The sequence below is a fragment of the Bordetella pseudohinzii genome, from assembly GCF_000657795.2.
Classification (GTDB): domain Bacteria; phylum Pseudomonadota; class Gammaproteobacteria; order Burkholderiales; family Burkholderiaceae_B; genus Bordetella; species Bordetella pseudohinzii.
Genome location: NZ_JHEP02000005.1, coordinates 1 through 115,343 on the forward strand (window position 1 = coordinate 1; position 115,343 = coordinate 115,343).

Consider the following 115,343-nt stretch of genomic DNA (forward strand, 5'->3'; position numbering starts at 1 on the left):
GGCGGCCGCCACAACGCCTTCGCCGTCAGTCGCCGCGATACGCCAATGCGGGCGGTGTCAGACACCCTGATACGCCGGCCCGCACCCAACCACCCCGCCACTTGGTGTCTGACACCTCAGGCCACGGCCGCGGCAACGCCTATTGCGGCGGCCGCCACAACGCCTTCGCCGTCAGTCACCGCGATACGCCAATGCGGGCGGTGTCAGACACCCTGATGCGCCGGCCCGCACTGAACCATCCTGCCACTCGGTGTCTGACACCTCGGGCGACGGCGGGCTCGGTGTCTGACACCACGGGTGACGGCCGCGGCAAGGCCCGTCGTCACGGCGAGGACCGGCCGCTAGTCGGCACAAGGAAAACCCAGGCTTGACAAGGCAGGGCAAGGGCAATGTTTCACTGCGTACCCAAATAACAACGGCTGTCGGGAACGTCCGGCATAGTGCGGTAAGATTGGGCGAATGTATTCGATGGAGCAGTGATCGTGAGTGAATCTCCCAATCCCGTACCGGGTTCCCAATCCCCGGATCTGCGCACGCTGACGCATGTTTCCTACGGCCTGTTTGCGCTGGGCTTCCTGACTGGCGGTATCTTGGGTGTGGCGACGCTCGCGGCCGTGGTGCTGATGTATCTGAAGCGCTCGGATACCGCTGGCACGGTCTATGCCTCGCACTTCGATTGGCTGCTGCGCACGTTCTGGTGGTCGCTGCTCTGGCTGGCGATCAGCTTCGTGTTGATGCTGATCTACATCGGCTGGATCGGCATGGTGGCCGCCGTGATATGGGTGCTCTATCGCTTGATCAAGGGCTGGCTGGCGCTGCTTGAGGGCAATCCTCCGTCCAGCTACGCCTGAGCGGCTATCGACGCCCACAAGCCGGCCGCGAGCCGGCTTTTTTGCGCGTGCGCGCTACCGTGCGACGCGGCGGGCGGGATAGCAAGGGAAGCGAGAGAGGGGAGGCGAGAGAGAGGCGATGCAGGACAGCATGGCCGGGTAGGCAGGACAGCGGCTCCCGGCCTGCTTGGGCGGGCACTGGCGGTGCCGCGTGCAAGGAAGGGACGTACGAGGTACGCCCTCGACCCTGCTGCTTACTTCAGGTGAGCGTTGACCAGCTTGGTCAGTTCGAACATCGTGACCTGATCCTTGCCGAAGATGGGGCGCAGCTTGGCGTCGGCGTTGATGTTGCGCTTGTTGCTGGCGTCTTGCAGGTTGTGCTTTTTGATGTAGTCCCAGATCTTTTTGGTGACCTCGGTACGCGGCACGGCTTCCGAGCCGATGACAGCGGCCAGCTCGGCGCTGGGGGTCAGGGGCTTCATAAACGCGGCATTCGGTTTGCGCGTGGTCGCGGTTTTGGAGGGTGTGGCCATAATGCGGCGCTCCTTCTCTGGATGTTGGAAAAAATGTCCTGCGGGCCGCAGCATAACGTGTCTCCAGGGTAAAGACAAAGGCATTTATCCTCTGTAGCAACTAAAATCGGCCTATACACACCCCTTCGCCATGTTCCTGTAACGTCCTATGTACGCACGCTCTCCGCTCGAGTCGATCCGGCTTTTCCATGACGAGTTGACGGCCCTGCGCCGCGATTTGCACGCCCACCCTGAATTGGGGTTCGAAGAGGTGCGGACTTCCGGCATCGTCGCCGGCGCCCTGGAGGCCCTGGGGGTGGAGGTGCACCGCGGCATCGGCAAGACGGGCGTGGTGGGGGTGATCCGCGGCAAACGCTGCGATAGCGGTCGGATGATAGGTCTGCGGGCCGATATGGACGCCCTGCCCATGGGCGAGGACAATGATTTCGCGCACAAGTCCACCAAGCCGGGGCTGATGCATGGCTGCGGCCACGACGGGCATACGGCTGTCTTGCTGGGCGCGGCGCGCTATCTCGCCCAGACGCGCAATTTCGATGGCACGGCCGTGCTGATCTTCCAGCCGGCCGAGGAGGGCCGTGGCGGCGCCAAGGCCATGATGGACGACGGCCTGTTCGATACCTTCCCCTGTGATGCCATCTATGCCCTGCACAACTGGCCAGGCCTGCCTCCAGGCACCATAGGCGTTAATTCCGGTCCGATGATGGCGGCGGCCGACCGTTTCGAGATCGTCATCAACGGCCGGGGCGGGCATGGCGCCCACCCCTACCAGACCATAGACCCCGTGACGGTCGCCGGCCATCTCATCACGGCGCTGCAGACCATTGTGTCGCGCAATGTGAATCCGCTGGATTCTGCCGTGGTGTCCATCGGCTCGGTCCAGGCCGGCCATCCCGGCGCCATGAGTGTGATTCCGCGCGAGGCCAAGATGGTGGGCACCGTGCGCACCTTCCGCAAGTCGGTGCAGGAGATGGTCGAGACGCGCATGCGCGAGCTGGCCACCTCGATCGCCGGCGCGTTCGGAGCGACCACCGAGGTGAACTATGAGCGCATCTACCCGGCTACGCTCAACACGCCGCAGCACGCCACGCTGGTCGCCGATATCGCCACCGAGATGGTGGGCAAGGATAAGGTCGTGCGCGATCTGATTCCGTCCATGGGCTCGGAGGATTTTTCGTTTATGCTGCAAGCCAAGCCTGGCGCCTATTTCCGCCTTGGACAAGGCGGAGCGGAGTCGGGCTGCGTGCTGCACAACTCCCGTTTCGATTTCAATGACGCCGTGATTCCGCTGGGCAGCGCCATGTTCGCCGCCCTGGCCGAGCGCGGCATGCCTTTGGCCGAGTAAAGGCCCTCATTCATGCCCAACCCTGCTCAACTTTCGATCACCCGCCCCGACGACTGGCACCTGCATCTGCGCGATGGCGCGGCGCTGGAGGCGGTGGTGGGCGATACGGCGCGCCAGTTCGCGCGCGCCATCATCATGCCCAACCTCAAGCCGCCGGTGACGACCACCGAGCAGGCGCTGGCCTATCGCGAGCGCATTGTCGCGGCCTTGAAGAAGACCATGGGCGATACGGTGGATTTCAATCCGCTGATGACGCTCTATCTGACCGACAACACGCCGGCGGCCGAGATCGAGCGCGCCAAGGCCAGCGGCCAGGTCTATGCCGTGAAGCTATATCCCGCCGGCGCCACGACCAATTCCGATGCCGGCGTCACGGACTTGCTGGGCAAGTGCGGCGCGGCCCTGGGCGCCCTCGAGAAAGCCGGCATGCCTTTGCTGGTGCATGGCGAAGTCACGGATCCGGCCATCGATGTCTTCGACCGCGAAGCGGTCTTCATCGAGCGCGTCATGCAGCCGCTGCGCCGTGCCTACCCTGGCCTGAAGGTGGTGTTCGAGCACATCACCACCAAGGACGGCGCCGAGTATGTGCGTGACGCCGAGGGGCCGATCGCCGCCACGATCACGCCGCAGCACATGCTGTACAACCGCAATGCGATCTTCCAAGGCGGTGTGCGCCCGCATTGGTATTGCCTGCCCATTCTCAAGCGCGAAGCGCATCGCCAGGCCCTGGTCGCGGCGGCGACCAGCGGCAGCCCGCGTTTTTTCCTGGGCACCGATAGCGCGCCCCATGCCCGCGGTCTGAAAGAAAACGCCTGTGGCTGCGCCGGCTGTTATACGGCGTTGCATGCCATGGAGCTTTACGCCACGGCCTTCGAGAACGCGGGCGCCCTGGACAAGCTCGAAGGCTTTGCCAGCCACCACGGGCCGGATTTCTATGGCCTGCCGCGCAATACGGGCAGCCTGACGCTCTTGCGCGAGGATTTCACCATCCCCGAGGAAGTGCCTTTCGGCGATACCTCGCTGGTGCCCCTGGCGGCCGGCGAGGCCTTGCGCTGGCGCGTCAAGGGCTGAGGCGCGCGCGGCGGCCCGGGGCGGCTCAGCCGCCGCTGGCCGCGCGCCGTTCTTCGAGCGCTTCCCAGCGTTCGAACTTGGCTTCGAGATCTTTTTCGATGCGGGCCAGTTCGGCCTGGATCCGTTCGACTTCCTGGGGCGCGTCGCGATAGAGGCTGCCGTCGGCCAGCTTGGCGCTGAGCGCGCCTTGCTCGGCCTCCAGGCCGGCGATCACATCGGGCAATTCTTCGAGCTCGCGCAGTTCCCAGGAGCTGATCTTGGCGGCCCGCGCCGGTTTGGCGCGCGGCGCGGCGGCCGGGGCCGCGGGAGCCGGCGCGGGGGCCGGTGTGGCCGCGGCGGGTTGCGGGCGCTGCAGCAGCCATTCGTCATAGCCGCCGACATAGTCGCGCCAGCGGCCCTCGCCCTCGTAGGCGATGGTCTGCGTGACCACATTGTTCAGGAAGGCGCGGTCGTGGCTGACCAGCAGCACCGTGCCCGCGTAGTCCTGCAGCAGTTCTTCGAGGAGTTCCAGCGTTTCGATATCGAGGTCGTTGGTGGGCTCGTCCAGCACCAGGACATTGGCCGGCCGGGCGAACAGCCGGGCCAGCAGCAGGCGGGCGCGCTCGCCGCCTGACAGGCTGCGCACCGGCGAGCCGGCGCGGGCGGGCGAGAAGAGAAAATCGCCCAGGTAGCTCATGACATGTTTGCGCGTGCCGCCGATCTCGACCCATTCGCTGCCGGGGTTGATGATGTCGGCCAGCGCGGCGTCTTCGTCCAGCTGGGCGCGCATCTGGTCGAAATACGCGACCTCGACATTGGTGCCGGTGCGCACGCTGCCGCTGTCCGGCGGCAACTGGCCCAGGATGATCTTCAGCAGCGTGGTCTTGCCGGCGCCGTTGGGGCCGATGATGCCGATGCGGTCGCCGCGCAGAATGGTGGTCGAGTAGTCGCGGACCACGGTTTTGTCGCCGAAGACCTTGCTGACGTCGCGCAGCTCGGCCACGATCTTGCCGGAGCGTTGGCCCTGGGCGACCGCCAGGTTGACGTTGCCCACGCGCTCGCGCCGCTCGGCGCGCTCCACGCGCAGCCGCTCGAGCCGGCGGACCCGGCCTTCGTTGCGGGTGCGGCGGGCCTCGACGCCTTTGCGTATCCAGACCTCTTCCTGCGCCAGGAGCTTGTCGAAGCGGGCCTGCTCCAGGCGTTCGGCCTCCAGCCATTGCGCCTTGCGCTCCTGCCACTGGCTGAAATTGCCGGGAAAGCTCAACAGCCTGCCGCGGTCCAGTTCGACGATGCGCGTGGCGATGGCGTCGAGGAAGCGGCGGTCGTGGGTGATGATGACGGCGGCGCCTTTCCAGGTGCGCAGCAGCTCTTCGAGCCAGGCGATGCCCTCGAAGTCCAGGTGATTGGTGGGTTCGTCCAGCAAGAGCAGGTCGGGCTGGTCGACCAGCGCGCGGGCCAGGGCCACGCGCTTGCGGGTGCCTCCGGACAGGCCCGCGATCAGGGCGTCGGCGGGCAGGCCGAGTTTTTCCAGGGTGGCGCGCACGCGCGCCGGGCGTTGCCAGTCTTCGGGATGGGCTTGCTCGTCGCTCACGACCTCGTAGACGGTGCGCGTTTCGTCCAGCTCGGGCTCTTGCTCGACCGTGACCACCCGCAGGCCGGATGTGCGGCTGATATCGCCGTCGTCGGGCTGGCTGCGGCCGTCCAGCAGGCGCAGCAGCGAAGACTTGCCCGCGCCATTGCGCCCGATCAGGCCGATGCGCTCGCCCTCCTGGATGGCGAAGTCGGCATGGTCTAGCAGGGGATGGTGGCCGTAGGCCAGCTGGGCATTGGTCAGGGAGATAAGCGTGTTTTGAGCCATGGGGATTCTGCGCGAAACGTAGCCCGTATTGTCGCAGGAACCGGCCGACGGGGCTGGGTGTACTACAATGCCCGCCGCAAGGCAGATCGGGCAATCGCGGTGGTTCGTCCATCGAGGAAGGTCCGGACTCCACAGGGCGGGATAGCGGCTAACGGCCGTCCGGCGAGGCGCGCGAGCGTCAAGCCGAGGAATAGGGCCACAGAGACGAGTCTGCGGGGCGGGCATTCGCAAGAATGCACCGGCACGGCCATCTCCGTGCCGCGGCGGCCGGCAACGGCCTCCGGCATCGCAGGGTGAAACGCGGCAACCTCTATCCGGAGCAACACCAAATAGGCATGCGCCGGGCCTTCGGGCCTGAAAGGGCGGCTCGCTCGAGCATGCGGGTAGGTGGCTAGAGCGTTCCAGCAATGGTTCGCCCAGAGGAATGATTGCCCGCCAGGGCAACCTGGCGTACAGAATCCGGCCTATAGATCTGCTTTGCTTTTTTCTTCTTCGCGTCGCGATAGGCCCATGGCCGGCGACCCGCGCCACGACTCCCTTATCCGCCGACTGGTCCGAGCGAGAAACCGCTTGTTTGCGGCCATTTCTTGACTAAGGACTTTGAGTTCCCTGCGCAAGATCCTGATTTATCAGGATGTTTTCTCTGTCCCTTCATTCGCAAGTTGCTCTAAGTCCTTGTTGTGATTGAAAAATTTGCAACTGCCGGCTTGACCCGTCTTGTGCCTTCCCGTAGAGTGGGAAAAAGTAGGAATTTGTGCAATTAAGTGGGGCAAATCTGTGTTTCAGGGAAGCAGCGCGCTCACGTTGGATGCCAAGGGCCGGATCTCGATTCCGACCCGGCATCGTGACGCCCTGGTGTCGCAGGCCGAAGGCCGGCTGACCCTGACTCGCCACCCGGACGGCTGTCTGCTGGTCTATCCGCGACCCGAGTGGGAAAAGAAGCGCGAGCAAATCGCGGCTTTCCCGATGTCGGCGCGCGCGCTGCAGCGGTTGTTGTTGGGTAATGCCCAGGACGTTGAGATCGACGGCTCCGGCCGTGTGCTCATCGCTCCCGAACTGCGCAACGCTTCCGGAATGACGCGCGACGTGATGCTGCTCGGCATGGGCACGCACTTCGAGCTCTGGGATGCCGCTTCCCTGGCCCGCCGCGAGGCGGAAGATCTGGCCCAGGGGATGCCGGACGTGTTGAACCAGTTTTCGTTCTGAAACCGACTATGGAATTCGAACACCGGCCCGTCCTGCTGGAGCCGACGGTGGATGCCTTGTTGCAAGCCGATTTCGGCGGCAGGGGGGCTTCCCGCAAGCGTTCCCAGGATGAGGCGGCGGCCGAGAGCCGGCGCGCGGGCGGTGTCTTCGTCGACGGGACGTTTGGCCGGGGTGGGCACAGTCGCGAACTGTTGCGGCGGCTGGGGCCGCAGGCCCGGCTGGTGGTGTTCGATAAAGATCCCCAGGCCATCGCGGTGGCGCAGGAACTGGCCGCCGGGGATGGCAGGGTGCAGGTGGTTCATGGGGGCTTTGCCACCATGGCCGAGGAATTGACGGCGCGCGGCATCGATCGGATCGATGGCGTGATGCTGGATCTGGGCGTGTCGTCGCCCCAGATTGACGATGCCGGCCGGGGGTTCTCGTTCATGCGAGACGGCCCGCTGGACATGCGTATGGATACGAGCCGTGGTCCCACGGTTGCGGATTGGCTGGCGCAAGCCAGTGTGGAAGAAATGCGGGAGGTGATCGCAGATTATGGCGAAGAACGGTTTGCTTTTCAGGTTGCAAAGGCGATTGCTGCTCGCCGCGCAACACGGCCGCTGCGCACCACGCTCGAGCTTGCCGAGTGCGTCGCCAGCGCCGTCCGCACGCGCGAAAAGGGGCAGCATCCGGCCACACGCACCTTTCAGGCTCTACGGATTTACATCAATCGGGAACTCGAAGAGCTCGCGCGCGCCCTCGCGTCAGCTATAGAGCTGCTTGCCCCAGGGGGGAGGTTGGCAGTGATCAGTTTTCACTCGCTGGAAGACCGGATGGTCAAGCAGTGCATCGCGGCGGCCGCGAGGCCCGCGGCCGCGCATCCGCGTCTGCCCCTGCGTGAAAGCGAACTCCCCCAACCCATTCTGCAATCCCTGGGCAAGGTCGTTGCCGACGACGCCGAAGTCGCCGGCAATGCCCGCTCGCGCTCGGCCATTCTGCGCGCGGCCGAGCGGACCTCGCAGCCGCTGCCGCCGGATGGCGCGGCCGGTTTCGTGCCGGGCGTGCCCGGCGCGGCCGAAGCCAGCAAGGGGAGACGCCGCTAATGGGTCGTGCCAGCCTCATCGTTGCCGCCTTGCTGATGCTCTCGGCCATCTCCCTGGTGACGAGCCGCTATCAGTCGCGCCAGCTCTATATAGAGCTGGGGCGCGGCCAGGCTGAGGCCCGCGATCTGGACACCAACTGGCGCCGCCTGCAGCTCGAGCGCGCCGAGCTGGCCCGCAATGCCCGGGTCGATCGCGCCGCGCGCGACGATCTCAAGATGATTCCCATCGTGCCCGATCGCACGATCTATATGGCGCAGCCGGCCGCCGCGGCGGGAGGCGGGCAATGAGGCGCGTGCCCTTCTTCGACAATCCGGTGCTGCGCGGGCAACTGCCCATGTGGCGCGCGCGCCTGGTGCTGATATTGCTGTTTGCCGGTTTGCTGGTGCTGGCCGGCCGCGCCCTGTTCCTGCAAGGCCTGTCCAATGAGTTCCTGCAGCAGCAAGGCGAGCGGCGCTATGAGCGCACCCTGACCCTGGCGGCCACGCGCGGCAAGATCATGGACCGCAACAACGTCGTGCTGGCCTCCAGCGTGCCGGCCCGCGCCATCTGGGCCATTCCCGAGGACGCCAAGGTCGCCACGCCCGAGCAGATCAACACGCTGGCCAAGCTGCTGGATACGCCGGCCGCCGAACTGCGCCGCCGGCTCACGGACGAGGACCGCAATTTCGTCTATATCAAGCGCCAGGTGCCGATGGATGTGGCCGAGAAGATCAAGCAGATGGCGTTGCCCGGCATACACCAGCAGCCGGAATCGCGCCGCTACTACCCTGAGGGCGAAGTGACCGCCCATATCGTGGGCTTCAACAACGTCGAAGACCAGGGCCAGGAAGGCGTGGAGCTGACCTTTAACCAGCAGCTCTCCGGCCGCCCCGGCACCCGCCGCGTGATCAAGGACCGTCTGGGGCGCGTCATCGAGGATGTGCAGGCGGTGACCTTGCCGGTCGACGGGCGCGATCTGCGCCTGTCCATCGATACCCGGCTGCAATACCTGGTCTACAAGGAACTGCAGGCCGCGCTGGACAAGCACCAGGCGCGCGCCGCCACGGCCGTGGTGCTGGACGTGCATACCGGCGAAGTCCTGGCCTTGGCCAACCTGCCTTCCTACGATCCCAACCGCCGCGAAAATTGGAAGGTCTCCACGCTGCGCAATCAGGCGATCACGGACACCTTCGAGCCGGGCTCCATCATGAAGCCCTTCACGGCGGCCCTGGCCTTGGACCTGGGCCGGATCTCCACCTCGACCACCTTCGACACCGGCAATGGGCGTTTCCAATACCAGGGCTCCACGATCAGCGATGTCAGCCGCAACGGCGTGCTGGACGTGGCCGGGGTGCTGCGCCGCTCCAGCAATATCGGCATGACCATGATTTCCGAGAAGCTGCAGGCTCGCGAGATGTGGGATCGCTTCACCGAGCTGGGCCTGGGACAGGCTCCGCAGCTGGGTTTCCCGGGCGCGGCGCCCGGACGCCTGCGTCCCTGGGACCGCTGGCGCCTGATCGAGAAGGCGACGATGGCCTACGGTTATGGCCTGTCGGTGTCGCTGCTGCAAGTGGCGCGCGCCTATACCGTGTTCGCGCGCGACGGCGATATGGTTTCCTTGACCCTGGTCAAGCGTGACAGCGATCCGACCAGTGTGAAGATCTATACCCCCAAAACCGCCGGCTTGATCCGCGCCATGCTGGAGGCCGCGGCCGGCCCCGATGGCGCCAAGGCGGCCCAGGTGCAGGGCTACCGGGTGGCCGGCAAGAGCGGCACGGCGCGCAAGATCGTCGACGGCAAGTACAGTCTGCAGCGGTATCGCAGTTCTTTCGTGGGCTTTGCCCCGGTGTCCAATCCCAAGGTGGTCGTGGCCGTGTCCATCGACGAGCCGCAGGTGGGCGGATATTACGGCGGGGCCATCGCCGCGCCCGTGTTCTCCAGCATCGTGGGCGGCACGCTGCGCCTGATGGGCGTGCAGCCCGACGCGCCGTTCGAGTCCACCATCGTCGCGGGTGTCGAAGGCGGGGGGGGGCGATGAGCATGCACCGCGCCGCCGTGGGCAGTTCGCTGCCGGTCTTGCAGAAGCTGCGCGGCCAGGTGGGGGCCTCGGCCGACCTGCGGCTGGATTCGCGCGACCTGCGCCCGGGCGATGTGTTCGTCGCTTGCCGCGGCGTGCATGGCGACGGCCGTCTCTATATCGCGCAGGCGCTGGCCGCCGGGGCGGCCGCCGTGGTCTATGACAGCGACGCCCTGACCGCGGCCGTGCCGCAGGATGCCCGTCTGCTGGGCGTGGCCGGCCTGCGCGGCATGTTGGGCGAATTGGCCGATGGCTGGTATGGCCAGCCGTCCGCCAGCCTGACCGTGCTTGCCGTCACGGGCACCAATGGCAAGACTTCCTGCGCGCATTGGCTGGCTCAGGCGCTGACTCGCCTGGGCAAGCCCTGCGCCACCATCGGCACGCTGGGCGGTTTGCTGCCGGACGGCCGCTCGCTGGGCGGCAGCCTGACCACGCCCGATGTGATCACCGTGCACCGCTGGCTGGCCGCCATGCGCGACGCCGGGGCGCAGGCGGTGGCGATGGAGGCGTCCTCCATCGGCCTGGAGCAGGGCCGCATGGACAATGTGCGCCTGGTGGTCGCGGGCTTCACCAATCTGACGCGAGACCACCTCGATTACCACGGCACCATGGAGAACTACGAGGCGGCCAAGTCCTTGCTGTTCGATTGGCCGGGACTGCAGGGCGCCGTGATCAACGCCGACGACCCCGCCGGCCTGCGTCTGCTGGCCAGGCTGCCGGCGGGATTCGCGAGCGCCTATTCGACCGAGCGGGCCGAAGGCGATGTGCTCGCCCGCGACCTGCAGGCGACCGCGCATGGCCAGGTTTTCACCCTGAAGACCGCGCAGGGCGAGGCCCAGGTCGTCACCCGGCTGCTGGGCCGCCACAATGTCTCCAATCTGTTGCTGGTCGCGGGCATGTTGCTCAAGCTGGGCTGGTCGATGTCGGCGGTGGCCCGCGAAGTCGCGGCCGCCGTGCCGGTCGATGGCCGTCTGCAAACCGTGGCCGCGCCGGCGCTCGCGCAACTGACGATTCCCAGCCAGGGGCCCATGGTCGTGGTCGATTATGCGCATACGCCGGACGCCTTGTCGCGCGCGCTCATGGCCTTGCGGCCGGTGGCGCAGGCGCGCGGCGGTGCCCTGGTTTGCCTGTTTGGCTGCGGCGGCGACCGCGATCCGGGCAAGCGTCCGGAGATGGGGCGTATTGCCGGCGACCTGGCCGACCGCATCATCGTCTCCAGCGATAATCCGCGCAGTGAGTCGCCCCAGGCCATCATCGATCAGGTGCTGGCGGGCGTGGGCGCGAATGTCCGCGCCGAGTCCCAGGTCGATCGCGCCCTGGCCATCATGCAGGCGATCTGGACCAGCAAGTCCGAGGATGTTGTCCTGCTGGCCGGCAAGGGGCATGAGACCTACCAGGAAATCTCCGGCCGCAAGCTGGCCTTCGATGATCGCGAGTGGGCGCGCGCGGCCTTGCTGCTGCCGCATGTCAGCGGTGTGTCGACCGATACCCGCAGCATCGCGGCCAACCAGCTCTTTGTGGCGCTGACCGGCGAGTCCTTCGACGGCCATGACTATCTTGCCCAGGCGCAGGCCGCGGGCGCCTGCGCCGCGGTGGTGGCCCACCCGGTGGCCGATGCCAGCCTGCCGCAGCTCGTGCTCGGCGATACGCGCCAGGCGCTGGCGCGCCTGGGGACGGCTTGGCGCGCCCGGTTCGCCTTGCCGGCGATCGCCGTGACCGGCAGCAACGGCAAGACCACCACCAAGGAAATGATCTCCGCCATCCTGGCCGATTGGCAGGGCGAGGAGCACAGGCTGGCGACCGCCGGCAACTTCAACAATGACATCGGCCTGCCGCTGACGCTGCTGCGCCTGCGTGCCCAGCATCGCGCCGCCGTGTTCGAGCTGGGCATGAACCACCCAGGCGAGATTGCCCAGCTGGCGCAGATGGCGCAGGCATCGGTGGCGCTGGTCAACAATGCCCAGCGCGAGCACCAGGAGTTCATGCACACGGTCGAGGCCGTGGCGCGCGAGAACGGGGCGGTCATCGCCGCCTTGCCGCAAGAGGGTGTGGCCGTGTATCCCGGCGACGATCCCTACACCGCCATTTGGGACGAGCTGGCCGGCGCCCGGCGCGTGCTGCGCTTTGGCCTGCAGCCCGGGCTGGACGTTTATGCGGAAGAAATCCGTCCTGGCGTCTCCGGCACCTTGTGTCGTGTGGTAACGCCCGCGGGGGTGGCGGAACTGGCCCTGCCAGTGCCGGGTGGGCACAATTTGCGCAATGCCCTGGCCGCGATTGCCTGCGCGCTCGCCGCTGGCGCGCCCTTGACCAGCGCGATCCGCGCCCTGCAGGGGTTTGCCGCGGTCAAGGGACGCATGCAACGCAAGGAAATGAGTGACGGTACGTTGCTCATCGATGACACCTACAATGCGAACCCCGACTCGGTACGCGCGGCCATCGAGGTCCTCGCGCAGCTGCCCGGTCCGCGCGCGCTTGTGCTCGGAGATATGGGCGAGGTCGGGGACAACGGTCCCGCCATGCATCGTGAAGTTGGCGGGTACGCGCGCGATCATGGGATCGACGCATTGTTCACGCTAGGTGACGCCAGCCGAGCGGCCGCGGCCGAATTCGGAGGGAAGGCGCGCGCCTGCGCATCGGTAGACGAAGTCGTTGCCGCCTTGCGCGGCATGCGCCCGGCCAGCGTATTGGTAAAAGGTTCGCGCTTTATGCGCATGGAGCGGGTAGTGACGGCTTTTTCTGTAAACGACAACGAGACGGCCCCGGGCCAAGGGGACAAGCATGCTGCTTGAAATTGCCCGTTGGCTCTCCGACGATGTGCGCGCCATCGGCGTGCTGGAATACATCACCTTGCGCGCCGTCCTGGCCTGCGCCACGGCCCTGCTCATCGGGCTGGCGGCCGGTCCACGGGTGATCCGCAAGCTGACCGAAATGAAGATCGGCCAGGCCGTGCGCGCCTACGGTCCCGAGTCGCACCTGGTCAAGACGGGCACGCCCACCATGGGTGGCGCTCTTATCCTGATTTCCATCGCCATCAGCACGCTGCTGTGGGCCGACTGGACCAACCGCTTCGTGTGGGTGGTGCTGCTGGTGACCTTCGGCTTTGGCTGGATCGGCTGGATGGACGACTACCGCAAGGTGGTGTACCGCGACCCCGAAGGAATGCCCGCGCGCCAGAAATTCTTCTGGCAGGCCACGATAGGCCTGGTGGCCGCGGTCTACCTGGCTTTCGCCGTGTCGGCGCCGGCCAATACCGAGCTGTGGCCGCTCTTCAAGGCCTGGGTCGCCAGCGGTTTCAGCATGCCGCTGCCCACGCGGGCCGACCTGATCGTGCCCTTCTTCAAGTCGGTGAGCTATCCCCTGGGCGTGCTGGGCTTCGTGGCCCTGACCTGGTTCGTGATCGTCGGCACCAGCAATGCGGTCAACCTGACCGACGGTCTGGATGGCCTGGCCATCATGCCCACCGTCATGGTGGGCGCCGGGCTGGGCATCTTTGCCTATGTGGTGGGGCGCGTCGATTACTCCAAATACCTGCTGTTTCCGTATATCCCGGGCGCCTCCGAACTGATGGTGCTGTGCGCGGCCATCGGCGGGGCGGGGCTGGCCTTCCTGTGGTTCAACGCCTATCCGGCGCAGGTCTTCATGGGCGACGTCGGCGCGCTGGCGCTGGGCGGCGCGCTGGGGACCATCGCGGTGATCGTGCGCCAGGAGATCGTGCTTTTCATCATGGGCGGCGTCTTCGTGGTCGAGACCCTGTCCGTGATGCTGCAGGTGACCTGGTTCAAGTACACCAAGCGCAAGTATGGGCAGGGCAGGCGCATCTTCAGGATGGCGCCGCTGCACCACCATTTTGAAGTCGGCGGCTGGAAAGAAACCCAGGTCGTCGTCCGTTTCTGGATCATCAGCATGATGCTGGTGCTGATTGGCCTTTCGACGCTGAAGTTGCGATGAACACCGAAGACTCTTCCCGTGCCGACGCGCCGCTTGTCCTGATCCTCGGATTGGGCGAGACGGGCGTGGCCGCCGCGCGCTGGTGCGCACGCGAAGGCGCCCGCCTTCGCGTGGCGGATACCCGCGCGCAGCCGGGAGGGCTGGACGGCCTGCGCGCCGCCTTGCGCGAGGCGGAAGTCGAGTACCACCTGGGCTGCGCCGGGCATTTCGATCCGGCGCTGCTCGACGGCGTCTCGCAACTCGTGCTCAGCCCGGGCCTGGCGCCGGGCCAGGAGCCCACGGCCAGCCTGCTGGCGGCGGCCGCCTCGCGCGGCGTCGAGGTGGTGGGCGAGATTGAACTGTTCGCCCGCGCCCTGGCCCAGCTGGCCGAGGCGCGCGACTACCGGCCCCGGCTGCTGACCGTGACCGGCACCAATGGCAAGACCACGGTGACCGCCTTGACCCGCCAACTGATCGAGGCCAGCGGCCTGAGCGCGCGCGCGGCCGGCAATATCAGCCCGGCCGCCCTGACGTCGCTGATGGACGCCCTCGATCACGACCAATTGCCCGATGTCTGGGTGCTTGAGTTGTCCAGTTTCCAGCTGGAAACCACACGCAGCCTGAACGCCGATGCGGCCGTGGTCCTGAACGTCACCCAGGACCACCTGGATTGGCATGGCGGCATGCAGCCCTATGCGCAGGCCAAGGCGCGTTTGCTCAAGATGGCGCGCGTGGCCATCGTCAACCGCGATGATCCGCTGACCACCGCCATGGTCCCCGATATCGGGAGCCTGGATGTGCGCAGCTTCGGGCGCGACTTGCCGGAGCGCGTGGGCGACATGGGCCTGGAGCTCGGGCAGGGCGTGGCATGGCTGGTGGCTTGCGAGCCCAGCGACTTCGACGAGCCGGCGCCGCCCGTGCGCCGCAAGAAAGATGCTCCGCCGCCGCAGCGCGGCCAAGGCCGCATGAGCCGCCTGATGCCGGTCGATGCCCTGCGTATCCGCGGCGTGCACAATGCGCTCAACGCCTTGGCGGCCTTGCAGCTGGCGCGGGTCCTGGACCTGGGCTGGGGGCCGCTGCTGCGCGCCTTGCGCGAGTATGCCGGCGAGCCGCATCGCGCCGCCTTCGTGCGCAATATCGGCGGCGTGGACTACATCAATGACAGCAAGGGCACCAATGTCGGCGCCACGGTGGCCGCGCTCGAAGGCCTGGGCCAGACCGTGGTGCTGATCGCCGGCGGTCAGGGCAAGGGGCAGGATTTCTCGCCGCTGCGCCCCGTCGTGGCCAGGCATGCGCGCGCGGTGGTGCTGATCGGCGTGGATGGCCCGGCCATCGGCGAGGTGCTCGCGCCCACCGGCATCCAGATCGTGAGCGCCGAGGATATGCGCCAGGCTGTGCGCCTGGCGGCTGAGCTGGCCCAGCCGGGCGACGCCGTGCTGCTGTCGCCGGCCTGCGCCAGCCTGGACATGTTCCGCAACTATCCGCACCGCGGAGAAGTCTTCGCCGAAGAGGTCGAGGAACTGGCCCGGGATAGGGGAGAGGTGGCATGAGCCTGTTCGCCGAGCTGACCACCAGCGTCAACGCCGTCCGCCCCGGACGCACGCGCATGCGCAACAGCGATCTGCCGCTCATCGTGGCGGCCTCGACGCTGTTGCTGCTCGGTCTGCTCATGGTGTATTCGGCCTCCATCGGCCTGGCCGACGGTCCGCGCTATGCCTCTTACGGCCGCTACTATTTCGTGGTCCGCCACGGGCTATTCATGGCGGCCGGCCTGCTGGCCGGCGCCCTGGTGCTGACCGTGCCCATCCGCGTCTGGCAGCGCCTGGCCGTGCCGCTATTCATGGTGTCGCTGGTCCTCCTGGTGGCCGTGCTGATTCCGGGCATCGGCCGCGAGGTCAACGGGGCGCATCGCTGGATTCCCCTGGGGCCGCTGAATTTCCAGCCCTCCGAACTGATGAAGCTGGCCGCCTTGCTGTATGCCGCGGATTACACCGTGCGCAAGCAGGAGCATATGCAGGCCTTTGCGCGCGGCTTTCTGCCCATGGCCTGCGCGCTGGGCGGCGTCGGCATGTTGCTGCTGCTCGAGCCCGACCTTGGCGCCTTCATGGTGATTGTCGCCATCGCCATCGGCATCCTGTTCCTGGGCGGCATCAACGGCAAGTATTTCAGCAGCCTGCTGGCGGTGCTGGTCAGCACCTTCCTGATGCTGATCTGGCTGTCGCCGTGGCGCCGCGCGCGGCTGTTCGCCTATCTCGACCCCTGGAACGAAGAGAATGCCTATGGCAGCGCCTATCAGCTGTCGCATTCGCTGATCGCGCTGGGACGTGGCGAATGGTTCGGCGTCGGCCTGGGCGCCAGCGTGGAAAAACTGCATTACCTGCCCGAGGCGCATACCGACTTCCTCATGGCGGTCGTGGGCGAAGAACTGGGCTTTGCCGGCGTCATGCTGGTCATCGTGCTGTTCGGCATCATTCTGCAGCGCGGTTTCGACATCGGGCGCCAGGCCATCGCCATGGAGCGCACCTTTGCTGGCCTCGTGGCCCATGGCGTGGCCATGTGGTTCGGTGTGCAGGCCTTCATCAATATGGGCGTCTGCCTGGGCCTGCTGCCGACCAAGGGGCTGACGCTGCCGCTGATGAGCTATGGCGGTTCGGGCATCGTGATGAATCTCTGCGCCCTGGCCATGCTCCTGCGCGTGGACTACGAAAACCGCGTGATGATGCGGGGAGGCCGCGTATGAGCGCGCCCACCATCCTCATCATGGCCGGCGGCACCGGCGGCCACATCATGCCGGGCCTGGCCGTGGCGGACATCCTGCGCCAGCGCGGCTGGCAAGTGCGCTGGCTGGGCAATCCCGACAAGATGGAAGGCAAGCTGGTGCCGGCGCGGGGCATCGCCCTGGCTCCCCTGCGCTTCCAGGGCGTGCGCGGCCGTGGCGCCGCGGCCTTGTTCAAGCTGCCGTTCTTGCTGGCCCGGGCCGTGGCCCAGGCCTGGCGCCATCTGTCGGCCATCCGGCCGGATGTGGTGCTGGGCATGGGCGGTTACGTCGCCTTTCCGGGCGGCCTGGTCGCGGCCTTGCGGCGCACGCCCATGGTGATCCATGAGCAGAACGCCGTGGCCGGCACGGCCAACCGCTGGCTGGCGCGCATGGCCAGCCGGGTGCTCACGGGCTTCCCCAATGTCCTGCCCGGCGCCGAGGATGTCGGCAATCCAGTGCGGGCCGATCTCTGCCAGCTGGATGCGCCCGCGCAGCGCTACGCCGAGCGCCAGGGGCCTTTGCGCATCCTGGTGGTGGGCGGATCGCTGGGGGCGCAGGCGCTCAATACCGTGGTGCCCCAGGCGCTCGCCCGGATCGCGCCCTCGCGGCGTCCCATGGTGACGCACCAGGCCGGCGCGCAGCATCTGCAAGCGCTGCAGGACGCCTATGCCGCGGCGGGGGTGCAGGCCGAGTGCCTGGCCTTCATCGACGACATGGCCGGCGCGCTGGCCCGATCCGATCTGCTGATCTGCCGCGCGGGCGCCATGACGGTGGCCGAGGTCGCGGCGGCCGGCGTGGCCGCGCTGTTCGTGCCTTTCCCCCATGCCATCGACGACCACCAGACAGCCAATGCGCGCTACCTGAGCGACGTGCAGGCCGCCTGGCTGCAAGCGCAGAGCGCGCTGACGCCCGAGTGGCTGGCCGATTGGCTGGAGCAACGCAACCGTATAGAACTTCAAGCCGTCGCCGAGCGGGCGCGCGCGCAAGCGCGTCCGGACGCGGCGGAACATATCGCCGACGTCTGCATGGCGGCAGCGAGGCGTCAATCATGAAACATCGCATTCAACATATTCATTTCGTAGGCGTGGGCGGCTCGGGCATGAGCGGCATCGCCGAAGTCCTGCTCAACCTGGGCTACGTGGTCAGCGGCTCCGACCTGGCCGAGTCGGCCGTCACGCGGCGCCTGGCGGATCTGGGCCTGAAGGTCTCCATCGGCCACGCGGCCGAGAATGTGGCCGGCGCCGACGCCATCGTCACCTCGACCGCCGTGGCCGGCGACAATCCCGAAGTCATCGCGGCCCGCGCGGCCCGTATCCCAGTCGTGCCGCGCGCGGTCATGCTGGCCGAGCTCATGCGGCTCAAGCGCGGCATCGCCGTGGCCGGCACGCACGGCAAGACCACGACGACCAGCCTGGTGGCCAGCGTGCTGGCCGCCGGAAACCTGGACCCGACCTTCGTGATCGGCGGGCGCCTGAATTCGGCGGGCGCCAATGCCCAGCTGGGGCAGGGCGAGTTCATCGTCGTGGAAGCCGACGAGTCGGATGCCTCCTTCCTGAACCTGCTGCCGGTGATGGCGATCATCACCAATATCGACGCCGACCACATGGACACCTATGGACACGATGTGGCGCGCCTGAAGAGCGCGTTCATCGAGTTCACCCAACGCCTGCCCTTCTATGGGTCGGCCGTACTGTGCGTCGATGATGCCAATGTGCGCGAAATCATGCCCTTCGTGTCGCGCCCCATCACGACCTATGGCCTGAGCCCCGAGGCGCAGGTGCGCGCCGAGAACGTGCGCGCCGAAGGCACGCGCATGTGTTTCACCGTGCGCCGTCGCGACCGCGATGCCGAGCTGCCGGCCCTCGATGTCGAACTCAATCTGCCGGGCCTGCACAATGTGCGCAATGCGCTGGCGGCCATCGCCGTGGCCTCCGAGCTGGGCGTGTCCGACGAGGCCATCGGCCAGGCGCTGGCCGCCTTCAAGGGCGTGGGCCGCCGCTTCACGCAGTGGGGCGACTACCCCGTATCGCAGGAGCATGGCGGCGGCACCTATACCGTGATCGATGACTACGGCCACCATCCGGTCGAAATGGCGGCCACGCTGGCCGCCGCCCGGGGAGCCTGGCCGGATCGCCGCATCGTGCTGGCCTTCCAGCCGCACCGCTACACCCGTACGCGCGATTGCTTCGAGGATTTCGTGCGGGTGCTCGGCACGGCGGACGCCGTCCTCCTGACCGAAGTCTATGCCGCGGGCGAGGCGCCGCTGGTGGCCGCCGACGGGCGCGCGCTGTCGCGCGCATTGCGCGTGGCCGGCAAGGTCGAGCCGCTGTTCGTCGAGGACGTCGCCGAGCTGCCCCAGGCGGTGCGCGACTTCATGCGCGACGGCGACGTGCTGATCGTCATGGGCGCCGGCTCGATCAGCAAGGTTCCGTCGCAGTTGGGAGAGCACGCATGACACAGCATTTCGGAAAAGTGGGCGTGCTTTACGGCGGTCGTTCCGCCGAACGCGAGGTGTCGCTCATGTCGGGGGCGGGTGTGCACGAAGCGCTGCGCAGCGCCGGCGTGGACGCGCACCTGTTCGATACCGGCAAACAGAGCCTGGCCGAGCTTCAGGCGGCGGGTTTTGACCGCGTTTTCATCGCCCTGCATGGCCGCTATGGCGAAGACGGCGCGATCCAGGGCGCCCTCGAACTCTTGAACATCCCCTACACGGGCAGCGGCGTGGCCGCGTCGGCCGTGGCGATGGACAAGATCCTGACCAAGCGCATCTGGCTGCAGCATGGCCTGCCCACGCCGGCCTTCGAAGAAATCGATGCCAAGACCGAGCTGCGCCTGGTGCCCGACCGGCTTGGCTTGCCGCTCATCCTGAAGCCGCCGCACGAGGGCTCCACCGTCGGCATCACCAAGGTGGCGGGTTATTCCGACATGAGGCAGGCCTATGCCTCGGCTTCGCACTTCGACGAGACCGTGCTGGCCGAGCAATTTGTGCGCGGCCGCGAGCTGACGGTCGCCGTGCTGGGCGCGGGCCGCGGCGCGCGCGCGCTGCCCGTCATCGAGATCGTGGCGCCCGATGGCAACTACGACTACCAGAACAAGTACTTCACCGACGACACCAAGTATTACTGCCCGGCCGACCTGCCCAAAGGGGTGGCCGCGCAGGTCGAAGCGATCGCCGTCCAGGCCTACCGCGCCCTCGGCTGCGAAGGGTGGGGGCGCGCGGACTTCATTCTCGATGCGCAGGGCCGGCCCTGGCTGCTGGAGATGAATACGTCTCCCGGCATGACCAGCCACTCCCTGGTCCCGATGGCCGCGCGCGCGGTCGGCATGAGCTATGCCGAACTCTGCGTGGCCATCCTGGCCGATGCATCTTGCAAGCTGCGCGCTCCGGCGCGCACCAAAGAATAGGACGCTCTGTGTGGAACGAGGCTCGCACCATCAATCTGATCGCCAACACGCTTGCCGTGCTGGCGGTCGCCGCCTTGCTGCTGGCCGGCGTGGCGTGGGTGGCGCAACGGCCCTATTTCAACCTGGCCGCCGTCGAGCTCGAACCCATGCCGGACAGCGAGTTGCACTACGTGTCGCCCGGTTCGGTGCGCTCGGCCATCGCGGGCCGGTTCAAGGGCAATTTCTTTACCGTGGACCTGGACGAGGCGCGCGAAGTGTTCGAGTCGGTGCCCTGGGTGCGCCATGCCACCGTGCGCCGCATCTGGCCCAATACCCTGCGCGTGCGCATCGAGGAGCAGCAGCCCCTGGCGCTGTGGAACGAAAACCAGATGATCAACACCTGGGGCGAGGCGTTCACGGCCAACACCGGCGAGCTGGACGACGAGGACGCCTTGCCGCAATTCGCCGGGCCGGACGGCGCGGAGAGCCTGGTGGTGCAGCGCTATGCCGAGCTGGCGCGCTGGTTCGCGCCGCTGGATCTGCACGTCAAGGAACTGGAACTCAGCCCGCGCTATGCCTGGAAGGCGGTGCTGTCCAACGGCATGACGCTGGACCTCGGGCGCGATCCGGGCGCGGACGCGCCGGATCCGCACGGGCTGCCGGGCGCCTTGCCGTTTGCCGCGCGTATTCAACGTTTTGTGCAAGTCTGGCCCGGGGTGGCCGGCCGTCTGGAGGGGCGCACGGTGACGGGCGCAGACCTGCGTTACCCGAACGGCTTTGCGCTGGCCCTCGCGCCGCTGCCCCCGTCGGAAAGCAAATCACATTCCAAACCGAAACCTGCCAAGAAAAATTGACGCCATGACCCGTGACATCAAGGACCTAATCGTCGCCCTCGATATCGGCACCAGCAAGGTGGTTGCGGTGGTGGCCGAAATCCTGCCCGAAGGCCGCTTCGAGGTGCTCGGGCTGGGACAGCACGAGTCGCGCGGCATGCGCAAGGGCGTCGTGGTCAATATCGAGACCACCGTCAACTCCATCCAGCGCGCGCTTGAAGAAGCCGAGCTGATGGCCGACTGCAAGATCCGCGACGTCTACACCGGCATCGCGGGCAGCCATATCCGCTCCTTCAATTCGAGCGGCATGGTCGCGGTCAAGGACAAGGAAGTCACCGCGACCGACGTGGCGCGCGTGATCGAGACGGCCAAGGCGGTGAACATCCCCACCGACCAGCAGGTGCTGCATGTGCTCACCCAGGAGTTCATCGTCGACGGCCAGGAGGACATCCGCGAGCCGATCGGCATGAGCGGCCTGCGCCTCGAAGTCCGGGTGCATATCGTGACCGGCGCGGTCAGCGCCGCCCAGAACATCGTCAAGTGCGTGCGCCGCTGCGGCCTGGAGGTCCAGGACCTGATCCTGCAGCCGCTGGCCTCCAGCCTGGCCTGCCTGACGGCCGACGAGAAAGAACTGGGCGTGGTGCTGGTCGATATCGGCGGCGGCACCACCGATGTGGCGATCTTCACGGGCGGGGCCATCCGCCATACCGCGGTGATTCCCATCGCCGGCGACCAGATCACCAATGACATCGCCGCCATGCTGCGCACGCCGACGCCGGACGCCGAAGAGATCAAGCTGCGTTACGGCGTGGCCAAGCAGGTGCTGGCCAGTCCCGACGAGACTGTCGAAGTGCCCGGCCTGGGCGATCGCGGCCCGCGCCAGGTTAAGCGCCAGGCATTGGGAGCCGTTATCGAGCCGCGTGTCGAAGAGCTGTTCTCGCTGGTGCAGCAGGTCGTGCGGGATTCCGGTTATGAGGATCTGCTCGCCTCGGGCGTGGTCCTGACCGGCGGTTCGGCGCAGCTGCCCGGGATGATAGAGCTGGCCGAGGATGTCTTCCTCAAGCCGGTGCGCGTGGCCGTGCCGGAATACGAAGGCAGCCTGGCCGATGTGATGCGCAATCCGCGCTTCTCGACGGTCATGGGTTTGTTGCAGGAAGCGCGCATGCAGCGCGTGCGCGGCCGCAAGGTCGCCGCGCAGACAGGCAATTTCAAGAGCCTGCTGGCGCGCATGAAGGAGTGGTTCATGAACTGATTCAGGGATGGGGGCGGGCCCATTCCTCGTTACTGACCGTGCAGCCTGGGGCCGGTGGCGAAAGAGGGAGCGTCTCAACTCCGTAGCGGATTGATAGCCAGTCGGCTGCGGAATTGAGGCGATTGAAAACAGGTTGTTGGGGATTTTCGGCTTTTCGAAATCGGACTTATGAGGGAGTCATCATGATGAACTTTGAGATGCTTGAGAGCAACGCCAAAGGGACCGTTATCAAGGTCGTTGGTGTTGGTGGTGCCGGCGGCAATGCCGTCGCGCATATGATTCGCAGCGGTGTCAGCGGCGTCGATTTCATTTGCGCCAACACTGACGCTCAGGCGCTGGCGGCGACCAACGCTCCGGTGCAGATCCGCCTGGGCCGCACCGGCCTGGGCGCGGGCGCCAAGCCCGAGCAAGGCCGCGCGGCCGCCGAAACGGCTCGCGAGGAAATCCGTTCCGCGCTCAACGGCGCCCATATGGTGTTCATCACCGCAGGTATGGGCGGTGGCACGGGCACGGGCGCCGGTCCCGTGGTGGCGGAAGTCGCCAAGGAACTGGGCATCCTGACGGTCGGCGTCGTGACCAAGCCGTTCAGCTTCGAAGGCAACAAGCGCCTGAAGATGGCTGAAGAAGGCATTTCCGAACTGGGCAAGCATGTCCATTCGCTCATCGTGGTCCTGAACGAGAACCTGTATGAGCTCATGGACGAAGACGCGACCCAGGAGGATTGCTTCAAGTCGGCCGACGACATCCTGCACAACGCCTGCGCCGGCATTGCCGAGATCATCAATGTCGAAGGCAATGTGAACGTCGACTTCGAAGACGTGAAGACCATCATGGGCGAGCAGGGCCAGGCCATGATGGGCACGGCGACCGCCAGCGGCGCCGACCGTGCCCGCGTGGCGGCCGAAAAGGCGATTGCCTGCCCGCTGCTCGAGGGCGTGGACCTCAACGGCGCCCGCGGCGTGCTGGTCAACATCACGTCCAGCCGGTCGCTGAAGATGCGCGAAACGCGCGAGATCATGGAAACCATCCGCAGCTACGCTTCGGAAGACGCCACCGTGATCTTTGGCACCGCCTATGACGAGACCATGGGCGAGAACCTGCGCGTGACTGTCGTGGCGACCGGCCTGGGCCGCGCCGCCGCGCGTCCGCAACTGGTGCAGTCAGCCGCTGAAGAACTGCGCACCGGCACCGACAACATGCCGATGGGCGGCATGCTGGCCGGCCAGAATGGCGACTACCGCGGTCTGGACATGCCGTCGGTGATGCGCAATCCGCGCTCGCAGGCGTCGGCCCAGGTGCGCGCGCTGGAAAGCTCGGGGATGGATCACTTCGATATCCCGGCCTTCCTGCGCAAGCAGGCCGACTAAGCGTCGCGGCGCCCGTTCCGCCACGGGCGCGGTACTCCCTCAACGCCCGTCCGCTCCCTCCCCAGGGCGGACGGGCGCAGGAGCTTTGCCGCCCGAAATTTAGGGTCGGATCTGGGGCGTATATTGTTGCATGTGCGTGGCATGGGTTTGGCCACGGGGTTACAATGGAACTATCAAGCCGAGGGTATCCCTAATATAGGGGAGGGCCGCTCCGGCCGGCTGGTCATAAAAGCACCAATTATGTTTCGACAGCGCACCATACAAAATCTCGTCCGCACGACCGGCGTCGGCGTCCATTCCGGACGGCGGGTCGAGTTGACGCTGCGCCCCGCGCAGCCCAACACGGGTATCGTGTTCCACCGCGTCGACCTGCCTCAAGTGGTCGATCTTCCCGCTCAGGCGACTGGGGTGGGCGATACCCGCATGGCCTCGGTCCTGCAACAGGGCAATGTGCGCGTGTCGACCGTCGAGCACCTGATGTCCGCCCTGGCGGGCCTGGGTATCGACAACCTGCATATCGACTTGACGGCCGAAGAAGTGCCGATCATGGACGGCAGCGCCGCGACCTTTGTGTATTTGCTGCGCTCGGCCGGCATCGTCGAACAGAACGCGCCCAAACAATTCATTCGCGTGCTCAAGCCCATCGAGGTGCGCGAGGGCGAGGGCCGCAATGAAAAATGGGCCCGCCTGGAGCCGCATGAAGGCTTCGCGCTGGCGTTTTCCATCGATTTCCGCCATCCGGCCATCGACTCGACCGCCAATTTCGCCGAGATCGATTTTGCGACCCATTCGTATGTGCGCGAGATCGCCCGCGCCCGCACCTTTGGTTTCGTCAATGAGGTCGAGGCCTTGCGTTCGATGGGCCTGGCGCGCGGCGGCAGCCTGGACAACGCCATCGTGATGGACGAATACCGCGTCCTCAACAGCGACGGGCTGCGCTATGACGACGAGTTCGTCAAGCATAAGATCCTCGACGCCATCGGCGACCTCTACCTCCTGGGCAAGCCGCTGGTGGCGCGCTATGTGGCCCAGAAGTCCGGTCACGCCCTGAACAACCAGCTGGCCCGTGCCCTGCTCCAGCAGCAGGACGCCTGGGAACTGGTCACTTATGAGTCCCAGGCGGAGGCGCCGCAGGCCTTCCGCCACGAGTGGAAGCTGGCCTGATCCGGCATTTCCTTCCATCCGGGCCCTGGCGGCCCCTGGGGCCCCCTGAGGGCCTCTTGCTTTTTGAGGGGCGGGGCGGCCTCCGCTCGTCTTATTTTTCTGCTCCGCGCCGAGGGACGGATCAGCCCTTGGTTTTGTGGTGACGCAATAGCTTGGACACGGCGTCGGCCAGGGGGCCGGGGGTCAAATGCTGCCGCAGGTCTTCGAAGGCTTTGAGGGCCGCATCGCCCAGCGGCACGGCTTCTTTCGGGGGACGGGGCGCGCGTTGTCCAGGGCGCGGCATCCCGGCTTGAATGCGGACGCTAATTTCGTTAAGGTTCCAGCCTTGCGAAGAAAGTGTCTGCGCGATGCGCGGGGCCATCTGACGCAATTTGGCCGCATGCGCCGGCCCAGGAACCGCCAGCTGCAAACGTTGATTTTCCAGCTTGGCGACGACGCAGACCGCGCCCAATGCCGGCGGCAGCACCGCTGCCACCGCCTGCTGGATCTGCAAATGCGCCCGCGCCGTCGCAAGGACGCCGGCGCCGCGCATATCGTGACCCAGCCAGCCCAGAGCGGTACGTTCGCCGGGCTTGCTGGTCGAGGAACGCGAGCGGGATGAAGGTTGTCTATTCATGCCGTTCAATAATAATAGGATGCAACCTTGAAGGTAGTGATTATGCATGCCCGGGCTGGGCAGGACCGGCATTTCACCGTCGGCGGTGGGCGTCTGGCCTTGCTCATGGGGCTGGCCTTGCTGGCGGCCGCCATGTTCGGCGCGGGTATGCAGCGTTTGCTTTTCGGCGCTTCGGCCTCGCCCTACACCGTGGACTGGCCCTCGTATGCGCGCTCGCAGTCCAACCGCGACGCCGATTTCCTGCGTGAAAATGTCAATATGCTGGCCACCAAGGTGGGCATGCTGCAGGCCAAGCTGGTCAGCATAGACGGTTTGGGACGCCGTGTCGCCGAGATCGCCGGGCTGCAATATACGGGCGGCGACGCCGCCGTCCCGGCCACGCTGCAGGAAGCCACCCATGTCATGGACGATCTGTTCACGGATCGCCAGCCGCCCACGCCCGAATCGGCCGAGGCCCTGGGCCGCCAGCTGGACGACATCCAGACGCGCATGGCCGAGCAGGCCGACAATCTCAAGCTGCTGGATGCGGCGCTGACCAGCCACTCGGCCGAGCAGGCCCGCGTGCCGACGGCCATGCCCATCAAGGAGTATCCCTATCTGAGTTCTTCGTATGGCTGGCGGCGCAACCCCGTGACGGGCCGCTATGCCATGCACGAAGGGCTGGATTTCTCCGCTCCGCCCGGCACGCCCATCCTGGCGGCCTCCGGCGGCGTGGTGCTGCTGGCCAAGGGCCAGCCCGGCTACGGCAATATGGTCGAGATCGATCATGGCAATGGCTTGGTCACCCGCTACGCCCACGCTTCGCGTCTGCTGGTCAAGGCCGGCGATGTGGTCGAGCGCGGCCAGGAAGTCGCCCGTGTCGGCTCATCGGGCCGCTCCACCGGGCCGCACCTGCACTTCGAGGTGCGCCTGGCGGGCCAGCCGCTGGATCCGCGCCTCTTCCTCGGATCGCAGAATCCCGTCGCGCCCGTCGTGGCCCAGGCCCCGCAGGGCAAGGGCGCGGCCACCCCCGCCGCGCCCTGATATGCTCGGCCGCGTTCGCGGCAGCGCTCCAGTGCGTTAAACTGGATTGTTTCCTAGCGGGGGCTCCCGCTTAACCATACACAGACAATATCGGCATGGGCGTGGCCGCCGCGTAGCTTGCGGGTGCCGCGCCCCGTGGCCGTCCCCGACACGCATGGTTTCTCTGCTCAAAAAACTCATCGGCAGCCGCAACGACCGGCTGCTCAAGCAGTACCGCAAGTTGGTCGTCCAGATCAACAATCTTGAGCCCCAGATCGCCGCCCTCTCCGATGAGGCGCTGCAGGCCAAGACGCAGGAATTCCGTGACCGCCACGCCAAGGGCAGCTCCCTGGATGACTTGCTGCCCGAGGCTTTCGCCGTGGTGCGCGAGGCGGGCAAGCGCGTGTTCGGCATGCGCCATTTCGATGTCCAGCTGCTGGGCGGCATCGCGCTGCATAACGGCAAGATCGCCGAAATGCGCACCGGCGAGGGCAAGACGCTCATGGCCACCTTGCCCGTCTACCTGAACGCCATCGCGGGCAAGGGCGTGCACGTGGTGACGGTCAACGATTACCTGGCCCGCCGCGACGCCGAATGGATGGGGCGCCTGTACCGCTATCTGGGCATGAGCACCGGCGTGGTCGTGCCGCAGCAGCCCAACGAAGAAAAGATCGCTGCCTACCGTGCCGACATCACCTACGGCACCAACAATGAATTCGGCTTCGATTACCTGCGCGACAACATGGAGTACCGTGTCGAGGACCGGCGCCAGCGCGGGCTGAACTACGCCATCGTCGACGAAGTGGACTCCATCCTGATCGATGAGGCGCGCACGCCGCTGATCATCTCCGGGCAGGCCGAAGACCACACCGAGCTCTATGTGCGCATGAACGCCGTGCCGCCGCTGCTCCAGCGCATGGCGGGCGAGCCCAAGCCGCATGAACCCGAACCCGAGGGCGACTACTGGGTCGACGAAAAGAGCCAGCAGGTCTACCTGTCCGAATCCGGTCACGAGAGCGCCGAAAAAATCCTCTCGCGGGTCGGCCTGCTGCCCGAAGGCGAGTCGCTGTACGATCCGCGGCATATCGCCCTGATGCATCACCTGATGGTGGCGCTGCGCGCGCACACGCTGTTCTTCCGCGATCAGCAATATGTGATCCAGGACGGCGAAGTCGTCATCGTCGACGAATTCACCGGCCGTCTCATGGTCGGCCGCCGCTGGTCCGATGGCCTGCACCAGGCCGTCGAAGCCAAGGAGGGCGTGAAGATCCAGCACGAGAACCAGACGCTGGCGTCCATCACCTTCCAGAACTACTTCCGCATGTACGAGAAGCTCTCGGGCATGACGGGCACCGCTGACACCGAGGCTTATGAATTCCAGGAAATCTACACCCTGGAAACGGTCATCATCCCGACCAATAAGCCGATGCAGCGCAAGGACCAGAACGATCAGGTCTTCAAGACCAATCAAGAGAAATACAACGCCATCCTCAACGACATCCGCGATTGCCATGAGCGCGGCCAGCCCGTGCTGGTGGGGACCACCAGCATCGAGAACTCGGAGCTGCTGTCCGGCCTGCTGAAGCAGGCCAAGCTGCCGCATGAGGTGCTCAATGCCAAGCAGCATGCCCGCGAAGCCGAGATCGTGGCCGAGGCCGGCAAGCCCGGCCATATCACCATCGCCACCAACATGGCCGGCCGCGGCACCGACATCGTGCTGGGGGGCAGCGTCGACAAGCAGATCGACCTCATCCATGCGGACGAATCGCTCAGCGAGGCGGACAAGACGGCCCGCATCGAGACGCTGCGCCAGGAATGGAAGCCGCTGAACGAGCGCGTCAAGGCCGCTGGCGGCCTGCGCATCATCGGCACCGAGCGCCACGAGTCGCGCCGTATCGATAACCAGCTGCGCGGCCGCGCCGGCCGCCAGGGCGATCCGGGTTCTTCGCGCTTTTATCTGTCGCTGGAAGATCCGCTCATGCGCATCTTCGCCGGCGACCGCGTGCGGGCCATCATGGAGCGCCTGAAGCTGCCCGAGGGCGAGCCCATCGAGGCGGGCATGGTGACCCGCTCCATCGAGACCGCCCAGCGCAAGGTCGAAGGCCGCAACTTCGACATCCGCAAGCAGCTGCTCGAATATGACGATGTCGCCAACGACCAGCGCAAGGTGCTCTACGCGCAGCGCAACGAGGTGTTGGAGGCAAGCTCCATCGGCGCCTCGGTCGAGAGCCTGCGCGATGCGGCCGTGACGGAGCTGTTCCGTTCCTTCGTGCCGGCCGAGTCGGTCGAAGAACAGTGGGATATCCCTGGTCTGCAGCAGGCCCTGGCGGGCGATTGGCAGTTGCAGCTGCCGCTGGCCGAGATGGTCCAGTCCGAGCCCAACCTGACCGACGAAGAGCTGCTCGAGCGCGTGCTGCAATCCGCCCGCGACGTGTACCGCTCCAAGGCCGAGTTGGTGGGGGCGGAGTCCTGGGCCCAGTTCGAACGCTCCATCATGCTCCAGGCCATCGACACGCATTGGCGCGAGCATCTGTCGGCGCTGGACTACCTGCGCCAGGGCATACATCTGCGCGGCTATGCGCAGAAGAACCCCAAGCAGGAATACAAGCGCGAGGCTTTCGAGCTTTTCTCGGGCATGTTGGACCGCATCCGCGACGACGTGGTGCGCGTGCTCATGACGGTGCGCGTGCAGTCCACCGAGCAGGTCGAGCAGGCCGAGGCCGAAGCGGCGCAACCGCATGTGCAGAACGTCCAGTATCACCATTCGGACTATGACGAAGCGCTGGCCAGCGATGCGCCCGCGGGCCAGGAGCCGGTGCGCAACGTCGTGCCCAAGGTGGGCCGCAATGATCCTTGCCCCTGCGGCAGCGGCAAGAAGTACAAGCAGTGCCACGGCAAGCTGACCTGATATGCAGCGCGCGCCGTCCGCATTCGATCACGCAGTCATCATGGTGCGCGACCGCCTGGAGGCGCTCGCGCCCCAGTATGAGCGCCAGGGTTTCCGCCTGAGCGACAAGGCGGTGCACAACCTGGGGTCGTGCAACCAGCTCATCGTCCTGGACGATACCTATATCGAGCTGCTGGGCTGGCCGCCTGGCGCGCCGCCGGCGCGCAAGGAAATCGCCGACTCGCCGCTGGGACTGGAAGCCCTGGTGTTCCGCTGCGACGATGCCGAAGCCACCTATGAGCGTCTGCGGCAGGCCGGTTTCGCGGTCAATCCGGTGCAAGAGCTGACGCGGATGGCCCGCGTGGGCGGCCGCGAGATGCAGGCGCGTTTCCACACGGTGCGCTTTGCCGAGCAGCCCATCCCCGGGTTCCGCGTGTATTTCTGCCGGCATCTGACGCCCGAGTGCGTCTGGGCGCCGGAGTTCATGGACCATCCCAACGGCGCGCGCCGCTTGGCGCGTATCGATGCCCGCGCGGCCGATGCCCAGGCCCTGGCCCGGCGCATGGCGCTGGTGGCCGATGCCGATGCGCAGCCCCAGACGGACGGCTGGGACGTCGTGCTATCCAACTTGCGCATCCATGTGGTCGAGGATGCCGCGGCCGTCACCCCCGCCCTGACCACGCTCACGCTGGCCTACCGTGACGGCTCGCAGCACGTGCTGAATACCGGGATCTGACAGGCCGGGCCGGCGAGGCCGGCCTAGTTGGCCGCGTAAGGGCCGAGGTAGTCGAGCTTGCCTATCTTGACGCCGGCATGCCGCAGCACGTCATAGGCTGTGGCTACATGAAAATAAAAGTTGGGCAGGGCAAAGGTAAACAGATAGGACGGGCCATTGAAGTTGGGCTGCAATGCGCCCAGCTTGATGCTGATGCTACGTCCTTCGGCGCCGTCGAACTTATCCGGCGCCACACTCTTGATATAGGCGATGGTGTCGGCGATGCGCTTGCGCAGCTCGTCCAGCGTGGCCTCGGTATCGGGGAAGCTGGGAGCGGCCACGCCGCTCAGGCGCTGGATGGCGAATTTGGAGGTGTCGCTGGCGCGCTGGATCTGGCCGGCCAAGGGATACATGTCTTCAGCCAGCCTGGCCTGGACCAGGGTGGCGGGGTCCAGGCCTTCGGCCTGGGCGTGAGCCTCGGCCTTGTCCAGCAGACCAGCCAGAACGTTCAGGCCGCGCACGAAGACGGGGGCCGAAGCTTGATAAATCGAGATGGGCATATTGCCTCCTGGCCCTGGGTTAGCTTTACCATCTTAGCTCTACTCGCATCCCGGGCAAACAGGCGATGCGGGAAGACGTTGGGGCTCGGGCCCTCTGACCAGATCCAAGGAAGAACAATGAAGCTCAGGCAGATTGTGGGCGGCCTATGCGCCGCCGCGGCCCTGATGACCGCGCAGGCGGCCCCGCAAAAGCCGCTGGTGCTGGTGGTGCCTTACCCGCCGGGCGGAAGCACGGACATCCTGGCCCGTATCATGCAGCCGCGCCTGTCCCAGGAGCTTGGGGGGCGTCCGGTCGTGGTGGAAAACCGCGCGGGCGCGGCGAGCCAGATCGCCACGGCTTTCGTGGCCCGGGCCGAGCCGGATGGCAGCACGCTGCTGGTGAGTTTCGACAATCACGCCATCAATCCGGCCGTCAAACCCAATCTGCCCTATGACACCTTCAAGGACTTCACGGGGATCAGCCTGACGGTGCGTTTCCCGCTGGTGATCGGGGCCAATCCCAAGGTGCCTGGCAACAATCTGGCCGAATTCCTGGCCGCCGCCCGCAAGGAGCCGGCCAACAAATACAACTATGCGTCCACGGGCGTCGGTTCTTTGAACCACCTGGCGCCGGAGGAGCTCAAACAGCGCTCCAAGGTCGACCTGCTGCACGTGCCTTACGGCGGGGCGGGTCCGGCGGTGCAGGCCGTGGTGGGCGGGCAGGCCAATATGACCTGGCTGAGTTTCGCCGCCCTGCGCGGCCAGATCCAGGCTGGCAAGATCAAGCCCCTGGCCGTGGCGGGTGACAAGCGTTTGCGCGACCTGCCGGGCGTGCCGACGCTGGCGGAGTCAGGCTTTCCGGGCCTGGTGGCGTATTCGTGGAGCGGCATGTTCGCGCCGGCCGGCACCCCGGCTCCAGTCGTCAAACAATTGACGGCGGCTTTCCAGACGGTGCTCAAGGACGCCGACGTCCGGCGCAAGCTGGAGGAAGCGGGGTTTGAGGTGGTGGGCTCGGACGGCCCGGCGCTGGACGCCTATGTGAAGACGGAATTCCAGCGCTGGGACTCCTTTATCAAGGCCAGCAATATCAGCCTGGAAAACTGAGGGCCTGGGCGCTGCCGACCGTGAGATTCACGCCGGTGGCGATGTCCGCTTGCGGCACGCCATAGATGTGCAGCGAAATCGCGGTCTGCGCCTGGGCGTTGCCCAGGCGATGGATTTGCTGCAGGCCGGGCATGGCGGTGACAATTTCGCCCGGCCGCCGGAGTTTGCCGCCGGTCGGTTCGGCCTGCCCGGTCTGGGCGTTCCAGCGGAAGTGGCTTTCGCTCAGTTGGCCTTGCAGCACCCGATAGGTGCACCAGGTCTTGTGCCCATGCACGGGGCTGAATTGCCCCTGGCGCCAGATGAGATAGGCGATGGTGAAGCGGCCTTGCGGGTCCGCATAGGCGATGTGGCGGGTGTAGTGGTCCGGATGGCCCTGGCGCAGCGCCTCGGGCAGATAGGCCAGTATGCCATCGGCGGCCGCGACGCCCTCGGCCAGTTCCGCCAGGAGGCTGGCGGCCGCCTTTTGCGCGGCGTGGTCGACCATGCGGCAAAGATCGCTCAATGGGCAGTCGCGGTCGGTCTGGAGCATGAGGTCGGGCGTAGAAGGAAACATAGGCTCTATGCTAGGGAGCTTGGCGGAGAAAGGTTTTGCCAATTCCTGGGCCATCCGAGGGGTTTTTAGCAATTCTTTGCTCGGCTTCGGCGGGCGGCTCGTGGCGGTAACGGCTGGACGCCGCCCCGGGGAAGAGGCAACATTGGGGCCCGACGGGTCTGCTTGCGCAGCCCGGGCGTGGAGGCCAATGGGGAAAAGAGCGCCGTGGACCAGACCGACATCAAGATTCTGAGCCTGCTTCAACAGGATGCCACCCGATCGGTGGCCGAGATCGCCGAGCACGTGAATCTGTCGGTGACGCCATGCTGGCGCCGCATCCAGAAGCTCAAGGACGATGGCGTCATCGCCCGCAACGCCATCCTGCTGGACCCCGCCGCCCTGGGGCTGAACCTCACGGTCTTTGTGACCATCAAGACCAGCCAGCACAACGCCAAATGGACCCAGGCATTGATCAGCGCGGTGATGGCCCTGCCGAATGTGGTGGAATTTCATCGGATGGCGGGGGATATCGACTATCTGCTGAAGGTCGTCGTCGAGGACATGGCGGCCTATGACCGCTTTTACCGCCGCCTGATCGAGGCGGTGGATCTGCTGGATGTCAGCGCCAGCTTCTCGATGGAAGTCATTAAAAGTACGACGGAATTACCGCTGCCTGGGCTGTGAATCCCGGCCGGGGAATTTTTTTTCAGCCGAGACGGGGCGCGGGGATGGGATTTTTATTTCAGTGGCTTGCAGGCCGCCAAGGTGGCAATGCATTTGCGCGGGCGCGGCCTTAGGATATCCCCCATCCTGACACGGGCAGCGACGCCCCGCATTTCCGGCCATGACGTTCTCTTCCTCGGCAACCCGCGCCGAACCGGCTTCAGTCGATGACCTGCTGCTCGGCTGGAATGGCAGCGAAGATCTCTGGGTGTTTGCCTACGGTTCGCTGATCTGGCGGCCCAACTTCAATTGGATGGAAAGACGACTGGCCACGGTGCGCGGCTATCACCGCTCGCTTTGCCTGTGGTCGCATGATCATCGCGGCTCGCCGGATCTGCCCGGCCTGGTGTTCGGCCTGGACCGTGGCGGTTGTTGCCGGGGTGTGGCTTACCGCATCGCCGCTTCAGAGGTGGTGCCGACTTTCCGGATGCTGTGGGCGCGCGAGATGCTGCGAGGCGCCTATGTGCCGCGCTGGCTGAGTTGCGAGACGGACGAGAACGCCGTGCGCGGTCTGGTCTTTCTGCTCAATCGCCGCTGCGAAGATTATGCGCGCGGCCTCTCCGAAGATCGGCTGCTGGACTCCGTGCGGCGCGCGGTGGGCCAGTCCGGGCCCTGCCTGGACTATGTGGTGCAGACGGAGCAGGCGCTGCGCGCCAGCGGCATCGACGATGGGCGTCTGGGCGCGCTGGTACGCAGGCTGGCGCAGGCGGCGGGCTGAGCCCGCCGGCGCTCAGAAGTGCCAGCGGCCGAAGACGAAGAGCACGTTGCCGTTGCCCTTGCCGCCCGGGATATAGGTGGCGTAGAGCATGGCGTCTTTATAGCCCGCGCCCACCAGGGGCAGGATGCCCGGGAAGGGCACATAACTCATGATGTCGTGGCGGGCGGTCAGGAACACCGTGTAGCCGGCGCCCAGGCGGAAGTTGTCGCTGACCTTGCCGATTTTCAGGAAGCCATAGCCCGCCAGCGGCTCGACCTTGCTGTGCGAGTCCAGGAAGGCCATGGCGTACAGGCCCTGCCAATCGCCGTCCTCGTCGTAGATGCTGCGGCCCCAGCCGCCGCCCCAGGCGTTTTCATTGAAGGAGCGGATTTTCTCGGCGCTATACATCGAGCGGTTGTGCCAGGAATATCCGGTGACGTAGAGGTCATTGCCGCCTTCGGACCAGATCTGGTCCAGGCGCTGGCAGGCGGATTGTGCCCAGGATGGCAGGCTGTCACAGGCATGGGATAGCGCGGGCAGGCAGAGCAGAAGGGCGGCGAGAAACTGGCGAAACGGAATCGACACGACGAAAACACACTGAACAAATGACAAGATCGATGCACCAAATGTACACCGATCGGCCCCCCGCTTTTGTCGTGTTTTTATAGCAGAAAGAGGGTGGCCAGCCCGAGAAAGATGAAAAACCCCAGGGAGTCGGTCGCGAAAGTCAGCAGGACCGAGGACCCGATGGCGGGGTCCTTGCCGAAACGGGCTCGGACCATGGGAACGAGCACGCCCACGCTGGCGCCGACCAGCATGTTGCAGATCATGGCCGCCATCATCACCAGGGCAATGGACAGCGAATCCGAAATGGCCCAGGCGAAGGCCGCGGCCACCAGGCTGCCGCACAGGCCGACCAGGAGGGTGACCAGCATCTCGCGCTTGACCAGTTGCCAGATGTTGCGTCCGGTGATGCGGCCCACCGCCAGCGCCCGGATGATCATGGTCATGGTCTGATTGCCGGAGTTGCCGCCGATGCCGGCCACGATGGACATCAGGAAGGCCAGGATCACGATATGGCTGACCGTGCCTTCGAAACGCGAGGCCACGAAAGACGCGGTGGCGGCCGTACAGAGGTTAAAAAGCAGCCAGGGCGCGCGATTGCGCAGGGCCATGGAGACCGGCGCGAAGATGTCTTCTTCTTGCAGACCGGCGCGGGAGAGCGCCTGCTCCTGGGAGTCTTCGCGCATTACGTCCACCACGTCGGCGATGGTGACCCGGCCGATCAGGCGGCCCTGCTCGTCGGTGACGGGCGCGGAGACGAGGTCGTAGCGCTCGAAGGCGCCCGCGGCGTCGGCATCGGAATCCAGCGGCCCCAGCGTGAGGTAGTCGGTATTCATGACCGAGCGGACCTCGGTTTCCGGCTCGCTGACCAGCAGCACGGCGATGGGCAGCACGCCTTGCAGCTTGTCCTGGCGGTCGACCACGAAGATCTGGTCGGTGTGGTCGGGCAGCTCGTGCAGGCGGCGCAGATAGCGCAGCACGACTTCGAGCGAGACGTCCTCGCGCACGCGGACCATCTCGAAGTCCATGATGGCGCCGACGCTGTCCTCGGGGTAGCCCATGGCTTCGAGGAGCTGCGCGCGCTCTTCTTCGGTGAGGCCCTTCTGGACCTCGGCCACGACGTCGGGCGGCAGGTCGGGCGCCAGGTCGGCCAGCTCGTCGGCATCCATATTGCCGGTGGCGGCCATGAGGTCCTGGCGGTCCATCGCCTCGATCAGCGACTCGCGGACCCAGTCTTCGACCTCCAACAGCACGTCGGCGTCGTGCTCGGGACTGACCAGCTGCCAGACCTGCTGGCGCGCGTCCTTGGGCAGGGACTCCAGGATGAAGGCGATATCGGCCGGGTGCAGGCGGTTGATCAGCGTCTGCAGTTCCGCCTGCTGCTGCCGCTCGACCAGGTCTTCAACCAGGCCGGCCTTGCGGTCGCCCTGCTCCTGGCGATGCACAAGATCGGAGACGACCTGCTGGCGCCGCAGGCATTCCTGGACTTCTTCCAGTGCGTGCTGGGCGTCTTCGGGGTCCAGGCGGCGGGGCGTCGCGGGAGTCTTTTGCGCGGCGGACTGCGTCATGCGAATCGGGGCTCAGAGGGTAGGCAGCGGGCGGCTGCGGCGGGCCTCGTCGGTGGCGACGTAGGTCAGCGTGGCATCGGTGACTTTGACGATTTCGGCGTCCAGCCGCTGGCGCTGCGCATAGACTTCGACTTCGACCGTGACGGACGTGGTCCCTGTCTTGACGACATGGGCGTAGAAGCTCAACAGGTCGCCGACAAAAACCGGTTTCTTGAACTGGAAGGCATTGACCGCCACGGTGGCGACACGGCCCGCGGCGCGGCGCGCCGCCGGGATGGAGCCCGCGATATCGACTTGGGACATGATCCAGCCGCCAAAGACATCGCCATGGATGTTGGCGTCGGCCGGCATCGGCATGACGCGCAATACGGGCTCTCGGCCGGCGGGCAGGGTGGTGGACTGGGGTTTGGTCGTCATGGCCGGCTCCTGATGGCGAACCGACCGATTATGCAGGAAAAACGCGACCCGGGCGTGTCGTCGGCGGCCCGGGTCGGCGATCAGGCGGCCAGTTTGACGATGCCGTAGCCGCCGGCCAGCAGCCAGATGTACAGAATAAAGCCCAGCGCCAGCACGCGCGGGCCGGCCTTGCGGATCTGCGCAAAGCGGGTTTCGATGCCCAGGGCCGTCATGGCCATGGTGAGCACGAAGACGTCCAGGCGGCGAATGGCGGTGATGAGTTCGGCGGGCAGGACATTGAGCGAATTGACGATGGCCAGCGCCAGGAAACCGACCGCGAACCAGGGCACCGGCAGGCGGCCGCCGCCTTGGGCGGACTCGTCGCTGCCGCGGCTGCGCAGCCACATGCCCAGCACCAGCAGCACCGGCACCAGCAGGGCGACGCGGGTCATCTTCACGATGGTGGCGACTTCGGTCGTGGCCGGGTCGATATTGCTGGCCGCGCCGACGACCTGGGCGACCTCATGTATGGTGCCGCCGATATAGATGCCCAGCGCCTGGGTATCGAAATCGAGCCAGCCCGCGTGATAGGCCACCGGGTAGAGAAACATGGACAGTGTGCCGAAGAGCACCACCGTGGCCACGGCGACGGCGCTTTTGTGGGGGGCGGCGCGCAGGGTGGGCTCGAAGGCGAGCACGGCCGCGGCGCCGCAGATGGCGCTGCCGGCCGAGGTCAGCATGGCGGTGTCGCGGTCCAGCCCCAGCAGCCGCTGGCCGACCACGGTGCCGATGACCAGGGTGCCCACGACCACGGCCACGGAAACCGCCAGGCCGGGCAGGCCGACGGCCATGATCTGCTGGATGCTGATGTTCAGGCCATAGAAGGCCACCGCGATGCGCAATAGCCGCCGCGCGGTGAAGTTGACGCCCACGCCCCAGTCCGCCGGCATGGTGCCGCGCAGGAAGTTGCCGTAGAGCATGCCGCACACGATGCCGACCACCAGCGGCGAGAAGCCCAGCTGCTTGATGGCGGGGATATCGGCCAGCTGCACGACGGCGCCGGCCATGAGGGCGACAAAAAGCACGCCGTTGAATTTGTCGCGCCAGGGAGTGGGGGCGGGGAGGGCTGCGGTTGACATGGGTAGGGGGATAACTAAATAACTGGAGGAAATATTACGGCCTTGCCAGTTATCTGAAAAATCTTTATTTTCTATATGTAATATAAGAATTTCCGATATTTTCCATGACACCCGACCAGCTCCTGAGCTTTGCCTGCGTGGCCGACCTCGGCAATATCAGCCGCGCCGCGCAGCAGCTGCATCTGTCCCAGCCCGCGCTGTCGGGCCAGCTGCGCATGTTGCAGGAGTGGTTCGGCGAGCCGCTGTATCGCCGCAGCGGCCATGGCATTGCCCTGACCGAGGCCGGCGAGCGCCTGGCCGCCCACGCCCGGCAGCTGCGCCAGGTCTATGGCCAGGCGCGCGCCATGCGCGACGCGTGGCGCGGTCTGGAGACGGGGTCTTTACGCCTGGGCGGCAGCACGACGCCGGCCAGCTATCTCCTGCCCGCCCTGGTGGCGCAGTTCCGGGCGGACTACCCCTCGGTCAGCCTGCATCTATCGGATGGCAACACCCGCCAGATCGTGGAGCGGCTGCCCACGCTGGACCTGGCTTTCATCGAAGGGCAGGTGCCCGCGGGCCTGCCCGCCGATACCGAAGTCCATGCCTGGCGGCGCGATGAGGTCGTGGCCATCGTGCGCGCCGACCATGCGCTGGCGCGGCGCGGCACGGCGACGCTGGCGGAACTGGCCTCGCTGCCGCTGGTCATGCGCGAGCCGGGTTCGGGCGTCAGGCGGCTGGTGGAACAGGCTTTCGAGCAGGCCGCGCTGCCCGTGGTGGCGGGTCTGGAGCTGGCCGGGGTGGAGGGCGTGAAGCAGGCGGTGCGCGCCGGGCTGGGCGTGGGCTTTGTTTCGGTGATGTCCATGCGCCACGAGGATGGCACCCTGGCCGCGCTGCGCATCGCGCCCGAGGCCATGACGCGCACGCTGAGCATCCTGGTGCCGCACGCGCAAGCCTGCTCGCGCGCGGCACGGCGCTTCCTGGCCGCCTGTCAGGCGGCCGTCTGAGGCGCGGCCGGCTGGGCCAGCCACTTGAGCGCCAGCTGGCTCCAGTAGGTGGCGCCCAGCGGGATCAGCTCGTCATTGAAGTCATAGCTGCCGTTGTGCAGCATGCAGGGACCGGCCCCGTGCCCGGCGTCGCGGTGATCGCCGCTGCCGTTGCCTATCCAGACGTAGCAGCCGGGTTTTTCCTGGAGCATGAAGGCGAAGTCTTCCGCGCCCATGGTGGGCGTGACCTTGTCGAAGACATTGTCCTGTCCCACGATGTCGCGCATCACCTCGACCGCGAACGCGGTCTCGGCGGCGTGATTGATGGTGGGCGGATAGTTGCGCATGAACTCGAACTCGAGGTCGCAGTTCATGGCCGCGCAGGTATGCCGGGCGATTTCTTCCATGCGGCGCTCGATCAGGTCCAGGGTCTCCAGCGTGAAGGTCCGGACGGTGCCGCGCATCTCGGCGTCGTTGGGCACGACGTTGTCGGCGCTGCCGGTGTGGATCTGGGTGATGGACAGCACGGCGGCTTCGAGCGGCGCGCGGTTGCGGGTGATGATGGTCTGCAGGCTCTGGGCCAGCTGCACCGCGGTCATGACCGGGTCCACGCCCAGATGGGGCATGCCGGCATGGGTGCCCTTGCCGGTGATGCGGATGACGAACTCATTGGCCGACGCCATGATGGGGCCGGCCGTGACGCCGAACTGGCCGGCGCGCATGCCGGGCCAGTTGTGCATGCCGAACACCGCGTCCATGGGGAAGCGGGTGAACAGGCCGTCGTCGATCATGCGCTTGGCGCCGCCGCCGCCTTCTTCGGCGGGCTGGAAGATGACATAGACCGTGCCGGCGAAATCCCGGTGCTGGGCCACCAGATAGCGCGCCGCGCCCAACAGCATGGCCGTGTGGCCGTCATGGCCGCAGGCGTGCATCTTGCCGCCGTGCTGGCTGGCATGCGCGAAGGTGTTGATTTCCTGCATGGGCAGGGCGTCCAGGTCGGCGCGCAGGCCCACGGCGCGCGGGCCCGCCTGTTTGCCCTTGATGATGCCGACCACGCCGGTGCCGCCCAGGCCGCGATCGACGTCGATGCCCCAATCCTGCAGGCGCTGGGCCACCAGATCGGCGGTGCGGAATTCTTCGAAGGCGAGTTCGGGATGCGCATGGATATCGCGCCTGAGCGCGGCGATCTCTTCGCGCCAGGCGAGGATGGGTTCGAGGATCTTCATGCGGAAATCTCTATATGTGAGCAGGAACTTTTGAAGGGTATCATCAAACAAAAAACAAACTAAATGGAGGCAAACCCATGCTGCGACCCTGGCTCGCGCACTATCCGCAGGGCGTTCCCACCGAGATCTCCACCGAACCCTATACCTCGCTGACCGACCTGCTGGACCAGGCCTGCCAGCGCCATGCCGGGCGCATCGCCTGCACGGCCATGGGCAGTGATATCCGTTTTCGCCAGATCGACGAGTGGGCGCGCGCCTTTGCCGCCTGGCTGCAGGCCCGCGGCCTGGAACGCGGGAGCCGGGTCGCCCTGATGATGCCCAATGTGCCAGCCTATCTGGTGGCGCTGCTGGGCACCTTCCGGGCGGGCATGGTGGTGGTCAACGTCAATCCGCTCTACAAGGCCGACGAGCTGGAGCGCCAGCTGCTCGACAGCGGCGCGGAGACCATCGTCATCCTGGAGAACTTCGCGGCCACCTTGCAGGCCGTGGGCAATCGCGGCGCGCTCAAGCATGTGGTGGTGGTGGGGCCCGGCGACCTGCTGGGCGGCCTGAAGGCGCCCCTGGTCAATTTTGCGGCGCGGCATATCAAGAAGCTGGTGCCGGCATGGCATGTGGACGGGGCCTGGCCGTGGACGCGCGTCCTGCAGGAAGGCGCCCGCGCGAACTTTTCGGCGCCGGCCCTGGGCATGAGCGACCTGGCGGTGCTGCAATACACCGGCGGCACGACGGGCGTGCCCAAAGGGGCGATGCTGTCGCATGGCAATCTGGTGGCCAATGTGCTGCAGGTCGCGGCCATGGCGCGGCCGGTGCTGGGCGATCTGGGCGGCCCGCAGCTGACGGTGATCAGCGCCTTGCCGCTCTACCATGTGTTTGCCCTGACGGTGTGCGGGCTGTTCGGCATGCACGCCGGCATGCGCAATCTGCTGATCATCAATCCCCGCGACCAGGCCGCCCTGATCGCGGCCTGGAGGCGCGCGCCGGTCAATGTCTTTCCGGGCGTCAACACCTTGTTCAATGCGCTGGCCGGCAATCCGGCCTTTGCCGCCCTGGATTTTTCCGGCCTGCGCCTGACCCTGGGCGGCGGCATGGCGGTCCAGCCTTCGGTGGCCGAGCGCTGGCTGCAGATCACCGGCCATCCGCTGATCGAGGGCTATGGCCTGTCGGAGACCTCGCCGGTGGCGACCGTCAATCCCACCAGTTCGGCGGCCTATTCGGGGTCCATCGGCCTGCCGCTGCCGTCGACCGACCTGGCCATCCTGGATGACCAAGGCAATGAAGTGCCGCTGGGCGAACGCGGCGAGGTCGCGATCCGCGGCCCCCAGGTCATGGCCGGCTATTGGGGCAAGCCCGAGGAAACCCGCCTGGTCATGACGGCCGACGGCTTTTTCCGCACGGGCGACATCGGCATCATGGACGAGCGCGGCTATACGCGCATCGTCGACCGCAAGAAGGACATGATCGCCGTGTCCGGCTTCAAGGTCTATCCGAACGAGGTGGAGGCCGTCATCGCGGCCTGCCCGGGGGTGCAGGAGTGCGCCGTGATCGGCGTGCCCGATGAGCATTCGGGCGAGGCGGTGCGCGCCTATGTGGTCAGGCGCGACCCGTCGGTCAGCGAGGCCGATATCCTCAAATGGTGCGAAAGCCGGCTGACGGGCTATAAGCGCCCGCGCGCCGTGGTGTTCCGCGATGAGCTGCCCAAGAGCAATGTGGGCAAGATCCTGCGGCGCGAGCTGCGCGACGAAGTCCTGGCGGGGCAGGGCTGAGCCCGCGCCTGGTTGTCTTCAGGCGGGCACCCTGAGGTGGGGCGTGATCATGTCGTGCAGGGATTCGTACACGGCCGGATTGCCCGCCACCAGGCGGCCGGCGACCGGCCAGGGATCCTGGCGGTCCATGTCGCGGCAGATGCCGCCGGCTTCGCGCACGATCAGGGTGCCCGCGGCGACATCCCAGGGCGCCAGGCCCATTTCCCAGTAGCCATCGTAGCGGCCGCAGGCGACCCAGGCCAGGTCGAGCGCCGCCGCGCCCATGCGGCGCACGCCGCGCACGCGGCAGATGGCGTCGTTAAGCATGGGCATGTATTCGGGCGCGAAGGAAAAGTCGCGGAAGGGGAAACCGGTGGCCAGCACGGCGTCTTCCAGGCGCGGCGTGCGCGAGCAGGAAATGCGCCGGCCGTTGAGCCAGGAGCCGATGCCGTAGACGCCGGCGAACAGCTCTTCGCGGTTGGGATCGTAGACCACGCCGATGACGGGCGTGTCTTCTTGCAGGGGCGCGCCAGGCGAGGCCTGGGTGCCGGCATGCGCCACCAGGGCAATGGAAACGGCGTAATGCGGGATGCCGCTGAGAAAATTCGTGGTGCCGTCCAGGGGGTCGATATACCAGGTGGCCGGGCCTTGGGCCGCGCCGCCGGTTTCCTCGGCGACAATGCCGTAGGCCGGGCTGCGTTCGCGCAGGATTTCCAGGATGGCGGCTTCCGCTTCGCGGTCGGCCTGAGAGACCAGGTCGTTGCGGGCCTTGTGATCGATGATGAGGTCGCTGCGGTGATGGGCATACGACTGCAAGATGGCCGCGCCGGCGTGCGCCGCGCTCACCGCGATATCAATGGCGGCGCCGAGATCGAGCATCGCCTTGGGGGGGAGAGTCTCTGAGCTTTGCATGAGTCGAGTGTAAGCCCAGGCAACTCGAACGCTGTTTTTTTACGACAATTTAATCTTTTGGCGTGGCTTGAGGCCAACGCATTCCTGACCGGCGGGCCGTATCGCCGCAAAACCATGTCTTCCGCTTACATCCCTCTGACACCCGCGCTTACCGATCTGGACGATGACGGCCGCCTTTTCAGCCGGCAGTACGGCGATGTCTATAACAGCCCTTCCGATGCGCTGGGCCAGGCGCGGGCAGTGTTCCTGCACGGCAATGGCCTGCCGCGGCGCTGGCGCGGGCGCGAGTCTTTCACGGTGTGCGAAACCGGCTTCGGCCTGGGGACCAATTTCCTGGCGCTCTGGCAGGCCTGGCGGGACGATCCGGCGCGCTGCGGCCGTCTGCACATGCTGTCCATCGAGGGGCATCCCTTCTCGCGGGAGGCCTATCGCGGCCTGTGCGAAAGCCAGGTGCCCGAAGCCCTGCGCGGCCTGGCGCGCGAACTGGCCGGGCAGTGGCCGGCGCTGCTGCCCGGCCTGCATCGGCTGGAGTTCGAGTCCGGGGCGGTCACGCTGACCCTGGCCTTCGGCGTCATCGAGCAGATGGTCCCGCGTGTGTCGGCCTGCGTGGACGCCTTTTTCCTGGACGGCTTTGCGCCCAAGGTGAATCCGGCCATGTGGGAGCCGGCCCTGCTGCGCCGTCTGCTGCGCCTGGGCAATGCCCAGGCCACGCTGGCGACCTGGAGCAGCGCCGGCTTCGTGCGCCGGGCTTTGCAGGAGGCCGGCTTCGAGGTCGAGCGCGTGGCCGGGTTCGGCGGCAAGCATCACATGACGGTGGGGCGCCGCGCGGCCTGGGCGGCCAAGCATGCGCCCCAGCCCGTGCGAGCGCCGCGCCAGCCCGTGGTGGTGGTCGGGGCCGGGCTGGCGGGCGCTGGCGTGGCCCATGCCCTGGCCCTGCGCGGCCTGGCCGTCAGCCTGGTGGCCGAGCCGGCCGCCGCGCATGGCGGGCATCTGGCCGCCGCCCTGACGCCGGTGGTCGCCCGCGACGACAACTCCCGGGCCCGGCTGGCGCGCGCGGGCAGTCAGCGCGCGCTGCGCCGCTGGGCCGGACTGGCGGCCGTGAGCCGGGTGGGCACGCTGCATCTGGAGCGCGACGCGGGGCGCACCGCCGACCTGGCCGAAACCCTGCGCATCCTGGCCTTGCCGCCGGAGTGGGTGCGCGAAGTGGCGCGCGAGGAGGCCTCGGCGCTGGCGGGCCTGCCGGTGGCGCGCGGCGGGCTCTATTTCGGCGACGGCCTGCTGGTGCGTCCCCAGGCGCTGATCGACAGCCTCTTGGCCCAGCCGGGGATCGCCCGCATCACCGGGCGCGCGGCCAGGCTGGCCCGTGGCGCCCATGCCTGGCAGGTCCTGGACGGCGAGGGCAGGCTGTTGGCGGAAGGAGAGCAGGTCATCCTGGCCAATGCCCTGGGCGCGCGGATCGTCCTGCAGGACAGCGGCCTGCTGGACGGTCTGCCCCGCCTGGCCCAGATGCATGCCTTGGCCGGAGAGGTGAGCCATGTGCCCGCGGCGCGGCTTGCGGGCGGGCCGCGCTGCATCGTCGCCGGAGAAGGCTATCTCCTGCCCGCGGTCGACGGCTGGTGCGTGGCGGGCAGCACCTATGCCCATGGCGCCTCGGCCAGCGAGGTCAGCCGCGCCGGCAGGCAAACCAATCTGGACAAGGTGGCGGGTCTGTTGGGCGAGCCGCTGGGCGAGCCGCCGGGCGCCCCCTTGCTTGGCTGGGCCGGCTGGCGCGCCGTGCTGCCTGGCCGGCTGCCTGCGGTGGGCGAGTTGCCGCGGGCGCCCGGCATCAGCCTGGCCACTGGCTATGCCTCGCGCGGCCTGAGCTGGTCGGCGCTCATGGGCGATGTGACCGCCGCCCGGCTTTGCGGCGAACCCCTGCCCCTGGAGACCGATTTGCTGGCTTCGATCGCCCCGCGCTGAGCGGGATATGTCGTTATTTAGGGAAAAATAAAAGCCGTTAATGGATTTTTATTCCGGATTTGCCCCCGAAAAGCCATCCTGGGCGTAGAGTGAATGCGTACTCGCAACGCCGCTTGCCGGCGGATGGTGGCGCCCGATCGAAATACGACTTCAAGGGCGAAACAGGGACCGAGTTTATTTCGGGGGCCAAATCCGTCAAAATAACGACTTTTATTGGTTTTTGGCTAAAGCCGGGGGATGCTCTGTGCCGCCGAAGTACGACTTTGCTCATACTAATCAACTCGATACCATCGAGTTGCTGACATCCCGCCCCAGCCGCATCGACTTTGACGCAGGCGGTGGCTTGCATCTGGTGGTCGAGGCACACGCGCCGGGCGTCTTTCGCCTGCGCAGTGGCGAGGCAGGCCTGTTGACAGACGACAAACCCGGCGCGCGGGCGCGCGCCGTGGCGGAAATGCTGCTGGCCCGCCAGGAAGCCGTGGGCGAGGCGACGATCGCGCCGCGCGACGACGCCGAAGGCTGGCGCATCACGCAAGGCGACGTGTCCTTGGAGCTGCGCACGGATCCCTTGCGGCTGACCCTGTATCGCGGCGAGACCGATGTGCTTGCATCCTCTCTGTCCCCGCACAATCCGCCTTTCGGGCACAACGCCCTGGACGAGGCCGACGAGGCGGTATGGACGATGGCCTTCGCCTTGCGCGATGGCGAGGCCGTCTACGGCCTGGGCGAAACCCCGGGCGACCTGAACCGCCGCCAGGAGTCGGTGGTCTCGGATGACCCCGAACACCGCGCCTTGCCGCTGGCCTGGAGCCCGCGCGGCTGGGGCGTCTACGCCAACACCGTGCGCCGGGTCGAGCACAGCGTCGGCGTCGCGCCGGACGAGGACAGCTACGTGCTGACACTGGATGACCCGGTGCTCGATGTGTTCCTGTTCGCCGGCGATCCCGCTGAAATCCTCAACCAGTATTCGGCGCTGACCGGCCGCGCCGGCCAGCCGGTGCTCTGGGCCATGGGCGCCTGGCTGCAGCAGGCCGCGGGCCAGATGCCGGCCGAGACGGCCGCGCTGGTCGAAGAATTCCGCGGCCGGCAGGTGGCCCTGGACGCCGTGATGCTGGCCCTGCCTGCGGCCTGGGGCTTCCAGGCCGACAAGTCGGCCATCGAATGGGACGCCCAGCGGTTTCCGGATGCGCGCCAGACGCTCGCGCTGTTCCACAAACTGCATGCGCATGTCGCCGGCCATGGTTTTCCGGCCGTGCTCAAGCACACTCCGCTTTTCGAAGAACTCGAAGATCGCGGCTGGCTGCTGACGCGCGACGACGGCAGCGCCCAGGTCTTTGACGGCAATGCGGCCACGGCGGGCCAGCCCTATGGCCTGCTGGACCTGACCTACCGCGACGCCTATGCCCTCTGGGTCGAGCGTCATCGGCAGTTGGTCGACGACGGCCTGGATACGCCGGCCTGCAATGCCCAGATCGCCATCCCCGACGGCGTGTCCGCGCGCAACGGCGAGACCGGCCCGGCGCTGCGCACGATCTATCCGCTGCTGGCGCGCCGCGCCCTGTTCGACGCGGTGGCGGGGCACAAGGTGCCGCCGGAGGGCGTGGTGCCCAGCACCGACCTTTTCCCGGCCGCCCAGCGCCTGCCCTGGCAGTCCGGTCCCCAGGTGAGCAATGACTGGGCCGGCCTGCAGCACACCCTGCGCACCGCGCTGTCGATCGGCGCCAGCGGGCTGCCGGTCCAGGTGCACAACCTCGGTTCGGCCACGGCCAGCCTGGAGGGCATGACCCCCGAGCTGTATGTGCGCTGGCTGACGGCCAATGTGTTCTCCGCCAATTTCAGCTTCCAGGGCGTGCCGGGGCTGCTGCCCTGGGCTTTCGGCCCGGAGACGCTGGCGCACGTCCAGACCTGGATGCAATGGCGCTACCGCCTCATCCCCTATGTGCTGGGCGCGATCGAAGACGCCGCGCGCACTGGCTTGCCGGTGCAGCGTTCGATGGCGATGTCTTTCCCGAACGACCCCGACGCTCATGCCTGGGACCTGCAATACCTGCTGGGGCCGGCCTTGCTCGTGGCGCCCATGCTGGAGCCGGGCGACAAGGCGCGCGTGTACCTGCCCAAGGGCGAGGCCTGGTGGGACCTGAACACCGGCCATCGCTACGAGGGCGGCACGACCTGGACGCTGGACTGTGGCCTGGGGCAGTTCCCCGTGTTCGGCCGCGAGGGACATATGCTCTGCCTGGGGCCGGTGGCCCAGCATACGGGCGAGTTCAATTCGGCCCGCATTCTCGATGAGGTCTGGATGTTTGGCATGCCGGTGCACAACCCGGTCGTCATGCGGAATAAAATCCGGGTGATGCAGATGCAGGGCTCCAGTTACATCAAGGGGCTGGAAGGCCTGCGCATCCTGCCGTCCGAAGGCCTGGAAGTGAAGCGGCGCGGGGCGGAAGTGCGCATTTCCCGAGCCCGCTGATCCGATGCCGGCCATGGCCGGCCTCTTTCCGACGGTTTTCTCCTGACCCGATCCGCGCCGGCGCGTGGTTCGGGTCTATGTCCTTCTATATAACCAATGGTTATTAAAAGAGGAATAAACAGTCGTTCTCTTCAGAAGGACGGCAAGACAAAATCACATGCCATGATTCATATTCAAAACCTATCCAAGACCTATGCCACGCCGCATGGCCGCTTCGAGGCCTTGCGGGGCATCGACCTGCTGATCGAGCAGGGCGAGGTCTTCGGCATCATTGGACCCAGCGGCGCCGGCAAGAGCACGCTGGTCCAGTGCATCAACCTGCTGGAGCGCCCGGACCAGGGCAGCATCAGCATCGGCGGCCAGGAACTGACCGGCCTGAACGAAGCCCAGTTGCGCAGCCAGCGCCGCCGCATCGGCATGGTGTTCCAGGGCTTCAACCTGCTGTCGCGCCGCACCGTCTACGGCAACGTGGCCCTGCCGCTGGAAATCGCCGGCGTGCCGCGCCAGGACATCCCCGCCAAGGTCGAGCGCCTGCTGGCGCTGGTCGGGCTGGAGCATCTGCGCGACCGCTATCCCAGCCAGATTTCGGGCGGCCAGAAGCAGCGCGTGGGCATCGCGCGCGCCCTGGCCAATGACCCGGACGTCCTGCTCAGCGACGAGGCCACTTCGGCGCTGGACCCCGAAACCACCCACAACATCCTGGCGCTGCTGCGCGACATCAATCGCAAGACGGGCGTGACCGTCGTGATGATCACGCACCAGATGGAAGTGGTGCGCGAGATCTGCGACCGCGTGGCCGTGCTGTCGCATGGGCAGGTCGTCGAAATCGGCCGCACCCAGGATGTCTTCGCATCGCCCAAGCACGAGGTGACCCGGGCCATGGTGTCGGCGGCCACGGCGTCCGACCTCACCGAAGGCACGCTGGCCGTCGTGCGCGAGCGCATCGCCGCCGAGGCCGCCGCCCGGCCGGGCAGCGCCGTGCGCCTGTGGCGCCTGTCGCTGACGGGCAAGCACGCAGGCGGCGCCCTGATCTCCGATCTCGCGCGCGAGCACGCCCTGGACATCAGCCTGATTCAGGCCCGCGTGGACGACATCCAGGGCGTGGCCGTCGGCACGCTGTTCGTATTGGCGCAAGGCGCGCCGCAGGCCGTCCAGGGCGCGCTCGCCGCGCTGGCCGACCATGACATCACCATAGAAGAAATTGCCCATGAGCCCGCAACTGATCGATCTGCTTATCACGTCGCTGCTTGAGACCCTGCTGATGGTCGGCGTGGCGGGCGGCATCGCCGTCCTGATCGGCATCCCCCTGGGTGTCACCCTCATCGTCACCGGCCGCGGCGCGCTCTTGCAGAACCTGACCGTCAACCATGTGCTGGGCGTCATCATCAACGCCACGCGCTCGGTGCCCTTTGTCATCCTGATGGTGGCCATCATCCCGTTTACGCGCTGGGTGGCCCAGACCTCCATCGGCACCACGGCCGCCATCGTGCCCCTGTCGGTCGCCGCCATTCCCTTCATGGCGCGCATCGCCGAGAACGCCATGCGCGAAGTCGATCCGGGCCTGATCACCGCGGCCCGCGCCATGGGCGCCAGCCCTCTGCAGATCATCTGCAAAGTCCTGCTGCCCGAAGCGCTGCCCGGCCTGGTCGCCGCCACCATCGTGACCATCGTCAGCCTGATCGGCTATTCGGCCATGGCCGGCGCCATCGGCGGCGGCGGCCTGGGCGACCTGGGCATCCGCTACGGCTACCAGCGCTTCCTGCCCGAAGTCATGCTGGCCGTCGTGCTGGTGCTGATCATTCTTGTGCAGGCCGTACAGAGTTTTGGCGATTGGCTGGTGCGGCGCATGTCGCACCGCTGATCATGGCTTTTCCCTTCTCGTCTACCGGAACCCATCGCAATATGAGCATCAAGTTTCTCAAGTCCCTGGCCACCCTTGCCCTGGGTGCCGCCGTGCTGGCCCAGCCCGCCCTGGCGCAGGACAAACCCCTGAAGATCGGCGTCACGGCCGGCCCGCACGCCCAGATCCTCGAAGTGGTCAAGCAAGAGGCCGCCAAGCAGGGCCTGAAGCTGCAGGTCATCGAATTCACCGACTACGTCCAGCCCAACGTGGCCCTGGCCGCCGGCGACCTGGATGCCAACAGCTACCAGCACCAGCCCTACCTGGACAACGCCAACGCCGACCGCAAGTACGGCCTGGTCAGCGTCGCCAAGACGGTGATCTTCCCGATCGGCATCTACAGCAAGAAAGTGAAGTCGCTGGACGCGCTGCAGAACGGCGCGCGCATCGGCATCCCCAATGACCCGACCAATGGCGGCCGCGCCTTGCTGCTGCTGCAGTCCAAGGGCCTGATCAAACTGCGTCCGGAAGCCGGCCTGAAGGCCACCCCCATCGACGTGGTCGAAAACCCCAAGAAACTGCGCTTCATCGAACTCGACGCCGCCCAGCTGCCGCGCTCGCTGGATGACACCGATGCTTCCGCCGTGAACACCAACTTCGCCCTCGAAGCCGGTCTGGATCCGGCCAAGGACGCCATCGCCCAGGAAGCCCCGGATTCGCCCTATGCCAACGTGCTGGCCGTGCGCGGCGCCGACAAGGACCGCCCGGAGATCAAGAAGCTGATCAGCATCTACCAGAGCGATGCCACCAAGCAGTTCATCCTGCAGAAGTACAAGGGCGCCGTCATCGCCGCCTGGTAATCCCGCGCGCGAGCCCGGCGCTTGCCAGCCACCCCGCCCCTGAGGCGGGGTTTTTCTTGCCCGCAAGCCAAGCTTTTGACAAAAGGGTCGGGATCGGCCATAATTTCGGGCTTCGGTCGGGTCGTTAGCTCAGTCGGTAGAGCAGCGGACTTTTAATCCGTTGGTCGCGCGTTCGAGTCGCGCACGACCCACCACCAATATCACAGGCCTTGGGGATAGCCCGGGGCCCGTAAAAAGCTAGACAAAACGCTAGAAAAAACGCCACACGTGTTTGCCGTGTGGCGTTTTTGCTTTTGCATCTTTCCCGGGGCGCCGTGGTGGCCAGCAAGCCTTTTGGCCGGGCGGGCTATCAAACAAGATTCAGTTTCAATTGGCCGGATTGCCTTGCCTGGGGCGATGCGCTCGCGCATTACAATCCGCGGGCCGGGTCGGCAATCAGCCGGAGCCAGACCGTCCGGCGCGCCGCGGCTTTTGTGCGTGGCGCTGGCTCCAAGGGGTTAAGACCGCAGCATGAGCCTACCTGATATTGAACCATCTCCCCGCCCCGACAGCGGCCGATGCGCCGCGGCGGCATCGGCATGAACGCGGCTCGACCGGATGTGCCGACCTGCGTGCTTATCACGGGCGCGACCGGGAGTATCGGCGCGGCCCTGGCCCGCGAGTACGCCCAGGCCGGAAGCCGTTGCCTGATACTGCAGGGCAGGGATGCCGCGCGCCTGGAAGAAGTCCAGGCGTCCTGCCTATCACTGGGCGCGCGCGTGGTCGCCAAACGGCTGGACCTGCGCGACGTGGACGCGCTGACGCAATGGCTGCGGGAAATCAGCGCCCAGGAGGCGCCCGACCTGGTCATCGCCAATGCCGGCATCAACATCAATACCGGCCCGGACAAGCAGGGAGAAACCTGGCCGGACGTGCAGGCCCTGCTCGACGTCAACATCAAGGCGGTCTTCGCCACCGTCAACGGCGTCCTGCCCGCCATGCGCCAGCGCCGCGGCGGACAGATCGCGCTGGTCAGTTCCCTCGCGGCCTGGCGCGGCCTGCCCGAAACGCCGAGCTATAGCGCCAGCAAGGCCGCGGTGAAAGTCTATGGCGAGGCCATGCGCGACGCCCTGGCGGGCGAGGGGGTGCGCATCAACGTGATCATGCCGGGCTATGTCGAGTCCCCGATGTGCTTCGACATGCCCGGCCCCAAGCCCTTCTTGTGGAGCGCGCCCAAGGCGGCCAGCCTCATCCGGCGCGGCCTGCGCGCCAACAAGGCGCGCATCAGCTTTCCCTTTCCCCTGAACCTCGGCACCTTTCTGCTCTCGGTGATTCATCCCGCCGTCTCCGGCTGGATATTGCGCAGGATGGGCTACGGTGCTTGATCGTCTCTGGATCGCGCTCGCCCTGCCTTTTTTTCTGGGCCTGGCGGCGAGCTGGATAATCGAAGCCTTGCTGCAGCCGCGTCCGCGGCCGCCCTGGCGCAGGCCTCTTGCCGCCAACCTGACCCATGCCGGCGTCTGGATGCTGGCGTTTGCGCTCGAGGTCGCGCTGTTCCGGCGCCCCTATTTCGCCGTCGCCAACGTGCTGGCCATCGAGTTGGTGCTGGTGGTCGTGAGCTTGGCCAAATATCGCTCCCTGCAGGAGCCCTTTGTCTATCCCGATTTCGAGTATTTCGTGGATGCGATGCGGCATCCGCGTCTTTATTTGCCTTTCCTGGGGTGGGGCAGCTTGCTGGGCCTTTGCGCAGCATATGGCCTGGCCTTGTGGGCAGGCTTGAGTTTCGAGGTTTCCCTGCTGGAGCAAGTGCATGCCGACGCGTTGTACGCAGCGGTGGCATTGCTGGCGCTGGCCGGCTTGGCGGTGGCAATCTCCGCAAGCCGACGACTGAATGTCGATTTCGAGGCTGGTGCCGATTTGCGCCGTCTGGGGTTGATCTCAGCGTTGTGGGCATATGGCCGGGCTGAGCGGCAACCGGCGGCTGAATTGAGTCAGCGGTCTCCTTTTGCCGCGGGTAGCCCGGTTCACTTGCCGGAGGAACTGCCGGATCTGGTGAGTATCCAGAGCGAGTCGTTTTTCGATGTGCGCAATGCCTATCCCATTGTTAAAAAAGACGTATTGTCGGGATTCGATGTGCTTTGCTCCGAGGCCTCGTTTCACGGCCCTCTCGAAGTAGCTGCGCGTGGTGCGAACACGGTGCGGAGTGAATTTGCCTTTTTATCTGGCCTAGCGCCTGATGCCTTGGGCGTACACCGTTACAATCCGTATCGTCGACTTGTCACGCGAGGTTTCCCAACTATTGCTTCTTATTTGCGCAGCCTGGGATATCGGACTGTCTGTGTGCATCCGTATCACCGCGAGTTTTATAGACGGGAGCGTGTGCTACCGCTGCTGGGATTCGATGAGTTCATCGGCATCGAGGCATTTGACGCGGCCCAAAAGGTTGGAGCCTATATTGGCGACGAGGCCGTAGGGCAGTACGTATCCACGCTGCTGCGTCGTGAAGACCGCAGGCCCATATATGTGCACGTCATTACCATGGAAAACCACGGTCCGTTGCATTGGGAGGAGGTCAGCGAAGCGGACGTTCATGCTCAGCTCGATGGCCCATTGCCTCAAGGGTGTGCGGATTTGGTTGCTTATGCTCGCCATTTGCGCAACGCCGACGCTATGTTTGTAACCTTGCGCCAGGTCTTGCTGAACAACGGCAGACTTGGTGGGCTATGTGTCTTTGGTGACCATGTGCCTATCATGCCCCAGGTCTATAAAGCCTTGGGCGAGGTCAGCGGCGCCACTTCTGCAGCTATTTGGGCTACGGATCGGGTCACTGACGCCAGGGCCGGCGAGCGGCATGATCTCGATATCTCGGGGCTGGCCGTCCGATTTTTGACCTGTTTCCATTTGTTGTCACATTCTGACTCAGTTCGGTGACCCAATAAATAGGGTGCCGAATGGCTTTCGCTGAGGGGGTGAAATACAATTTGGTCCGGCCGAAACGTGACAAAATATAAAATGATGTTTTGAAATTCGTAAATCAGGGACTGAAAAGGTGACTGGGAATTCTTGCATTTTGAATATACAGTTGCAGGCAAGGGCGGCACTGGCGCTTGCCTCACTAAATGCGACCTGGTAGTTGCTCAAATATGAATATAAGAAATAACTTATCCAAGGTCCGCCTGATTTTTTCCGGTGTTCTTCTGGCGTTGGTATTGACGGGTTGCGGGACCATGCCGGGCTGGCTGTCTGCCAGCGGTGCTAGTCGCGAACAGGTCATGGATAGCCGCGACAGCCGCCGTATTGAAGGCATTGAACTTGTCGATGTTAACGATACTGTAGCGCGCAGGTTGGCTGCCAATAGAAAGCAGGAGAGATTTTCTGATCTTTTCCGTGCTGCTCCTTCCAATAATAATTATCTGATCGGCCCGGGCGACGTTATAGAAGTGTCGATTTGGGAGACGCCGCCAGCGGTATTGTTCGGCACGGCTGTTAATGGAGCGGGTTCCACTGCCAGTCCGGCCACCACAAATATGGTGACCTTGCCTTCGCAAATGGTTTCTTCCCGAGGAACGATTACCGTGCCGTTTGCGGGGCATATATTCGTCCAGGGCCGCAGCACCCAGGAGATTGAGGCAGACGTTGCGAAGCGGCTGAACAAATTAGCGCATGAGCCTCAGGTCATGGTCAGGATAGTGCAGAACAACACTTCCAGCGTCACGGTCGTGGGTGAGGTGACAACCAGCACCTCGATGTCTTTGACGCCCAAAGGCGAACGTCTGCTGGATGCCCTGGCGGCAGGTGGAGGCGTCAAGCAGCCCGTTAATCGCATGTCAGTGCAATTGTCCCGGGAGAACGTGACTGCGACCATGCCCTTGGATTTGGTAATTCGGGACCCCCGGCAGAACGTCATGCTGAAGCCAGGTGATGTCATTACGGCTTTGTTCCAGCCGCAGAGTTTCTCCGTGCTCGGCGCCACAGGGAAGAACGAAGAAATTGCCTTTGAAGCGCAAGGCATTTCCCTGGCGCAGGCTTTGGCGCGCTCAGGCGGTCTGAATGACAATCGGGCCGATGCGCGCGGGGTATTTATATTCCGTTTCGAAGATCCGAAACTGATCGATATGCCGGATGGCACCCCGCGTCAGGATGCGGCATTGGTGCCCGTTGTGTATCAGATCGACTTGCGCGATCCCGCGGCCTTTTTCGTAACGCAGAATTTCCCGGTTCAGGACAGAGACGTCATTTACGTGTCCAACTCGCCCGCGGCTGAGTTCGACAAATTCCTGAGGTTGATAGTGTCGGTCGCCGTGCCTACGGTGACGCTTAACAGGACGTTCGATTGACTCATCCGCTTAGGTTTCCACGTGTGACCTGGAGGCTGCATGGCTAAACCGCGCAGTCCCTTGGCAGTCACTCTTTCAGTCTGGGAAGCGTTGTTCCTGCGGGAGGCGCTTGACCGCCTGTTCGATATGCGGGCTGCGTGGTTCTGGTTGTTGATGGAGCCCGTCCTACACATCGGCTTTATTGCCTTTGTTTTCTCGGCCATCCGGATACACACCGTCGGCGGCATCGATATTGCGGTCTGGATCATCGTCGGAATGCTGGCTTTTTTCCTGTTTCGCCGGACAGCAGTGCAGGTGACATATGCGCCTGAATCCAACCAGCCGCTTTTCGCCTACCGTCAAGTGAAACCCTTCGATGTCTCCCTTGTTCGAGCGGGCTTGGAAGCGTTTCTCATGGTGTTGGTGTCGGCGGCGATCTTGGGCGGCGCGGCTTTGCTGGGACATGAGACTTTTCCGCGGGATCCATTACTGGTGGCAGTCGCCCTATCGGGGCTGTGGCTGTATGGCCTTGGATATGGACTCGTGGCTTCGGTGCTCATGGAGCTGGTGCCTGAAACGGAACATATCCTCAAGTTGATCATGTTGCCGTTGTATCTCATCTCCGGCGTCATCATGCCGCTGATATCGGTTCCCCAGCCATACCGCGATTGGTTGATGCTCAATCCGATTGCACATGGATTGGAGCTTGTGCGCTTGGGATTTGTTCCTTACTACCATGTCGTGCCCGGGACGAGCATGGGATATTTGTACGGATGGGCAGGAGGCAGCGTTCTGCTGGGTTTGTTGCTGTATCGCCGTTTTGCCTTGGAGCTGGTGACGAAATGATAGTCGTCCAGGATGTCTACAAACGCTACAAGACCGAGCATGGCGTCGGTAAATGGGTATTGCGCGGGGTGGATCTGACCATTCCCAAGAACCATAACGTCGGCCTGATCGGATCAAACGGCGCGGGCAAGTCGACGCTCCTCAGATTGATCGGCGGTGTCGATCATCCCAGCCGAGGGCATGTGGAACGTCATTGCAGAGTGTCATGGCCGATGGGGCAGGGCGGGCTGGAAGGCACATTGACGGGACGGCAGAACGCAAAGTTCGTTTGCAGGGTCCATGGGCATCACGCCGATCTTGCCGAGAAACTGGATTTCATCCTCGACTTCTCGGAGCTCAGGTCTGCATTCGATGAACCGGTGACGACCTACTCCAGCGGGATGCGTTCGAGATTGCAGTTCGCCCTATCGCTGGCCTTCGATTTTGATGTCTATATCTCCGACGAGGTCACGGCTGCAGGCGACGCTGCTTTTCGAAAAAAGGCAGCGGACGCATTTGAGAGCATGGTGAACCGCGCAGGCCTCATCATGGTGTCTCATGATGAAAGTACGCTGAAGGAATTCTGCCGGTCTGGGGTATGGATCAATGAAGGCCGGGCATATTGGTTCGATCAAATCGATGATGCCCTGGCTGCCTATAAAGATTCTATTTTGAAAAAATGATGGAAAACAAGATCAAGGGTGAGGGGCAGTCTGCCAGCTCCGGCAAGGGCGAGAGCGCGGTCAGATCGTGGTATTCACCAGTACGCCTTTTCAAGCGATTGCGGCAATTGACCATGATCCTGGCTTTGCTGGCCATCGCTTATTGGCTGCTGCTAGCGTCGGATCGATACGTTTCGGAGGCCAATGTCATCATACGCAAGACCGACTCGATAAGCCTTCCCGCTTTTGATCTGTCTATGCTGACTTCCGGCGTAAGCCCTGTGAGCCGGACTGACCAGTTGCTTCTGCGTGATTACCTGATGTCGGTGGACATGCTTAAGAAGTTGGACAGTCAACTGGACTTGCGCGAGCACTACAGTAATTCCGCCAAGGACTTGATTTCGCGGATGTGGTTCAAGGATGCATCGATCGAATGGTTCTATCGGTATTACCAATCGATGGTCAGTATCGACTACGACGACTTCGCCGGCATCTTGCGCATCAGGGTCCAGGCCTATGAACCGGAAATGGCCTACGCCATTGCCAGCAAACTGGTTGCGGATGGCGAGGAGTACATGAACCAGTTGGGACATGAGATGGCCGAGGCGCAGGTGGGCTTCCTGAACAGCCAAGTCGGCCAGGCGCAGCAGCGCCTCGAGACCGCCAGCCAGACCTTGTTGAATTTCCAGAACAGGCAAGGACTGCTGTCGCCCCAGGCAACCGCCGAAAGTCTGAATGCCATTGTCGCGACGCTGGAGACCCAACGAGCGCAGTTGCAGATGCAGCTGGCGTCGTTGCCCAAGACGTTGAGCCGCGACCATCCCAGCATCGTGATGCTGAAGCAATCGCTCGCGGCGGTCGACCGGCAGATCGCGGCTGAGCGCGCCAAGCTTGCCACCCCTGCGGGGAACACGCTTAACGTCTCAGTGGAAGAGTTCCAGCGGCTGCAGATGCAAGTGCAATTTGCCCAGGATCTGTACAAGTCTTCCCTTGTGGCCCTTGAAAAGGGCCGCAATGATGCCACTCGCATGTTGGAAAAAGTGTCGGTGTTGCAATCACCCACTTCGCCGGAGTATCCGATGGAGCCGCGCAGATTCTATAACGCGCTGATCACCCTGTTGATAGCTTGCATGGTCGTGGGGATCCTCAAGCTGCTCGAGAGCATTGTGTTGGATCACGTCGATTGACGTCATCGGGAGTGATGTCGCCGTGATCACACAAACGGAATAGAAAACAGATAGGAATCGATACGGTGGAGAACAGCACCATAAGCTTGCCCAAATGGGACGGGGCCCCAGGCGCCGGGACCATCGAAGAGCTACAGCAAGAAAATGCTTTGCTTTTCGAGCAACTGCACGTGCTGCAGGAAGAGCTGGAGTTGCGCGCGGCTGCGTCCGCGGCCAAGCAGGCTGGTGTACCGGTTACGGTACTGCAGTTCGTGGATGAACAGACGCCCGAGGTGATTGCTGAAAATCTTCGCTACCGGGCTGCCTTGGATGCTCGCCAGGAGATGCGCAGACTGGAGTCGCAGCAGGCTCTGGCAGATCGGTTGGGATCGATCCTCTTGGAGGGGTCCGAGTCGCTGTCTTCCATGTTCGGTATACCCGGACGCCTGATGAACGTATGGCGCAGGGAGCGGAAAAAACTTCCTCCCAAGGAGTACGGGGGCAAGAGTTTTGAAAAGGTGCTGGCTGCCTACCAGGAGGGCGGTCTTCAGGCCGTCGAGCAACTGCTTGCAAGCGTGACGACGTCGTCGGCCATACAGGCGAATGCCTGGACTGCGGTAGCGCGGAGCCTGATGCATAGTGACCCGACAGGAGCCGTGGAATTCGCCCGTCGCGCCTGCGCGCTGGAGCCGCAGCCTTTCCGATTCAAGTGGTTGGCATTTCGCTTGTACGAGGCGGGCTCCGTTGTTGAGGCGGAGGCCCTGCTGGATGCCTTGCCCGCGAACACGCCATTCAGCGACTCTGAGGAGCGTCTTGCCAGTCGTGCGCGATACGAAGCAAAAGCCGCGCGCCTGAACGAGGCACGCAAGCAGCTCAATTACTCAGAGCGCCGCCGTCAGATCGAGGAGCGCTTCAAGGCGCTTGACCAATGTATCCGCGAGCAGGCCGAACTTATCGCTGAGTGCGGCCGCACTATTGATAGCCTTAAACGCATACAGGCAGAGCTCGAGCTCGAACGAAATGCGGTTGCCGAACGGCATGCAGAAAAGTCCTCCCTCGCGGCCGATCGTGGGGGTGTTATCGATGCCCTTGAGAAGAAAATTGTTCACCTGGAGTCCGAATGCGCGGAGTGGAGGCGTCGCGACGCCGAGCATATCCAGCAACGTTCCGGACAACAGGAGTTGATCGAGTCGCTACGACGGACCCAGGTGGCTCTGGAAGAGCAGAATGCCAGCTTGCATGAACAGTATTCCGAACAGATGGAGCTGGCGGCAGCGCGCGGGCACATCGCTGGCAAACCGCTCTCGCGGGCTCTCGGACTCGAAACCGAAGATATCTCCCTTGAATCCTTGAGGAATTGCTGGACCCTTCAGGAAGAACCGGTTTGTGTCGAGGTCGCGTCAGGAGAGGAGGTCGATATCGCATTGACCGCTGCCCGCGAGCATGTCACTCGTCTGCTGCGCGCGCGCGCCGTGCAGATACAGGCCCAACAGGAAGCCCATCTGACAAGCTTGGCGCAGCAGCTAGCCTCCTTGGAGAAGGAGCATGCGGCCTTGCTTCAGCGGCAAGCGGCCCAGTCGAGATTGATGGCAGTACGCGACCAGGACATCCATGCTTTGCGGGTAAGCGTCGCGCGACACGAAGCCGACAGGACGGCACTGCTGGAGGCGCATGCTGGACGAGTATCCGATCTTTCGCAGCTTGTGCGCAAGGTCGAGGGCAGGGCGGTTAAGCTGGAAGAAGTAAATGCCAGCCTTCAGCAGCAGCTTGCAGAGTGCGAAGAGCGTATACGCGAGCGTGAACGAGCCATAGATCTGCTGAAGGGAGAACTGCTGCGCCAGGAAGAGGTGCGCCGGGCACTTCTTGCAGAGAACGAAGAGCAACAACAGTCCATTCTCGAGCGTAATCGGTTGGTCGAGCAGATACAGACCCTGCAAGCAACGATGGAGCAAGAGCTTTCGGGAACGCGCGTCCGCGCCGATGAGCAAGGACGATTCATTGTTGAGCGTGACAGGGTCATCGAGGCGTACAAGGTGGCCGAGGCGCAATGGGAGCGGGATAAGACCGGTTTGATCGAGCAGGTCTCTGAGCAGGCGGCGCTTGCGGACGAGCGGGGCAAGCGTATTGGCGTGCTGGAAGAGCAACTCGAGCTTCGGCAAGCCATGAGTTCGGAGCTTTCCAGCCGTCAGGAAGGCATGCATGAGGAGTTGGTCCGGGCGGAAGCTCAGATCGATTTCATCAAAGACATGCTGCTTAGAGGGTCCCGGCCGTGAAACCCGCATTCGGCGTGAAGCGCCGTAAATCGCGTCTTCGCAAAGTCGTGTTGCGCGACTCGATGGCGATGAGTGTCGATGTGGCGCCAACGGCCGCCATCATCCCTTACGACGAGACACTGCTGGAGCGTGCCAAGACACAGTGGCAGTTTGGGGACTGGGCCAGCCTTGCCAACATGGATCGTGCCCTCATGCAGCATCACCCTGAACGCGCGAACCTGGCTTTGTTCGCTGCGGCCGGCCAGTTCCAGGTCGGCACAGTGGAAAACGCAAGGCAGTACGTCCACCTGGCTCAGGAATGGGGATGCGGTGGCGAGCAACTGATTCGGGTGTTGGCTGCCGGCGTGCACAATAGCCTGGGGCGTGCCGCGGCTCGTGGCGGGATGACCAAACGTGCCGCGGAACACTTCACGGCGGCGGTAAAGGTTGGCACGCCGGGCACGGATGTCGGGCTCGTGTCGCGTGCGCGGCTGACCGAGCAATTTGCCCAGCTGGGCATGGATATGCCGGCCGTCGAGGTCAAGGAGGAGACGGCGAAACAGGTCGTCGCGCCATTTGGTGTTCACAGAGTGCCGGGAGCCTCACCCATCGCGGTCGATCTATTGCTGGCTGATAGCGAGGGTGGCCGTGAGCGCGCCCTCGCTGCGTTTCGCACATCGTTTGCCGATATCCCCTCTGCCGAAGGTCTGCCCGGTATGGCTTTTGCACAGGCCGAACACAGAGGAAGAAAATTTCATTTCGTTCATCTTGCTGGAGATCTCGTTCCCTCCAAAATGGCCGAACGTGGACAGTTCCATGAGCATGGCTATCTTAACCTGCTTGCTCGTCTGCATCAGCCAGGAAAGATCATCGTCGATGGCGGGTCTGGCATCGGCACCCACGCCGTGTTCTTTGCTGGCGTGCTAGGAGCGCCAGTGATCGCCTTCGAACCTCAATCATTCAACTATCGGTGCTTGCTTGCCAACGTTCATTTGAATGAGGTGGTGGACAAGGTCGACCTCCGTCAAGTGGCGTTGGCAGGGGAGCCAGGCCGAATCGCCCTGGCTCAGGTGGTCGCTGGAGACTTTGGTTCTTTCAGCTCGCAAGCTGAACGTCTGGCGCGGGCTGATAACAAAGGCCTGGACGCGAGTCGTTTCGAAATTTCCGCTTCCACGTTGAATGCCGAATTACAGGGATATGCCAGCGCGATTTCCATCATTAAGCTCGACGTGGAAGGCCAGGAGCTAGACGTCCTGCGGGGCGCCACAACGATCATTGCGCAGAGCCTGCCGGTCATCGCGGTGGAGTGCTCGACGCGCTCACAGTACGAGAACACCAAGCTTTTGTTGGCAGCCTTCGATTACTTCGTCATAGATTCGACCAATTCCAGGCCGACCTTTATTTTCCTGACGCGCAGGAATCCGCATCATATTCAGATGCTCTCGAAGTACCTGGAGATGTCGTCCGTGGGCAAGTTCTCATCGAATACCAATTTTAACGACGCAAAATCATGACTATCGCAAAAGTGAGGTCTCCGCTCAAAGTTCTCACGGTCTTTGGCACCCGGCCGGAAGCTATCAAGATGGCTCCGGTGGTGCAGGCCCTGTCCGTTGACCCGGCATTCGATGCCAAAGTATGCGTTACGGCGCAACATCGGCAGATGCTGGATCAAGTGTTGGGACTCTTTGGCATAAGGCCTGACTTCGACCTGGACTTGATGAAGCCAGGCCAAGATCTGAGCGACATTACGAGCAATGTTTTACTCGGTATGCGCGATGTCTATCGCGCGTGGACGCCGGATATGGTGCTGGTCCACGGAGACACCACGACCACTCTGGCGACGAGCTTGTCGGCGTATTACGCGAAAGTCCGAGTTGGGCATGTGGAGGCCGGCCTGCGAACATTCGACAAGTATTCACCCTGGCCTGAGGAAATGAATCGCCACCTGACCGGCGCGATCGCGGACGTGCATTTTGCACCGACGAATGGAGCGCGGGCCAATCTTCTGGCCGAAGGCGTAGCGGAAGCCGCGATACACGTCACCGGGAATACGGTGATCGACGCCCTGCTTAAGGTGGTTGAGCATGTCCGCGATGATGCCGTGATGCGCAAGCAGTTCGAGGAGCGGTTTGCATTCCTGGATCCTACCAAACGGCTGGTGCTGGTCACGGGCCATCGCCGTGAGAACTTCGGCGCCAGCTTTGACAATATCTGCCGCGCTCTGGCTGAGATTGCCGCGCGTGGCGATGTCCAAGTGGTTTATCCCGTGCATCCCAACCCGAATGTGCAGGAGCCGGTGCGTCGTATCCTGGGCGGCGTGGCCGGCGTGCATCTCATCGAACCGCTGGACTATCTGCCTTTTGTTTATCTGATGGATCGTAGTGCATTCGTGATCACTGATTCAGGAGGAATCCAGGAGGAGGCCCCTTCGCTTGGGAAGCCGGTGCTCGTCATGCGCGACACCACGGAGCGCCCGGAGGCCGTTCATGCGGGCACCGTCAAACTTGTTGGCACAGATCGTACCGCTATCGTCCGTCAGGCGGCCCGGCTCCTGGACGATCCAGCTGCCTATCAAGCAATGGCGCGTGCCCATAATCCCTATGGCGATGGGCAGGCCGCTTGCCGTATCCGGGATATCCTGAAGTCCATGTATAGCTGAGAAAAAAATCATGTTCGATACTATCGCAATCATCGGTCTCGGTTATATCGGTTTGCCGACTGCCACACTGTTTGCCTCGCGCAAAAAAAAGGTCATCGGTGTGGACGTCAATGCGCACGCGGTGGAGACCATAAACCAAGGCCGCATTCATATCGTTGAGCCCGAGCTTGATATCCTCGTGCACGCGGCCGTCAGTGAAGGGCTTTTGCGCGCCACGCTAGTACCTGAACCGGCGGATGCCTTCCTTATTGCCGTGCCAACGCCTTTTACGGGCAACCACCAGCCAGATCTGACGTATATCGAGGCGGCTGCCCGGACACTGGCGCCGGTACTGCGCAAGGGCAATCTCGTTATCCTGGAGTCGACCTCGCCTGTCGGGGCCACCGAGAAGTTGGCCGATTGGCTGGCTCAAGAGCGCCCTGATTTGACCTTTCCGCAACAGGCGGGCGAGACGGCTGATGTCCAGGTGGCCTACTGCCCGGAACGGGTGCTGCCCGGCCGTGTTGTTCATGAATTGGTCTCTAATGATCGGGTCATCGGCGGAATGACGCGGGCGGCGACCGAGATGGCAATTCAACTGTATCGCACCTTTGTCGAAGGCGAACTGGTCGCGACGGATGCCCGCACGGCGGAGATGTGCAAGTTGACGGAAAACAGTTTCCGCGACGTGAATATTGCTTTTGCCAACGAACTGTCCATCGTCTGCGACAAGCTTGGTATCAATGTCTGGGAATTGATCAGCCTGGCCAATCGCCATCCTAGGGTCAATATCTTGCAGCCGGCCGCTGGTGTTGGCGGTCACTGCATCGCGGTCGACCCCTGGTTCATCGTCGATTCGGCGCCCGACGAGGCTCGCATTATTCGGACGGCGCGGGAGGTCAACGACGGCAAGCCCGTATGGGTGTTGGATCAGATCAAAATGGCGATAGAGTCGACGCAGACGGTCAGCCCGGGCAAGCGTCGTCAGGATGTGAAGGTGGCTTGCCTTGGCTTGGCATTCAAACCCGACATCGACGATCTGCGTGAAAGTCCCGCTGTCGGTATCGCAGAGCGGTTGGCGGAGGTTGGCTGCCAGGTACTGGTGGTGGAACCGAACATCGAAGCGCTTCCTCCTCGGTTGGCAGAGAAGAACTTGACCTTGGTTTCGCTGGCCCAGGCGTTGGAGACTGCTGACGTAGTGTGCCTATTGGTGAAACACCGTCCTTTTGTCGAGGCGATGCCTGACATCCGCGATCACGCAAGAGTGATCGATGTGGTCGGTCTCCTGGCCGCGGGCCCCGCCCGATGACCCGGAGGCTGTGATGATGCAGAAGCAATCAATGGTTCGGCTTGCGGCGGCCGAGTTCAGCCGCGGGAATTACTTGAAGGCACTGGACCTTTACAGGGGACTCTCGAAGTCGCTCGGCGACAAGAACTTCCACGCCAATGTGCTTTTGTGCGAACGCCGTTTGCTCAGGCAGGGCCGTCGAGATTGTTCGCAGTTGCCATTGAAGTCCATCAAGATGGCATGCGTTATGGACGAGTTCACTTTTCAATGCTACGAGCCTGAATGTGATCTGCTTGCCTTGTCGCCAGATATGGCTCTGGCTGAACTCGAGGCTTTTCAGCCAGACGTGCTATTTATTGAATCTGCTTGGCGGGGTAAGGATGAACTGTGGCACCGGAAGGTCGGTGGACTAAGCCAAGAGCTGAGGGCCGTACTCCGGTGGAGCAAGGAGCGGCAGGTTCCGACCGTATTCTGGAACAAGGAGGATCCTGTTCATTTCGAGACGTTCCTTGCCACTGCCCGCGAATTCGATTTTGTCTTTACTACTGATATCGATTGTATATCGCGATACAAGGCGGCCTTGGGGCATGACCGGGTTTTTCTACTGCCCTTTGCCTGCCAGCCTAAGCTTCATAATCCTATAGAGACTTACAGTCGCAAGGATGCCTTTTGTTTTGCGGGTGCTTACTATGTTCGCTATCCGGATCGCACGCGGGATTTAGAGAATTACGTCGCACATTTGCCGAGTTTCAAGCCGTTGGAAATATTTGATCGAAATTTCGGAAAGGGCGATTCGAATTACCAGTTCCCACCGGAATATCAGCCTTATATCGTTGGCACACTGCCGTTCAACGAGATCGATAAGGCTTACAAAGGCTATCGCTATTCGATCAATCTAAACTCCATAAAACAGTCGCAGACGATGTTTGCACGTCGGGTGTTTGAGCTCCTTGGCTCGAACACCATTACCGTGAGCAATTTCTCCCGCGGTGTACGACTGTTGTTCGGTGACCTTGTCGTGACCAGCGACAATGGCAGTGAGCTCGTAGCTCGCTTGAAACTCATGGATTGGGAGTCGGAACAAAAACAGCGACTCGCCGCTCTACGCAAGGTAATGCAGGAGCATACCTACGCACACCGTCTAGGTGTGGTAGCGCGCAAAGTACTGGGTTGGAAGCTCCGAAACGAGCCACCCGAGATAGTGGTAGTGGCCGCTGCTGCGTCCGCAGAGGAGTACATCCAGGTGGTGAGACACTTTCGGTCGCAACAATGCCAGCGCAAGCGACTGATCGTGGTGGCGCGCAATGCTTGGACTCCTGTGGATGCATTGTCAAACGATGAACTGGTCTTGGATGAAAGTGAGGCGGTTAATCTCCTAATCAGTAGTGTCGTCGAAAGCGGGGCATGGTTGGGGCTGATGAACGCCGCAGATTATTACGGACCAAATTACTTGCAGGACATGGCCTTGGCTACGACTTATAGCGATGCCGACGCCATAGGCAAGGCTGAATACTATCTTTGGACCGACGGTCGCGTGCATCTGGCCGGGGCGGGGCAGGCCTACGCTAAGAAAGCTCCTTTGTTGTCGCGAGCGAGTATTGTCAGCATGAGTTCCTTGTCGGATGAGTTAACCGTGGGACGTTGGCTGCAACAGATGACTAATCAATCCACGCTAACCGGACAGGCAATTGATCCGTTCAACTATTGCGTCAATGGAGACAATGCATCGAACCGTGATGCGGTGTGCGCACGGGTCAATGATGCGAAGATCGACTCAGGCCTGTCAATTGATGATTTGATTCGTGACGCCGAACAAATTCCCGCGGATGAGTATCACGAGGCGGCGTTGCCAAGATGGAGTGGCTCTAGATTGGCCCAGCTATTCGGTCCGGTCAATCATCCTGCGCTGCTGGTTTCGCTTATCGGCGGTGAGCTTTGCATAGAATCGACGCTGGCGGATGAAAAGCATGAATACGTCTACTCTCGTGATGAGATACCGATTGCTGAGCTGGTATCCGAAGGTCGCCTCCTAACCCACCTCGACGCTTCGCCAGGTCTGGATATCCAGTACGTCTTCGTGTTCTACAAGGAAAACAAAGAGCGGCTGAGCCATGTGATTCACTCGGTAAATCGCAATCAATCGGTTGCGATTCCGGAAGGTGCTGCGTCTGCGCGCCTGGGTTGGCGTATACGGGGGGGTGGGGAGACTCGTATCAGGTGCCTGCAATGGGGGCACCGAAGTCTTGATCAGGCTTACCTGCTGGGTCGTAGCGATAAGCTGGTACTGACGAATCATTACCCCAGTTACGACAACCTCTACCGCAATGGCTTTGTCCATACTCGCGTAAAGTCCTATCTTGATCATGGAACGCAGGTGGATGTATTTCGAATGCAGCCTGTTTCTGTCACGTCATTCCATGAATTTCAGAATGTGGACGTAACGACGGGTGACGAAAAGGCTTTGGAGAAGTTGCTGAGTACCAAGCGATATAGGCATGTGCTGGTGCATTTTCTTACCCCTGAGATGTGGGCGGTACTGCAGCGCTTCAGCGATCTCAAGGTGACGGTATGGATTCATGGTTCCGAGATTCAGCCATGGTATCGGCGCGACTATAACTATCAGAATGATCAGGAGCGGGCGAAAGCCATGCGTGAGAGTGAGGTTCGCATGGAGTTCTGGCGCGGGTTGCTGCAACCCATGCCAGCTAATCTGAAGTTGGTTTTTGTCTCTCGCTACTTCGCGGAGGAGGTCTTCGAGGATGTGGGATTTCGTGTGCCCGAAGATAGCTACAAAATTATTCATAATCCCATTGATACGGAGTTGTTTTCGTATCAAGAAAAACACACTGATCAGCGGCGCCGCGTACTCTCCATACGCCCGTATGCCTCACGGAAGTATGCGAATGATCTCAGTGTAAAAGCTATCTTAAAACTATCCGAGAAGCCCTATTTCAACGATATAGAGTTTTGCATGATCGGTGACGGCAAACTCTTCGACGAGACACTTGCTCCTCTGCGAAAATTTAGAAATGTCAAGATTGAGCGTCGATTTCTCACGCACGGAGAAATTGCGGCCATTCACAAGGATTATGGTATCTGCCTCACGCCTACACGAATGGACGCGCAAGGCGTATCGCGTGACGAGGCCATGGCATCGGGACTAGTGCCGATCAGCAATGCGGTTGCCGCAATTCCCGAATTTATGGATGAGTCCTGCGGAATTTTGGCAGACAGCGAGGATGCCGAGGGCCTGGCCGCAGGAATTGAGGCAGTCTACAAAAGTCCCTCGCGATTTGCAGCGCTATCGGCTGCGGCGGCTGCCCGAGTTCGACGTCAGAGCGCAAAGCATGTTGTTGTCTGGCAAGAGCTTGCGCTATTTACAGAAGGGATCCACGCATGAAACCGACGTCATTCTTATCATTTGATGTGGAAGCGCTTCCTGGGCGCGCCGAGAAAGATCATATGGACCGCCTGATGTGGGGCAAGCTCGACGGTGGTGAGTACGGGGTGCGTCGGATTTGCTCCATCCTGAAAGAATATGGTCTGAAAGGGAACTTCTTGATCGATTTATCCGCCTGCGCGCTGTGGGGAGACAAGCAAGTTGCGGAGGTGGGCCGATTTCTGCTTGACGAAGGCCATGAGTTGCATGCGCATTTGCATTCCGAGTGCTTGCTTCGCATTTGGGGAATAAAAGGTGCATTCAATGGTCCTCCTGGCCTCGACCAATTAGATGCTGAAACCAACCGGAACTGCATGGAGTATGCATATTTCAAGTTTCGACAGCTGTTTGGTGGGACTCCTGAAGTGTTTCGAGGGGGCGGCTTTACGTTTAACTCTCACACAATCGAAGTCGCCGGCAAATTAGGCTACCGTGGCATGAGCAACTTCAACAACCATAGGCATCAGGCCGTGCTGACGGTTGGCGATGATAGTGCCAATAATGAGCCATTTGTCTGGAGCAATGGCCTTACGGAGCTGCCTGTCGATTTCTCTCCAGAGCCACTTTCTTTTGATATAGAGAAGTATTTCGGATGGTTTGATCGAGTCAGGGACAGGAAGAAAATAAAGACCTTCAATCTGACTATGCATTCTTGGTCGCTCCTGAGGAGGAATGGAGATTTTTTTGACTCGTACGCTCCAGATCATGAGGCGAGATTTCGGTATATTTGCGAGCATCTGATCGAGCATACGAACGTCTCTGGCTATTCGGAATATCTAAGTAAGTCTGTACCTCCTCCAGTCGTTATCAAACAATTCGAACGTACTGAGGTCCAGCTTCTTCCGAATCAGGCGCTTGCCACGTGCAACATTTGCAGTGCGCGCTTTCTTCCTGGTGACACCGATGTATGCCCAGGGTGCGGGAGTCGGGCAAGGCACCGCCAAGTGATGGATGTGTTGGGCAGATTGGGGGGGGAGAATCCTTTCCTTGGCCAACGAGTGTTGGCGTGTTTTGCAAACTCAGTCGAAAAGCTCGCGATCCTTGGCCAGGCGAGGGAGATTGTCAATTTCGACGTCAGGCCCTTGGACGAAGTTGATTTTCAGATGGATATTCAGAACATGGATGCCATGCCCGACAATAGTTTCGACAGCTTTATTGCATTGCATGTCCTAAATCATGTGAAAGACGATCAAGCGGCATTGAGGGAAATCTTGCGCGTGCTGCGCCCGGGCGGCAAAGCCCTGCTCACTGTTCCGTATCGCGCCGGAGAGAGAACGGTAGAGATGGCCAATATGACTGAACATTACGGTGCGGAGAACCTCGAGAAATACGGTGTTGGAAGCTACCGGAGATACGGTCTCGGGGACGTCATGGAGCGGTTTGCCAATCAGTTCGATCTCACTGTGCTGGAAGGGCGGGACACAGTCAGCGCTACGCACATGAAGGTCTTTGTCTTGACAAAGATGATTGGGTAATAGGTGGGTGATCACCGGCGCTGGGCCGACATGCTGCGTTCGCGGCTGAAAGAGCTTTTTGACGATATAAAGAAAAAGAGGAAAAAAGATTTGAAGATCGAAGATTTTGAGCGTTGTGCTGGGAAATATCTTGATGTTCGCTCATTAGATAAATGGCCTAGCGCTAACTACAGGTGGTCGTCGATCGATGATTTTTTGGGCTGTTCAGACATCGTCTCCGGGATTCATTCCATAGCGCTCGAGGATTCATCTATTCTGGATGTATATGTCGATCTGAAGGTCGATGCTCCTGTTTACGTATATTTTCATGGAAACTGTCCTCGGGCCGATGACTTCAAGTTGCCCGTGTTCAGCGGATCCAATGTCCTGGAGTCTTTGCGCGTTACTCGTGTCGTATTTAGTGACCCAGGACTGTTAATGGACTCGTCGCTAGAGCTCTCCTGGCATGCGGGCAGCAGCAGGTGCAATCTTCAGTCGGCCTATAAGGCAATTTTACGGAAGATTATAGGGTTGTTCACCGTTCCGGAGGTGGTTTTCTGGGGTGGGAGCGGAGGAGGATTTGCCGCGCTTTATTATTCGTTTTTTTTTCCGGGATCCACCGCGATGGTCTGGAACCCGCAGATCGATATCCTGAAGTACTTGGAAGAGCCGGTTGCCAAGTACCTCGATCTAGGCTTCGGGACACGGGCAGGTGATGCTAAACCTATTGCGGATCACGTCGTCCATGATGTGGCGGAGTTATATCGAAATGGTTACAGGAATCGCGTAATTTATATTCAAAATGCAGATGATTGGCATGTGCAGGATCATTTAGTTTCGTTCCTGGACGCCCTAGGTGTCGACGCTCCTTCGATAATTTCTTCCGGCCATAATGGAATGGTGGCTGAGGATATATATCTCTTCCTGGGAGATTTTTCGGTTGGCCACGAGCCTCCCAGTAATGTGGTGATTCATTGTGCGCTTAGGGAGTGCTATGCGGCTCACGGGGATCCTCGGTGTTTCGATTTCGGCCGTTTGATCGAGGGGGGCCACGGAATTGGGGGGCAGTGTCCTGCCTGGTTGCGTGAAGGGTTGATGGGGCGAAAAATCCCTTTTTTTCGAAGCGATTGGGCTCATTACGCCGCTGCGCCAGCCGTCGAAGCAGATCGTCCTTACGCGATCAAGTTCTCCACCGGCTTAACACTAGACTTTGGCGACTTCGCCAATGTTGACTGGTTGGTGGAGTTTGACCGTGATGCGACGGACAATATACATGAACTGTACTCATTAACTCATGTCGGACGCCTGCTTTCGGCTTATGAGGAAACCCGAAGTCGCGCATATTTTTTAGCGGCCCTGGGTATACTGCGAAGTTTCTTCGACTTCATAGAAGATCCCGACAATTTCGATCTGATGATGAGAAATAGAGGGTATTCATCTGCGGACCATTCCGTATCGGTGAGATCCAATGTTTTCATGAAATTCCTGCAGATCGTCATCGCCGAACCAACTATAGCTGGCGCCGACCAAGGCGTGGTCGATAGCGTGATAGTCAATCTATGGAATGCAGGAGACTATTTTTCGAATCCAAAAAATATCTATCCCTCCAACCATGGCATGATGTCGTGCCTTACGTTGGCGCAAATAGCGAATCAGTTCAGAAATCAAGGCTACCTGAGTAATCACTATCTGAGGCGGGCCCATGTGGCCATGTTGGGGTTGATCGGCGATTCGTTGGACAGGGATGGCTGGGCTAACGAAAATACGGTCGGCTATCACAGCTTTATATGTCGACTATTGGAAAATTACATAGAATATTGCGATAAAAATAATTTACCGATGGTTGATGGTGAGCGTCTTTGTGTGTTTTTGCGGCAAGCTAAACAGGCGTTGGAGTTCGCCGTTCGCCAGGATGGGAGTATTCCACCTATCGGGGATTCGCCGCTTTATCGTTCGGAGATTCCATCTATAAATTCATCGAAGTTCTTTTCTGAAAGCGGTTTTCTGATAATTAAAGACGAGAAGATTTATCTTACATTGGTGTGCGGCTCACGCAGTAGCAACCACAAGCAGGCTGATGACTCTTCGGTAACTTTGCACTACGGTGGCGAAGATCTTATTATCGATGGCGGCTCCTATAGTTATGATTCTGCGGATATATACCGAAAACATCTAGTTTCAGCGCGCGGCCACAGTGGGTTGTTCGTTGCATCGGCTGCCGACATCGCGCCCAGAGCTTATCTGCGGCAGCGTCACGTGGCATGCATAGACGAATATGTCGAAACGAGTTCGGGGCGGTTCGCGTCTTGTCGTTACACGCTCGAGCAGGATCAATTTGAGTGCGAGCGTAGATTGTTTGTCGATTATGATGGTTGCGTGTTGCTGGCCGATCGAGCGACAGCGCAGACCCATGAATCCCTATTTTGCCAATCCTTTCTTCTGGCGCCTCAACTGAAGTTTGTTAAAAGAATTGGCAATGCATGGGTATTTGAGGGCAGCAAGTTTGGACTGGTCGTTAGTCAGTCGGCATTCGACGACTTCAGTCTGGAGATCGGGAGAGTTGATGTTCCCTTGGCGGGATGGTGTTCCGTCGATTGGCGCAAGCTCTTGCCAACTAATCAATTGCAGTTCTTTCAACGAGGTTCGGAAGCTCGGTTTTTGACGCGCATTCGGATCTTTGACAAAAAAAGCCGAACTGACTTATCGGAATATTGCGTGCCGCCTGTAGCGGCCGACGCGCGTCAGTACTTGGGGGCTGATGGTTTTGACGTTGTCGTGCCGGGTTGATTTCATGGAATGGCCGCGTGCCTTTTCGCGAGAACAGCATGCCAGTGCGTGACCGCTATGCGATGCTGACTGTCGATACCGAAGCATTGCCTCGGCGGGCGAGAGATGATCACGTCAACCGTTTGATATGGGGACGACATGAACTGGGTAGTGCAGGGATCCGGGAGATGTGCGACATAGGCGACGAGTTTGGCGCCAAGCATATTTTCTTTGTGGATATTTGCGGCGCCCTGACCCGTATCGACGAAGTGCGAGCGACAGTCACGTGGTTGAGCGGCAGGGAGCAGGATGTACAGCTGCATGCTCATCCTGAGGTGTTGCCCGCGGAGTTTTGGTCCGAACATGGGTTTGCCGATCGCCCTTTGTTGATGAACGAGTATACGGATGAAGGTCGTAGTCGTCTGATCCTTCGTTATTTTGGAGAAATAGTCGCCGAAGCGTCTGGAAAGAAAATACAGGCTTTCCGAGCCGGCTCGTTTCGCTGGAATGCCGGTGTATTGAGAAGTATGGCTCAGCAGGGTCTTCGTTTGTCATTCAATAATTCAATGCGGGCTTATCAAGCCGGTCGGTGTCCGCATGGCGAACAGACAAATTATCCCTATGCATGGTCGAATGGAATAATAGAAGTACCGGTTACAGAACGCTTTGTGCCGGGTGAGCCTGGGGGGAATGGCTTCTGGGCTAGTTTGACCTATCCCGAGTCGCCCTATTTCCCCTACATTAAAGAACGAGTTTCGTGGTGGAACGGAATAAGAGGATTTCCGGGGATTTCGGTGTTTCTTCTCCACTCTTGGTCCTTCTTGTATTGGGATGCGGAAGGTCATGCGGTTTATCGGGACGATGCCCGCCTCGAAGGCTATCGCAGACTGGTCGCAAGGGTCGCCAAGGACTACGACATCATTACTACCGACGATTTTCTGGATTTGCTTGCTTGCGGAAAAATCCGTCTTAGAAAGACGGTGGATATCGAGAAGGCAGCCTACCTTAAATGACAGACCGCTACGCTTTGATTACGGTGGATACCGAAGCACTGCCGAAACGCGCCTCGGATGACCACGTCAATCGATTGATATGGGGTCGGCATGCGGGTGGAACCGCCGGCGTGCGCGAGATGTGCGAGATCGGCAATGAATTCAATGTCAAGCAAGTATTTTTTGTCGATTTTTGCGGCGCTTATTCGCGTCTGGACGAAGTCCGGGAGGTGGCGAGATGGTTGAGTGCCGAGGGACAGGACGTGCAGTTGCATTCACATCCAGAGTATTTGCCTGACAGCTTTTGGAGCTCTCATTCCCTGGAGACGCGGCCCCAGTATATGAATCAATATGAGGATGACGCCCGCGCGGAGTTTGTCATCCGGTATTTCAGTGAGGTGTTGCGGGCGTCTACGGGCCAGCGGCCCCTTGCGTTCCGGGCCGGATCTTTCCGGTGGAATGCCGCCTCGATCCGTGCCCTCAAGGCAGCGGGCATCCCGTTGTCCTTCAATAATTCGATGTGTGCGATGCATGCTGGTCAGTGCCTGTTCAGCGAACCGACGAATCTGCCTTTTCTTTGGTCCAATGGCGTGATCGAGGTGCCCACTACTGAGAAGAAAATTCTGCCCAAAGTGGGTAAGGCTGAATGGTGGGCACGATTGACATACCCCGAATCCAGTTACTTCCGATTCCGTCCCTGGTGGGGAAAGCTTCTGTTGGGCGCCATCAGCGGAAGCCCATCATTCGCCTCTTTCCTATTGCACTCATGGTCATTGCTGTATTGGGACGAGAACGGCCATGCGAGTTATCGGGATGATCAGCGGCTGGAAGGCTATCGCAAGCTGCTCGGTCGCCTGACCAAGGACTACGACGTAATCACCACAGCGGATTTTCTGGATCTGTACGCGCGCGGCAAGATACGCGCCACGCATAGTGTTGATCTCTCGTTGGCGGAGCTGGCGGGCCGGGACGGCGCATGAGTAGCAATCTGCCTGCCTGGAGGCTGTTGGCGGAGCCGTGGCTGACGTTGACGCGCGCCTTAACCGTTTGGGGGCTGGAGCGCAGGCTGCGCAAGTCGCCGGCAGGCATGTGCTATGTGCCCGACGCATGCAGTCTGTTGTATGTCGCGGCGAGTGCCTTGCCGTATCACACCAGCGGCTACACCACGCGCACGCATGAGGTGGTCCGCGCATTGCAGCAGATCGGTGTACGAGTGCGCCCCATGACCCGGCCGGGTTATCCCTGGGATCGAAGGGACCGCTTGGCGGAAACAGAGAACGAGCAAACCTGGGTTGGCGACGTCTTGTATACGCATGTTCGTCAGCCCGCCAATAATCGCCCCGTCCTGCACTACGCCCTGCAGGGTGCCTCCATTGTGATGCAGGCGGCTCTAGAACATCGGGCGGCGGCAATCCATGCTGCTTCCAATCATGTGAATGCGTTGCCAGCCCTGCTGGCAGCCAGGCGGTTGGGGATCCCTTTTCAGTACGAGATGCGCGGCTTGTGGGAGTTGACACGGGTATCCCGTACGCCTGGCTATGAGGGCTCGCAGGCCTATCGGCAGGGCCTGCAGCTGGAAGGAATGGTGGCGCGGCACGCGGATCGCGTATTCGTTATTTCTGAGCAGTTGGGGCGTTACATCCAAGAAAAATGGGGTGTCGCGCGGGATCGGATATTCTTGCTCCCTAATTGTGTGGATCCGGAGCGTTTCCCTCAAAGCTCTGCGCAGGAGGTTGAGCCCGATAGTGTGGGTTATGCGGGCTCACTGATTGGTTACGAGGGGTTGGATACCTTGGTCGATGCCATGAGCCTGCTCAAACGCTCAGGACGGCGCGTGGTGCTCAACCTGATTGGCGATGGAGAGGCGCGTGCGCAGCTGGAGGCGCAGGTGTCGCGCCTTGGCTTGAATGAGGAGGTGAGGTTTCTGGGCAAGCTGGCGCCGGATGTCGCCCAAGCGCAGCTTCGGCGTAGCGCGCTGGTCTGCATTCCCCGCAAACCTTACGAGGTCTGCGCGATTGTGCCGCCGATCAAGCTGGCCGAGGCCCTGGCTTTGGGAAAACCGGTGGTGTTGGCCGATTTGCCTGTCTTGAGGGACGAGATGGGAGACGATCCCGCTGGTTGGTTTTTCCGGCCTGGAGATGCGCAGGATCTGGCGCATGTGCTGGCCGGCGCCTTGCGTGATGGTGGCCGCCATCGGTCGATAGGGGAACGAGGGCGACGTTATGTCGTTGCTTGCCGCAGCTGGCGGGATTTCGTAGGAAAGTTGTTGCCCATGGCACAAGAAGGACAATAGCGTGGTCGGCGAGGCGATAAGAAAGTTGGGCGCGCTGGTTTACCAGTACCCCGCGGTACAGGAGGATCAAGAGCGCCCTGGCAAGTTCGGGCGTCTTAAGGTCGCGCTTGTGTCTGACTATTTCACTGCGGATTGCCTCTCTATGGATTGCCGCATCAGGCATATGACGCCCGGCAACTATCGGGAGGTCATTGATCTTTGGAAGCCAGACCTGGTTTTTGTGGAGTCCGCATTCCATGGGGTGGATGGCAGTTGGCGGTACGAGCTAGCCAAGCAAGCAAGATGGATGCGTGTGAGCCGCCCGACCGCGATCTTTCGCCTGGTGGAGCGGGCCCGATCCAAGGGCATACCGACGGTGTTCTGGAACAAGGACGACGGCGCGTTTTTCGACGCTTTTATCGATACTGCCAAGGTGTTCGATTATGTGTTCACCACCGACAGGGAGTGCATCGACCGTTACCGCCAGCATGTGCCCACCCACGTGCCCGTCAATACGCTGATCATGCCCTATCAGCCGGCATTCCACAATTTCACGGGGTTCGATTTCAAGCGGAATGAAGCATGCTTTACGGGGAGCTACTACCGCCGCATCCTGAACGAGCGTCGGCGTTTCTTGGACATGGTCTTTGACGCATGCCGCCAAGCGGATTTGCATCTCAATATCTATGACCGCAATCATGATCGTCTGTCTCGTTTGTTCGAGTTCAGGTTCCCGCGGCATGCACAGCTGCGGATCCACGGGCGGGTGGCCCATAGGGAGACAGCGGCTGTCTACAAATCGCATGCGCTTTCGCTCAATGTGAATTCCGTCACGACCTCCGATACGATGTGTTCGCGCCGCTTGCTGGAGATCCTGGCCTGCGGCGGGATTGCCGTGACGAACCCAAGTTTGGCCGTAGATCGCTATTTTGGGGACTATTGTCACGTCGTCAGAACCTCTGAGGAGGCCGGCGAACTCTTCGCGCGCCTGCGGCATGGGCCCGCGCAAGAGGACCTGGAGCGGGCCGCGGCCGGCGCGGCCTATGTCCGCGATCATCACACATGGGCGCATCGCTTGGAAGATGTGTGCGCCATCGTGAAACTCTGACCCGGTACGCGATGGCCCTGGCCTTTATCTCCTATCTCGCACAGGCCGTGTTTCTGTTGGTGGTGGTCTATTTCGGCGTGTATGTCGTGCTGGAGTTGCGCCTGCTGTTGATTTCGCGCAGGGTTGAGCGCCGAAAGTTGACGGAATTCGTTCGTGATGTCCTGGAGCCTCCGGATGAGTCCAGTCTGCGCCCGGTGACGGTGTTGCTGCCTGTCTGCAATGAGTCGGCTGTGGTCGAGCGCTTGATCGACGCCGCTTGCGGCCTGCGCTATCCCAGCGACAGGCTGGAGATATTGGTGTTGGATGATTCATCCGATAAGACGTCAGAGCTGGCCCAGGCACGGGTTGCGGCCCATATGGCGCAGGGGATCAATATCCGTCTCATCCGGCGGGCAGAGAGGACAGGCTTCAAGGCGGGAAACCTGACGCATGGCATGCAGCTCTCGACGGGCGAATTTTTCGCTATTTTCGATGCCGACTTCGTGCCGCCCGGAGACTTTCTCTTAAGGACGGTTCCTTGTTTTCAAGACTCTCAGTTGGGATTCTTGCAGACGGGGATAGGTTATGAAAACCGTGATGTGTCGTTCCTCACGCGCTTCCAGGCCATGGAGATGGGGCACCAGCAATACGTGACGGTGGGACTGAGCGCCGACGGAGATATGGCTTCTCTGAGTGGCAGCTCGTGTGTCTGGCGGCGAAAATGTGTGGAGGAGTTGGGAGGGTGGAACGCGAGTACGGTCACGGAAGACGTGGATCTGGGCTATAGAGCGCAGTTCGTAAATTGGAAGTACGCCTATTTGCGAGACGTCGTTTCCATGTCCATTCTTCCGGAGACCATAAGCGCTTTTCGCGTCCAGCGCGAGCGTTGGGGGCGGGGGCTGATACATAGCGGCTTCAAGCATGTGCGGCAGATGTTTCGCCAGCCCATGTCAGCGCTGAAGCGGATGCATGCGCTATCCATGATGTTCTCATCGGTGCTGTTGGCAGCCATCTACGTTTTGGTTTTGCTGAGTCTGCCACTCAATTACTTGGTCAATTTTGACCAGGAAGTGTTCTATTGGGGTGTGTTGCTGTTCTTTGGGCTGGTGACGATCTGGTCTCTCGACAATGCATTCGGCGCACGCAAAGGAGCCGGGCTGGATCGTAAGCCCAGCGTGGCACGCACGCTCTGGGACAATTATCTCTATGTAGCCATGTTCCTCCCCATGGCCTGGTATTACTTTGCCGGCGGGATTCGAGCCATGTTCGGCGTCTACGGGGAATTTCACCGCACTCCCAAAGGGGGGGGAGGCAGCGCGCTCCCCGCATCAATCAGCTCCTTGTGGCGGGGGAGTTATTCACCTTCTGCTATTCGCTGCTGACGATGGTGCTGGCCATCTGCGAGCACAATTACTTGCTGGTCCCGATCAATCTGACGGCTTGCGTGGGATTCGGCATGGTCTTGTATTGGACGTGGCGTGAAAGCCACCGCCCCGCATCGCGCTGAGTGCTCATATTCCAGCCTTGCGGACGTAACAAGGCCGGTAACGTATGCAGCACATGGTGAGGGTCGATGTGCTGCGGTAGCCCAAGTATGTCTATGCGTGGATCTCCGCGAATCCAGCAATAGCTGTAGTGTTTGAAGACATCTGAAAAAAAACGTCAGCTTATGGCCGGGGGCGGCCTCCTATCATGGGCCTCCTCATTTCTGCGCTGGCGGGCGCGCGGCGCTGACGAACATGACTCCGCCATGTGGCCGGAGCCGGGTCCGTAGCCGACGACACCGCTTGCGCCGCTGTGGCCAATGATTGGTGTTTTCTCCAAAGGTATATTGCGCATCCCTTATCTGGATGCCTTTCTGGGCCAGCCTGTGCAGGCCTGTGACCGACGCACGCCGGTCGCGGGCCTGAGCGCGATCGCGGGCTGGGGAATGCGCCCGAGCACGCGCCAGGCGCGCAGCTGCGCGCTGCGCCATGGCCTGCCTTTTCTGGCCCTGGAAGACGGGTTTCTGCGTTCTTATGCGCCGGGCCCGAAGATGCCGCCCCTGTCCATGGTGGTGGATCTGGAGGGCATTTACTACGATGCGTCGCGCCCCGGCGCGCTCGCGCTGATGCTGGCTTCCGACCGCGATCTGCTGGCGGGCCGCAAGGACGAGGTGCGCCGCGCGCGGGAGCTGATATTGGCGCATGGGCTCAGCAAATACAACCATGCGCCGGACGCGCCGGCCGGTTGCCTGGACCATGGGCGGCCCGCCGTGCTGGTGGTAGACCAGACGCGCGGGGACATGGGCGTGCGGCTGGCCGGGGGATCGCCCGAAGTCTTCGAGGCGATGCTGCGCGCCGCGATCCGGGAGAATCCCGGTTCACATATCTACGTCAAGACGCATCCCGAGGTCAGCGGCGGGCGCAAGGCGGGTTATCTGGGCGCGATCGATGCGGATGTCACCGTGCTGCGCGAGGATTTCAATCCGCTTAGCTTGATGCCGCTGGTCGAGCGTGTGTACGTGGTGTCGTCGCACATGGGTTTCGAGGCGCTGTTGGCCGGTAAACCGGTGACCTGCTTTGGCACGCCCTGGTATTCCGGTTGGGGAGTGACCGACGACAGGCGCCCCGCGCCGCCGCGTGGGCGGTCGCGCAGTGTGGAAGAGCTGTTCGCCGCGGCCTATTTCGACTACACGCGCTATCTCAATCCGCACACGCATGAGCGCGGCACGATCTTCGATGTGATCGAGTGGCTGGCGCGGCAGCGCGAGCAGGCGGCTCGCGAGCGGGGGCGCAGCATCGCCGTGGGTTTCAGGCGCTGGAAAGCCGCCAACGTGCGGCCTTTGCTGGGCCTGGATGCTTCCCGGGTGCGCTTTGTGCGCAATGCCGGCGAGGCCCGCGCCCTGCAGCCGGGGCCGCAGGACAGGCTGATCGTCTGGGGCGCCAACCCCGCGCCGGAGCTGGCTACGCTGGCCCGCCGCAGTTCGGCTCGCCTGGTGCGCATGGAAGACGGCTTTTTGCGCTCGGTCGGCCTGGGTTCGGATTTCGTGCCGCCATTGTCGCTGGTGCTGGATGAGCAAGGCCTGTACTTCGATCCGCGCCGGCCTTCGGCGCTGGAGAGCTTGCTGAATACGCGCGTTTTCAGCGACGACGATCGCGCGCGCGCCCGCGGGGTGCGCCAGGCCATCGTGAGCCAGGGGCTCACCAAGTACAACGTCGAGCCGCGCCAGGCGCCGGACTGGGATGGCGGCGGACGCAAGGTCGTCCTGGTGCCGGGCCAGGTCGAGGACGATGCGTCCATTCTGTCGGGCTGCACGACGGTCGCCACGAATCTGGACTTGTTGCGCGAAGCCAGGCTGGCCGAGCCGCGGGCCTACATCGTCTACAAGCCGCATCCCGACGTAATGGTGAAGAACCGCGCCGGGCGGGTCCGCCTGGAGGAGGCCGCGCAGTGGGCGGACAGGGTGGAGACCCGCTGCTCGGTCGTGAGCTGCATCGAGGCGGCGGACGCGGTGCACACCATGACTTCCTTGTCGGGTTTCGAGGCCTTGCTGCGCGGCAAGCGCGTCACGGTCTATGGCGCGCCGTTCTACGCCGGCTGGGGATTGACCGAGGACCGCCAGCCTTTGCCGCGCCGAGAGCGCCGCCTGCAGCTCGATGAGCTGGTGGCCGGCGCGCTCTTGTACTACCCGCTGTATTGGGATTGGACTTTCCAGGGATACACGCGCTGCGAGTCGGCCATCGGCCAGCTCGCGCGGGCGCGCGAGCGCCTGCCAGCGCCGCCCCGGCCGGCGCGTCGGCTGCTCAGGAAAGTGCGCATGTACCTGACGGGCGATTTCCGTCTGCAGGGTTAAGCCGTCGCCACACATAAAAGGAGCTCGCGCCGCGGGGCGTGCGCGGGACAGGCCAGTCGATGAAGCGTTCATTTTTATTTCTGCAAGGTGTGTGCTCGCCTTTTTTTTCGCGTATGGGAGCGCGCCTGCGCGCCTTGGGGCATGAGGTCGTCAAGGTGAATTTCACCGTGGGCGACGCGGTGTATTGGCAGGCGGGCGGGGCGCTGGCCTACCGGTCGGGGATGGAGGCGCTGCCGGCTTTCTATGCCGATCTGTACGCCAGCCGGGGCATCACCGACGTCATGTTGTTCGGCGACTGCCGTCCGGTGCATCGCCCCGCCGTCATGCAGGCGCGCAGCCAGGGCGTGCGCGTCCATGTGTTCGATGAGGGGTATTTCCGGCCCTATTGGGTGACGATGGAGCAGGGGGGCGTGAATGCGCATTCTTCGCTGCCGCGCGATCCCCAGTGGTACCGGGAGGCGGCCCGCAAAGTGCCCAGCTACGGCAACGGCCAGCCTTTTGCGTCACCCTTCTGGCGGCGGGCGGCCTATGATGTGGGCTACAACTTCTGGGCGGGTTTGACGCCCCTGTTGTATCCGGGCTATCGCAGCCATGTGCCGCATAATCCGCTGGCGGAGTACCTCAGCTATGCGCGGCGCGGCTGGCGCGTCCAACGGCGCGGCCCGGCCGATGCGCGGACCATCGCCAAGGTGGTGGCGGCCAGCGGGCGGCAGCCGTTTTTTCTATTTCCCCTGCAACTGGGCACCGATGCCCAGATCCGGTGGCATTCGCCGTTTGAGGATATGCGTCATGCCCTGGGCCATGTCATGCGTTCTTTCGCGCGGCACGCGCCGGCGCGGACGGCCCTGGTGATCAAGAACCATCCCCTGGACCCGGGATTCGTCGACTATCAGGTGCAGACCCGGCGTCTGGCGGCCGAATACGGCTTGCAGGGTCGGGTGCATTATCTGGAGAGCGGGCATCTGCCCACCTTGCTGTCGCATGCGGCCGGGGTGGTGACGGTCAACAGCACCGTGGGCGGCTCTTCGCTGATCCACGGTTGCCCGACGATTGCCCTGGCGCCGGCCATCTATGCCTTGCCGGGGCTGACTTTTCAGCGTGGGCTGGACCGCTTCTGGACTGAACACTGCCCGCCCGACGAGGCGCTGTTCCATGCTTTCCGCAACGTGGTCATCCATGCCACCCAGATCAATGGCGGCTTTTATTGCCGGCGCGGCATAGATATGGCGGTGGAGAACGCCCTGCCCAGGCTGTCGCAGCCTTGGGCCAGGCTGGATCCGGTGCTGGGGGCGCTGGAGCGCCAGGCGGCGCTGGCCAGCGCTTGAGCGGTCCGGCTTACTCGATGACCAGGGGCGGCAGCTTCTTGACCAGGTCGTCGATGGCCTTGATCTGCGCCAGATAAGGCTCGAGTTGGGCCAGCGGCAGCGCGCTGGGGCCATCGCACAGCGCCTGGGCCGGGTTGGGGTGGGCTTCCAGGAAGAGGCCGGCCAGGCCCAGGGCCATGGCCGAGCGCGCGAGCTGGGCGCTTTGCTGGCGCCGTCCTCCGGACGCCGCGCCGCCCGGATCACGCTGCTGCAGCGCATGGGTGACGTCAAAGATGACGGGCAGGCCGCCCGTGGTCTGTTTCATGACATCAAAGCCCAGCATGTCGACCACCAGGTTGTCGTAGCCGAAGCAGGTGCCGCGGTCGCAGAGGATGATCTGCTCATTGCCCGCTTCGCGGAATTTCTCGGCGATGTGCACCATCTGCGAGGGACTCAGGAACTGCGGCTTCTTGATGTTGACGACCTTGCCGGTCTTGGCCAGCGCGACGACCAGGTCGGTCTGGCGGGCCAGGAAGGCCGGCAATTGCAGGACATCCGCCGCCTGGGCCACGATAGGGGCCTGCCAGGGTTCGTGCACGTCGGTGATGATGGGCACGCCGAATTCCTGTTTCACTTTCTCGAAGATGCGCATGCCTGCTTCCAGGCCGGGCCCGCGATAGGAGTGGATGGAGGAACGGTTGGCCTTGTCGAAGCTGGCCTTGAAGACATAGGGGATGCCGAGCTTGGCGGTCACGCGCACGTACTCGGCGCAGGAGCGCAGCGCCAGCTCTTCGGATTCAAGCACATTGATGCCGCCGAACAGCACGAAGGGGCGGTCGTTGGCGCATTGGACGCCGGGGGAGATCGAGATGGATTGCATGGTCGCGATTCCGCTGTGTTAACGATTGGCCGTGCGCAGGAGTTGGGAGAGCTGATCCACGGTTTGCTGGATCTGCGCCTCCGTATGCGAGCACGAAATGAAAAACCGCAGCCTGGCTGATCGCTCGGGCACGGCGGGGTAGAGAATGGGCTGGACGTTGATGCCGTGGTCGAACATCAGGGCCGACAGGCGGGTGGCCTTCAGCGAGCTGCCGATGATGGCGGGGATGACTGCCAGTCCCTGGCTGGTGCCGGTGTCTATGCCCGCCGCGCGGGCGCGCTCCAGGAAGAAGCGGCCACGGGCTTGCAGGGCCTGAACCCGTTCGGGCACTTGCTGCATGCGCTTGAGCGCCGCCAGCGAGGCCGCCGCGACGGAAGGCGGCATGCCGACGCTGTAGAGAAAGCCGGGCGCGAGAAATTTCAGGTGCTCGACCAGCGCGGTTTCGCCGGCGATATAGCCGCCGCAGCCGGCCAGCGTCTTGCTGAGGGTGCCCATCCAGATATCGACGTCGCTGCCATCCAGACCGAAATGCTCGCGGATGCCGTGGCCGCGCGCGCCCATGACGCCGAGCGAATGCGCCTCGTCGACCATGAGAAAGCAGCGGTGGCGTCGCTTGATTTCGACAAAGCGCGGCAGATCGGGATAGTCGCCGTCCATGCTGTAGATGCCTTCCAGCACGATGAGCACACGCTCGAACTGATGCCGCTGTTCATCGAGCAGGTTGTCCAGCGTGCTCCAGTCGTTGTGCGGGAAGGGCAGCCGCCGCGCGCCGGAGAGCTGTATGCCCTGCAGCACGCTGTTGTGGATCAGTTCGTCGTGCAGCACCAGGTCGCGCGGGCCGAACAAATGGCCGATGGTCGACACATTGGTGGCGTGGCCGCTCACGAAGGTGACGGCGTCGTCCACGCCGTACAGGCGGGCGATCTCCAGCTCCAGTTCGCGATGGATGGGCCGCTCGCCGGAGACCAGGCGGCTGGCCGACACCGAGGTGCCATAGCGGTCGATCGCCTCCTTGGCCGCCGCGTTCACCTCGGGGTCGCCCGACATGCCCAGGTAGTTGTAGCTGGAGTAATTGATGTAGGTCTTGCCGCCTATGCGTGTGTGGTCGCTCGCGGCGCCTTCGTGCAGCTTGAAAAAGGGGTTCTGCAGGCCCAGCCGGGCCGCGCCGTCGTTGAGAATGCGCAGCTGCTTGTAGCTCGGGTGCAGGTGAAACCGGTAGAACTCTTCGGGGATGACCACGCGGGCGCCGGCGGGGCGGGCGGAAGGCGCGGCGCTGGGCGCCGAGGTGGCCTGGCGTAGTTTGCGTTCCAGCGCTTGCTGGATGAGCTTGTCTTTCAGACCGGCTGCCAGACCGGGGAGTTTGGGTTTTATCACGATGATTGCGTTGTCCGGCAAGTCGAAAACCCCGAATGCCGGTACGGCGACCGGCTTCGGGGAGGGGGGCCTGCGTGGCTGTTACGGAATCATACGCTTTGGCGTGGCGGCATCGCCGTTCTTGATCTCGTCAACGAACTCCGTGATCGTGGATTCCGACAGTTCGGCCGCATGATCCGACACCAATTTTCCTATGGTGGAGGACAAGGCATCCTGCGGATTCGATTGCTGGTCGCCGCGCAGCAGCTCGATCAGGCGAGCCGCCAGCTTGTTGACCGTCGGGCTTTCCGACAGCGCCATGACGGGCAGGCGGATGCCAAAACGGTTTTCCAGCGCCACGATCAGTTCGACGCCCATCAGCGAATCCAGGCCCATGTCATAGATGGAGCGCTCTGGATCGATCTTGTCGGCAGATACGCGCAGGATCTCGCCGATCTCGGTCTTGAGCATGTCGCCGAAGATGTGCTGCAGGGCGGTGTCGTCCTGCGTGGCCAGCAGATAGGCGATGTCCAGGCCTTGGTCGTCGTCGCTGGCGCCGTCGGCGCCTTGCCGGGCCAGGGCGCTGAACTTGGGCGCGTCCGAGCTGGGCAGGAAGCGGGCCAGGGATTTCCAGTCCAGTTCGAGCACGCCCAGGCCACTGCTCTGGGTCAGCAGCAGGCTTTCCAGGGCGTCGAGCGCGACCGCCGAGGGGGTCGCGCTGCCGCCCATGCGGCTTTGCAGGGCATCCTTGACCTTCTCGTTGCGGGCAAGAAAGCCCACATCATCGATGGCGCCCCAGCGCACGCAGGTGGCGGGCAGGCCCTGGGCCCGGCGGTGGGCGGCCAGCGCCTCCAGCCACATATTGGCCGCGACGTAGTTGCTCTGGCCCGGGTTGCCGAACAGCGTGGTCGCCGAGGAGTAATACACGCAGAAATCCAGCGGCAGCCCGCGGGTCAGCGCGTGCAGATGGTAGGCGCCCTTGACCTTGGCGGCCATGGTCGAGGCAATCTGCTGCGCCGAGGCGTTGCGGGCCAGACCGTCTTCGATGACGACCGCGGCATGCACGATGCCACGCAAAGGCGGCATGTCGCGGGCCACGTCGGCCAGCAATTGCTCCATGGCCTGGGCGTCCGTGACGTCGCAGGCCGCGGCATGGACGCGCACGCCGCTTGCGGTCAGCGCGGCGATGCCGGCGCGAGCTTCCTCGCTGGCCGGGCCGCCGCGGCTGATCAGCACCAGGTTGCGCGCGCCCTTTTCCGCCAGCCATTGCGCGGTGCGCAGGCCGAATCCGCCCAGGCCGCCGGTCACCAGATAGCTGGCATCGCCGGGCAGGGCCAGGTGGCGGGCCTCGGCCGTTCGGGCCTGGTGCGGATGGCGCAGGCCGTTGCGATAGGTGACGACGATCTTGCCGATCTGGCGCGCCTGCTGCATATAACGGAAAGCATCGACGACTTCGTTGGCGTCGAATACGGTGTAGGGCAGGGGGTGCAGGGCGCCCTCGGCAAACAGCTGCATCATTTCGCCGAACAGGCGCCGCGTCAGATCCGGGCGTTCGCTCATCAACTGGTCGGCGTCGATGCCGAAATAGCTGATGTTGTTGCGGAAGGGGCGCAGCCCGATGCGCGTGTTTTCGTAGAAATCCCGCTTGCCCAGCTCCAGGAAGCGGCCGAAAGGCCGCAGGACCTGCAGGTTGCGGTTGATGGCTTCGCCCGCCAGGGAGTTCAGCACCACGTCCATGCCGATGCCGCCCGTGTCGGCGAGGATTTCATCGGCATAGGACAGCGAGCGGGAGTCGTAGACCTTGGTCACGCCCATCATGCGCAGGAAGTCCCGCTTTTCTTCCGAGCCCGCGGTGGCGTAGATGTCGGCGCCGACCCACTGCGCATACTGGATGGCGGCGATTCCGACGCCGCCGGCCGCGCCATGGATAAGGATTTTCTCGCCTTCCTCGAGGCGCGCGAGATGATGCAGCGCGTAATAGACCGTGAAGAAGGTGCTCGGGATGGTGGAGGCCGCCTCGAACGAAATGCCGTTCGGAATCGGCGCGATGGCGCTGGCGCGCGTCAAGACGCGATCGCCAAAGCTGGCGGGGCCGAAGCCCACCACTTGATCGCCGCGGCGGTATTCGGTGACGGACGAACCGACCCGGGTGACCTCGCCGGCGAATTCCAGGCCCAGCGTCGGGCCGGCGAAGCCTTGTTCGATGGCCTCATCCGACAGCAGGCCCAAGGCATACATGACGTCGCGGAAATTCAGGCCCGTGGCATGGATGCGCACTTCGATCTGGTCGTCCGCCGGCTCGGGCGCGTCGTAGCTTTCCCAACGCAGATTGCGCAGCTGGCCCGGGAAATCGAAACCCAGCCGGCAGGCCTGCGTGGCCTCGCGGACTTCCGCCGTCGGCGCCGGCCGGTCGACCTGGCGCAGGCGCGGCGCATAGCGTTCGCCGTCCGCGCCGATCAGGACTTCGTCTTCGGCATCGGGGTGGAGGATTTCGCGCAGCAGGGCCGGCACCGTCTTGGGGCCGCCCGGCAGGTCGACCAGCCGGACCCGGTAGTTGGAGGCTTCGTTGGCCAGCGTCCGGCCATAGCCCCAGAGGGCAGCGTCGGCGATGGCGGCGCTTTGCGCATCGCCGCCGCCCATGGAGACGCCGGCATTGCGGGTGACGATCCATACGGTGGCCGAAGTGTCCGTGTGTTCGCAGGCCTGGATCACCGCCGCGGCCAGCGCGCAGCGGCGCACTTGCCTGTCGAAGGCGCCGTCCTTGGCCGGCTCGTCCTCACTCCAGCCGTCGAGCAGCACGATGTCGTGCAGCTGTCCATGTTGGAGGCGGGCTTCCTTGATGAGGGCTTCCACGCGGGCGGGGTCGACGCCCTTGACCAGCGTGCTTTGCTGCCCCGCCGCCCGCAATTGCTCGTCCAGGGTCTGCGCCAGGGCCGCGCCCGCGCCGGTCGAGCCGGCCAGCAGCAACTGCTTGCGGATTTCCCCGGCCGGCGCCTGCGGCTGGGCCTGGGCGGCGCTGGCCACGATCAGATAGGGGCCCGACTGGCTGCCCGGCGAAAATTCGATAAGCGGCTCGCAGGCCAGGCCGAGCTCCTGCAGGCATTGCATCCAATACCCGGCCTGGGGCAGGGGGGTGCCGTCGGCATGCCACCAGGAGGCGCGTCCGCCGAACACGAAATCCATCCATTGCGCAGGGTGCATGCCGCGCAGCAGCAGCTTGCCATCGGGTTTGAGGCAGGCTCGCGCATAGCCCAGCGCCTGCCGGGCGGCCTCCAGCGTGTCGAATTCGCAGTGCAGCACGACCAGGTCGTAGCGTTGCTCGTCGCCGGGCAGGCCGTCTTCACCGATCAGTTCGGCGCTGGCATCGGGGTAGCTGTCCAGGTGCGTGTGGCGCACGTCCTCGACAGTCTGGCTGTCGGGCGAAGCGAAGCGGTAGTCGGCGATATTGAAATCCAGCACGGCGCAGCAGGCCGGCCCGAAGATGGGCGCATCCTGGGCGATTTCCAGCATGGACAGGCGTTGTCCGGGTTCGCAGCGCGCGCGGCGCAGGGCCTGCGCCACGACGCCGGCCAGCCTTTGGCCGCGTTCGGCGCCCAGCACGAGGCGGCTGATGGCCGTCGGCGAGGCGATTTGGGGCAAGACTTGTTCGATATCGATGGCGCCCCGCAGCAATTGCGGCAGATGCAGGCCGACACGGCCCGCGGCATAGATCGCGGGGAAATAATCCGGATACTCGCGCAGCAGGCTGTTCCAGATGTCGGCGGCGTCGGGCTGCCCTTCTTCGTCGGGAGCGAGCGTCCAGCCGGTCGGCGAGGGTTGCGCGGCGCCCGCGGCGATGGCGCGGTTGAGCATGTGCTCGAACAGCGCGGCGGCGGCGGGATGCCGGCGCTGCCTGCGCTCGACCATGGCGGCGGACAAGGTATGGCCGCCGGAGGCCTGGTTGCGCAGGGCCTCGACCGCCTGGCGGTCGCAGAGGCTTTCCAGCAGAGGATCGACTTCCTGGGTGTAGCGGTCGTTGTTGGCTTCCTGGGGGGGCTGGGCCAGCCGGCGCAGCTCCCGAGCCAAGGTATCGGCAGGGATGGGGCTGGCCGGCAGCGGCGCAAGCGGATGCGGGCGCGGCGTGAGCACGCAATCCACGAAGTCCAGGTGCTCGCCCGCCGCCTTGCGCAGGCGGATGCTGCGGAAACGCGCTTCTTGCACGCTGGCGATCCGCTTGCCTTCGGCGTTGAAAAGATCGAAATCCGCCGTCAGCGAGTGCGGCGAGCGGCGACGCAGGCGGGCGCGGACAAACTTTGCCTGGCCTTGGGCGGCCTGCAGCGTGAGCCGGCCGATCTTGGCCGGCACGAAGGCCATGCCTTGTCCTATGGCGCCGTCATCCTTTAGCAGCTGGATGATGAGCTGGAATCCGCAGTCCAGCAGGGCCGGGTGCAGCAGCGTATCGTCCAGCGAGCCGTCCTGGGTCTGCTCAGGCTGAAAAACCGCAAGCACGCTTCCGGCGCTTTCGAGCCAGCCGTGGGAGATGGCCCGGAAAGCCGGCCCGTATTGCAGGCCCACCAGCCGTGTCAGCTGATGGTGGTCGGCTTCGACGAAATCCGGATCGCGGGCGGGCAGGCTCAAGACCGCGTCGCCGCGCAGCGGCACGCTGCCGGTTTCCTGCAGGATGCGGGCCGTGGCGTGCAAGGTCCAGGGATCCGGGCTATTCTGGTCGCGGCCTTCGATACGCAGCCGGCCGTCGTGCTTGTCCAGGATGACGCGCACCCGTTTGGTGCCCGACAGAATCAGCGGTGCGCGGATTTCCAGTTCTTCGATATCGGCGAACTCGCCGGGCAGCCATTGCCGCGCGGCGGCCAGCGCCAGCTCCGCAAAGCCGGTGCCGGGGAAGACCGTGGCGTCTCCCACCACATGGTCGGCCAGCGCCGGGAACTGTTGCGCGTCGATGCGGTTTTCCCACACACCGTCGTGCTGGGCCAAGGCATAGCCCAGCAAGGGATGCACCCGCTGGCGCATCAGCAGGCCGGGCGATTCCGAAGACGTGTCATGCCAGTATTTTTCGCGCTGCCAAGGGTAGGCGGGCAGCGTGATGTGCTCGCCCTTCCAGGGAAAGAGCGCCTGCCAGTCGACCGATGCGCCGCTGAGAATGACCTGGCCGGCAACGTCATGGATTTTCTCGGGATCATCGCCGCCGCGCGAGGCCGTGATGAAAATGCTGCCCGCCATATCCGCGGTGCCGAGCGCATCCTTGAGATAGCCGCGCAGCACGGGGTGGGGGCCGATTTCCACGAAGACATTGAAGCCGTCGGCGATGGCCTGGGCGCTGGCGGTCTCAAAGCGCACCGGCAGGCGCACGTTGCGCCACCAATAGCCCGCATCCAGTTTGCGGCCGGACTCGCGCTGGCCGCTGACCGTGGAATAGAAGGGGAGGTTGGCATCGCGCGGGCTGATGTCGCCCAACGATTGGCGTATGCCGTGCTCGATGCCGTCCATGGCCTGGCTGTGGAAGGCGTAATCCAGATTCAGGCGGCGATGAAAAATGCTGCGTTCGGCCAGTACGGCTTCGAGCGTATCGAGCATGGCCGGATCGCCGGCGACGGTGGCGCCGCGATGGCTGTTGGCGCCGGCCAGCGCCAGGCCCTGATCCAGTTTCAGTTCGGCGATCAGGGCTTCGGTCTCGTCGGCGTTGATGCCGACCGCCGTCATCTTTCCCTTGCCCTTGGTCAGGCCCTGCAGGCGGCTGCGATGGTAGATGACTTTGACGGCTTCGGGCAGCGATAGCGCGCCGCAAGCCCACACGGCCGCGACTTCGCCCACGCTGTGGCCCATGGTCGCCACGGGTACGACGCCGCGTTGCGCCAGCATGCGGGTGATGCCGACCTGCAGCGCGAAGAGCGTGGGTTGCGCGATTTCCGTGCGGTCATAGCGGTCATTGCCGTCGCTATTACTGAGTTCGGCCGCCGGGGAAAAGTCGGAGTACTCCGAGAAGAGGGCGTCAACTTCATGCACGGCGGCGGCGAATACCGGGTCGGTCATCAGGCGCTGACCCATACCCGCCCATTGCGAGCCATTGCCGGAGTAGACAAAGACCGGTCCCTTGGCGTCCTTGACCGCGCTGCCCGTCGATACGCGGTACTTGGACGCGCCGCCGTCGGCCAGCGATTGCAGGTCCGCCGCGGCGCGTTGCTTGTCGCTGGCGAAGACCAGCGCGCGCTCTTCGTGCCAGTCGCGGCGCTGGGCCGCATGATAGGCAATATCGTAGAGGGGGCGGCCGGCGTCGGCGCGCAGGCGCTGCGCCATGGCGGCCGCGGCCGCGCGCAGCGCATCCTGGGTCTTGCCGCTGACAACCAGCGGGACGGGCGCATTCTTGACAAGCTTGGTCGCCGCCGTCTCGGCGACGGCGGGGGGGCTTTCCAGGATGACGTGCGCATTGGACCCGCCAAAGCCGAAGGAGTTGACGCCTATGGTCAGCTTGCCCTTGGGCTTGAGAGGCCGGTTCTGCGTGACGACCTCGATGTTCCAGTCTTTGAAGTCGATGTTCGGATTGAGCTGGCGCACGCCTATCGTGGCCGGCACCGTGCGATGCGTGAGCGAGTAGATGGCCTTGACCAGGCCCGCCACGCCGGAGGCCGGCTCCAGGTGGCCCAGGTTGCTCTTGACCGAACCGATGGGCAGGGGCTGCGTGGCCGGTCTGCGCTTGCCCAGGGCCGCGCCGATGGCCCGGGTCTCGATCGGGTCTCCGACCGCCGTGCCGGTGCCGTGGGCCTCGAGATAGTCGAGGTCGGCGGGTGCGATGCCGGCTTGTTGATAGGCGCCGCGCATCAGCTCGATCTGCGCGTCGGCGTTGGGCACCGTCAGCCCCGATTTCCGGCCGTCGGTGTTGACGGCGCTGCCCGCGACCACGGCCAGGATACGGTCGCCGTCGGCGACCGCCCGCTCATAGTCCTTCAGGACAAAGACGCCGCCGCCTTCGGAGCGGACATAGCCATCGCCCGAGGCGTCAAAGACATTGCAGCGGCCCTCGCGCGACAGCATCGAGGCCTTGGAGAAGGTAATGAAGCCGTAGGGGTGCAGGTGCAGGCTGATGCCGCCGGCCAGCGCGTGGCTGCATTCGCCGCTTTGGATCGCGCGGCAAGCCTGGTGGAAAGCCACCAGCGAGGAGGAGCATGCCGTGTCCAGGGCAATGCTGGGGCCGCGCAAGTCGAAAAAGTAGGACAGGCGATTGGCGGCGATGCTGGAGGTATTTCCGGTGGCGGTCGAGGCGTCGACCACATTGAGGTCTTCCGACATGCGATAGGCATAGTCGGCGCTGGAAATCCCGATGTATACGCCGCAATCGCTGCCGCGCAGCTGGGACGGCCTGATACCAGCGTCTTCCATGGCCTCCCAGCTCATTTCCAGCAGCAAGCGCTGCTGCGGGTCCATGAGCGTGGCCTCGCGCGGCGAAATCCCGAAAAAGTCGGCGTCAAACCCGGAGATGTCGCCCAGGGAGCCGGCGGCATGGGTATAAGCGGTGCCTGGCTGTTCCTTGTCTGGGTGCAGATAGGCGTCCGTCGACCAGCGGCCAGGGTCGACCTGGGTGATCAAATCTTTGCCATCGAGCAGGTCGGACCAATATTGTTCCGTGCTGGTTCCCGGGAAGCGGAATGCCAGACCGATGATCGCTACGCGCTTTGCCATTTACTGTCCTTCCTGCCCCAGAATGCTGGACCGATCGCGCGGATGTCCCGCCAGACGGTTCCTGGAGCAACTACGAATTGGGAGAATACGCACGCGCGATGGCCCGCCGCGGGGGCATCGGCGTTGAGTCTGCGCGGGCAGCGTCGAGGCGATGGACTCTGCCTCAAAACGCTGGCCTGGGAGCTCGATGAGCGGGCCGGCCTGGGCAATAAGCCCGGCGTGAAGACCAAGGGGCCCGCTGCCGGCGCGAGGCGAGAACGGCCGCCGCGCCAGACGCAGTTTGTTGGTTCATATTGTGTTGGCTGAAGCCCTACCGATCCGGTTTGCGGCCGGAACATCACTGGTATTGCGCCAAGACGAAGGTTCAGCATGACTCGTCACATCCGCAGGAGTTTACTGCATTATGCGTAGGGAGCCCGGCCAGGGTGCTTCAAACGTTGCCAGGGTTTATTCCGTTTGGATTCGGATTACGCAAGATGTTGCTTGGAGAGAGTGTCCTGGATCGCGGTTTGTCTCGTCATGTCTAAATTCGGATAGGCCGATGTGGATAAGTATCGGCACCAATTGGAGGTTTACCTTTCACTTACCCTACAGCGAAGCCAGCGTATCCGGGGCGGCCCGGTTTCAGGGGCTACGGCCAGTGAAAAAGAGGCACCAATTGTTTCCAAACGCACTCAAATTTCACAATTTTTATTTTCTTTGAATGCTTGGAGGGCGTCTGACCACAAGAAATGGCCAGACGCCGTGGGGCTCAGGACGCGAGCAGCGCCCGGCGAGCGGCGATAAAGGCCGGGGCGGCCTCGGCGGCCAGGGGATGGCGGCCATTTTCGACATATTGCCGTCCGCCTATCCAGGCGGATCGCAGCGTGCCGGCGCGGCTGGCGGCAAAGACGTGCGAGGCCAGCATCTGCTCGGGCGACAGGCCGGCCAAGGCCGGCAGGTCCGTATTTAGCGTGAAAAAGTCCGCCAGGCCGCCCACGCGCAATTGGGCGCTGCCTGGCCGGCCGCTGGCTTGCGCGCCGCCGTCCAGGGCCTGTTGCATCAAGGCCTGGGCCACTTGCGGGGAAGCGGGCAGGGCGCCGATATTGCGTTCGCGGCTGGCCAGGCGCTGGCTGTATTCCAGCATCAGGATTTCTTCGGCCGCGTCTACGCAGATGTGGCTGTCCGACCCCAGGCCCCAGGCTCCGCCGGCATCGCGCCAGGCGGCAAAGGGGAAGATGCCATCGCCGAGATTGGCTTCGGTGGTGGGGCACAGGCCGGCCACGGCGCCGCTGGCCGCGCCGCGGCGGATTTCCGCCGCGTCCAGGTGGGTGGCATGCACCAGGCACCAACGGGCATCGACGGGCATGTGATCCAGCAGCCACTGGACCGGGCGTTGGCCGCTCCAGGCCAGGCAATCCTCGACTTCCTTGGTCTGTTCGGCGATGTGGATATGGACGGGGGCGCCGGGCGCGATAGCGTCCAGCCCGGCCAGGGCTTCGCCCAGGCTGTCCGGCGGCACGGCGCGCAGCGAGTGCGGCGCCAGCCCGAGCACGGCGCCCTGGGCATCGCAAAGCGGCTTGAGGCGCTCCAGCAGGCGCAGCATATTGTCGGTGCCGCGGATGAAGCGGCGCTGGCCGTCATTGGGCGGCTGGCCGCCGAAGCCGGCCGTCTGGTAAAGCACGGGCAGCAGCGTCAGCCGCATGCCGGTGCGCCTCGCCGCTTCCAGGAGCGCCAGGCTGAGCGTGGCGTCGTCGGCATAGGGGCGGCCGTCGGCATCATGATGCACATAGTGGAATTCACAGGTGCTGCCGTAGCCGGCCTGCAGCATCTCGATGTAGAGCCAGGTCGCGATGTCCTGCAGGGATTGGGGATCCAGCCGGTTGGCGAACTGGTACATCAGGGTGCGCCAGCTCCAGAAGCTGTCGCGAGCCTGGCCGCGATATTCGGTCAGGCCGGCCAGGGCGCGCTGGAAGGCATGTGAATGCAGATTCGGCATGGCGGGCAGCAGCGGGCCGTCGGCGCGCGGCGTGTCGCCGGCCAGGCTGTTCGCCTGCACCGAGGTCAGGCGGCCTGCGCCGTCCCACTGCAGGCGCACATCGCGGGCCCAGCCTTCGGGCAGGAGCGCATGTTCGGCAAAAATCGCGTTCATGCCGGCGCTCCCGCGCGGCGCGACAGGCGCACCGCGATCAGCGCGGCTTCGGGGCCGGCCGGGGCAAGCGCCATGGATCCGGCGGCCGTCGTCCAGTATCCCCCTTGGCCGGCGGCCAGCGCATGGGCGCCGTCGACCGTCCAGCTGCCGCGGCTGACATAGAGCAGGCCGCCGTCGCTGGCCGGCAGGGTCGAGGCCCCGCGCAGGATGTCCACCTGCGCCTGCCAGTCCTGGCGGCGCGTCATCACATTGAAGTCGCGCGTGTCGCCGCCGATCAGCGCGGCGTGGATGTCCGCCTCGCCGGGAAAGGCGAAAGGCGCCAGCGGGGTGTCGAGCCTGTGGTCGATGCGACCATCGCCGGTGTGAAGACGCACGCCGTCGCCATCGAGCAGCGTGATGATGCGGTCGATGCCCGGAAAGGCGGAGAAAGGACCGGCGGCGCGGATATCGGCGATGCTGACGCGCCAGGCGAAGCTGTCCATCGCGGCGCCGGCCGGAAAGCAGGCGAGTTCGCGCGTGGTGCCGCCGCCGTTGCGCCAGGGCGTGGCCGCCACGGCGGCCGTGTCAAAGAATTGAAGCGTCATGCTGGGACTGCCATGAAAAAAAGAGGGGGACGGCCCAATGATAGGCAGACCCGGGCCCGCCCAGGGGAAGGCATGGCCGGCTGGACGGGCTGTTCCCAGTTTCCGGGAACGGCCAGGCCCTTAGCGTAGCGCCATTACGACAAAGACGAGCGCCAGCAGGCCGATATAGATCCGGGCGTGCAGGCGATCCGGGATCCGGCCGGCCAGCGGGGCGGACAGCCGGATCCCGGCATAGGCGCTCAGGGTGAGCACGATAAAGGCTCGCAGATCCACATAGCCGGCGCGCCAGGGGGCCGCCGGGGCGCCTGTGCGCCAGGCCAGCAGGATATAGGTCAGCGTGCCCACGACGGCCACCGGCAGGCTGAGCGGATTGGCCATGGCGCTGGCCGCGGCCATGTCCAGGCCGCGCCGGCGCATCAGGGGGACGGTCATGACGCTGCCGCCCACGCCTAGAAAGGTCGCGATCGCGCCTATGACGATGCCGGCGCCTGCCGTGGCGCCGGCGCCCAGGGGCCGGGCCGGGGCGCCGTCCAGAAACCCTTTGCGCAGCAGGCAGTCGGCGATGGTGATGCCGAGATAGGCCAGAAAGGCCCCGCGCAGCACGGCGCCGCTGGCCAATACGGCCAGGGACGCGCCGAACACGGCGCCCAGGCCGATATAGCCCGCCAGCGGCCATATCCAGGACCAGTGCAGCAGATGCGCCCGCCTGCGCGTGGCCAGGCCGGCCGAGGCCATCATGACGCAGGTGGACGTCGCGATGGCGATATGCATGGCCGATGCCGCCTCGGCGCTGCCGGGGCCGTGCGTGGCGAGCAGGCCCTGGTACAGCAGGGGCACGACGACAAAGCCGCCGCCAAAGCCGAACAGCAGGGTGGTCACGCCCGCCAGCACGCCGAAAAACGCCAGAATCAAATAAAAGGACATGCGCTCTCCTGTCTTGCCAAGGACGATACCCGCGGCCGTCCTGGCGTACATTCGAATTTCTGCCATATCCATTCGACTTTCCGCCATGCGCAATATCGCCATCACCGAGATCGAGGATGCGGACCGGCCGGTGCTGGCCATCGGCACCGATTATCCGCGGGGCCAATTGCTGGACTGGCATCGCCATCGGCGCGCGCAACTGCTTTATGGCGCCACCGGGCTCATGCAGGTGGCGGCCGGGCAGGGCGCATGGGTGGTGCCCAGCGGACAGGCGCTCTGGATACCCGCCGGCGTGGCGCACCGGGTGCGCATGCTGGGCGTCAGCACGCGCAGCGTCTATATCGAGCCGGCCCGCGCGCCGCGCCGCTCGACGGAGTGCGAGGTGCTGGAGGTCAGCGATCTGTTGCGTCATCTGCTGCTGGAAGCGGTGGACATGCCCTTGCATTACGACGAGCAGGGCCGCGACGGCGCCCTCGTGGGCCTGCTCTTGCACGAGGTGGCGCGCGCGGCCAGCCTGCCCCTGCACATCCCCTTGCCGCAGCACGATCCCGAGCTGGACGCGGCCTGTCTGGCCTTTATGCGCGCCCCGCGCATCGATGAGCGCCCGGCCTTGTGGGCCCAGCGCCTGAACCTGAGCGAGCGCACCTTGCTGCGGCGTTTCCGCCGCGCCACGGGCATGTCTTTCGCGCAATGGCGCCAGCGCGCCTGCCTGGGCCAGGCCTTGGCCGAACTGGCGCGCGGCGTGGCGGTCACGACCGTGGCGCTGGACCTGGGCTATGACAGCCCGGCGGCGTTTTCCACCATGGTGCGCCGGGCGCTGGGATGCCCGCCTTCCGCGCTGGCCCGCGTCCCTTTGTCGCGGGGCAAGGCGCGCCAGGCTTCCTATAATCCGCGCATCGAGTCCTTTGCCTGAGTTCCGCCCTATGTCCGCGTCCCAAGCCGATCTCCGCCCTTTCTGGCGCAAGCATCTCCTGGCTATCGTGCTGGTCTTGATCTCGCTCGGGCTGGCGCTGGCCTTCACGGTCAACTGGGTGCTGCGGGAAAGCAGCCCGCAATTCAGCGCCCAGGTCGATACGCCCCAGGGGCAATCGCGCGAAATCCGGCTCGAGGACGGCAGCGAAATCATCGCCGGCGGCGGCACCGAACTGAGCGTGGGCGTCTATGCGCGCCGCCGCGATGTGAACCTGGCCCACGGGCAGGTGTATTTCCGCGTGGTGTATAAGTTCCGCACCAATCTCAATGTGCGCATGGGCGTCAACGAAGTCAATGTGCTGGCCTCGGCCATGGCCACGCCGGACACGCTGTTCGATGTCCAGCTGGACGGCGAGCGCCTGGCCGTGCGCGTCAAGCAGGGCCAGGTCAAGGTGCGCACGCAATCGGCCGGTCCGCGCGAGTTTGTCGAACTGTCGGCCGGGCAGGCGGTGGTGGTGGACCTGAAACAGATGCGCCACGAAGTCAGCCAGATCGACCCGGCCAGCGTGGGAGATTGGCGCTAGCGCCGCCTAGGCGGCCCGGGGCTGGTCCGAAGGCGTGGACGGGCCCTGGGGGTCGTTTTCCGCATCCGGACGCGGACCCAGCGGCGCCAGGCCCAGCCGCGCGCGCAGGCGCTGGCAATCCGGGTTGGGGCTGCCGTCGGCTTGCCACATGTCGAATTCCCGGCAGGGCGTGGAGCGGTTTTCGTAGATGTCGCAGTGGATGCCGGGCTGGCCCAACTCGCCGCGCAGCGAGACGCAGCGGCCGCCGCCGTGCTCCGTGCCTTGCATGCAGACGCGCGAAGGGCTGATCTGGGTGACAAGCGCCTGGGGCACCGTGCCGCCGTGGACGTCCACCTCGCCAAAATAGAACGACACCCGGAAATGCGCGCAGCAGGCGCCGCAGCTCAGGCAGGGGTTGGCGTCGGGCTGCCCGGCCAGGTCGGCCAGGGAAACAATGGTGGTGGGGTCTGGGGTGAGTCGCGTCATGGCGAGGTCCGTGGGTGTCGGCCTGGCGCGGCAGGCGCGCCGACGCGCAATAGTAGCAGGGACGCCGGATTGCCCTGGCCCGTCAACCCCGTCAAAATGTCCGGGTCCCGCATTCCGAAAAAACCATCATGCCCGCTCGCCAGGACTTTCCCGATGGCCGACCCCGCTGCGGCTGGGTCGACGACTCCGACAGCTACCGCGCCTATCACGACGAAGAATGGGGGCGGCCCAGCGCGGACGACCGGCATTTGTTCGAGCAGATCTGCCTGGAGGGCATGCAATCCGGCCTGAGCTGGCGCACCATCCTGAACAAGCGCGAAGGCTATCGGCGCGCCTTCGCGGACTTCGATATCGACAAGATCGCGCGATTCGGCGCGGACGATGTGGAACGGCTCGTGCAGGACGCCGGCATCGTCAGGCATCGGGGCAAGATCGAGGCCATTATCAACAATGCCCGGCGCGCGCGCGAGATGCGCGAACGGGAAGGCTCGCTGGCCGCCTTTTTCTGGCGTTTCGAGGGCCCCGACCGGCCGCTGACCGACGGCGCGCCGACCGCCGAGGCCATCGCCCTGTCCAAGGCGCTGAAGAAACTGGGATGGTCTTTCGTGGGTCCGACGACGGTCTATGCCTTCATGCAATCGGTGGGCATGGTCAACGACCACCATGCCGAATGCTATGCCCAGGCCTTGTGCGCCAAGGCGCGTAAACAGTTCAAGCGCCCGGCGGCGTGACGACTGTTTGCCCTTTGTATCCTCGCGCTGCGGCGGGGTTTCTCCATGACGGAGACTGCGCTACCCTGAAGCGGAGGCTGCCGGTGGCAAGGTGCTGCCCGCGGCGCGAGCCCAGGCACAAACACAATGGCAACCCGGCGCAAGATCCTCCTCGCGGTCATCGTGGTGCTGCTGGCATTGCCGGCGGTTTTCGCCGTTGTGGTCGGCAATCTCGACTGGAACCGCTTCAAACCCACGATCAATGACAAGGTCACGGCCGCCATCGGCCGGCCCTTTGCCATCCGGGGCGATCTGAGCGTGAGCTGGGGCCGCCAGCCCCAGGAAAGCGGCTGGCGCGCCTGGCTGCCCTGGCCGCGGATCACCGCCTCGGACATCATGATCGCGAACGCGCCCTGGGGCCAGGCCCCCGCCCTGGCCACGCTGGAGCGCGCCACCTTCACGCTGGCGCCCCTGCCGCTGCTGGCCAGGCATGTCGTGATCCGCCAGGTGCAGCTGTCCCATCCCGCGGCCGACCTCGAACGCCAGGCCGATGGCACGGCCAACTGGGTCTTCCTGATGCCCGAGACCGGCGAGCCCTCGCCTTGGAAACTCGATTTGAACGAGATCGGCTTTGACCAGGGGCGCGTGGGCTACCAGGACGCGCAACTGAAGGCCGAGCTCGAAATCCTGGTCGACCCCTTGGGCAAGCCCGTGCCCTTCGCCGAACTGGCCGGCGACGCCCTGGACGCGGCGCCGGACGACCCGGCCGCCGCCCGGGATCCGAAACCCGCGCCCGCTGACTATGTCTTCGGCTGGAAGATCAAGGGCAAATACAAAGACCTGCCGGTGCAGGGCGAGGGCAAGGTCGGCGGAATGCTGGCCCTGCGCGACGCCTCGCGGCCTTTTCCGCTGCAGGCCGATGTGAGCACGGGGTCGACCAAGGCCTCGGTGGTGGGCACGCTGACCGATCCGCTGCAACTGGGCGCGCTCGACCTGCGCCTGAAACTCTCCGGCGCGTCGATGGCCAACCTCTATCCCCTGACGGGCGTGACCCTGCCCGACTCGCCGCCCTATGCCACCGACGGTCATCTGCAGGCCCGGCTGCGCGAGGCGGGCGGGCCGGTGTTCCACTATCGCGACTTCAACGGCAAGGTCGGCAACAGCGACCTGCACGGCGACATCCGCTTCGCCCTGCAGGCGCCCAGGCCCAAACTGAGCGGCCAGCTCTCTTCCAAACTGCTGCGCATGGCCGACCTGGGGCCCTTGATCGGCGTGCAGTCGGGGGGCGGCACCACAGCCAGGACCCTCAAGGCCGAAGGCGAGAAAAGCCTGGTCCAGCCGCCTGACAAGGCCTTGCCGGTGCAAGTCTTTCGCACCGACCGCTGGCGCGACATGGACGCCGAGGTCAAGCTGTCGGTCGGGCGCATCGTCCATGGCGACACCCTGCCGCTGACCGACCTGGACGTCGGCCTGGTGCTGCAGGACGGCCTGCTCACGCTGGATCCGCTGCGCTTCAACATGGCGGGCGGGCGCCTGGACGGCAAACTCAGCCTGGACGGCGCCAAAACCCCCATGGCGGGGCGCGTCAACATGAGCGCGCGGCGCCTGCAACTCAAGCAACTCTTCCCCAAGACCCAGTCCATGCAGCGCACCCTGGGCGAACTCAATGGGGATGCGGCGCTTGCGGGCAGCGGCAACTCGGTGGCCGCGCTGCTGGCCTCGGCCAGCGGCGACACGCGGCTGCTGGTCAACGACGGCGTCATCAGCCGCGCCCTGATGGAAATCGCCGGCCTCAATGTCGGCAACTATGTGGTCAGCAAGCTCTTCGGCGACGACGAGGTCAAGATCAACTGCGGCGCGGCCGATCTCCAGATGAAGTCCGGCATCATGACCCCGCGGCTGTTCGTATTCGACACCGACAACGCCGTCATTACCATAGACGGCACGGTCAACTTCCGCAGCGAGGCCATGGACCTGGACATCTCGCCCGAAAGCAAGGGCTTTCGCGTGTTCTCGCTGCGCTCGCCCCTCTATGTGCGCGGCACCTTCAAAAAACCCGATGCCGGCGTGCACATGCTGCCGCTGGCCGCGCGCGGCGCCGGCGTCGTGGCCCTGGGCGTATTGCTGACCCCGGCGGCTGGCCTGCTGGCCCTGGTGGCGCCCAGTTCGCCCCAGGAGACCCAATGCGGCGAACTCTTCCAGCGCCTGAAGCAACCCGGCCGCGCCGCCCCGGCCAAGAAGTAGGCCCCGGGCCCGGGAGCGGGCTTTTGGGACCTCGGTTGGACAAGCCTAAAAATCTATGTATAATTCGGCCTCTCGCAATTGCAGCGGTTCTGCAGCGAAATAAGGCAAGCGTCTCAAAAGCCCCCGGGTTCTGAATTGCTTGCACATTTCCTCGGTGATAACACTGCATGCGCCGGGCTGTTAGCTCAGTTGGTAGAGCAGCGGACTCTTAATCCGTAGGTCGAGTGTTCGAGCCACTCACAGCCCACCAAAATTCAAACGCCGGAACTCCTTTCAGGGGTTCCGGCGTTTTTCATTTCCGATCCGTGTTTCCGCATACGCTGATGTTTCGGTGTGAGCGTCGGGCATGCCAGTGCGGCGCGGGTCGGCCTTGCCGTTGCGGCCCCGGCACGCGCGGGAATCAGCGCGCGAACAATCCCCGGATACGCATCAGCTCGCGATGCAGCTGCTCATGTTTCTGGAACGGCGCGCGGCCGTGCAGGTAGAAGTAGTTGTTCAGCACCACGAGCTCGCCCGGCGGCAGTGTGATTTCCTGCACGCCGGTGCTGGTTTCCATCGAGGCGGACAGGTCGTGCAGGTACAGGGCTTCTTCGAGCGTGGCCGGCTGCACGAATTGGTCGATGAAGCAGATGGCCAGCCCATAACGGTTCTGGAAGAAGAGCGGTCGCTCCACCTGTTCGGCCACGTTCTTGGAAGCCGGGGATTTGTAGAGCAGGGGTTTGGTCGCCAGGGGATGGTTCAGGAAGTCGCCCAGGTCTTTCCAGTCGTCCAGGTGCAGGAAGCGCGATTCGCCGCCCACGGCATTGCGCTCGTCGAATTTCATCATCAACAGCCAGTCTGTCGCTTCCGAGACATAGGTGCCGTCGGTGTGCATGGTGAACAGGCGATAGGCCTGGCGCAGATAGGAGTCGCTGTTGTCCGTGTGTTTGACGAAGAAGCGGGCATAGTATTTGCCGGACATCGAGTCGTGGTTGGCCGGCCCGAGCAGGTAGGCCACGGCGGTGCCGAATTTGACGAAGTCGTCGGGGTCCTCGGACAGGCCTTGCAGGCCGATGGTGAAGCCGCCGTGTTCGCGGGTCTCGACGATGGCGTTAAGGGTGCCGCGCAGATCTTCTCCGCAGGCCTGGATCAGGGCTTCGGCCATCTTGAAGCGCATGAAGGGCACGTATTCGAGGTTCTGGACATCGATGTCCTTGACCATGGCCAGAAAGCGCCGCAAGGCCTGCGGGTCGACGCTCACCTGCTGGACCCGGGTATGGGTGGGGTGATCTGTCACTTTGATGGTGCCCGAGAACAGGCGTTGGGCGTCGCTCATGTCGTTCATAATGATCTCCTCTATTGAAAGCTGTTCTGGAAATCATTAGACGTGACATCATCCCGGGCTTAAACGGGCGGCCATCGATACTTTGTTTGGTATGAGCGATCAAAACGTAGAGACGCGCACGCTGCGATATTTTGTCGCGGTTGTCGAGAATCTCCATTTTTCCAAGGCCGCGGACCGCCTGGGGATTTCCCAGTCGGTGTTGAGCGTGGCCATCCAGAAGCTGGAGGCGCAGCTGGGCGTCAAGCTGCTGTTGCGCAATAAGCGCCAGCCGGTGTCGCTGACCGACGCGGGCAAGACGTTTCATGCCCATGCGCTCATCGCCTTGCAGCATATCGACCAGGCGGTGCAGATAGGGATGCAGGCCGCGCGCGGGCTGGCGGGCGTGGTCCGGGCGGCTTTCGTGGGATCGGCGGTCACTACGGGCGCGATCCAGGGGGTGTTGAGAAGTTACCGCGCCGAGCACCCCGCCGTGCGGGTGGAGATCCTGCCCATGGAGACCCCTGCCCAGCTGGAGGGTCTGAAGAACGGCGTCATCGATGTCGGCATCTTGCGGGCCAGGCGTGAGTATCCCAAGGGCGTGGACGCGATCGTGCTTCAGTCGGAGCGCCTGGCCGTGGCGATGGCGGATAACCACCTGCTTTGCCTGAAGGACGAGCTGGCGCCGGCCGATCTGGCGCGGGAGTCTTTCATCATCCCGCAGTTCGACGAAAGCGAAGGGTTTTCGGAGATTCTGGCCGAGCTGGGGCGCGCGGGCGGATTCGCGGCCCAGCCGCATCAGCGCGTCAAGGATTTCATGTCCGCGATCGCCCTGGCGGCCGGGGGCTATGGCGTGGTGCTGGCCCCGGAGTCCATCATCAGGCTGTCGCCGCCCGGGGTCACGTACCGGCAGATTACGGGCTTTGGCCGCCGTGTCGATCTGGCGCTGGCCTTTCGGACGCGCGGCAATTCGCCGGCGGTGCTCGCCCTGATCGACAAGGTGCGCGCGGCCGGCCCTATTCGGTGAAGCGCATCGTGCTGTACAGGCTGTGCGGCAGGGGCTCGAGGATGGGTAGTGTGCTGACCTCATCGCGCGGCCGCATGTCGATATAGGCTTGCAGGACGTCGGCATCGAGCACGCCGATGTCCTGGCGCCGGTCGGCCGGCACCTGGGCCAGCGTGCGGTAGCCGTCGCCGCCCGTGGCATTGAAGCTCAGGACAACGAGTTTGTAGCGGCGCCCGGCATCGAGCGGGCGCCAGCTGGCGCTGGGGCGGTCGTAGACCTGGATGTTGCCGACGCGATTGCCCCGTGCCCGGGTCGCGTCCACGTTCCAGCGCAGGCCGCCCGCATAGGGGTAGGGGCCGGTCGAGCCGCGCGGGCCGAAGACCGCCTCCATGCCGTCTTCCAGCATGGCTTTGACTTCCGCGCCGCTTAAGTCCAGGCGCCAGAGCCTATTGCCGAAAGGCAGGACTTCGATGACCCTGGCCGCCGTGACGGCGCCCTCGGGCAGGGCGATGCGCACGCCGCCGCCGCTTTGCAGCGAGATGTCGGCCCCGCCGTAGTGGGCGTTGGCGACGTCGAGATAGGCCTGGGCCACGAGCTGCTGGATGTCCCCGCCGCGCTGGTGGACGCTGCCTTCGGCATTGCAGGCCGCGCTGGAATTGCTGACGTCGCCGCGCCGGCCAGGCACGCGCCGGCGGCAGAGTTCCCGCGCAACCGTGGCCACCACGCTCCGGCTATAGATGTCGGCCTTGGCCTTGAAGGGTTGCAGGGCCGCCGTCGCGACGGGGTCTGGCGCCTGTATGCGCAGCATGCCGCTGGCCTTGGCGCCGGCCAGGAAGGCCGCCTGGTCGGGCGCGGCGGGCAGGGCATCGCCGACCCTGAAGTCCTGGTCGATCAGTACATGGGGCCGGCCGGCGCAGCGGATGACGTCGCCCTTGGCGTCAAAGTCCACGTTCAGTTCGCCCACCACTTGGCTGTATTCCCAAGCCTGTACCAGGCAGACGCGCTTGCCATCCTTGTCGCGCGCTTCGGTGGGGTAGCTGCCCTCGGGAGAACCGACCTCGTAGGTGGCCAGGCTGGCGGGGCCGAGCAGGCTGTGGGAGTCGCCGCCCACCACCACGTCCACGCCGGAGAGCCGGGCGATGAGCTGCTTGTCATGGGGGTAGCCGATGTGCGAGAGCAGGATGATCTTGTTCACGCCCCGGGCGCGCAAGGCGTCGATACGGGCCTGGGCGGTGGCGGTTTCGTCCATGAAGTCCGTGCCGGGATCGGGACGGGAGGCCTGCCTGGTCTTGCCGGCGATGGTCAGGCCGATGATGCCGATGGGCTGATCGCCGCGCTGCACGATGGTGTCGGGCCGCACTTTGCCCGGCGCGGCGTCGGCGGACAGGGGCGAGTGCGGGCCGAACCGCACATTGGCGCTGAGGACGGGCGTTTTGCAGCGGCCCTCGTGCAGGGCGTCGATGAAAGTCTTCAGGCCAGCGTCGCCTTTGTCGAACTCATGGTTGCCTAGCGCCATGGCATCGAAGCAGACCGTATTCATGAGCGCGGCGTCGGCCTGGCCGGGCTGGCCCGCGTGGTTGAAGTAGAGCGTGCCGGTCAGGGCGTCGCCGGCATGCAGCTTGAGCACATTGGGCGATTGCGCCGCCAGGGCGTCGATGGCGCCTTTGACACGGGCAAAGCCGCCCGCGCTGACGCTGACGGCGGTGGCGTCGCCGGCGGCATTGTTCAGCGCGAGTGTCCTGCGCCGGCTATCGAGATGGGAGTGGTGGTCATTGATATGCAGGATGGTCAGCGTCATCGCGCGCGGCGCGCCGCGGCCGCTGGGGTCTTGCTGGCTGCCGCAGGCGGCCAGCAGCGCCAGCGCGCTTGCCAGCGTCGCGGCCAAGGCCGGGCGTTTGCTGTGCTTCATGGGCCTCTTTCCTTGCGGGTCAGGATCTCGATGGTGCGCGGGCGGGATGACGCCGCCGTGACGCGCGACGGAACCCATCCGCAGTCTACACAGCGGGGAGGGTTCTGGCCGGCGCGCGTCAGTCCGGTCGTGCGATGTCTAAGGGTTAGCGAGCATTAGCTCTAGAATTATCATTCTAGTAATATGCGCGCTGTTGATCGCCGCAGGGCAGGGCGCGGCGACACCCGCTTTGATCCACGACCCCGCCAGGCGCCGCCCACAGGGCCGCAGGCCACCGGAGAGACATACATGGCAACTTTGACCGAAGAGAGCACCAGCAAGCGCATCCAGACCAAGAGTTGGGATATCCACTATCACGAAGCGGGCCAGGGCAGCCCCCTGGTGCTGGTGCACGGCGGCGGTCCGGGCGCGTCCGGCTGGAGCAATTTCCATCCCAACATTCCCTATCTCGCGGAGCGTTTCCGTGTTTTTGCCATTGACCTGCCCGGCTGGGGCAAGTCGCAATCGGTCAAGTACGAGCAACGCGACAACAGCGGGGCGCTTGCCGAGTTCATCGAGACGCTGGGCCTGGGCAAGGTGGCCATCGTGGGCAATTCCATGGGCGGCTCCTCCTGCATCCGCCTGGCCTACGAGCGCCCCGACCTGGTGTCGCACCTGGTGACGTTGGGCTCGTCGGCCGGCGTGCCCAGCATCTTCGACCCCGCCGGCCTGAGCGAAGGCGTCAAGGCCCTGGAGGCCGCCTACTTCCAGCCCGGTCCGGAGTCCATGCGCAAGTTCATCTCGACCATGGCTTTCGATACGCGCCATGTCACCGATGCGTTCGTCGAAGAGCGGGTCAGGATCCTGACCTCGCGGCCGGATCACATCGAAGGCTGGATCTCGGGACATGGCAAGCCCATGGTCCGGATCGACCAGGCGCGCCTGGCCGAGATCAAGGCGCCGGCCCTGCTTGTGCACGGCCGCGACGATCGCACCGTGCCCTATACCGCGGCCTTGCATCTGGTGCGGCAGATTCCCGACGCGCGCATGCTGCTCGTGACCCGCTGCGGCCACTGGGTGCAGCTTGAGCATGCCGACGAGTTCAACCGCTCCGTCGCGTCCTTTATCCAAGGGCATTGAGTCCGGGGGCGCCATGATCACTTCACTGGCTTATTTCGGCGTGACGTCTCCTTCGTATCAGGAATGGGAGACGTTCGGCCCCGAGGTGCTGGGCTGCGAACTCGTGCAGGCCGGACCCGACGGCGCGGTGCGGCTGCGCTTCGATGAAGCCGCCTATCGCATGGCCATCCATCCTGGCCAGAAAAACGGCGTGGCCTATATCGGCTGGGCGACGGCGGGTGAAGACGAGGCAGGCGTCATCGCCGACCGCTTGCGGCTCCAAGGCCTGGCCGTCGCGCGCGCCGGCGCCGAGGAGGCGGCGCTGCGCCAGGTGCTCGGCTTTTATTGGTTCGTGGATCCTGAAGGCATCCGGCATGAACTCGCCTGGGGCCAGATGCGGCCGCGGTCGGTGTTTCGCCCGGGGCGCGCCATGAGCGGTTTCCGCACGGGCGACCAGGGCCTGGGCCATGTCGTGCTGGCCGTGCCGGACCTGGCGGCAAGCGACCGCTTCTATCGCGAACTGCTGGGTTTTCGCCTTTCGGACACGGTGATAGACGGCCCCATCCATGCCCACTTCTACCACGTCAACGGGCGTCATCATTCCCTGGCGATCGCGCGCGCGCCCACCGAGCGCGCGGCTTTCCTGCATTTGATGGTGGAGGCCAACACGCTTGAAGACGTGGGCACGGCGCTTGATCTGTGCGAAGCGCGGCAGATTCCGGTCACGCGCACCCTGGGGTGCCACACCAATGACCGGATGATTTCCTTCTATCTGCAATCGCCGTCGGATTTCCGTATCGAGTATGGATGGGGCGGCCTGGAGGTCGGGGAGCTGTGGGAGCCGCGTTACTACGACCGCACCAGCACCTGGGGCCATCGTCATCAGCACAAAGAGCTGTCGCCCTTTCTCATGATCGAACCGGTGGCCGCGCCGGCCTGAGCGCCGTCCGGCCATCTCGAAGAACGCTATTCATCTCAGGAGTTTTATGATGCATCCGGTTGTTCAGGGCTTGCAGAGCCTCGGCGATAAGGTCGCCAATGAAGTCGACGCCAGCGAGCGCCGTGGTTCGCTGACCGACGAGGCGGCGCGCCTGCTGCGCGAGGCTGGGGTGGTCAGGATGTTGCAGCCCAAGGACTACGGCGGCGATGAAGCCCATCCGCGAGAGTTCTACGAGGTTCTCATGGAGCTGGCGGCGCGCGCACCCTCCATCGGCTGGGTCGGCGGCGTGGTGGGGGTGCATCCCTTCGAGTTCGCCCAGGCGGATCGCCGCCTGCAGGAGGAGGTCTGGGGCAAGGATAAAGACACCTGGATCGCCTCGCCCTATGCCTTTATCGGCCGGGCAAAGCGGGTGGATGGCGGCTTCGTGCTGAGCGGCCAATGGCCGTTCTCTTCGGGCACCGACCATTGCGATTGGGTGGTGCTGGGCGGCCGCGCCGAAAAGCTCGGCGGGCCGGCTGACGCATTCACCGAGCCCTATCACTTTATGCTGCCCAGGGCCGATTACGAGATCCTGCAGGATTCCTGGCAGGTCATGGGCCTGGCGGGCACCGGCAGCAAGGATGTCGTGGTCAGGGAGGCCTTCGTGCCGGACTATCGCACCCTGGAGGTCGGCCGCCTGAATTCCCGCGACTATGCCGCCAAGAACCGTCCGGACTCGATGCTGTACCAGGTGCCGTTCGATCTCTTGTTCCCCGGCGCCATCGCGGCGGCCACGGTCGGTATTGCCGACGGGGTTGTCAGGAGATTCTCGGAATACTCCCGCGACCGGGTATCGCGCATGGGCGTCAAGGCGACCCAGAATCCCTATCATATGTCCGACCTGGGAGCGTCCATCGCCGACATCGACGCGGCCCGTCTGCAGATCTTGAACGATATCACCGAGGCCTATGAGGTGGCCGCGCGCGGCGAGCGCGTCACCAGCGCGATGCAGGCCCGCGCGCGGGTCCATCAGGTGCGCGCGGTGCATCGCGCCGCCGAGGCGGCGGCGCGGGTATTCAAGAGCGCGGGCGGCAATGCCAACCGCCTTTCCAATCCGATCCAGCGCCAGTGGCGGGACCTGGCGGTTGCGCTGGGGCATGCCTGCAATGTCGAAGATCCCGTGTACGCGGCCTTTGCCGGTTCGCTTTACGGCATTCCCGCGCCGGCGGGCGTCATCATCTGAAGCCACGGCGGCAGCATGGGGTGAGCAGATCATGGAAAAAGACCTGAGCCAGATCAATGGCGAAAGCTTGCGTGCCTTGTTGGGCAGCTATCCGACGGGCGTGGCGGTCGTGACCGGGCGGGATGCCGCCGGGGCGCCGTTGGGGATGGTGGTGGGGACTTTCACTTCGGTGTCGCTCGAACCGCCGCTGGTGGCCTTCCTGCCCATGAAGACCTCGCGCACGTTCAAGGCGCTGCGCGAAGGCAGCGATCGCTTTTGCATCAATATTCTTGCCGCCGACCAGGAGCCCATATGCCGGGCCCTGGCCGCGCCGGGCGAGGACAAGTTCGCCGGCATCGGCTGGCAAGCCAGCCCCCTGGGCAATCCCGTCATCGACGGCGTGGTGGCCTGGATAGATTGCAGCTATGCCAATGTGGTGGATGCGGGCGACCACGATATTGTGCTGGGCGCGGTGCGGTCCATGGGCCTGGAGCGCGATGCGCTGCCCCTGCTGTTCTTCCAGCGCGGCTATGGGCGGTTCGCGTCCGGGTCGCTGCTGCGGGCCGATGAGCGCGCGGCTTTCCAGTATGTGAGGATGGCCGAGGCGGCCCGGCCCGAGATCGAGGCGATCGCGGGCGAGCTGCGGCTGGGATGCAGTGTCGTGGCCTCGACCGGCGCCGACTCGCTCTATGTCGCGACGGCGGACCACCCCGGCGCGGCGGGCGCCCCGCAACGCCTGGGCGTGCGCGCGCCTCTCATGCCGCCCCTAGGTGCGCTTTTCGTCGACAGCCCGGCCGGCGTGCCGGCCGACGAATGGCTGGGCCGTCTCGGCAAAGGCGGCGCCCAAGCCCTGCCGCGGGCTCGGGAGCAATTGGCCCGCGTGCGCGAACGGGGATGGTCGATCGCCTTGCTTGGCGATCTGCCCACGCAGGAGCTGGACGCGGCGATCGACGTGTACTCCTGCGCCCACCGCACGCCCGAGCAGGAGCGCCGTTTCCTGTCGACCTTGTCGGCCATGTTCGACATGCACGAGCCTGAGCGGATCGAGGATGACGGGAGCTACGATGTACTGCATCTTTCGGTGCCGGTGCGGCGCGCCAACGGCGATACGGTCCTGGTCCTGCGCCTGAGCGATTTCCCGCGGCGGGTGCCGGGGCGCGATATCGCCCGCATCGTGGCGCGCCTGCAGACGGCGGCCCGCAATGCCGAACCCTTGATAAGCCGGATCGCGGCCTAGCGCATCTCCGCCCTGGCCCGCGCCACACAGAACTGGGTATTCGAGAGACTCATCGCCGCTATGGATATTTCGCAACTGCGCAGTTTCGTGGCGGTCGCCGAGGCCGGCAGCTATATCAAGGCTTCGGAGCTGTTGAGCGTGCCGCAGCCCACCCTTAGCCGCCAGGTACGGACCCTGGAGATCGAGCTGCGCGCCAGCCTGTTTCATCGGCATGGGCGCGGGGTGCGCCTGACCGATAGAGGCAGCCGCTTCATTGATTATGCGCGGTCGGTGCTGAAGACGGTGGATGCGGCGCTGATCTCGGTGCGGGATTCCGATGCGGTCTACGCCGGCGACCTGACCATAGGGCTGACGCCCAGCATCGGGCGCATCCTGATACCGGCCCTGGCGCCCCGGCTCAAGGCCCGCTTTCCGCTGGCCTCGGTCAAGCTCGCCGAAGGGCTGTCAGGCGCGCTCTATGACAAGGTGCTGCTGGGGCATCTGGACTTCGCCGTGGTGCTCGGGCCGGCCAGCTCGCCCAGCCTGAGCGTGGAGCCCCTGGCGACCGAGCATCTCTATCTGGTGGGGCCGCAGCCCGCGGGAGGCGGGGGGGCGGACATCGCGCTGGCCGAGCTTGTCCATCTGCCGCTCATCCTGCCGTATGGCAATCAATGGACCCGGCCCGCGCTGGAGATGGCCGCCGCCCGCCTTGGCCTGGGCCTGAAGATCGCGCTCGAGATCGACTCGACCGCGTCCACCATCGAAATCGTGGCGCAGGGCGGGGGCTATTCCATCCTGCCGGGCAGCCTGCGACAGCTGCGCTCCCTGCCCGGGCTGTCCTGGCAGAAAGTGGTGAACCCGTCGTTGGAGGCCATCATCTGCATGATCAGCCCGACGAAGCTGCCCCGCACCGAATTGTCGCTTGCCGCGGCCGCCCTGGTGCAGGAAACGCTGCGGGAGCTGTATTGAGGCGAAAGAGAGCGCGGGGCTGGCGGCCAGCTATACCGCAAGCGCATAGCTGCGTTGCGCCTGCCCATATTGAAGCGCAGTCCCAATGATTTGAGAATGGATGAAGTTGGAGGATACGACGGTGAATCAAGTGAATGAAGCTTCGTTGATCGAAGACCTGGCCCGGCGTCTGCGAGACGCGGAAGCGCGGAGGCAGCCTATCGAGCCGCTGAGACATGGGCTGGACGGCGATGTGGAGCGGCTGGCCTATGCCATCCAGCAGAAGAATGTCGAGCACGCGGTCGCCCAGGGCCGGCGCGTCGTGGGCCGGAAGATCGGCCTGACATCGCGGGCCGTGCAGCAGCAGCTTGGGGTGGACCAGCCCGACTTCGGCGCTTTGTACGCCGACATGGTCTATGGCGATGACGAGCCCGTGCCTGTTGGCCGGACCCTGCAGCCCAAGGTGGAGGCGGAGGTGGCCCTGGTGCTGGCCAGCGATATCGATCGGCCCGACGCCACATTGGTCGAACTCATCAATGCGGTGGCCTATGTGCTGCCGGCCATCGAGATCGTCGGCAGCCGCATCGCCAACTGGGACATCAAGTTTGCGGACACGGTGGCGGATAACGCTTCCAGCGGGCTGGTGGTCATTGGCGCGGTGCCGGTCGGGCTGCGCGGCCTCGACCTGAAGCAGGTCGAGATGAGCATGACCCGCAATGGCGAAGAGGTGTCGCGCGGCAATGGCGCGGCCTGTCTGGGCCATCCTTTGAATGCCGCCTTGTGGCTGGCCCGCAAGCTGGCCGGGCTCGGCCATCCGCTGCGCGCCGGGGATCTCGTGCTGACCGGGGCATTGGGGCCCATGGCGGCGGTCATGCCGGGCGATGTTTTCGAGGCGACGATCAGTGGCGTGGGCGCCGTGCGGGCCCGCTTCGCGCCAGAGTAAACAGGCTCTTTTTTTAAGGTTACCGCGAGATGCGCAAACTCAAGGCTGCCATTATCGGCAGCGGCAATATCGGCACGGACTTGATGATCAAGATCCTGCGCCACGGAAAGCATATCGAGATGGCGGCCATGGTCGGCATCGATGCCGCTTCGGACGGCTTGGCGCGGGCCGCCCGCCTGGGCGTGGCGACCACGCATGAGGGCGTCGAGGGCCTCATGCGCATGCCGGTTTTCGATGACATCGATTTTGTCTTCGATGCGACCAGCGCGGGCGCGCATGTCAGGAACGACGCGCTGCTGCGCGAACGCAGGCCGTCTATCCGCATGATAGACCTGACGCCCGCGGCCATTGGCCCCTACTGTATTCCGGTGGTCAATGGCGAGCGGCATCTCGATGCCCTCAACCTGAACATGGTCACCTGCGGCGGCCAGGCGACCATTCCGATGGTGGCGGCGGTGTCCCGGGTGGCCAAGGTGCACTATGGCGAAATCATTGCCTCGATCGCGAGCAAGAGCGCCGGCCCGGGCACGCGCGCCAACATCGACGAGTTCACCGAAACCACGTCCAAGGCCATCGAAGCCGTCGGGGGCGCGGCAAAAGGCAAGGCCATCATCATCATGAATCCGGCCGAACCGCCCCTCATCATGCGCGATACCGTCTACACCTTGAGCGAGCCGGCCGACGAAGACGCGATCGCCGCTTCGGTGGCGCGCATGGCCGCGGCCGTGCAGGCCTATGTTCCGGGGTATCGGCTCAAGCAGGAAGTGCAGTTCGACCGCATTGAAACACCGATCCGGATCCCCGGCGTGGGCGATGCCATGACAGGGCTGAAGACCTCGATCTTCCTGGAGGTGGAAGGCGCGGCGCACTATTTGCCGGCCTATGCCGGCAATCTCGACATCATGACCAGCGCCGGGCTGCGCACGGCCGAGCAGATGGCCGAACGCATGCTGGCCGCGGGAGAACAGGCATGAAGGCAGGCAAGAAGCTCTATATTTCCGACGTGACGCTGCGCGACGGCAGTCATGCGATACGGCATCAATACAGTCTGGAAGATGCCAAGCGGATCGCGCGGGCGCTCGACGAGGCGCGCGTTGATTCCATCGAGGTCGCGCATGGCGACGGCTTGCAGGGATCCAGCTTCAACTATGGCTTCGGCGCCCACACCGATCTCGAATGGATCGCGGCAGTGGCCGGCGTCGTCAAGCACGCGAAGATCGCCACCTTGCTGCTGCCCGGCATCGGCACGGTGCACGATCTGAAGGCCGCCTATGAGGCGGGCGTGCGTGTCGTGCGCGTGGCGACGCACTGTACGGAGGCGGATGTTTCGCGTCAGCATATTGAATACGCCCGCCATCTCGGCATGGAGGCCGTGGGCTTTCTGATGATGAGCCATATGACCAGTCCCCAGGCCCTGGCGCGACAGGCCAAGCTGATGGAGAGCTATGGCGCGACCTGCTGCTATGTGGTGGATTCCGGCGGCGCCCTCGGCATGGAGGATGTGCGCGACCGTTTCCGGGCTTTCAAGGAAGTGCTCAAGCCCGAGACCGAGACCGGCATGCACGCCCACCATAACCTGAGCCTGGGCGTGGCCAATTCCATTGTCGCCGTGCAAGAGGGCTGCGACCGTGTCGACGCCAGCCTGGCCGGCATGGGGGCCGGAGCAGGCAATGCGCCGCTGGAGGTTTTCATCGCCGCGGCGGACCGCCTGGGCTGGGAGCATGGCACCGATCTCTACAAGCTCATGGACGCGGCCGATGATATCGTGCGTCCGCTGCAGGACCGGCCGGTGCGGGTGGACCGCGAAACGCTGGCGCTGGGCTATGCGGGGGTGTACAGCTCCTTCCTGCGTCATGCCGAGGCCGCCGCCCGCAAGTACGGCCTGAAGACCGTGGATATCCTGGTCGAGCTGGGGCGCCGCCGCATGGTGGGCGGGCAGGAAGACATGATCGTGGATGTCGCGCTCGATCTCTTGCGGCGCCAGGAGGCGGCCGCGAAGGCATGAGGCCAGGGCAGGGCGGCGCGGCGAGGGTGGAGAAAATGAACGGTTCCATGCAGACGGACATCGCCCTGGGCTTTACGCCCATGGACGATATCCATGAAGAGTTTCTTGCCTTGAGCGCGGCCTTGCAGCGCGCCAGCGACGCGGAGTTGACGGCGCAGCTCGCCTTGATGGAGGCGCACCTGAAGACGCATTTCGGCCAGGAGGATGCGTGGATGGCGCAGACGGCCTTTCCTCCCCGCGATTGCCACATCCAGGAGCACGCCGCCGTCCTGGCCTCGGTGCATGAGGTGCGGTTGCTGCTGGCGCAGGGCAATGTTCAGGTATGCCGCGATCTGGCCCGCGCATTGGCCGAGTGGTTTCCTGGCCATGCCACGCATCTGGATTCCGCGCTGGCGCATTGGATGTGCAAGCAGCGTTTCGGCGCCAAGCCCCTGGTATTCAGGCCCGGAAAGCTGACAAGCGCCTAAACGGCGGCGGGCGCGCCAATACGGAAATTGCATAGCAGTGATGTGAACTTTCGAGTTGCGGTTTACCTCGACTCGCATCAAAATTCTAGAAAATAAATTCCAGAACGTGAATCTGGAAATACTATCTGGAGACAAGTCCAATGCGGTTCGGGGCATTTCGATCCATCGGAAAGCCATTGCTGCGCTCGGCCATGGATGTCGGAGCCCGGAGCCTGCCCGCGCGCCGGGCCCTGGCGTTGGCATGCGGCATGGCGCTTGGCGCCGCGCAGATTGGCGCGCAGGCCGTCGGCGCGCCGATTGAGCTTGGCGTCGCGGACTACCGCTCCTATCTTCCGGAGACGCATTCGCTGCGGATGGCCCTGCATGCCTTTGCCCGGCAGGTCGAGACCAATAGCGGCGGAAGATTGCATGTGCGGGTATGGCCCGGCGCGCCCGCCGGTTCGCCACAAGACCAGATACAGGCGCTGCGCACGGCGGCGCCCGGGGCGCCCGACATCATGGTGGTGGCGGCCACGGGGCTGGCCGGCCTGAGCCCGGACTTTGAATTGTTCGACCTGCCTTATGCGCTGCGCGACGACGCCAGCGTGGACGCCATTTTCGACGGCGGCGTGGGCCAGCGTCTGCTGGCCTCGCTTGCGCCAGCCGGGCTGGTCGGCCTGGGCTGGATGGAAAACGGTTTTCGCCAGCTGAGTTCTTCCCAGGCGCGGATACAGGGCTTGGCGGATTTCAAGGGCCTTGCGGTCCGCACGCTGCCCACGGCTGTTTCCACGCAGGCGTTCTCCGCCTGGGGCGCGCGGCCCGTTTCCCTGCCGGCCTCGGGCGTGCATGCCGCGCTGCGTTCGGGAACCGTCCAGGCGCAGGAAGGTTTCGTGACGCAGCTGCTGGACAGCCGGCTTTACGAGGTCCAGAGGCATGTCTGGCTGACGAATCATTCCTTCGGCGCACAAGTGCTGGTCATGAACGCGGCGGCCTGGCGCGGGTTGAGCGAGGCCGACGCCCGCGCGCTCAAGGAGGCGGCCATCGCGGCCTCGCGCGAGCAGCGCGCCGGATCCCGCGCCGAGGCCAGGCAGGCCTTGGCCGAGCTGTCGTCGCGGGGCATGCAGGTGCACCGGATGCCGCCCCGGACATTGGAAGATCTGGCGGATGCGACCGCCGATGTGCGGCGCCGGCATCCGGCCTTTCTCCAGCTCGGATCATCCCCGGTTTCCCGCTTAATGCAAAACCCCCAATAGGCAAGAGCGTTCCATGACACATCCCATCACCGCGGAAGTCCGCGAGAAACAGAAGCGGCGGGCCATTCTGGCCAGCTATATCGGCACCACGCTGGAGTACTACGACTTCCTGCTGTACGGTGTGGCCGCGGCGCTGGTGTTTCCCAAGATTTTTTTCGTCACTCTGGATCCTCTGACGGCCACCTTGTCGTCCTTCGCGACCTTTGCCGTCGGCTATTTTGCCCGGCCCCTGGGGGCGGTCGTGTTCGGACACTACGGCGACCGGCTGGGGCGCAAGAATGTGCTGGTCGTGACCCTGGTCCTGATGGGACTGGCCAGCGTGCTGATCGGCCTGCTGCCCACCTATCATCAGATCGGCATCGCCGCGCCGATCCTGCTCGTCGTGCTGCGTCTGTTGCAGGGCGTGGCGATAGGCGGAGAGTGGGGCGGCGCGACGCTGATGTCGATGGAGCACGCCAAGCCCAAGGGACGGGGGTTCGCCGTCAGCCTGGTCAGCGCGGGAGGGCCCACCGGGGCGGTGCTGGGCACCCTGGTCATGACGCCGTTCACGCTGCTGCCCGGAGAGGCTTTCCTGAGCTGGGGATGGCGCGTGCCGTTTCTGATCAGCGCCCTCTTGATGGTGCTGGGGCTGATGATCCGCCTGAAGGTCACGGAAACCCCAGAGTACGAGGCCGCGCGCCAGGCCCGCGCCGCGCAGCCGGGCCCGAAGGCGATTCCGCTGGTGACCGTGCTGCGCTACAACAAGCGCCAGATCCTGTCCGGCGTGCTCGGCGGCCTGGCCCCCTTGTCCTTCGCCACTTTCGCGGCGGCCTTTCTGCTGAACTATTCGGTCGAGGTCGGCCATACGCGCACCAGCGCGCTGATCGCGATGACCATCGCGAACTTCCTGAATATCTTCACGCTGCCCTTGTTCGGCGCGCTATCGGATCGCGTGGGCCGCCGGCCCATGATGATCACCGGCGCGCTGTCGGGCATCGTGCTGATCTGGCCCATCTTCCTGCTGGTCCATCAGCCAGGCTTTTTTGCCTTGCTGCTGGCCATGGTGCTGGCGATGCCGCTGATACAGGCCCTCATGGGCGGGGTCTACAACACCTGGCTGAGCGAGAAGTTTGCCGCCGATGTGCGCTATAGCGGCATCGCGCTGACGTTCCAGATCGCCTCGACGCTGGGCGCGGGGCTGTCGCCCTTGATCGCCACCAGTCTGCTGGCGGCCTCGGCGGGCGGCACGCCGCAGTGGGTGGCGCTGTATTTCGGCGCGGTCTGCCTGGTCAGCTGTATCGCCTACCTCAAGGGCGGCGAGCGTTTCGACGCGGAGCTGCCGACGCACACCGTGACCGATGAGGCGCAAGCCAGGCCGGAACCGGCATCCGGCGGTATCCATAAGCAGCTTGTCTAGGGACAGCTTGCTTCCCAGGCTCGGATGAGGGGGCCATCGGCAGCGCCGGGCCTGACGAATTGACGATAGCGGAAACAGCATGGCGCGCCGGGCGCCAGGGATGTGTTCGCGCTCATAACGATAAAACACACGGAGACAAGGTGAAAAAAATATATGCAGCAGCCCTGATGGGAGGGCTTTGCGGGCCGGTGGCCGCCGCCACCGTGACCGTTTACGGCGTGGCCGATGTGCACATCAGCCACTACCGCCATGGCGATGGCAGCATGACCAGCATGGAGTCTGGCGGCCTGGGAGGGTCCCGCATCGGCTTCCGGGGGGTGGAAGACCTGGGCCGCGGCCGCCAGGCGGTCTTCATGCTGGAGGCGGGCTTCAATATCAACAACGGGAAGTCCGGGCAGAGCGGGCGCCTCTTCGGGCGCCAGGCTTATCTGGGCTTGCGCGACAAGGAGCTTGGGTCGCTGATTGCCGGACGTTTGCAAGGGCTGGGCTATATTTTCGGCGGGGTCTATGACCCCATGATGGTGGCGCCCGGTTCGGTCATCGGGTCGCTGACGGGCGAAAACGCGCGTCCCTGGATGTACAACCCGCTTTCCGATCCCGCCCGCATGGACAACGCGGTGCTGTACACGACTCCGAAATGGGGAGGCTTGCAGCTGGGCTATCAGCATGGCTTCCGCGACGATGCCGGTGTATCCGCCCTGCGCAGCAAGCGCTTCGACCTGGCGTCCCTGACCTATGCCGAAGGGCCGGTGAGCATGACCTATGGCTTTGGCCATAGCGCCGGGACCACCGGCCAGACCGCGGCCACCAGCGACCAGACCGAGCATGCTTTCGGCGTGCGCTACGCCTTGTCCTGGGCGACGCTCTTCGCGACCTACCAGTTGCGCAAGACCGACGGCTATGGCGGTTCGGATCAGGCGTGGCAGGTCGGCGCCCAGCTGCCGGCCGGCAGCGTGGGCCGGATACACCTGGCCTATGGGCGTTCGACCAATGACACGCCATTCGGTCCCAGCGACGCCAGCGCCGGCTGGGGCGTGAAATCCTGGGCGGTGGCCTATGTCTACAGCCTGTCCACGCGCACCACGCTCTATGCCTACTTCAAGCAGCTGGACAACGACGGCAAGGCCCGGCAGGGCATTTTCCCGCCGGGCGGCCTGGACGCGCCCAGCCGTTTTGGCGACAAGGTCACGGCCTTGGGCATTGGCATGCAGCATCGTTTCTAGGCGCCTGCCGCGCCATTGACCACGAGGGCGGCAGGAGTGCCGTCCGCAATCTCACATAAAAGGATTCTTCATGCGCATCCTGTCCGTACTTGTCGGCGCGGTCTTCGTCGCCTGGATCGCCCATGGCCTGCACAACAATCCACGCTGGACATGGGCGCCCGGAGAGGGCGAGCTGCCGCGCGATGTGGTGGCCATGTATATGGACATGGCATACAAGCAGGGCGATGTCGCCCTGGCCGCGAAAACTTTCTTCTCCCCCGCCACCAAGGACGATGTTGCGCCCGGCCAGATCCTGCCCGGCCAGAAGCCATTCGAGCCCAAGATCATCCAGGTTGTCGCCGAAGGATTCAACGTGGTCGTGCGATACCGCGCGCCGTCCGAGGGCGGCGAGGCGGAGTATGTGGAGATCTTCAAGATCCATAACGGGCGCATCGCGGCAAGAGAGCGCATCGTCCGCGGCGCCGCCGCGCAACTGGCCGCCTCGCCGGCGGTCGCCCGCTAAGAGGAGCACGCAATGAACAGACTCACGCAATTCAAGCTGAGCCCGCAAGGGATAGGTCAGCTCGTCATCGCCCTGTTGCGCCTGTATCTGGGCGCGTGGATGGTGGTCAGCGGTTCCAGCTATTGGCTG

At 64.1% G+C, this 115,343-nt stretch carries 90 protein-coding genes, 2 tRNA genes and 1 other RNA gene (1 of these 93 running past the window's edge); 73 read left to right on the forward strand and 20 right to left on the reverse strand.

The annotated features are described in order from the left end of the window. Positions 1-476: 476 nt before the first annotated feature. Entirely contained in the window at positions 477-851 is a 375-nt protein-coding gene (locus tag L540_RS08230) for a DUF4870 family protein (protein WP_043215304.1), read from the forward strand. A gap of 233 nt (positions 852-1,084) precedes the next feature. Here the strand turns inward: L540_RS08230 and L540_RS08235 are convergent, their stop codons facing one another. Then, on the reverse strand, positions 1,085-1,363 hold the full coding sequence (locus L540_RS08235) for an SWIB/MDM2 domain-containing protein (protein ID WP_025517203.1): 279 nt from the start codon (positions 1,361-1,363) through the stop codon (positions 1,085-1,087). Between the two features lie 148 nt (positions 1,364-1,511). Here L540_RS08235 and L540_RS08240 point away from each other — a divergent pair, with 148 nt between their 5' ends. Both L540_RS08240 and pyrC read left to right on the forward strand, forming a co-directional pair. Then, complete coding sequence (locus L540_RS08240) at positions 1,512-2,705, forward strand: M20 aminoacylase family protein (RefSeq protein ID WP_043215303.1); 1,194 nt, start codon at positions 1,512-1,514, stop codon at positions 2,703-2,705. Between the two features lie 12 nt (positions 2,706-2,717). Further along, the gene (pyrC, locus tag L540_RS08245; protein ID WP_043215302.1) at positions 2,718-3,776 is read left to right on the forward strand and encodes a dihydroorotase; all 1,059 of its coding nucleotides are present in this window, start codon (positions 2,718-2,720) and stop codon (positions 3,774-3,776) included. Between the two features lie 25 nt (positions 3,777-3,801). On the opposite strand, the gene L540_RS08250 is transcribed toward pyrC, so the two are convergent. Next, entirely contained in the window at positions 3,802-5,613 is a 1,812-nt protein-coding gene (locus tag L540_RS08250; protein ID WP_043215301.1) for an ATP-binding cassette domain-containing protein, read from the reverse strand. 78 nt (positions 5,614-5,691) lie between these two features. Between L540_RS08250 and rnpB the strand changes: the two genes are divergently transcribed. The 16 genes from rnpB to lpxC all read left to right on the forward strand — a co-directional run bounded on the left by rnpB (position 5,692) and on the right by lpxC (position 24,642). Continuing rightward, positions 5,692-6,096: RNase P RNA component class A (gene rnpB, locus L540_RS21220), an RNA gene on the forward strand. Between the two features lie 294 nt (positions 6,097-6,390). Further along, positions 6,391-6,819: a division/cell wall cluster transcriptional repressor MraZ gene (gene mraZ / locus L540_RS08255; protein WP_029578489.1), complete on the forward strand. Its 429-nt coding sequence runs from the start codon at positions 6,391-6,393 to the stop codon at positions 6,817-6,819. An 8-nt stretch (positions 6,820-6,827) separates the two neighbouring features. Next, positions 6,828-7,901 (forward strand): 16S rRNA (cytosine(1402)-N(4))-methyltransferase RsmH, encoded by a 1,074-nt coding sequence (rsmH, locus tag L540_RS08260; RefSeq protein WP_043215299.1) that lies wholly within the window; start codon positions 6,828-6,830, stop codon positions 7,899-7,901. Then, positions 7,901-8,188, forward strand: coding sequence for a cell division protein FtsL (ftsL, locus tag L540_RS08265; protein WP_043215295.1), 288 nt, complete (start codon positions 7,901-7,903; stop codon positions 8,186-8,188). Before rsmH ends, ftsL begins: the two co-directional genes overlap by 1 nt. Beyond that, on the forward strand, positions 8,185-9,918 hold the full coding sequence (locus L540_RS08270; RefSeq protein WP_043215292.1) for a peptidoglycan D,D-transpeptidase FtsI family protein: 1,734 nt from the start codon (positions 8,185-8,187) through the stop codon (positions 9,916-9,918). Before ftsL ends, L540_RS08270 begins: the two co-directional genes overlap by 4 nt. Continuing rightward, the gene (murF, locus tag L540_RS08275; RefSeq protein ID WP_043215290.1) at positions 9,915-12,746 is read left to right on the forward strand and encodes a bifunctional UDP-N-acetylmuramoyl-L-alanyl-D-glutamate--2,6-diaminopimelate ligase MurE/UDP-N-acetylmuramoyl-tripeptide--D-alanyl-D-alanine ligase MurF; all 2,832 of its coding nucleotides are present in this window, start codon (positions 9,915-9,917) and stop codon (positions 12,744-12,746) included. Before L540_RS08270 ends, murF begins: the two co-directional genes overlap by 4 nt. Continuing rightward, positions 12,736-13,905 (forward strand): phospho-N-acetylmuramoyl-pentapeptide-transferase, encoded by a 1,170-nt coding sequence (mraY, locus tag L540_RS08280; protein WP_029578495.1) that lies wholly within the window; start codon positions 12,736-12,738, stop codon positions 13,903-13,905. Before murF ends, mraY begins: the two co-directional genes overlap by 11 nt. Further along, positions 13,902-15,434 (forward strand): UDP-N-acetylmuramoyl-L-alanine--D-glutamate ligase, encoded by a 1,533-nt coding sequence (murD, locus tag L540_RS08285; RefSeq protein WP_043215288.1) that lies wholly within the window; start codon positions 13,902-13,904, stop codon positions 15,432-15,434. Before mraY ends, murD begins: the two co-directional genes overlap by 4 nt. Beyond that, positions 15,431-16,624, forward strand: a complete 1,194-nt coding sequence (gene ftsW / locus L540_RS08290; protein WP_043215285.1) for a putative lipid II flippase FtsW — start codon at positions 15,431-15,433, stop codon at positions 16,622-16,624. Before murD ends, ftsW begins: the two co-directional genes overlap by 4 nt. Next, the gene (gene murG, locus L540_RS08295; RefSeq protein ID WP_043215283.1) at positions 16,621-17,694 is read left to right on the forward strand and encodes an undecaprenyldiphospho-muramoylpentapeptide beta-N-acetylglucosaminyltransferase; all 1,074 of its coding nucleotides are present in this window, start codon (positions 16,621-16,623) and stop codon (positions 17,692-17,694) included. Before ftsW ends, murG begins: the two co-directional genes overlap by 4 nt. Next, complete coding sequence (murC, locus tag L540_RS08300) at positions 17,691-19,097, forward strand: UDP-N-acetylmuramate--L-alanine ligase (RefSeq protein ID WP_043215280.1); 1,407 nt, start codon at positions 17,691-17,693, stop codon at positions 19,095-19,097. The genes murG and murC overlap by 4 nt, the downstream gene beginning before the upstream one ends. After that, the gene (locus L540_RS08305) at positions 19,094-20,047 is read left to right on the forward strand and encodes a D-alanine--D-alanine ligase (protein ID WP_043215278.1); all 954 of its coding nucleotides are present in this window, start codon (positions 19,094-19,096) and stop codon (positions 20,045-20,047) included. The genes murC and L540_RS08305 overlap by 4 nt, the downstream gene beginning before the upstream one ends. Positions 20,048-20,055: 8 nt before the next feature. Beyond that, entirely contained in the window at positions 20,056-20,880 is an 825-nt protein-coding gene (locus tag L540_RS08310) for a cell division protein FtsQ/DivIB (RefSeq protein WP_043215276.1), read from the forward strand. A gap of 4 nt (positions 20,881-20,884) precedes the next feature. Further along, complete coding sequence (gene ftsA, locus L540_RS08315; protein WP_029578502.1) at positions 20,885-22,111, forward strand: cell division protein FtsA; 1,227 nt, start codon at positions 20,885-20,887, stop codon at positions 22,109-22,111. Between the two features lie 182 nt (positions 22,112-22,293). Next, positions 22,294-23,478 (forward strand): cell division protein FtsZ, encoded by a 1,185-nt coding sequence (gene ftsZ / locus L540_RS08320; RefSeq protein WP_043215274.1) that lies wholly within the window; start codon positions 22,294-22,296, stop codon positions 23,476-23,478. A 240-nt stretch (positions 23,479-23,718) separates the two neighbouring features. Next, a complete protein-coding gene (gene lpxC / locus L540_RS08325; protein WP_043215272.1) occupies positions 23,719-24,642 on the forward strand; it encodes a UDP-3-O-acyl-N-acetylglucosamine deacetylase in 924 nt (307 codons plus the stop codon). 121 nt (positions 24,643-24,763) lie between these two features. On the opposite strand, the gene L540_RS08330 is transcribed toward lpxC, so the two are convergent. Then, a complete protein-coding gene (locus L540_RS08330) occupies positions 24,764-25,174 on the reverse strand; it encodes a flagellar hook-length control protein FliK (RefSeq protein WP_180961663.1) in 411 nt (136 codons plus the stop codon). Positions 25,175-25,300: 126 nt separating this feature from the next. Here L540_RS08330 and L540_RS08335 point away from each other — a divergent pair, with 126 nt between their 5' ends. The 3 genes from L540_RS08335 to L540_RS08345 all read left to right on the forward strand — a co-directional run bounded on the left by L540_RS08335 (position 25,301) and on the right by L540_RS08345 (position 29,883). Continuing rightward, on the forward strand, positions 25,301-26,281 hold the full coding sequence (locus L540_RS08335; RefSeq protein WP_043215268.1) for a M23 family metallopeptidase: 981 nt from the start codon (positions 25,301-25,303) through the stop codon (positions 26,279-26,281). A 154-nt stretch (positions 26,282-26,435) separates the two neighbouring features. Continuing rightward, positions 26,436-29,168: a preprotein translocase subunit SecA gene (gene secA, locus L540_RS08340; RefSeq protein ID WP_043215267.1), complete on the forward strand. Its 2,733-nt coding sequence runs from the start codon at positions 26,436-26,438 to the stop codon at positions 29,166-29,168. Position 29,169: 1 nt separating this feature from the next. After that, positions 29,170-29,883: a VOC family protein gene (locus L540_RS08345; RefSeq protein WP_043215265.1), complete on the forward strand. Its 714-nt coding sequence runs from the start codon at positions 29,170-29,172 to the stop codon at positions 29,881-29,883. A 23-nt stretch (positions 29,884-29,906) separates the two neighbouring features. Here the strand turns inward: L540_RS08345 and L540_RS08350 are convergent, their stop codons facing one another. Further along, entirely contained in the window at positions 29,907-30,422 is a 516-nt protein-coding gene (locus tag L540_RS08350) for a DUF1993 domain-containing protein (RefSeq protein WP_043215263.1), read from the reverse strand. 117 nt (positions 30,423-30,539) lie between these two features. On the opposite strand from L540_RS08350, the gene L540_RS08355 reads away from it, so the two are divergent. After that, entirely contained in the window at positions 30,540-31,505 is a 966-nt protein-coding gene (locus tag L540_RS08355; protein WP_043215261.1) for a tripartite tricarboxylate transporter substrate binding protein, read from the forward strand. Here L540_RS08355 and L540_RS08360 read toward each other — a convergent pair. Then, on the reverse strand, positions 31,489-32,058 hold the full coding sequence (locus L540_RS08360; protein ID WP_372432926.1) for a cysteine dioxygenase family protein: 570 nt from the start codon (positions 32,056-32,058) through the stop codon (positions 31,489-31,491). The two genes, L540_RS08355 and L540_RS08360, sit on opposite strands and share 17 nt — an antisense overlap. Positions 32,059-32,262: 204 nt before the next feature. Between L540_RS08360 and L540_RS08365 the strand changes: the two genes are divergently transcribed. Then, positions 32,263-32,721 carry an Lrp/AsnC family transcriptional regulator gene (locus tag L540_RS08365; RefSeq protein ID WP_043215636.1) on the forward strand — a complete coding sequence of 153 codons (459 nt, stop codon included), beginning with the start codon at positions 32,263-32,265 and terminating at the stop codon, positions 32,719-32,721. Between the two features lie 160 nt (positions 32,722-32,881). After that, positions 32,882-33,478 (forward strand): gamma-glutamylcyclotransferase, encoded by a 597-nt coding sequence (locus L540_RS08370; protein WP_043215259.1) that lies wholly within the window; start codon positions 32,882-32,884, stop codon positions 33,476-33,478. A 12-nt stretch (positions 33,479-33,490) separates the two neighbouring features. On the opposite strand, the gene pagP is transcribed toward L540_RS08370, so the two are convergent. From pagP to L540_RS08390, 4 genes are all read right to left on the reverse strand, one after another. After that, the gene (gene pagP, locus L540_RS08375; RefSeq protein ID WP_043215634.1) at positions 33,491-34,036 is read right to left on the reverse strand and encodes a lipid IV(A) palmitoyltransferase PagP; all 546 of its coding nucleotides are present in this window, start codon (positions 34,034-34,036) and stop codon (positions 33,491-33,493) included. An 83-nt stretch (positions 34,037-34,119) separates the two neighbouring features. Beyond that, positions 34,120-35,589, reverse strand: coding sequence for a magnesium transporter (mgtE, locus tag L540_RS08380; protein WP_043215256.1), 1,470 nt, complete (start codon positions 35,587-35,589; stop codon positions 34,120-34,122). Between the two features lie 12 nt (positions 35,590-35,601). Continuing rightward, positions 35,602-36,006 carry an acyl-CoA thioesterase gene (locus tag L540_RS08385; RefSeq protein WP_043215254.1) on the reverse strand — a complete coding sequence of 135 codons (405 nt, stop codon included), beginning with the start codon at positions 36,004-36,006 and terminating at the stop codon, positions 35,602-35,604. A gap of 80 nt (positions 36,007-36,086) precedes the next feature. Further along, positions 36,087-37,124 carry a YeiH family protein gene (locus tag L540_RS08390; RefSeq protein WP_043215251.1) on the reverse strand — a complete coding sequence of 346 codons (1,038 nt, stop codon included), beginning with the start codon at positions 37,122-37,124 and terminating at the stop codon, positions 36,087-36,089. A 104-nt stretch (positions 37,125-37,228) separates the two neighbouring features. On the opposite strand from L540_RS08390, the gene L540_RS08395 reads away from it, so the two are divergent. Then, positions 37,229-38,107 (forward strand): LysR family transcriptional regulator, encoded by an 879-nt coding sequence (locus tag L540_RS08395; protein WP_043215250.1) that lies wholly within the window; start codon positions 37,229-37,231, stop codon positions 38,105-38,107. On the opposite strand, the gene L540_RS08400 is transcribed toward L540_RS08395, so the two are convergent. Continuing rightward, a complete protein-coding gene (locus L540_RS08400; RefSeq protein ID WP_043215248.1) occupies positions 38,092-39,312 on the reverse strand; it encodes a M20 aminoacylase family protein in 1,221 nt (406 codons plus the stop codon). The genes L540_RS08395 and L540_RS08400 overlap by 16 nt on opposite strands. 77 nt (positions 39,313-39,389) lie before the next feature. Between L540_RS08400 and L540_RS08405 the strand changes: the two genes are divergently transcribed. Continuing rightward, positions 39,390-41,075 carry an AMP-binding protein gene (locus L540_RS08405; protein WP_043215246.1) on the forward strand — a complete coding sequence of 562 codons (1,686 nt, stop codon included), beginning with the start codon at positions 39,390-39,392 and terminating at the stop codon, positions 41,073-41,075. A gap of 18 nt (positions 41,076-41,093) precedes the next feature. On the opposite strand, the gene L540_RS08410 is transcribed toward L540_RS08405, so the two are convergent. Further along, positions 41,094-41,966, reverse strand: a complete 873-nt coding sequence (locus L540_RS08410) for an inositol monophosphatase family protein (protein ID WP_043215243.1) — start codon at positions 41,964-41,966, stop codon at positions 41,094-41,096. A gap of 114 nt (positions 41,967-42,080) precedes the next feature. Here L540_RS08410 and mnmC point away from each other — a divergent pair, with 114 nt between their 5' ends. The 26 genes from mnmC (at position 42,081) to L540_RS08535 (ending at position 79,391) form a co-directional block, all read left to right on the forward strand. Beyond that, positions 42,081-43,925 (forward strand): bifunctional tRNA (5-methylaminomethyl-2-thiouridine)(34)-methyltransferase MnmC2/FAD-dependent 5-carboxymethylaminomethyl-2-thiouridine(34) oxidoreductase MnmC1, encoded by a 1,845-nt coding sequence (gene mnmC / locus L540_RS08415; protein WP_043215632.1) that lies wholly within the window; start codon positions 42,081-42,083, stop codon positions 43,923-43,925. A gap of 244 nt (positions 43,926-44,169) precedes the next feature. Beyond that, on the forward strand, positions 44,170-46,395 hold the full coding sequence (locus L540_RS08420; RefSeq protein WP_043215241.1) for a glycoside hydrolase family 31 protein: 2,226 nt from the start codon (positions 44,170-44,172) through the stop codon (positions 46,393-46,395). A gap of 162 nt (positions 46,396-46,557) precedes the next feature. After that, the gene (locus tag L540_RS08425) at positions 46,558-47,646 is read left to right on the forward strand and encodes a methionine ABC transporter ATP-binding protein (protein WP_043215240.1); all 1,089 of its coding nucleotides are present in this window, start codon (positions 46,558-46,560) and stop codon (positions 47,644-47,646) included. Further along, a complete protein-coding gene (locus L540_RS08430; protein WP_043215239.1) occupies positions 47,603-48,256 on the forward strand; it encodes a methionine ABC transporter permease in 654 nt (217 codons plus the stop codon). The genes L540_RS08425 and L540_RS08430 overlap by 44 nt, the downstream gene beginning before the upstream one ends. Positions 48,257-48,297: 41 nt before the next feature. Then, positions 48,298-49,095 carry a MetQ/NlpA family ABC transporter substrate-binding protein gene (locus L540_RS08435; RefSeq protein WP_043215236.1) on the forward strand — a complete coding sequence of 266 codons (798 nt, stop codon included), beginning with the start codon at positions 48,298-48,300 and terminating at the stop codon, positions 49,093-49,095. A gap of 118 nt (positions 49,096-49,213) precedes the next feature. Continuing rightward, positions 49,214-49,289 (forward strand) — tRNA-Lys (locus tag L540_RS08440). A 384-nt stretch (positions 49,290-49,673) separates the two neighbouring features. Beyond that, complete coding sequence (locus L540_RS08445; RefSeq protein WP_043215630.1) at positions 49,674-50,459, forward strand: SDR family NAD(P)-dependent oxidoreductase; 786 nt, start codon at positions 49,674-49,676, stop codon at positions 50,457-50,459. Further along, the gene (locus tag L540_RS08450; RefSeq protein WP_043215234.1) at positions 50,452-52,005 is read left to right on the forward strand and encodes an LTA synthase family protein; all 1,554 of its coding nucleotides are present in this window, start codon (positions 50,452-50,454) and stop codon (positions 52,003-52,005) included. Before L540_RS08445 ends, L540_RS08450 begins: the two co-directional genes overlap by 8 nt. A 212-nt stretch (positions 52,006-52,217) precedes the next feature. After that, entirely contained in the window at positions 52,218-53,411 is a 1,194-nt protein-coding gene (locus L540_RS08455) for a polysaccharide biosynthesis/export family protein (RefSeq protein WP_043215232.1), read from the forward strand. Positions 53,412-53,450: 39 nt separating this feature from the next. Beyond that, a complete protein-coding gene (locus L540_RS08460) occupies positions 53,451-54,236 on the forward strand; it encodes an ABC transporter permease (RefSeq protein ID WP_043215230.1) in 786 nt (261 codons plus the stop codon). Then, entirely contained in the window at positions 54,233-54,898 is a 666-nt protein-coding gene (locus tag L540_RS08465; RefSeq protein WP_043215228.1) for an ABC transporter ATP-binding protein, read from the forward strand. The genes L540_RS08460 and L540_RS08465 overlap by 4 nt, the downstream gene beginning before the upstream one ends. Beyond that, positions 54,898-56,064 carry a chain-length determining protein gene (locus tag L540_RS08470; protein WP_231584760.1) on the forward strand — a complete coding sequence of 389 codons (1,167 nt, stop codon included), beginning with the start codon at positions 54,898-54,900 and terminating at the stop codon, positions 56,062-56,064. Before L540_RS08465 ends, L540_RS08470 begins: the two co-directional genes overlap by 1 nt. A gap of 65 nt (positions 56,065-56,129) precedes the next feature. Continuing rightward, the gene (locus L540_RS08475) at positions 56,130-58,316 is read left to right on the forward strand and encodes a coiled-coil domain-containing protein (RefSeq protein ID WP_043215226.1); all 2,187 of its coding nucleotides are present in this window, start codon (positions 56,130-56,132) and stop codon (positions 58,314-58,316) included. Continuing rightward, on the forward strand, positions 58,313-59,809 hold the full coding sequence (locus L540_RS08480; RefSeq protein ID WP_131726023.1) for an FkbM family methyltransferase: 1,497 nt from the start codon (positions 58,313-58,315) through the stop codon (positions 59,807-59,809). Before L540_RS08475 ends, L540_RS08480 begins: the two co-directional genes overlap by 4 nt. After that, positions 59,806-60,954, forward strand: a complete 1,149-nt coding sequence (gene wecB / locus L540_RS08485; protein WP_048026194.1) for a non-hydrolyzing UDP-N-acetylglucosamine 2-epimerase — start codon at positions 59,806-59,808, stop codon at positions 60,952-60,954. The genes L540_RS08480 and wecB overlap by 4 nt, the downstream gene beginning before the upstream one ends. A gap of 10 nt (positions 60,955-60,964) precedes the next feature. Next, positions 60,965-62,242 carry a UDP-N-acetyl-D-mannosamine dehydrogenase gene (wecC, locus tag L540_RS08490; RefSeq protein ID WP_082149581.1) on the forward strand — a complete coding sequence of 426 codons (1,278 nt, stop codon included), beginning with the start codon at positions 60,965-60,967 and terminating at the stop codon, positions 62,240-62,242. 13 nt (positions 62,243-62,255) lie between these two features. Further along, entirely contained in the window at positions 62,256-65,621 is a 3,366-nt protein-coding gene (locus L540_RS08495; RefSeq protein WP_165590406.1) for a glycosyltransferase family protein, read from the forward strand. Next, a complete protein-coding gene (locus L540_RS21510) occupies positions 65,618-67,135 on the forward strand; it encodes a methyltransferase domain-containing protein (protein WP_082149582.1) in 1,518 nt (505 codons plus the stop codon). Before L540_RS08495 ends, L540_RS21510 begins: the two co-directional genes overlap by 4 nt. 30 nt (positions 67,136-67,165) lie before the next feature. Further along, on the forward strand, positions 67,166-69,901 hold the full coding sequence (locus L540_RS21515; RefSeq protein WP_082149583.1) for a heparinase II/III domain-containing protein: 2,736 nt from the start codon (positions 67,166-67,168) through the stop codon (positions 69,899-69,901). A gap of 38 nt (positions 69,902-69,939) precedes the next feature. Further along, positions 69,940-70,893 carry a polysaccharide deacetylase family protein gene (locus L540_RS08505; RefSeq protein WP_048026198.1) on the forward strand — a complete coding sequence of 318 codons (954 nt, stop codon included), beginning with the start codon at positions 69,940-69,942 and terminating at the stop codon, positions 70,891-70,893. After that, positions 70,890-71,852, forward strand: coding sequence for a polysaccharide deacetylase family protein (locus tag L540_RS08510; RefSeq protein ID WP_043215212.1), 963 nt, complete (start codon positions 70,890-70,892; stop codon positions 71,850-71,852). The genes L540_RS08505 and L540_RS08510 overlap by 4 nt, the downstream gene beginning before the upstream one ends. Beyond that, positions 71,849-73,165 carry a glycosyltransferase family 4 protein gene (locus L540_RS08515; protein WP_043215209.1) on the forward strand — a complete coding sequence of 439 codons (1,317 nt, stop codon included), beginning with the start codon at positions 71,849-71,851 and terminating at the stop codon, positions 73,163-73,165. The genes L540_RS08510 and L540_RS08515 overlap by 4 nt, the downstream gene beginning before the upstream one ends. Positions 73,166-73,190: 25 nt before the next feature. Next, positions 73,191-74,252, forward strand: a complete 1,062-nt coding sequence (locus L540_RS08520; protein ID WP_231584761.1) for a CgeB family protein — start codon at positions 73,191-73,193, stop codon at positions 74,250-74,252. Further along, the gene (locus L540_RS08525) at positions 74,231-75,613 is read left to right on the forward strand and encodes a glycosyltransferase (RefSeq protein WP_231584762.1); all 1,383 of its coding nucleotides are present in this window, start codon (positions 74,231-74,233) and stop codon (positions 75,611-75,613) included. Before L540_RS08520 ends, L540_RS08525 begins: the two co-directional genes overlap by 22 nt. A 449-nt stretch (positions 75,614-76,062) precedes the next feature. Beyond that, entirely contained in the window at positions 76,063-78,066 is a 2,004-nt protein-coding gene (locus tag L540_RS08530; protein WP_231584763.1) for a capsular polysaccharide biosynthesis protein, read from the forward strand. 59 nt (positions 78,067-78,125) lie between these two features. Next, on the forward strand, positions 78,126-79,391 hold the full coding sequence (locus tag L540_RS08535) for a capsule biosynthesis protein (RefSeq protein WP_043215203.1): 1,266 nt from the start codon (positions 78,126-78,128) through the stop codon (positions 79,389-79,391). Positions 79,392-79,401: 10 nt separating this feature from the next. Here the strand turns inward: L540_RS08535 and kdsA are convergent, their stop codons facing one another. The 6 genes from kdsA to L540_RS08565 all read right to left on the reverse strand — a co-directional run bounded on the left by kdsA (position 79,402) and on the right by L540_RS08565 (position 92,913). Beyond that, complete coding sequence (gene kdsA, locus L540_RS08540) at positions 79,402-80,250, reverse strand: 3-deoxy-8-phosphooctulonate synthase (RefSeq protein WP_043215200.1); 849 nt, start codon at positions 80,248-80,250, stop codon at positions 79,402-79,404. 18 nt (positions 80,251-80,268) lie between these two features. Next, entirely contained in the window at positions 80,269-81,624 is a 1,356-nt protein-coding gene (locus L540_RS08545; protein ID WP_043215620.1) for an aminotransferase class I/II-fold pyridoxal phosphate-dependent enzyme, read from the reverse strand. A gap of 81 nt (positions 81,625-81,705) precedes the next feature. Beyond that, entirely contained in the window at positions 81,706-89,274 is a 7,569-nt protein-coding gene (locus tag L540_RS08550) for a type I polyketide synthase (protein ID WP_043215197.1), read from the reverse strand. Between the two features lie 751 nt (positions 89,275-90,025). After that, the gene (locus L540_RS08555) at positions 90,026-91,405 is read right to left on the reverse strand and encodes a formimidoylglutamate deiminase (RefSeq protein WP_043215195.1); all 1,380 of its coding nucleotides are present in this window, start codon (positions 91,403-91,405) and stop codon (positions 90,026-90,028) included. Beyond that, entirely contained in the window at positions 91,402-91,989 is a 588-nt protein-coding gene (locus tag L540_RS08560) for a HutD/Ves family protein (protein ID WP_043215193.1), read from the reverse strand. Before L540_RS08560 ends, L540_RS08555 begins: the two co-directional genes overlap by 4 nt. A 120-nt stretch (positions 91,990-92,109) precedes the next feature. Continuing rightward, complete coding sequence (locus L540_RS08565; protein WP_231584765.1) at positions 92,110-92,913, reverse strand: sulfite exporter TauE/SafE family protein; 804 nt, start codon at positions 92,911-92,913, stop codon at positions 92,110-92,112. Between the two features lie 85 nt (positions 92,914-92,998). Between L540_RS08565 and L540_RS08570 the strand changes: the two genes are divergently transcribed. Beyond that, positions 92,999-93,826, forward strand: a complete 828-nt coding sequence (locus L540_RS08570; protein ID WP_109842446.1) for an AraC family transcriptional regulator — start codon at positions 92,999-93,001, stop codon at positions 93,824-93,826. A gap of 10 nt (positions 93,827-93,836) precedes the next feature. Next, on the forward strand, positions 93,837-94,409 hold the full coding sequence (locus L540_RS08575) for a FecR domain-containing protein (protein ID WP_043215188.1): 573 nt from the start codon (positions 93,837-93,839) through the stop codon (positions 94,407-94,409). 6 nt (positions 94,410-94,415) lie between these two features. Here the strand turns inward: L540_RS08575 and L540_RS08580 are convergent, their stop codons facing one another. Beyond that, positions 94,416-94,874: a YkgJ family cysteine cluster protein gene (locus tag L540_RS08580; RefSeq protein WP_043215185.1), complete on the reverse strand. Its 459-nt coding sequence runs from the start codon at positions 94,872-94,874 to the stop codon at positions 94,416-94,418. A 128-nt stretch (positions 94,875-95,002) separates the two neighbouring features. Here L540_RS08580 and L540_RS08585 point away from each other — a divergent pair, with 128 nt between their 5' ends. The 3 genes from L540_RS08585 (at position 95,003) to L540_RS08595 (ending at position 98,078) form a co-directional block, all read left to right on the forward strand. Next, complete coding sequence (locus L540_RS08585; protein ID WP_043215183.1) at positions 95,003-95,605, forward strand: DNA-3-methyladenine glycosylase I; 603 nt, start codon at positions 95,003-95,005, stop codon at positions 95,603-95,605. A 126-nt stretch (positions 95,606-95,731) separates the two neighbouring features. Continuing rightward, positions 95,732-97,828: an AsmA family protein gene (locus tag L540_RS08590; protein ID WP_082149585.1), complete on the forward strand. Its 2,097-nt coding sequence runs from the start codon at positions 95,732-95,734 to the stop codon at positions 97,826-97,828. A gap of 174 nt (positions 97,829-98,002) precedes the next feature. Further along, a tRNA-Lys gene (locus tag L540_RS08595) sits at positions 98,003-98,078 on the forward strand. Positions 98,079-98,228: 150 nt separating this feature from the next. Here L540_RS08595 and glaH read toward each other — a convergent pair. After that, a complete protein-coding gene (gene glaH, locus L540_RS08600) occupies positions 98,229-99,152 on the reverse strand; it encodes a glutarate dioxygenase GlaH (protein ID WP_043215182.1) in 924 nt (307 codons plus the stop codon). Positions 99,153-99,243: 91 nt separating this feature from the next. On the opposite strand from glaH, the gene L540_RS08605 reads away from it, so the two are divergent. Then, positions 99,244-100,155 (forward strand): LysR family transcriptional regulator, encoded by a 912-nt coding sequence (locus L540_RS08605; RefSeq protein WP_043215179.1) that lies wholly within the window; start codon positions 99,244-99,246, stop codon positions 100,153-100,155. Here the strand turns inward: L540_RS08605 and L540_RS08610 are convergent. Next, positions 100,145-102,043 carry a bifunctional metallophosphatase/5'-nucleotidase gene (locus L540_RS08610; protein ID WP_043215177.1) on the reverse strand — a complete coding sequence of 633 codons (1,899 nt, stop codon included), beginning with the start codon at positions 102,041-102,043 and terminating at the stop codon, positions 100,145-100,147. The genes L540_RS08605 and L540_RS08610 overlap by 11 nt on opposite strands. A 288-nt stretch (positions 102,044-102,331) precedes the next feature. On the opposite strand from L540_RS08610, the gene L540_RS08615 reads away from it, so the two are divergent. The 14 genes from L540_RS08615 to L540_RS08680 all read left to right on the forward strand — a co-directional run. Next, a complete protein-coding gene (locus tag L540_RS08615) occupies positions 102,332-103,162 on the forward strand; it encodes an alpha/beta fold hydrolase (protein ID WP_043215176.1) in 831 nt (276 codons plus the stop codon). Positions 103,163-103,175: 13 nt separating this feature from the next. Continuing rightward, complete coding sequence (locus tag L540_RS08620) at positions 103,176-104,081, forward strand: VOC family protein (protein ID WP_043215174.1); 906 nt, start codon at positions 103,176-103,178, stop codon at positions 104,079-104,081. A gap of 46 nt (positions 104,082-104,127) precedes the next feature. Continuing rightward, positions 104,128-105,303: an acyl-CoA dehydrogenase family protein gene (locus tag L540_RS08625; RefSeq protein WP_043215173.1), complete on the forward strand. Its 1,176-nt coding sequence runs from the start codon at positions 104,128-104,130 to the stop codon at positions 105,301-105,303. Positions 105,304-105,334: 31 nt separating this feature from the next. Continuing rightward, positions 105,335-106,519 (forward strand): flavin reductase family protein, encoded by a 1,185-nt coding sequence (locus tag L540_RS08630; protein WP_048026202.1) that lies wholly within the window; start codon positions 105,335-105,337, stop codon positions 106,517-106,519. 60 nt (positions 106,520-106,579) lie between these two features. Then, positions 106,580-107,467 carry a LysR family transcriptional regulator gene (locus L540_RS08635; RefSeq protein WP_043215171.1) on the forward strand — a complete coding sequence of 296 codons (888 nt, stop codon included), beginning with the start codon at positions 106,580-106,582 and terminating at the stop codon, positions 107,465-107,467. A 130-nt stretch (positions 107,468-107,597) separates the two neighbouring features. After that, a complete protein-coding gene (gene mhpD / locus L540_RS08640; protein WP_043215614.1) occupies positions 107,598-108,389 on the forward strand; it encodes a 2-keto-4-pentenoate hydratase in 792 nt (263 codons plus the stop codon). Between the two features lie 29 nt (positions 108,390-108,418). Then, a complete protein-coding gene (locus tag L540_RS08645; protein ID WP_043215169.1) occupies positions 108,419-109,363 on the forward strand; it encodes an acetaldehyde dehydrogenase (acetylating) in 945 nt (314 codons plus the stop codon). Beyond that, on the forward strand, positions 109,360-110,394 hold the full coding sequence (dmpG, locus tag L540_RS08650; protein ID WP_043215167.1) for a 4-hydroxy-2-oxovalerate aldolase: 1,035 nt from the start codon (positions 109,360-109,362) through the stop codon (positions 110,392-110,394). The genes L540_RS08645 and dmpG overlap by 4 nt, the downstream gene beginning before the upstream one ends. A 35-nt stretch (positions 110,395-110,429) precedes the next feature. Beyond that, a complete protein-coding gene (locus tag L540_RS08655; RefSeq protein WP_043215164.1) occupies positions 110,430-110,861 on the forward strand; it encodes a bacteriohemerythrin in 432 nt (143 codons plus the stop codon). Between the two features lie 248 nt (positions 110,862-111,109). Then, the gene (gene dctP, locus L540_RS08660; RefSeq protein WP_165590405.1) at positions 111,110-112,093 is read left to right on the forward strand and encodes a TRAP transporter substrate-binding protein DctP; all 984 of its coding nucleotides are present in this window, start codon (positions 111,110-111,112) and stop codon (positions 112,091-112,093) included. 13 nt (positions 112,094-112,106) lie between these two features. Continuing rightward, entirely contained in the window at positions 112,107-113,489 is a 1,383-nt protein-coding gene (locus tag L540_RS08665; RefSeq protein ID WP_043215163.1) for an MFS transporter, read from the forward strand. Positions 113,490-113,656: 167 nt separating this feature from the next. Further along, complete coding sequence (locus tag L540_RS08670) at positions 113,657-114,712, forward strand: porin (protein ID WP_048026206.1); 1,056 nt, start codon at positions 113,657-113,659, stop codon at positions 114,710-114,712. 70 nt (positions 114,713-114,782) lie between these two features. Next, on the forward strand, positions 114,783-115,214 hold the full coding sequence (locus L540_RS08675) for a hypothetical protein (protein ID WP_048026208.1): 432 nt from the start codon (positions 114,783-114,785) through the stop codon (positions 115,212-115,214). A 12-nt stretch (positions 115,215-115,226) separates the two neighbouring features. Next, positions 115,227-115,343, forward strand: the start of a protein-coding gene (locus L540_RS08680; protein ID WP_043215161.1) for a hypothetical protein. The gene runs 390 nt beyond the window's last position; the window shows 117 of its 507 coding nt (coding positions 1-117); it begins with the start codon at positions 115,227-115,229; the stop codon falls past the right edge of the window.

What these genes read in the sequence shown, in the direction of transcription:
- L540_RS08580 (WP_043215185.1), bottom strand. Translation starts at nt 94,874, where the DNA reads ATGACGCGACTCACCCCAGACCCCACCACCATTGTTTCCCTGGCCGAC.
- L540_RS08590 (WP_082149585.1), top strand. Translation starts at nt 95,732, where the DNA reads ATGGCAACCCGGCGCAAGATCCTCCTCGCGGTCATCGTGGTGCTGCTG.
- ftsW (WP_043215285.1), top strand. Translation starts at nt 15,431, where the DNA reads ATGAGCCTGTTCGCCGAGCTGACCACCAGCGTCAACGCCGTCCGCCCC.
- L540_RS08435 (WP_043215236.1), top strand. Translation starts at nt 48,298, where the DNA reads ATGAGCATCAAGTTTCTCAAGTCCCTGGCCACCCTTGCCCTGGGTGCC.
- L540_RS08625 (WP_043215173.1), top strand. Translation starts at nt 104,128, where the DNA reads ATGATGCATCCGGTTGTTCAGGGCTTGCAGAGCCTCGGCGATAAGGTC.
- L540_RS08460 (WP_043215230.1), top strand. Translation starts at nt 53,451, where the DNA reads ATGGCTAAACCGCGCAGTCCCTTGGCAGTCACTCTTTCAGTCTGGGAA.
- L540_RS08535 (WP_043215203.1), top strand. Translation starts at nt 78,126, where the DNA reads ATGAAGCGTTCATTTTTATTTCTGCAAGGTGTGTGCTCGCCTTTTTTT.
- L540_RS08405 (WP_043215246.1), top strand. Translation starts at nt 39,390, where the DNA reads ATGCTGCGACCCTGGCTCGCGCACTATCCGCAGGGCGTTCCCACCGAG.
- L540_RS08620 (WP_043215174.1), top strand. Translation starts at nt 103,176, where the DNA reads ATGATCACTTCACTGGCTTATTTCGGCGTGACGTCTCCTTCGTATCAG.
- L540_RS08565 (WP_231584765.1), bottom strand. Translation starts at nt 92,913, where the DNA reads ATGTCCTTTTATTTGATTCTGGCGTTTTTCGGCGTGCTGGCGGGCGTG.
- L540_RS08395 (WP_043215250.1), top strand. Translation starts at nt 37,229, where the DNA reads ATGACACCCGACCAGCTCCTGAGCTTTGCCTGCGTGGCCGACCTCGGC.
- L540_RS08560 (WP_043215193.1), bottom strand. Translation starts at nt 91,989, where the DNA reads ATGACGCTTCAATTCTTTGACACGGCCGCCGTGGCGGCCACGCCCTGG.
- kdsA (WP_043215200.1), bottom strand. Translation starts at nt 80,250, where the DNA reads ATGCAATCCATCTCGATCTCCCCCGGCGTCCAATGCGCCAACGACCGC.
- L540_RS08425 (WP_043215240.1), top strand. Translation starts at nt 46,558, where the DNA reads ATGATTCATATTCAAAACCTATCCAAGACCTATGCCACGCCGCATGGC.
- L540_RS08570 (WP_109842446.1), top strand. Translation starts at nt 92,999, where the DNA reads ATGCGCAATATCGCCATCACCGAGATCGAGGATGCGGACCGGCCGGTG.
- L540_RS08370 (WP_043215259.1), top strand. Translation starts at nt 32,882, where the DNA reads ATGACGTTCTCTTCCTCGGCAACCCGCGCCGAACCGGCTTCAGTCGAT.
- L540_RS08355 (WP_043215261.1), top strand. Translation starts at nt 30,540, where the DNA reads ATGAAGCTCAGGCAGATTGTGGGCGGCCTATGCGCCGCCGCGGCCCTG.
- secA (WP_043215267.1), top strand. Translation starts at nt 26,436, where the DNA reads ATGGTTTCTCTGCTCAAAAAACTCATCGGCAGCCGCAACGACCGGCTG.
- L540_RS08345 (WP_043215265.1), top strand. Translation starts at nt 29,170, where the DNA reads ATGCAGCGCGCGCCGTCCGCATTCGATCACGCAGTCATCATGGTGCGC.
- L540_RS08360 (WP_372432926.1), bottom strand. Translation starts at nt 32,058, where the DNA reads ATGTTTCCTTCTACGCCCGACCTCATGCTCCAGACCGACCGCGACTGC.
- L540_RS08410 (WP_043215243.1), bottom strand. Translation starts at nt 41,966, where the DNA reads ATGCAAAGCTCAGAGACTCTCCCCCCCAAGGCGATGCTCGATCTCGGC.
- wecC (WP_082149581.1), top strand. Translation starts at nt 60,965, where the DNA reads ATGTTCGATACTATCGCAATCATCGGTCTCGGTTATATCGGTTTGCCG.
- L540_RS08670 (WP_048026206.1), top strand. Translation starts at nt 113,657, where the DNA reads ATGGGAGGGCTTTGCGGGCCGGTGGCCGCCGCCACCGTGACCGTTTAC.
- L540_RS21515 (WP_082149583.1), top strand. Translation starts at nt 67,166, where the DNA reads ATGCTGCGTTCGCGGCTGAAAGAGCTTTTTGACGATATAAAGAAAAAG.
- L540_RS08675 (WP_048026208.1), top strand. Translation starts at nt 114,783, where the DNA reads ATGCGCATCCTGTCCGTACTTGTCGGCGCGGTCTTCGTCGCCTGGATC.
- dctP (WP_165590405.1), top strand. Translation starts at nt 111,110, where the DNA reads ATGGCGCTTGGCGCCGCGCAGATTGGCGCGCAGGCCGTCGGCGCGCCG.
- L540_RS08515 (WP_043215209.1), top strand. Translation starts at nt 71,849, where the DNA reads ATGAGTAGCAATCTGCCTGCCTGGAGGCTGTTGGCGGAGCCGTGGCTG.
- L540_RS08655 (WP_043215164.1), top strand. Translation starts at nt 110,430, where the DNA reads ATGAACGGTTCCATGCAGACGGACATCGCCCTGGGCTTTACGCCCATG.
- L540_RS08645 (WP_043215169.1), top strand. Translation starts at nt 108,419, where the DNA reads ATGCGCAAACTCAAGGCTGCCATTATCGGCAGCGGCAATATCGGCACG.
- L540_RS08575 (WP_043215188.1), top strand. Translation starts at nt 93,837, where the DNA reads ATGTCCGCGTCCCAAGCCGATCTCCGCCCTTTCTGGCGCAAGCATCTC.
- murG (WP_043215283.1), top strand. Translation starts at nt 16,621, where the DNA reads ATGAGCGCGCCCACCATCCTCATCATGGCCGGCGGCACCGGCGGCCAC.
- pyrC (WP_043215302.1), top strand. Translation starts at nt 2,718, where the DNA reads ATGCCCAACCCTGCTCAACTTTCGATCACCCGCCCCGACGACTGGCAC.
- L540_RS08555 (WP_043215195.1), bottom strand. Translation starts at nt 91,405, where the DNA reads ATGAACGCGATTTTTGCCGAACATGCGCTCCTGCCCGAAGGCTGGGCC.
- lpxC (WP_043215272.1), top strand. Translation starts at nt 23,719, where the DNA reads ATGTTTCGACAGCGCACCATACAAAATCTCGTCCGCACGACCGGCGTC.
- murF (WP_043215290.1), top strand. Translation starts at nt 9,915, where the DNA reads ATGAGCATGCACCGCGCCGCCGTGGGCAGTTCGCTGCCGGTCTTGCAG.
- L540_RS08505 (WP_048026198.1), top strand. Translation starts at nt 69,940, where the DNA reads ATGCCAGTGCGTGACCGCTATGCGATGCTGACTGTCGATACCGAAGCA.
- L540_RS08465 (WP_043215228.1), top strand. Translation starts at nt 54,233, where the DNA reads ATGATAGTCGTCCAGGATGTCTACAAACGCTACAAGACCGAGCATGGC.
- L540_RS08305 (WP_043215278.1), top strand. Translation starts at nt 19,094, where the DNA reads ATGACACAGCATTTCGGAAAAGTGGGCGTGCTTTACGGCGGTCGTTCC.
- mraY (WP_029578495.1), top strand. Translation starts at nt 12,736, where the DNA reads ATGCTGCTTGAAATTGCCCGTTGGCTCTCCGACGATGTGCGCGCCATC.
- wecB (WP_048026194.1), top strand. Translation starts at nt 59,806, where the DNA reads ATGACTATCGCAAAAGTGAGGTCTCCGCTCAAAGTTCTCACGGTCTTT.
- L540_RS08385 (WP_043215254.1), bottom strand. Translation starts at nt 36,006, where the DNA reads ATGACGACCAAACCCCAGTCCACCACCCTGCCCGCCGGCCGAGAGCCC.
- murC (WP_043215280.1), top strand. Translation starts at nt 17,691, where the DNA reads ATGAAACATCGCATTCAACATATTCATTTCGTAGGCGTGGGCGGCTCG.
- L540_RS08615 (WP_043215176.1), top strand. Translation starts at nt 102,332, where the DNA reads ATGGCAACTTTGACCGAAGAGAGCACCAGCAAGCGCATCCAGACCAAG.
- L540_RS08635 (WP_043215171.1), top strand. Translation starts at nt 106,580, where the DNA reads ATGGATATTTCGCAACTGCGCAGTTTCGTGGCGGTCGCCGAGGCCGGC.
- murD (WP_043215288.1), top strand. Translation starts at nt 13,902, where the DNA reads ATGAACACCGAAGACTCTTCCCGTGCCGACGCGCCGCTTGTCCTGATC.
- L540_RS08235 (WP_025517203.1), bottom strand. Translation starts at nt 1,363, where the DNA reads ATGGCCACACCCTCCAAAACCGCGACCACGCGCAAACCGAATGCCGCG.
- mgtE (WP_043215256.1), bottom strand. Translation starts at nt 35,589, where the DNA reads ATGACGCAGTCCGCCGCGCAAAAGACTCCCGCGACGCCCCGCCGCCTG.
- L540_RS08390 (WP_043215251.1), bottom strand. Translation starts at nt 37,124, where the DNA reads ATGTCAACCGCAGCCCTCCCCGCCCCCACTCCCTGGCGCGACAAATTC.
- rsmH (WP_043215299.1), top strand. Translation starts at nt 6,828, where the DNA reads ATGGAATTCGAACACCGGCCCGTCCTGCTGGAGCCGACGGTGGATGCC.
- L540_RS08350 (WP_043215263.1), bottom strand. Translation starts at nt 30,422, where the DNA reads ATGCCCATCTCGATTTATCAAGCTTCGGCCCCCGTCTTCGTGCGCGGC.
- L540_RS08495 (WP_165590406.1), top strand. Translation starts at nt 62,256, where the DNA reads ATGATGCAGAAGCAATCAATGGTTCGGCTTGCGGCGGCCGAGTTCAGC.
- ftsL (WP_043215295.1), top strand. Translation starts at nt 7,901, where the DNA reads ATGGGTCGTGCCAGCCTCATCGTTGCCGCCTTGCTGATGCTCTCGGCC.
- L540_RS08630 (WP_048026202.1), top strand. Translation starts at nt 105,335, where the DNA reads ATGGAAAAAGACCTGAGCCAGATCAATGGCGAAAGCTTGCGTGCCTTG.
- L540_RS08470 (WP_231584760.1), top strand. Translation starts at nt 54,898, where the DNA reads ATGGAAAACAAGATCAAGGGTGAGGGGCAGTCTGCCAGCTCCGGCAAG.
- ftsA (WP_029578502.1), top strand. Translation starts at nt 20,885, where the DNA reads ATGACCCGTGACATCAAGGACCTAATCGTCGCCCTCGATATCGGCACC.
- L540_RS08550 (WP_043215197.1), bottom strand. Translation starts at nt 89,274, where the DNA reads ATGGCAAAGCGCGTAGCGATCATCGGTCTGGCATTCCGCTTCCCGGGA.
- glaH (WP_043215182.1), bottom strand. Translation starts at nt 99,152, where the DNA reads ATGAACGACATGAGCGACGCCCAACGCCTGTTCTCGGGCACCATCAAA.
- dmpG (WP_043215167.1), top strand. Translation starts at nt 109,360, where the DNA reads ATGAAGGCAGGCAAGAAGCTCTATATTTCCGACGTGACGCTGCGCGAC.
- L540_RS08250 (WP_043215301.1), bottom strand. Translation starts at nt 5,613, where the DNA reads ATGGCTCAAAACACGCTTATCTCCCTGACCAATGCCCAGCTGGCCTAC.
- L540_RS08605 (WP_043215179.1), top strand. Translation starts at nt 99,244, where the DNA reads ATGAGCGATCAAAACGTAGAGACGCGCACGCTGCGATATTTTGTCGCG.
- L540_RS08330 (WP_180961663.1), bottom strand. Translation starts at nt 25,174, where the DNA reads ATGCGCGGCGCCGGCGTCCTTGCGACGGCGCGGGCGCATTTGCAGATC.
- L540_RS08585 (WP_043215183.1), top strand. Translation starts at nt 95,003, where the DNA reads ATGCCCGCTCGCCAGGACTTTCCCGATGGCCGACCCCGCTGCGGCTGG.
- L540_RS08665 (WP_043215163.1), top strand. Translation starts at nt 112,107, where the DNA reads ATGACACATCCCATCACCGCGGAAGTCCGCGAGAAACAGAAGCGGCGG.
- L540_RS08240 (WP_043215303.1), top strand. Translation starts at nt 1,512, where the DNA reads ATGTACGCACGCTCTCCGCTCGAGTCGATCCGGCTTTTCCATGACGAG.
- L540_RS21510 (WP_082149582.1), top strand. Translation starts at nt 65,618, where the DNA reads ATGAAACCGACGTCATTCTTATCATTTGATGTGGAAGCGCTTCCTGGG.
- mnmC (WP_043215632.1), top strand. Translation starts at nt 42,081, where the DNA reads ATGTCTTCCGCTTACATCCCTCTGACACCCGCGCTTACCGATCTGGAC.
- L540_RS08335 (WP_043215268.1), top strand. Translation starts at nt 25,301, where the DNA reads ATGCATGCCCGGGCTGGGCAGGACCGGCATTTCACCGTCGGCGGTGGG.
- L540_RS08610 (WP_043215177.1), bottom strand. Translation starts at nt 102,043, where the DNA reads ATGAAGCACAGCAAACGCCCGGCCTTGGCCGCGACGCTGGCAAGCGCG.
- L540_RS08400 (WP_043215248.1), bottom strand. Translation starts at nt 39,312, where the DNA reads ATGAAGATCCTCGAACCCATCCTCGCCTGGCGCGAAGAGATCGCCGCG.
- L540_RS08430 (WP_043215239.1), top strand. Translation starts at nt 47,603, where the DNA reads ATGAGCCCGCAACTGATCGATCTGCTTATCACGTCGCTGCTTGAGACC.
- L540_RS08445 (WP_043215630.1), top strand. Translation starts at nt 49,674, where the DNA reads ATGAACGCGGCTCGACCGGATGTGCCGACCTGCGTGCTTATCACGGGC.
- L540_RS08455 (WP_043215232.1), top strand. Translation starts at nt 52,218, where the DNA reads ATGAATATAAGAAATAACTTATCCAAGGTCCGCCTGATTTTTTCCGGT.
- ftsZ (WP_043215274.1), top strand. Translation starts at nt 22,294, where the DNA reads ATGATGAACTTTGAGATGCTTGAGAGCAACGCCAAAGGGACCGTTATC.
- L540_RS08510 (WP_043215212.1), top strand. Translation starts at nt 70,890, where the DNA reads ATGACAGACCGCTACGCTTTGATTACGGTGGATACCGAAGCACTGCCG.
- L540_RS08270 (WP_043215292.1), top strand. Translation starts at nt 8,185, where the DNA reads ATGAGGCGCGTGCCCTTCTTCGACAATCCGGTGCTGCGCGGGCAACTG.